The 115,343-nt window shown below is 32.6% G+C and carries 122 protein-coding genes, 2 tRNA genes, 3 rRNA genes, 4 pseudogenes and 1 riboswitch (1 of these 132 cut by a window edge); of the genes and pseudogenes, 94 read left to right on the plus strand and 37 right to left on the minus strand.

What is annotated here, in order from left to right:
- The first annotated feature begins 73 nt into the window (after positions 1–73).
- From P7F85_RS03870 to P7F85_RS03930, 13 genes and pseudogenes are all read left to right on the plus strand, one after another.
- Complete coding sequence (locus tag P7F85_RS03870; protein WP_002466745.1) at positions 74–424, plus strand: ATP synthase subunit I; 351 nt, start codon at positions 74–76, stop codon at positions 422–424.
- Positions 425–449: 25 nt separating this feature from the next.
- A complete protein-coding gene (gene atpB / locus P7F85_RS03875; protein WP_002466772.1) occupies positions 450–1,178 on the plus strand; it encodes a F0F1 ATP synthase subunit A in 729 nt (242 codons plus the stop codon).
- A 40-nt stretch (positions 1,179–1,218) separates the two neighbouring features.
- Positions 1,219–1,431, plus strand: a complete 213-nt coding sequence (gene atpE / locus P7F85_RS03880; RefSeq protein WP_001048816.1) for a F0F1 ATP synthase subunit C — start codon at positions 1,219–1,221, stop codon at positions 1,429–1,431.
- Positions 1,432–1,526: 95 nt separating this feature from the next.
- Positions 1,527–2,048 (plus strand): F0F1 ATP synthase subunit B, encoded by a 522-nt coding sequence (locus P7F85_RS03885; RefSeq protein ID WP_002451657.1) that lies wholly within the window; start codon positions 1,527–1,529, stop codon positions 2,046–2,048.
- Complete coding sequence (locus P7F85_RS03890) at positions 2,048–2,587, plus strand: F0F1 ATP synthase subunit delta (protein ID WP_002466758.1); 540 nt, start codon at positions 2,048–2,050, stop codon at positions 2,585–2,587. The genes P7F85_RS03885 and P7F85_RS03890 overlap by 1 nt, the downstream gene beginning before the upstream one ends.
- 22 nt (positions 2,588–2,609) lie before the next feature.
- Entirely contained in the window at positions 2,610–4,118 is a 1,509-nt protein-coding gene (gene atpA / locus P7F85_RS03895; RefSeq protein WP_002466761.1) for a F0F1 ATP synthase subunit alpha, read from the plus strand.
- A gap of 30 nt (positions 4,119–4,148) precedes the next feature.
- The gene (gene atpG, locus P7F85_RS03900) at positions 4,149–5,015 is read left to right on the plus strand and encodes an ATP synthase F1 subunit gamma (RefSeq protein ID WP_002466776.1); all 867 of its coding nucleotides are present in this window, start codon (positions 4,149–4,151) and stop codon (positions 5,013–5,015) included.
- A 21-nt stretch (positions 5,016–5,036) separates the two neighbouring features.
- Entirely contained in the window at positions 5,037–6,449 is a 1,413-nt protein-coding gene (gene atpD, locus P7F85_RS03905) for a F0F1 ATP synthase subunit beta (protein WP_270251652.1), read from the plus strand.
- Between the two features lie 19 nt (positions 6,450–6,468).
- Positions 6,469–6,873, plus strand: coding sequence for a F0F1 ATP synthase subunit epsilon (locus tag P7F85_RS03910; RefSeq protein ID WP_002451652.1), 405 nt, complete (start codon positions 6,469–6,471; stop codon positions 6,871–6,873).
- 151 nt (positions 6,874–7,024) lie between these two features.
- Positions 7,025–7,258 carry a DUF1146 family protein gene (locus tag P7F85_RS03915; RefSeq protein ID WP_015364825.1) on the plus strand — a complete coding sequence of 78 codons (234 nt, stop codon included), beginning with the start codon at positions 7,025–7,027 and terminating at the stop codon, positions 7,256–7,258.
- Between the two features lie 111 nt (positions 7,259–7,369).
- Positions 7,370–8,635, plus strand: a complete 1,266-nt coding sequence (murA, locus tag P7F85_RS03920; protein WP_002466773.1) for a UDP-N-acetylglucosamine 1-carboxyvinyltransferase — start codon at positions 7,370–7,372, stop codon at positions 8,633–8,635.
- A gap of 43 nt (positions 8,636–8,678) precedes the next feature.
- Positions 8,679–9,119: a 3-hydroxyacyl-ACP dehydratase FabZ gene (fabZ, locus tag P7F85_RS03925; protein ID WP_002451649.1), complete on the plus strand. Its 441-nt coding sequence runs from the start codon at positions 8,679–8,681 to the stop codon at positions 9,117–9,119.
- 283 nt (positions 9,120–9,402) lie between these two features.
- A pseudogene (locus P7F85_RS03930) lies at positions 9,403–9,721 on the plus strand (transposase); the annotation flags it as partial.
- Positions 9,722–9,729: 8 nt separating this feature from the next.
- Here the strand turns inward: P7F85_RS03930 and P7F85_RS03935 are convergent.
- The gene (locus P7F85_RS03935) at positions 9,730–10,170 is read right to left on the minus strand and encodes a YwpF-like family protein (RefSeq protein ID WP_002466783.1); all 441 of its coding nucleotides are present in this window, start codon (positions 10,168–10,170) and stop codon (positions 9,730–9,732) included.
- Positions 10,171–10,357: 187 nt separating this feature from the next.
- Between P7F85_RS03935 and P7F85_RS03940 the strand changes: the two genes are divergently transcribed.
- From P7F85_RS03940 to yidC, 7 genes are all read left to right on the plus strand, one after another.
- Positions 10,358–10,741, plus strand: coding sequence for a single-stranded DNA-binding protein (locus tag P7F85_RS03940; protein ID WP_002466750.1), 384 nt, complete (start codon positions 10,358–10,360; stop codon positions 10,739–10,741).
- A 408-nt stretch (positions 10,742–11,149) separates the two neighbouring features.
- The gene (locus P7F85_RS03945; RefSeq protein WP_046464492.1) at positions 11,150–11,881 is read left to right on the plus strand and encodes a transglycosylase family protein; all 732 of its coding nucleotides are present in this window, start codon (positions 11,150–11,152) and stop codon (positions 11,879–11,881) included.
- Between the two features lie 161 nt (positions 11,882–12,042).
- A riboswitch (TPP riboswitch) is annotated at positions 12,043–12,144 on the plus strand.
- A gap of 77 nt (positions 12,145–12,221) precedes the next feature.
- Positions 12,222–12,911: a thiaminase II gene (gene tenA, locus P7F85_RS03950; protein ID WP_447158565.1), complete on the plus strand. Its 690-nt coding sequence runs from the start codon at positions 12,222–12,224 to the stop codon at positions 12,909–12,911.
- Positions 12,904–13,725, plus strand: a complete 822-nt coding sequence (gene thiD, locus P7F85_RS03955; protein WP_002466789.1) for a bifunctional hydroxymethylpyrimidine kinase/phosphomethylpyrimidine kinase — start codon at positions 12,904–12,906, stop codon at positions 13,723–13,725. Before tenA ends, thiD begins: the two co-directional genes overlap by 8 nt.
- Positions 13,718–14,509 carry a hydroxyethylthiazole kinase gene (gene thiM, locus P7F85_RS03960; RefSeq protein WP_002466779.1) on the plus strand — a complete coding sequence of 264 codons (792 nt, stop codon included), beginning with the start codon at positions 13,718–13,720 and terminating at the stop codon, positions 14,507–14,509. Before thiD ends, thiM begins: the two co-directional genes overlap by 8 nt.
- A complete protein-coding gene (thiE, locus tag P7F85_RS03965; protein ID WP_015364827.1) occupies positions 14,510–15,151 on the plus strand; it encodes a thiamine phosphate synthase in 642 nt (213 codons plus the stop codon).
- An 88-nt stretch (positions 15,152–15,239) separates the two neighbouring features.
- Complete coding sequence (yidC, locus tag P7F85_RS03970) at positions 15,240–16,109, plus strand: membrane protein insertase YidC (RefSeq protein ID WP_002466746.1); 870 nt, start codon at positions 15,240–15,242, stop codon at positions 16,107–16,109.
- Between the two features lie 37 nt (positions 16,110–16,146).
- On the opposite strand, the gene P7F85_RS03975 is transcribed toward yidC, so the two are convergent.
- Positions 16,147–16,791 carry an HD domain-containing protein gene (locus P7F85_RS03975; protein WP_002466781.1) on the minus strand — a complete coding sequence of 215 codons (645 nt, stop codon included), beginning with the start codon at positions 16,789–16,791 and terminating at the stop codon, positions 16,147–16,149.
- Between the two features lie 127 nt (positions 16,792–16,918).
- A complete protein-coding gene (cls, locus tag P7F85_RS03980; protein WP_002466786.1) occupies positions 16,919–18,403 on the minus strand; it encodes a cardiolipin synthase in 1,485 nt (494 codons plus the stop codon).
- 188 nt (positions 18,404–18,591) lie between these two features.
- Between cls and csoR the strand changes: the two genes are divergently transcribed.
- The 3 genes from csoR (at position 18,592) to P7F85_RS03995 (ending at position 19,378) form a co-directional block, all read left to right on the plus strand.
- Positions 18,592–18,885 carry a copper-sensing transcriptional repressor CsoR gene (gene csoR, locus P7F85_RS03985; RefSeq protein WP_002466760.1) on the plus strand — a complete coding sequence of 98 codons (294 nt, stop codon included), beginning with the start codon at positions 18,592–18,594 and terminating at the stop codon, positions 18,883–18,885.
- A 10-nt stretch (positions 18,886–18,895) separates the two neighbouring features.
- Positions 18,896–19,102, plus strand: a complete 207-nt coding sequence (csoZ, locus tag P7F85_RS03990; RefSeq protein ID WP_002466743.1) for a putative copper chaperone CsoZ — start codon at positions 18,896–18,898, stop codon at positions 19,100–19,102.
- Positions 19,103–19,240: 138 nt separating this feature from the next.
- On the plus strand, positions 19,241–19,378 hold the full coding sequence (locus P7F85_RS03995) for an Lmo0850 family protein (protein WP_002466770.1): 138 nt from the start codon (positions 19,241–19,243) through the stop codon (positions 19,376–19,378).
- A gap of 139 nt (positions 19,379–19,517) precedes the next feature.
- On the opposite strand, the gene P7F85_RS04000 is transcribed toward P7F85_RS03995, so the two are convergent.
- Positions 19,518–20,708, minus strand: a complete 1,191-nt coding sequence (locus P7F85_RS04000; RefSeq protein WP_002466775.1) for an FtsW/RodA/SpoVE family cell cycle protein — start codon at positions 20,706–20,708, stop codon at positions 19,518–19,520.
- A 357-nt stretch (positions 20,709–21,065) separates the two neighbouring features.
- Between P7F85_RS04000 and P7F85_RS04005 the strand changes: the two genes are divergently transcribed.
- The 21 genes from P7F85_RS04005 to rrf all read left to right on the plus strand — a co-directional run bounded on the left by P7F85_RS04005 (position 21,066) and on the right by rrf (position 41,636).
- Positions 21,066–22,136 carry a D-alanine--D-alanine ligase gene (locus tag P7F85_RS04005; RefSeq protein WP_002466764.1) on the plus strand — a complete coding sequence of 357 codons (1,071 nt, stop codon included), beginning with the start codon at positions 21,066–21,068 and terminating at the stop codon, positions 22,134–22,136.
- Between the two features lie 15 nt (positions 22,137–22,151).
- Positions 22,152–23,513, plus strand: a complete 1,362-nt coding sequence (locus tag P7F85_RS04010; RefSeq protein WP_002466757.1) for a UDP-N-acetylmuramoyl-tripeptide--D-alanyl-D-alanine ligase — start codon at positions 22,152–22,154, stop codon at positions 23,511–23,513.
- A 297-nt stretch (positions 23,514–23,810) separates the two neighbouring features.
- Positions 23,811–25,340, plus strand: coding sequence for a degradosome RNA helicase CshA (gene cshA / locus P7F85_RS04015; RefSeq protein WP_015364831.1), 1,530 nt, complete (start codon positions 23,811–23,813; stop codon positions 25,338–25,340).
- Positions 25,341–25,539: 199 nt separating this feature from the next.
- Positions 25,540–26,013 carry a PH domain-containing protein gene (locus P7F85_RS04020; RefSeq protein ID WP_002466763.1) on the plus strand — a complete coding sequence of 158 codons (474 nt, stop codon included), beginning with the start codon at positions 25,540–25,542 and terminating at the stop codon, positions 26,011–26,013.
- Positions 26,006–27,532, plus strand: a complete 1,527-nt coding sequence (locus P7F85_RS04025; RefSeq protein WP_002466774.1) for a PH domain-containing protein — start codon at positions 26,006–26,008, stop codon at positions 27,530–27,532. The genes P7F85_RS04020 and P7F85_RS04025 overlap by 8 nt, the downstream gene beginning before the upstream one ends.
- Entirely contained in the window at positions 27,519–28,022 is a 504-nt protein-coding gene (locus tag P7F85_RS04030; RefSeq protein ID WP_015364833.1) for a PH domain-containing protein, read from the plus strand. The genes P7F85_RS04025 and P7F85_RS04030 overlap by 14 nt, the downstream gene beginning before the upstream one ends.
- A 26-nt stretch (positions 28,023–28,048) precedes the next feature.
- Positions 28,049–28,423, plus strand: a complete 375-nt coding sequence (acpS, locus tag P7F85_RS04035) for a holo-ACP synthase (protein ID WP_002466788.1) — start codon at positions 28,049–28,051, stop codon at positions 28,421–28,423.
- A 51-nt stretch (positions 28,424–28,474) separates the two neighbouring features.
- Positions 28,475–29,623, plus strand: coding sequence for an alanine racemase (gene alr / locus P7F85_RS04040; RefSeq protein WP_015364834.1), 1,149 nt, complete (start codon positions 28,475–28,477; stop codon positions 29,621–29,623).
- A 91-nt stretch (positions 29,624–29,714) separates the two neighbouring features.
- A complete protein-coding gene (mazE, locus tag P7F85_RS04045; protein ID WP_002451626.1) occupies positions 29,715–29,885 on the plus strand; it encodes a type II toxin-antitoxin system antitoxin MazE in 171 nt (56 codons plus the stop codon).
- The gene (locus P7F85_RS04050; protein WP_002451625.1) at positions 29,882–30,244 is read left to right on the plus strand and encodes a type II toxin-antitoxin system PemK/MazF family toxin; all 363 of its coding nucleotides are present in this window, start codon (positions 29,882–29,884) and stop codon (positions 30,242–30,244) included. Before mazE ends, P7F85_RS04050 begins: the two co-directional genes overlap by 4 nt.
- Positions 30,245–30,566: 322 nt before the next feature.
- The gene (locus P7F85_RS04055; RefSeq protein ID WP_002466762.1) at positions 30,567–31,568 is read left to right on the plus strand and encodes a SpoIIE family protein phosphatase; all 1,002 of its coding nucleotides are present in this window, start codon (positions 30,567–30,569) and stop codon (positions 31,566–31,568) included.
- Between the two features lie 93 nt (positions 31,569–31,661).
- On the plus strand, positions 31,662–31,988 hold the full coding sequence (locus P7F85_RS04060; RefSeq protein WP_002466754.1) for an anti-sigma factor antagonist: 327 nt from the start codon (positions 31,662–31,664) through the stop codon (positions 31,986–31,988).
- A 1-nt stretch (position 31,989) separates the two neighbouring features.
- Positions 31,990–32,469 carry an anti-sigma B factor RsbW gene (rsbW, locus tag P7F85_RS04065; protein WP_002466768.1) on the plus strand — a complete coding sequence of 160 codons (480 nt, stop codon included), beginning with the start codon at positions 31,990–31,992 and terminating at the stop codon, positions 32,467–32,469.
- Positions 32,444–33,214, plus strand: a complete 771-nt coding sequence (gene sigB, locus P7F85_RS04070; RefSeq protein ID WP_002451621.1) for an RNA polymerase sigma factor SigB — start codon at positions 32,444–32,446, stop codon at positions 33,212–33,214. The genes rsbW and sigB overlap by 26 nt, the downstream gene beginning before the upstream one ends.
- Positions 33,215–33,420: 206 nt before the next feature.
- A complete protein-coding gene (locus P7F85_RS04075; RefSeq protein WP_015364835.1) occupies positions 33,421–35,571 on the plus strand; it encodes a Tex family protein in 2,151 nt (716 codons plus the stop codon).
- Positions 35,564–36,022, plus strand: coding sequence for a SprT family protein (locus P7F85_RS04080; RefSeq protein ID WP_002466780.1), 459 nt, complete (start codon positions 35,564–35,566; stop codon positions 36,020–36,022). Before P7F85_RS04075 ends, P7F85_RS04080 begins: the two co-directional genes overlap by 8 nt.
- Positions 36,023–36,296: 274 nt before the next feature.
- Positions 36,297–36,382 (plus strand) — tRNA-Leu (locus tag P7F85_RS04085).
- A gap of 23 nt (positions 36,383–36,405) precedes the next feature.
- Positions 36,406–36,479, plus strand: a tRNA-Gly gene (locus P7F85_RS04090).
- 118 nt (positions 36,480–36,597) lie between these two features.
- A 16S ribosomal RNA gene (locus P7F85_RS04095) occupies positions 36,598–38,150 on the plus strand.
- 379 nt (positions 38,151–38,529) lie between these two features.
- A 23S ribosomal RNA gene (locus P7F85_RS04100) occupies positions 38,530–41,451 on the plus strand.
- Between the two features lie 70 nt (positions 41,452–41,521).
- Positions 41,522–41,636, plus strand: a 5S ribosomal RNA gene (rrf, locus tag P7F85_RS04105).
- Together the 16S, 23S and 5S rRNA genes with 2 tRNA genes alongside form the textbook arrangement of a ribosomal RNA operon.
- A gap of 500 nt (positions 41,637–42,136) precedes the next feature.
- On the opposite strand, the gene ilvA is transcribed toward rrf, so the two are convergent.
- The 9 genes from ilvA to ilvD all read right to left on the minus strand — a co-directional run bounded on the left by ilvA (position 42,137) and on the right by ilvD (position 52,839).
- Entirely contained in the window at positions 42,137–43,405 is a 1,269-nt protein-coding gene (gene ilvA / locus P7F85_RS04110) for a threonine ammonia-lyase IlvA (protein WP_046464257.1), read from the minus strand.
- 12 nt (positions 43,406–43,417) lie between these two features.
- Entirely contained in the window at positions 43,418–43,987 is a 570-nt protein-coding gene (leuD, locus tag P7F85_RS04115) for a 3-isopropylmalate dehydratase small subunit (RefSeq protein ID WP_002466253.1), read from the minus strand.
- Entirely contained in the window at positions 43,988–45,358 is a 1,371-nt protein-coding gene (gene leuC, locus P7F85_RS04120) for a 3-isopropylmalate dehydratase large subunit (RefSeq protein WP_046464258.1), read from the minus strand.
- A gap of 15 nt (positions 45,359–45,373) precedes the next feature.
- Complete coding sequence (leuB, locus tag P7F85_RS04125) at positions 45,374–46,417, minus strand: 3-isopropylmalate dehydrogenase (protein WP_447158566.1); 1,044 nt, start codon at positions 46,415–46,417, stop codon at positions 45,374–45,376.
- Entirely contained in the window at positions 46,414–47,949 is a 1,536-nt protein-coding gene (locus P7F85_RS04130; protein ID WP_002466264.1) for a 2-isopropylmalate synthase, read from the minus strand. Before P7F85_RS04130 ends, leuB begins: the two co-directional genes overlap by 4 nt.
- 21 nt (positions 47,950–47,970) lie before the next feature.
- Positions 47,971–48,963 (minus strand): ketol-acid reductoisomerase, encoded by a 993-nt coding sequence (ilvC, locus tag P7F85_RS04135; protein ID WP_447158567.1) that lies wholly within the window; start codon positions 48,961–48,963, stop codon positions 47,971–47,973.
- Between the two features lie 132 nt (positions 48,964–49,095).
- On the minus strand, positions 49,096–49,338 hold the full coding sequence (locus tag P7F85_RS04140) for an ACT domain-containing protein (RefSeq protein WP_002466258.1): 243 nt from the start codon (positions 49,336–49,338) through the stop codon (positions 49,096–49,098).
- Positions 49,338–51,113: a biosynthetic-type acetolactate synthase large subunit gene (ilvB, locus tag P7F85_RS04145; protein WP_117726013.1), complete on the minus strand. Its 1,776-nt coding sequence runs from the start codon at positions 51,111–51,113 to the stop codon at positions 49,338–49,340. Before ilvB ends, P7F85_RS04140 begins: the two co-directional genes overlap by 1 nt.
- 37 nt (positions 51,114–51,150) lie before the next feature.
- Positions 51,151–52,839 carry a dihydroxy-acid dehydratase gene (gene ilvD / locus P7F85_RS04150; protein WP_002466278.1) on the minus strand — a complete coding sequence of 563 codons (1,689 nt, stop codon included), beginning with the start codon at positions 52,837–52,839 and terminating at the stop codon, positions 51,151–51,153.
- A 442-nt stretch (positions 52,840–53,281) separates the two neighbouring features.
- Here ilvD and tsaE point away from each other — a divergent pair, with 442 nt between their 5' ends.
- From tsaE to tsaD, 4 genes are read left to right on the plus strand one after another with little or no spacing between them, the layout of a single operon-like run.
- On the plus strand, positions 53,282–53,728 hold the full coding sequence (gene tsaE / locus P7F85_RS04155; RefSeq protein WP_002466273.1) for a tRNA (adenosine(37)-N6)-threonylcarbamoyltransferase complex ATPase subunit type 1 TsaE: 447 nt from the start codon (positions 53,282–53,284) through the stop codon (positions 53,726–53,728).
- Positions 53,725–54,387: a tRNA (adenosine(37)-N6)-threonylcarbamoyltransferase complex dimerization subunit type 1 TsaB gene (gene tsaB / locus P7F85_RS04160; protein ID WP_002466271.1), complete on the plus strand. Its 663-nt coding sequence runs from the start codon at positions 53,725–53,727 to the stop codon at positions 54,385–54,387. The genes tsaE and tsaB overlap by 4 nt, the downstream gene beginning before the upstream one ends.
- Positions 54,360–54,824, plus strand: coding sequence for a ribosomal protein S18-alanine N-acetyltransferase (gene rimI, locus P7F85_RS04165; protein ID WP_002466250.1), 465 nt, complete (start codon positions 54,360–54,362; stop codon positions 54,822–54,824). The genes tsaB and rimI overlap by 28 nt, the downstream gene beginning before the upstream one ends.
- Positions 54,817–55,854, plus strand: a complete 1,038-nt coding sequence (tsaD, locus tag P7F85_RS04170; protein WP_002466263.1) for a tRNA (adenosine(37)-N6)-threonylcarbamoyltransferase complex transferase subunit TsaD — start codon at positions 54,817–54,819, stop codon at positions 55,852–55,854. The genes rimI and tsaD overlap by 8 nt, the downstream gene beginning before the upstream one ends.
- 53 nt (positions 55,855–55,907) lie before the next feature.
- Here tsaD and P7F85_RS04175 read toward each other — a convergent pair.
- Positions 55,908–57,531, minus strand: a pseudogene (locus P7F85_RS04175) (MutS-related protein).
- Between the two features lie 350 nt (positions 57,532–57,881).
- A complete protein-coding gene (abc-f, locus tag P7F85_RS04180; RefSeq protein WP_002466276.1) occupies positions 57,882–59,816 on the minus strand; it encodes a ribosomal protection-like ABC-F family protein in 1,935 nt (644 codons plus the stop codon).
- Between the two features lie 258 nt (positions 59,817–60,074).
- Here abc-f and P7F85_RS04185 point away from each other — a divergent pair, with 258 nt between their 5' ends.
- The 7 genes from P7F85_RS04185 to P7F85_RS04215 all read left to right on the plus strand — a co-directional run bounded on the left by P7F85_RS04185 (position 60,075) and on the right by P7F85_RS04215 (position 66,376).
- A complete protein-coding gene (locus P7F85_RS04185) occupies positions 60,075–60,719 on the plus strand; it encodes a redox-sensing transcriptional repressor Rex (protein WP_002466252.1) in 645 nt (214 codons plus the stop codon).
- A 26-nt stretch (positions 60,720–60,745) separates the two neighbouring features.
- Positions 60,746–61,051: a hypothetical protein gene (locus P7F85_RS04190; RefSeq protein ID WP_015364839.1), complete on the plus strand. Its 306-nt coding sequence runs from the start codon at positions 60,746–60,748 to the stop codon at positions 61,049–61,051.
- A gap of 170 nt (positions 61,052–61,221) precedes the next feature.
- Complete coding sequence (locus P7F85_RS04195) at positions 61,222–62,310, plus strand: YeeE/YedE family protein (RefSeq protein WP_002466270.1); 1,089 nt, start codon at positions 61,222–61,224, stop codon at positions 62,308–62,310.
- A 12-nt stretch (positions 62,311–62,322) separates the two neighbouring features.
- Complete coding sequence (locus tag P7F85_RS04200) at positions 62,323–62,547, plus strand: sulfurtransferase TusA family protein (RefSeq protein WP_002466256.1); 225 nt, start codon at positions 62,323–62,325, stop codon at positions 62,545–62,547.
- A gap of 140 nt (positions 62,548–62,687) precedes the next feature.
- The gene (locus tag P7F85_RS04205) at positions 62,688–63,638 is read left to right on the plus strand and encodes a LacI family DNA-binding transcriptional regulator (protein WP_002466257.1); all 951 of its coding nucleotides are present in this window, start codon (positions 62,688–62,690) and stop codon (positions 63,636–63,638) included.
- 300 nt (positions 63,639–63,938) lie between these two features.
- Complete coding sequence (locus tag P7F85_RS04210) at positions 63,939–65,423, plus strand: sucrose-6-phosphate hydrolase (RefSeq protein ID WP_002466269.1); 1,485 nt, start codon at positions 63,939–63,941, stop codon at positions 65,421–65,423.
- A complete protein-coding gene (locus tag P7F85_RS04215) occupies positions 65,420–66,376 on the plus strand; it encodes a carbohydrate kinase family protein (protein WP_002466260.1) in 957 nt (318 codons plus the stop codon). Before P7F85_RS04210 ends, P7F85_RS04215 begins: the two co-directional genes overlap by 4 nt.
- 58 nt (positions 66,377–66,434) lie before the next feature.
- Here P7F85_RS04215 and agrA read toward each other — a convergent pair whose 3' ends face one another.
- The 4 genes and pseudogenes from agrA to P7F85_RS04235 all read right to left on the minus strand — a co-directional run bounded on the left by agrA (position 66,435) and on the right by P7F85_RS04235 (position 69,191).
- Positions 66,435–67,151 carry a quorum-sensing response regulator AgrA gene (gene agrA / locus P7F85_RS04220; protein ID WP_002466277.1) on the minus strand — a complete coding sequence of 239 codons (717 nt, stop codon included), beginning with the start codon at positions 67,149–67,151 and terminating at the stop codon, positions 66,435–66,437.
- A 12-nt stretch (positions 67,152–67,163) separates the two neighbouring features.
- A pseudogene (gene agrC, locus P7F85_RS04225) lies at positions 67,164–68,453 on the minus strand (quorum-sensing sensor histidine kinase AgrC).
- Between the two features lie 29 nt (positions 68,454–68,482).
- On the minus strand, positions 68,483–68,623 hold the full coding sequence (gene agrD, locus P7F85_RS04230) for a cyclic lactone autoinducer peptide AgrD (protein ID WP_002466272.1): 141 nt from the start codon (positions 68,621–68,623) through the stop codon (positions 68,483–68,485).
- Positions 68,624–68,627: 4 nt separating this feature from the next.
- A complete protein-coding gene (locus tag P7F85_RS04235) occupies positions 68,628–69,191 on the minus strand; it encodes an accessory gene regulator AgrB (RefSeq protein WP_002466262.1) in 564 nt (187 codons plus the stop codon).
- A 316-nt stretch (positions 69,192–69,507) separates the two neighbouring features.
- On the opposite strand from P7F85_RS04235, the gene P7F85_RS04240 reads away from it, so the two are divergent.
- Together P7F85_RS04240 and P7F85_RS04245 are read left to right on the plus strand one after the other, a co-directional pair.
- Positions 69,508–69,585 (plus strand): delta-lysin family phenol-soluble modulin, encoded by a 78-nt coding sequence (locus P7F85_RS04240; protein WP_015364840.1) that lies wholly within the window; start codon positions 69,508–69,510, stop codon positions 69,583–69,585.
- Positions 69,586–69,651: 66 nt separating this feature from the next.
- Positions 69,652–69,729, plus strand: coding sequence for a delta-lysin family phenol-soluble modulin (locus tag P7F85_RS04245; protein ID WP_015364841.1), 78 nt, complete (start codon positions 69,652–69,654; stop codon positions 69,727–69,729).
- 413 nt (positions 69,730–70,142) lie between these two features.
- Here P7F85_RS04245 and P7F85_RS04250 read toward each other — a convergent pair whose 3' ends face one another.
- Positions 70,143–70,928: a carbon-nitrogen family hydrolase gene (locus P7F85_RS04250; RefSeq protein WP_002466274.1), complete on the minus strand. Its 786-nt coding sequence runs from the start codon at positions 70,926–70,928 to the stop codon at positions 70,143–70,145.
- A 116-nt stretch (positions 70,929–71,044) separates the two neighbouring features.
- Positions 71,045–71,671, minus strand: coding sequence for a nitroreductase family protein (locus P7F85_RS04255; RefSeq protein WP_002466261.1), 627 nt, complete (start codon positions 71,669–71,671; stop codon positions 71,045–71,047).
- Positions 71,672–71,850: 179 nt separating this feature from the next.
- On the opposite strand from P7F85_RS04255, the gene P7F85_RS04260 reads away from it, so the two are divergent.
- Positions 71,851–73,467, plus strand: coding sequence for an SdrH family protein (locus tag P7F85_RS04260; RefSeq protein WP_002466266.1), 1,617 nt, complete (start codon positions 71,851–71,853; stop codon positions 73,465–73,467).
- Between the two features lie 60 nt (positions 73,468–73,527).
- Here P7F85_RS04260 and mroQ read toward each other — a convergent pair whose 3' ends face one another.
- Positions 73,528–74,271, minus strand: coding sequence for an intramembrane glutamic endopeptidase MroQ (gene mroQ / locus P7F85_RS04265; protein WP_002466265.1), 744 nt, complete (start codon positions 74,269–74,271; stop codon positions 73,528–73,530).
- Between the two features lie 174 nt (positions 74,272–74,445).
- On the opposite strand from mroQ, the gene groES reads away from it, so the two are divergent.
- Both groES and groL read left to right on the plus strand, forming a co-directional pair.
- A complete protein-coding gene (gene groES / locus P7F85_RS04270; RefSeq protein WP_002451577.1) occupies positions 74,446–74,733 on the plus strand; it encodes a co-chaperone GroES in 288 nt (95 codons plus the stop codon).
- Between the two features lie 53 nt (positions 74,734–74,786).
- Positions 74,787–76,409, plus strand: a complete 1,623-nt coding sequence (gene groL / locus P7F85_RS04275; RefSeq protein WP_002466275.1) for a chaperonin GroEL — start codon at positions 74,787–74,789, stop codon at positions 76,407–76,409.
- Between the two features lie 68 nt (positions 76,410–76,477).
- Here groL and P7F85_RS04280 read toward each other — a convergent pair whose 3' ends face one another.
- Positions 76,478–77,647 (minus strand): site-specific integrase, encoded by a 1,170-nt coding sequence (locus tag P7F85_RS04280; RefSeq protein ID WP_031464163.1) that lies wholly within the window; start codon positions 77,645–77,647, stop codon positions 76,478–76,480.
- An 8-nt stretch (positions 77,648–77,655) separates the two neighbouring features.
- Positions 77,656–78,249 (minus strand): helix-turn-helix domain-containing protein, encoded by a 594-nt coding sequence (locus P7F85_RS04285; protein WP_031464164.1) that lies wholly within the window; start codon positions 78,247–78,249, stop codon positions 77,656–77,658.
- Between the two features lie 155 nt (positions 78,250–78,404).
- Between P7F85_RS04285 and P7F85_RS04290 the strand changes: the two genes are divergently transcribed.
- The 17 genes and pseudogenes from P7F85_RS04290 to P7F85_RS04370 all read left to right on the plus strand — a co-directional run bounded on the left by P7F85_RS04290 (position 78,405) and on the right by P7F85_RS04370 (position 86,982).
- Positions 78,405–78,566: a helix-turn-helix domain-containing protein gene (locus P7F85_RS04290; protein ID WP_031464165.1), complete on the plus strand. Its 162-nt coding sequence runs from the start codon at positions 78,405–78,407 to the stop codon at positions 78,564–78,566.
- 3 nt (positions 78,567–78,569) lie between these two features.
- Positions 78,570–79,211: a BRO-N domain-containing protein gene (locus P7F85_RS04295; RefSeq protein WP_046464260.1), complete on the plus strand. Its 642-nt coding sequence runs from the start codon at positions 78,570–78,572 to the stop codon at positions 79,209–79,211.
- Between the two features lie 13 nt (positions 79,212–79,224).
- Positions 79,225–79,542, plus strand: a complete 318-nt coding sequence (locus P7F85_RS04300) for a helix-turn-helix domain-containing protein (RefSeq protein WP_031464166.1) — start codon at positions 79,225–79,227, stop codon at positions 79,540–79,542.
- The gene (locus tag P7F85_RS04305) at positions 79,539–79,676 is read left to right on the plus strand and encodes a hypothetical protein (protein WP_155399935.1); all 138 of its coding nucleotides are present in this window, start codon (positions 79,539–79,541) and stop codon (positions 79,674–79,676) included. Before P7F85_RS04300 ends, P7F85_RS04305 begins: the two co-directional genes overlap by 4 nt.
- 2 nt (positions 79,677–79,678) lie before the next feature.
- Positions 79,679–79,885, plus strand: coding sequence for a type II toxin-antitoxin system antitoxin TscA (gene tscA, locus P7F85_RS04310; protein WP_031464167.1), 207 nt, complete (start codon positions 79,679–79,681; stop codon positions 79,883–79,885).
- 1 nt (position 79,886) lies between these two features.
- Entirely contained in the window at positions 79,887–80,234 is a 348-nt protein-coding gene (locus P7F85_RS04315; RefSeq protein ID WP_031464168.1) for a hypothetical protein, read from the plus strand.
- Positions 80,234–80,524 carry a type II toxin-antitoxin system toxin TscT gene (gene tscT, locus P7F85_RS04320; protein ID WP_031464169.1) on the plus strand — a complete coding sequence of 97 codons (291 nt, stop codon included), beginning with the start codon at positions 80,234–80,236 and terminating at the stop codon, positions 80,522–80,524. The genes P7F85_RS04315 and tscT overlap by 1 nt, the downstream gene beginning before the upstream one ends.
- 62 nt (positions 80,525–80,586) lie before the next feature.
- Positions 80,587–82,188: a hypothetical protein gene (locus P7F85_RS04325; protein WP_031464170.1), complete on the plus strand. Its 1,602-nt coding sequence runs from the start codon at positions 80,587–80,589 to the stop codon at positions 82,186–82,188.
- Between the two features lie 178 nt (positions 82,189–82,366).
- Positions 82,367–83,170, plus strand: coding sequence for a bifunctional DNA primase/polymerase (locus P7F85_RS04330; RefSeq protein WP_031464171.1), 804 nt, complete (start codon positions 82,367–82,369; stop codon positions 83,168–83,170).
- Positions 83,157–83,432, plus strand: a complete 276-nt coding sequence (locus P7F85_RS04335; protein WP_031464172.1) for a hypothetical protein — start codon at positions 83,157–83,159, stop codon at positions 83,430–83,432. The genes P7F85_RS04330 and P7F85_RS04335 overlap by 14 nt, the downstream gene beginning before the upstream one ends.
- 5 nt (positions 83,433–83,437) lie before the next feature.
- On the plus strand, positions 83,438–83,902 hold the full coding sequence (locus P7F85_RS04340; protein WP_228451007.1) for a hypothetical protein: 465 nt from the start codon (positions 83,438–83,440) through the stop codon (positions 83,900–83,902).
- An 11-nt stretch (positions 83,903–83,913) separates the two neighbouring features.
- Entirely contained in the window at positions 83,914–84,282 is a 369-nt protein-coding gene (locus P7F85_RS04345; protein ID WP_031464174.1) for a hypothetical protein, read from the plus strand.
- Positions 84,283–84,604: 322 nt separating this feature from the next.
- Complete coding sequence (locus P7F85_RS04350) at positions 84,605–84,859, plus strand: hypothetical protein (protein ID WP_031464175.1); 255 nt, start codon at positions 84,605–84,607, stop codon at positions 84,857–84,859.
- Positions 84,849–85,457, plus strand: a complete 609-nt coding sequence (locus P7F85_RS04355) for a hypothetical protein (RefSeq protein ID WP_046464261.1) — start codon at positions 84,849–84,851, stop codon at positions 85,455–85,457. The genes P7F85_RS04350 and P7F85_RS04355 overlap by 11 nt, the downstream gene beginning before the upstream one ends.
- 64 nt (positions 85,458–85,521) lie before the next feature.
- Positions 85,522–85,683 (plus strand): annotated as a pseudogene (locus P7F85_RS04360) (spore coat protein); the annotation flags it as partial.
- Positions 85,684–85,715: 32 nt separating this feature from the next.
- Positions 85,716–86,003: a hypothetical protein gene (locus tag P7F85_RS04365; protein ID WP_447158568.1), complete on the plus strand. Its 288-nt coding sequence runs from the start codon at positions 85,716–85,718 to the stop codon at positions 86,001–86,003.
- 547 nt (positions 86,004–86,550) lie between these two features.
- On the plus strand, positions 86,551–86,982 hold the full coding sequence (locus P7F85_RS04370; RefSeq protein WP_031464179.1) for a universal stress protein: 432 nt from the start codon (positions 86,551–86,553) through the stop codon (positions 86,980–86,982).
- 223 nt (positions 86,983–87,205) lie between these two features.
- Here P7F85_RS04370 and P7F85_RS04375 read toward each other — a convergent pair whose 3' ends face one another.
- Positions 87,206–87,913, minus strand: a complete 708-nt coding sequence (locus P7F85_RS04375; protein WP_046464263.1) for a hypothetical protein — start codon at positions 87,911–87,913, stop codon at positions 87,206–87,208.
- Between the two features lie 571 nt (positions 87,914–88,484).
- On the opposite strand from P7F85_RS04375, the gene P7F85_RS04380 reads away from it, so the two are divergent.
- The gene (locus P7F85_RS04380; protein ID WP_031464181.1) at positions 88,485–89,102 is read left to right on the plus strand and encodes a hypothetical protein; all 618 of its coding nucleotides are present in this window, start codon (positions 88,485–88,487) and stop codon (positions 89,100–89,102) included.
- Between the two features lie 562 nt (positions 89,103–89,664).
- On the opposite strand, the gene P7F85_RS04385 is transcribed toward P7F85_RS04380, so the two are convergent.
- From P7F85_RS04385 to P7F85_RS04410, 6 genes are all read right to left on the minus strand, one after another.
- Positions 89,665–90,705, minus strand: coding sequence for an Abi family protein (locus tag P7F85_RS04385; RefSeq protein ID WP_031464182.1), 1,041 nt, complete (start codon positions 90,703–90,705; stop codon positions 89,665–89,667).
- Between the two features lie 137 nt (positions 90,706–90,842).
- Positions 90,843–91,004, minus strand: coding sequence for a hypothetical protein (locus tag P7F85_RS04390; RefSeq protein ID WP_011275321.1), 162 nt, complete (start codon positions 91,002–91,004; stop codon positions 90,843–90,845).
- Between the two features lie 56 nt (positions 91,005–91,060).
- Complete coding sequence (locus tag P7F85_RS04395) at positions 91,061–91,462, minus strand: sporulation protein (protein ID WP_031464183.1); 402 nt, start codon at positions 91,460–91,462, stop codon at positions 91,061–91,063.
- Between the two features lie 144 nt (positions 91,463–91,606).
- Positions 91,607–92,236, minus strand: coding sequence for a hypothetical protein (locus P7F85_RS04400; protein ID WP_037555244.1), 630 nt, complete (start codon positions 92,234–92,236; stop codon positions 91,607–91,609).
- A 20-nt stretch (positions 92,237–92,256) separates the two neighbouring features.
- Positions 92,257–92,433 carry a hypothetical protein gene (locus P7F85_RS04405; protein ID WP_174221795.1) on the minus strand — a complete coding sequence of 59 codons (177 nt, stop codon included), beginning with the start codon at positions 92,431–92,433 and terminating at the stop codon, positions 92,257–92,259.
- Between the two features lie 64 nt (positions 92,434–92,497).
- Positions 92,498–92,791, minus strand: a complete 294-nt coding sequence (locus tag P7F85_RS04410) for a hypothetical protein (RefSeq protein WP_046464264.1) — start codon at positions 92,789–92,791, stop codon at positions 92,498–92,500.
- 537 nt (positions 92,792–93,328) lie between these two features.
- On the opposite strand from P7F85_RS04410, the gene P7F85_RS04415 reads away from it, so the two are divergent.
- From P7F85_RS04415 to P7F85_RS04430, 4 genes are all read left to right on the plus strand, one after another.
- Complete coding sequence (locus P7F85_RS04415) at positions 93,329–93,625, plus strand: hypothetical protein (RefSeq protein WP_031464185.1); 297 nt, start codon at positions 93,329–93,331, stop codon at positions 93,623–93,625.
- Between the two features lie 511 nt (positions 93,626–94,136).
- Positions 94,137–94,301 (plus strand): YSIRK-type signal peptide-containing protein, encoded by a 165-nt coding sequence (locus P7F85_RS04420; protein WP_080947557.1) that lies wholly within the window; start codon positions 94,137–94,139, stop codon positions 94,299–94,301.
- Between the two features lie 123 nt (positions 94,302–94,424).
- Positions 94,425–100,742: a SasC/FmtB family protein gene (locus P7F85_RS04425; protein ID WP_046464266.1), complete on the plus strand. Its 6,318-nt coding sequence runs from the start codon at positions 94,425–94,427 to the stop codon at positions 100,740–100,742.
- Between the two features lie 68 nt (positions 100,743–100,810).
- Positions 100,811–101,119, plus strand: a complete 309-nt coding sequence (locus tag P7F85_RS04430; RefSeq protein WP_002466124.1) for a hypothetical protein — start codon at positions 100,811–100,813, stop codon at positions 101,117–101,119.
- A gap of 69 nt (positions 101,120–101,188) precedes the next feature.
- Here P7F85_RS04430 and P7F85_RS04435 read toward each other — a convergent pair whose 3' ends face one another.
- A complete protein-coding gene (locus tag P7F85_RS04435) occupies positions 101,189–102,475 on the minus strand; it encodes an aminotransferase class I/II-fold pyridoxal phosphate-dependent enzyme (RefSeq protein WP_002466099.1) in 1,287 nt (428 codons plus the stop codon).
- Between the two features lie 199 nt (positions 102,476–102,674).
- On the opposite strand from P7F85_RS04435, the gene P7F85_RS04440 reads away from it, so the two are divergent.
- The 7 genes from P7F85_RS04440 (at position 102,675) to pmtD (ending at position 106,878) form a co-directional block, all read left to right on the plus strand.
- Complete coding sequence (locus P7F85_RS04440; RefSeq protein WP_015364845.1) at positions 102,675–102,770, plus strand: Trp-rich small protein; 96 nt, start codon at positions 102,675–102,677, stop codon at positions 102,768–102,770.
- A gap of 178 nt (positions 102,771–102,948) precedes the next feature.
- Entirely contained in the window at positions 102,949–103,131 is a 183-nt protein-coding gene (locus P7F85_RS04445) for an SE1626 family protein (protein WP_002466152.1), read from the plus strand.
- Between the two features lie 183 nt (positions 103,132–103,314).
- On the plus strand, positions 103,315–103,692 hold the full coding sequence (gene pmtR, locus P7F85_RS04450) for a PSM export ABC transporter transcriptional regulator PmtR (RefSeq protein WP_002466156.1): 378 nt from the start codon (positions 103,315–103,317) through the stop codon (positions 103,690–103,692).
- A complete protein-coding gene (gene pmtA / locus P7F85_RS04455; protein WP_002466097.1) occupies positions 103,692–104,591 on the plus strand; it encodes a phenol-soluble modulin export ABC transporter ATP-binding protein PmtA in 900 nt (299 codons plus the stop codon). The genes pmtR and pmtA overlap by 1 nt, the downstream gene beginning before the upstream one ends.
- Positions 104,588–105,259 carry a phenol-soluble modulin export ABC transporter permease subunit PmtB gene (pmtB, locus tag P7F85_RS04460; RefSeq protein ID WP_002466128.1) on the plus strand — a complete coding sequence of 224 codons (672 nt, stop codon included), beginning with the start codon at positions 104,588–104,590 and terminating at the stop codon, positions 105,257–105,259. The genes pmtA and pmtB overlap by 4 nt, the downstream gene beginning before the upstream one ends.
- A 12-nt stretch (positions 105,260–105,271) precedes the next feature.
- Entirely contained in the window at positions 105,272–106,144 is an 873-nt protein-coding gene (pmtC, locus tag P7F85_RS04465; protein ID WP_002466134.1) for a phenol-soluble modulin export ABC transporter ATP-binding protein PmtC, read from the plus strand.
- Positions 106,144–106,878, plus strand: coding sequence for a phenol-soluble modulin export ABC transporter permease subunit PmtD (gene pmtD, locus P7F85_RS04470; RefSeq protein WP_002466127.1), 735 nt, complete (start codon positions 106,144–106,146; stop codon positions 106,876–106,878). Before pmtC ends, pmtD begins: the two co-directional genes overlap by 1 nt.
- Before the next feature lie 132 nt (positions 106,879–107,010).
- Here pmtD and P7F85_RS04475 read toward each other — a convergent pair whose 3' ends face one another.
- Positions 107,011–107,574 (minus strand): thioredoxin family protein, encoded by a 564-nt coding sequence (locus P7F85_RS04475; protein ID WP_002466160.1) that lies wholly within the window; start codon positions 107,572–107,574, stop codon positions 107,011–107,013.
- Between the two features lie 166 nt (positions 107,575–107,740).
- Between P7F85_RS04475 and P7F85_RS04480 the strand changes: the two genes are divergently transcribed.
- The 3 genes from P7F85_RS04480 (at position 107,741) to P7F85_RS04490 (ending at position 109,686) form a co-directional block, all read left to right on the plus strand.
- A complete protein-coding gene (locus tag P7F85_RS04480) occupies positions 107,741–108,226 on the plus strand; it encodes a hypothetical protein (RefSeq protein WP_026088924.1) in 486 nt (161 codons plus the stop codon).
- A gap of 63 nt (positions 108,227–108,289) precedes the next feature.
- Positions 108,290–108,847: an HAAS signaling domain-containing protein gene (locus tag P7F85_RS04485; protein ID WP_002466144.1), complete on the plus strand. Its 558-nt coding sequence runs from the start codon at positions 108,290–108,292 to the stop codon at positions 108,845–108,847.
- Positions 108,844–109,686, plus strand: coding sequence for a DUF4097 family beta strand repeat-containing protein (locus P7F85_RS04490; protein ID WP_002466129.1), 843 nt, complete (start codon positions 108,844–108,846; stop codon positions 109,684–109,686). Before P7F85_RS04485 ends, P7F85_RS04490 begins: the two co-directional genes overlap by 4 nt.
- Before the next feature lie 54 nt (positions 109,687–109,740).
- Here the strand turns inward: P7F85_RS04490 and P7F85_RS04495 are convergent, their stop codons facing one another.
- Positions 109,741–110,781: a C45 family autoproteolytic acyltransferase/hydolase gene (locus tag P7F85_RS04495; protein WP_002466108.1), complete on the minus strand. Its 1,041-nt coding sequence runs from the start codon at positions 110,779–110,781 to the stop codon at positions 109,741–109,743.
- 386 nt (positions 110,782–111,167) lie between these two features.
- Between P7F85_RS04495 and P7F85_RS04500 the strand changes: the two genes are divergently transcribed.
- Positions 111,168–111,338 carry a hypothetical protein gene (locus tag P7F85_RS04500; RefSeq protein ID WP_002466153.1) on the plus strand — a complete coding sequence of 57 codons (171 nt, stop codon included), beginning with the start codon at positions 111,168–111,170 and terminating at the stop codon, positions 111,336–111,338.
- Positions 111,339–111,412: 74 nt separating this feature from the next.
- On the opposite strand, the gene P7F85_RS04505 is transcribed toward P7F85_RS04500, so the two are convergent.
- Entirely contained in the window at positions 111,413–111,817 is a 405-nt protein-coding gene (locus P7F85_RS04505; protein WP_002466101.1) for a YolD-like family protein, read from the minus strand.
- 202 nt (positions 111,818–112,019) lie between these two features.
- Between P7F85_RS04505 and pglS the strand changes: the two genes are divergently transcribed.
- A complete protein-coding gene (gene pglS, locus P7F85_RS04510) occupies positions 112,020–113,048 on the plus strand; it encodes a 6-phosphogluconolactonase (RefSeq protein WP_002466106.1) in 1,029 nt (342 codons plus the stop codon).
- A gap of 43 nt (positions 113,049–113,091) precedes the next feature.
- On the opposite strand, the gene P7F85_RS04515 is transcribed toward pglS, so the two are convergent.
- Both P7F85_RS04515 and P7F85_RS04520 read right to left on the minus strand, forming a co-directional pair.
- Positions 113,092–114,471: an aldehyde dehydrogenase gene (locus P7F85_RS04515; protein WP_002466121.1), complete on the minus strand. Its 1,380-nt coding sequence runs from the start codon at positions 114,469–114,471 to the stop codon at positions 113,092–113,094.
- Between the two features lie 177 nt (positions 114,472–114,648).
- Positions 114,649–115,343, minus strand: the 3' portion of a protein-coding gene (locus P7F85_RS04520) for a manganese-dependent inorganic pyrophosphatase (protein ID WP_002466143.1). 235 nt of this gene lie beyond the right edge of the window; only the last 695 of its 930 coding nucleotides appear in the window; its start codon lies beyond the right edge, outside the window — the gene reads right to left on this strand; it ends in the stop codon at positions 114,649–114,651.

Genomic DNA, 115,343 nt, shown 5'->3' on the forward strand with positions numbered 1-115,343 from the left:
CCACTATATTATCATTTAGATTGTATGAGTGGAACGGTTTACATGATTGTATAAGACACTCGGAGGCAAACAAATGGGTCGTTTCTACATCATTTTCAAACAATATATACAATATTATCTTTATTTATTGATATTATTAGGTATATTGTATCTCTTTTCACCCCATCCATTTTTACTTGGATTGATTATTGGTACATGTGGATCTTTAATTAATACATACATCTTTGAGAGTTATTTATTCCACGCACAGAAAGCAGATTCTAATCATATATCTACAGGCAACATGTGGAGATATTTAGTTGCTATAGTTGTGTGTTCAATTTGGTTTTTCTTTAAAGATTACATCAATATCATTGGGGTGTTAATAGGGCTAATGATTTCTTATATTGTAATCATATGTCGCCCTCTACTTAATAGGGAGTAAAATTCAATACGAAAGAGGTGAGAATATGGATCATAAACATCCGATAGTAAGTTGGGATGTTTTCGGCTTTGACCTTGTTTTTAACATGGCAAGTGTAATGATGGTGCTAATTACTGCAGTTATCGTTTTTCTATTAGCTATTATTTGCACACGTAATCTGAAGAAACGACCAACTGGCAAACAAAACTTCATTGAATGGATTTTTGACTTTGTTAGAGGAATCATTGAAGGTAATATGGCATGGAAAAAAGGTGGACATTTTCACTTCTTAGCAGTGACTTTAATTTTATACATCTTTATTGCAAATATGCTAGGTTTACCATTCTCAATTGTAACTAAAGACCACTATTTATGGTGGAAATCACCAACAGCTGATGCAACAGTTACATTGACATTGTCTACTACAGTAATTCTTTTAACACATTTTTATGGAATTAAAATGCGTGGTACGAAGAATTATTTTAAAGGATACGTTCAACCTTTTTGGCCACTTGCAATTATAAACGTCTTTGAAGAATTCACTTCAACCTTAACACTTGGACTACGTTTATATGGTAATATCTTTGCAGGTGAGTTACTACTTAGCCTATTAGCTGGACTTGTAACAAATCAACCAGCTTGGGGTTGGATTATTGGTATTCCAGGTTTAATTGTTTGGCAAGGATTCTCAATCTTTGTAGGTTCAATCCAAGCATATATCTTCATTATGCTTTCAATGGTTTACATGTCACATAAAGTGGCAGATGGACACTAAATTTTAAAAATTATATACAATCTTAGGAGGAAAATTTATTATGAATTTAATCGCAGCGGCAATCGCAATTGGTTTATCAGCATTAGGTGCAGGTATCGGTAACGGTCTTATCGTATCTAGAACAGTAGAAGGTGTAGCACGTCAACCAGAAGCTCGTGGTCAATTAATGGGTATTATGTTCATTGGTGTTGGTTTAGTTGAGGCTTTACCTATCATCGGTGTTGTAATTGCATTCATGACATTTGCTGGATAAGACATTTATTTAAGGCGAAGTCTATTAGACTCTCGCCGTTCGTTTTATTTTTTATAGCTTAATGATTATTTTGACGAAAGGAGTGTCATGATCCCGTGACTGCAACAGCTAATATGTTCGTTATTGGTGCAGCTTCAGGCGTTGAGTGGGGTACTGTAATTGTACAAATCGTTACTTTTATTATCCTATTAGCGTTATTGAAAAAGTTTGCTTGGGGTCCATTAAAAGAAGTAATGGACAAACGTGAACGTGATATTAACAAAGATATCGACGATGCTGAACAAGCTAAATTAAATGCACAAAAACTTGAAGAAGAAAATAAACAGACACTTAAAGAAACTCAAGATGAAGTTCAAAGAATTCTAGAAGATGCGAAAGTTCAAGCTCGAAAACAACATGAAGAAATCATTCATGAAGCTAATGTAAGAGCTAACGGCATGATTGAAACAGCTCAAAGTGAAATTAATAGTCAAAAAGAACGTGCAATTGCAGATATTAATAATCAAGTATCAGAACTATCTGTACTTATTGCTTCTAAAGTTCTTAGAAAAGAAATTTCAGAGCAAGATCAAAAAGAATTAGTTGAAAAGTATCTAAAAGAGGCAGGCGATAAATAATGGCAAAAGTCGCTGATAAATACGCAAAGGCATTATTCGATGTTTCTGCAGATACAAATCAATTAGATAATATTTATGAGGAATTGGAAGTAATTAGTCATTCCTCATTCGATTATATTAAAGACTTAAAAGCTATTGATAGTAATCCAAAATTAACATTACAAAAACGTCAAAGTTTTGTAGAAAATGTTTATGGTGGCGCTAATCAATATATCGTTAATATGTTAAAAGTATTGGCTGAAAATCGTCATATTTCATACATTGAAGATGTATTTAAAGCTTTTCAATCTCAGTATAATCAACACAATAATCAAGATTTCGCATTAATAGAATCAACTTATGATTTAAACGATGATGAAATTTCTAAAATCGTTGAACTAGTTAAAGAACAAACAAACTTATCTAAAGTAATTGTAAATACTAAAATTAATCAAGACTTAATTGGTGGTTTTAGAGTTAAGGTCGGCACGACTGTTATGGATGGCAGTGTCAAAAATGATCTTGTTCAATTACAACGTAAATTTAAAAGAGCTAACTAATTAATAAAGAGGAGTGACATAGATGGCCATAAAAGCTGAAGAAATCAGTGCATTACTTCGCTCACAAATTGAGAATTATGAGTCAGAAATGTCCGTTACAGATGTTGGTACAGTATTACAAATTGGTGATGGTATCGCATTAATTCACGGACTAAATGACGTTATGGCTGGTGAGCTAGTAGAATTCCAAAACGGCGTGCTTGGTTTAGCACAAAACCTTGAAGAATCTAATGTTGGTGTGGTTATCTTAGGACCATACACTGATATTAGTGAAGGGGACGAAGTTAAACGTACAGGACGTATTATGGAAGTACCAGTAGGTGAAGAACTTATTGGTCGTGTAGTAAATCCATTAGGTCAACCAATTGATGGACAAGGTCCTATCAATGCTACTAAAACTAGACCAGTGGAAAAGAAAGCAACTGGTGTTATGGATCGTAAATCAGTTGATGAACCTTTACAAACTGGTATCAAAGCAATTGACGCGTTAGTACCTATTGGTCGTGGTCAACGTGAGTTAATCATCGGTGACCGTCAAACTGGTAAAACAACTATCGCAATTGATACAATTTTAAACCAAAAAACAGAAGATACAATTTGTATCTATGTTGCGATTGGACAAAAGGACTCAACAGTAAGAGCGAACGTTGAAAAATTAAGACAAGCTGGCGCTTTAGATTACACAATCGTTGTTTCAGCATCTGCAGCTGAACCAGCTCCATTACTATACATTGCACCATACGCTGGTGTAACTATGGGTGAAGAGTTCATGTTTAATGGTAAGCACGTTTTAATCGTGTATGATGACTTAACTAAACAAGCATCAGCTTACCGTGAACTATCATTATTATTACGTAGACCTCCAGGTCGTGAAGCATATCCAGGTGATGTTTTCTATCTACATAGTAGATTACTTGAAAGAGCAGCTAAATTGAATGATGACTTAGGTGGCGGCTCAATTACTGCGTTACCTATTATTGAAACTCAAGCTGGAGACATTTCAGCTTACGTTCCAACAAACGTTATCTCAATTACTGATGGTCAAATTTTCTTACAATCTGATTTATTCTTCTCAGGTGTAAGACCTGCAATTAACGCTGGACAATCCGTATCACGTGTTGGTGGTTCAGCACAAATTAAAGCTATGAAGAAAGTTGCAGGTACTTTAAGATTAGACCTTGCTTCTTATAGAGAATTAGAATCATTTGCTCAATTTGGTTCTGATCTAGATGAATTCACAGCTAGAAAATTAGAGCGTGGTAAACGTACAGTTGAAATCTTGAAACAAGATCAAAACAAACCACTTCCTGTTGAAAATCAAGTATTAATTATCTTTGCATTAACTAAAGGATATCTAGATGATATCCCAGTTGAAGATATTACTCGTTTTGAAGACGAACTAAACCACTGGGCAGCTTCAAATGCAACTGATTTATTATCAGAAATCAGAGAAACTGGTGGCTTACCAGATGCTGATAAATTTGATACTGCAATTACGGAATTCAAAAAAAGCTTTAGTAAATCTGAATAATAAAGAATAGTAATTAAAGGTGGTGAGATAGTGGGTTCTTTAAAAGAAATAGATACACGTATAAAATCAACCAAAAAGATGAAGCAAATTACTAAGGCGATGAACATGGTATCAAGCTCTAAATTACGAAGAGCGGAGAAAAATACTAAACAATTCAAGCCTTATATGGATAAAATGCAAGATGCTATTACAGCTGTAGCTGGATCAAACAAAAATTCTAGCCATCCTATGCTTAAAGAAAGAGATGTAAAACGTAGTGGTTATCTTGTTATCACAAGTGACAAAGGTTTAGCTGGTGCGTACAGTGCTAATGTACTTAAAAGATTAGTAACTGACATCAAACAAAAGCATAATGATAGTAGTGAATATAGTATTGTGGTATTAGGTCAACAAGGTGTTGATTTCCTAAAAACACGTGGTTATGAAATCGAAAGTTCACTAGTTGATTTACCAGACCAACCTTCATTTAAATCTATTCAAGCTCTTGCAAAACATGCAATTGATTTATACAGTGAAGAAAATATTGATGAGTTAAATATTTATTACAGTCATTATGTAAGTGTGTTAGAAAATAAACCTACTACTAAAAAGGTTCTTCCATTATCTCAAGAAGATTCAAGTCAAGGTCATGGTCATATGTCTACATATGAATTTGAACCTGATAAAGAATCTATCTTAAGTGTTATCTTACCGCAATATGTAGAAAGCTTAATATACGGTACGATTTTAGACGCTAAAGCAAGTGAACATGCATCACGTATGACAGCAATGAAAAATGCGTCTGATAATGCTACAGAACTTATTGATGACTTATCATTAGAATACAATAGAGCTAGACAAGCAGCTATCACGCAACAAATCACTGAAATTGTTGGTGGTTCAGCAGCACTTGAATAAAATTAAAAGGAGGAAAAAAGCATGGGAATTGGCCGTGTAACTCAAGTTATGGGTCCTGTTATTGATGTTCGCTTTGAACATAACGAAGTCCCTGATATTAATAATGCCCTTATTATTGAAGTTCCAAAAGAAGATGGAACGTTAAACTTAACATTAGAAGTTGCACTACAATTAGGTGATGATGTTGTACGTACAATTGCAATGGATTCAACTGATGGTGTTCAAAGAGGCATGGATGTTAAAGACACAGGTAAAGATATTAGTGTACCTGTAGGCGATGAAACGCTTGGAAGAGTGTTTAATGTACTAGGTGAAACAATTGACTTGGAAGAGAAAATTGATGATTCCGTACGTCGTGATCCAATCCATAGACAATCACCAGGTTTCGATGAATTATCTACTGAAGTAGAAATCTTAGAAACAGGTATTAAAGTAGTAGACTTATTAGCACCTTACATTAAAGGTGGTAAAGTTGGACTATTCGGTGGTGCCGGAGTAGGTAAAACCGTTTTAATCCAAGAATTAATTAACAATATTGCACAAGAACATGGTGGTATTTCAGTATTCGCGGGTGTAGGTGAACGTACTCGTGAAGGTAATGATTTATACTATGAAATGAGTGATAGTGGTGTAATTAAGAAAACAGCGATGGTATTTGGACAAATGAATGAACCACCTGGCGCACGTATGCGTGTAGCTTTATCTGGTTTAACTATGGCTGAATACTTCCGTGATGAACAAGGACAAGACGTACTTTTATTCATCGATAATATTTTCAGATTTACACAAGCTGGTTCTGAAGTTTCTGCATTACTTGGTCGTATGCCTTCAGCCGTTGGTTACCAACCAACATTATCAACTGAAATGGGTCAATTACAAGAACGAATTACATCTACAAATAAAGGTTCTGTAACATCTATTCAAGCAGTTTTCGTACCTGCCGATGACTACACTGACCCAGCGCCAGCAACTGCCTTCGCTCACTTAGACTCAACTACAAACTTAGAGCGTAAGTTAACTGAAATGGGTATTTATCCAGCTGTTGATCCATTAGCATCAACTTCTAGAGCTTTAGAACCATCAATTGTTGGTCAAGAACATTATGAAGTAGCTCGTGGAGTTCAATCTACATTACAAAAATATAGAGAATTACAAGATATCATTGCAATTCTTGGTATGGATGAATTATCTGAAGAAGATAGACAAACTGTAGAACGTGCACGTAGAATTCAATTCTTCTTATCACAAAACTTCCACGTGGCTGAACAGTTCACTGGTCAAAAAGGATCTTATGTTCCTGTTAAAACAACTGTAGCGGACTTTAAAGATATCTTAGAAGGTAAATATGATCATATTCCGGAAGATGCATTCCGCTTAGTAGGTAGCATGCAAGATGTAATTGCGAAAGCTAAAGACATGGGTGTTGAAGTCTAATAATTAGGAGGTATGGATAATGAATACATTAAGCCTAAATATTGTCACTCCTAATGGTTCTGTCTATGAACGAGATGATGTAGAACTAGCTGTTTTACAAACTACAGCTGGCGAAATGGGTGTGATGAATGGACACATTCCAACCGTTTCTGCATTAAAGACTGGCTATGTCAAAGTAAATTTTCATAATGGAAATGAATATATAGCAGTTAGTGATGGGTTTGTAGAAGTTAGACAACATCAACTATCAATTATTGTCCAAACAGCTGAAACTGCTACTGAAATTGATGTTGAAAGAGCTAAATTAGCTAAATCAAGAGCAGAATCGCATTTAGATAATGATGATGATAATAGTGACATTAATAGAGCCAAAAGAGCGTTAGAACGAGCAAATAACCGTTTACGTGTGGCTGAACTTAAATAAATGATAAAAGGCTTGGAAATAAACCAGATATGGTGTTTCCAAGCCTTTTAATATACATATAAATCTTCCTTTGTTTACAGTTAATTGTAGTATCATTATTAACTTTTTTCATGTACAATGTTATACAGTAATCAATTCTAAGGAGTTAACTATGGATTATCTTGGACAGTTTGCAATTATACATTTGATATTACATGTGATATGTATTTGCATAGCTTATTGGGCATTGAATTCAATTCGCCTCGATCAATTTTTTAAAAAAGGTTATGCTACACAAGTTCAAATTTGTATGATATTTATAGCTATAATGTTGGGAACGAGTGTGAGTAATTTCATAATTGACTTATTACAGTTTTCCACTCAATTAAAATATATAATGAAATAGTGCGTTTTTAGTTTTTTCATATTGAAAAACGGATATAATATAATAATGAATAATAAATTTTATATAGTAGGGAAATGTAAATAACTAGGAGATTTAAGTGGAGGATTTAAGATGGATAAAATAGTAATTAATGGTGGTAACCAATTAAAAGGAGAAGTCAAAGTAGAAGGTGCTAAAAATGCAGTTTTACCTGTGTTAACAGCTTCACTCTTAGCTTCTAAAGGTACAAGCAAATTAGTTAATGTACCTGCATTAAGTGACGTAGAAACAATTAATAATGTATTATCAACATTAAATGCAGATGTTACATATAAAAAAGATGAAAATGCAGTGGTAGTAGATGCTACTAAAACATTAAATGAAGAGGCCCCATATGAATATGTAAGTAAAATGCGTGCAAGTATTTTAGTTATGGGACCTTTATTAGCACGTTTAGGACATGCGATAGTTGCATTACCAGGTGGTTGTGCGATTGGAAGTCGTCCTATTGAACAACATATCAAAGGTTTTGAGGCATTAGGAGCTGAAATACATTTAGAAAATGGAAATATTTATGCAAATGCAAAAGATGGTTTAAAAGGTGCTTCAATACATTTAGACTTCCCAAGCGTTGGCGGGACTCAAAACTTAATTATGGCTGCATCATTAGCATCAGGAAAAACAGTATTAGAAAATGCTGCTAAAGAACCTGAAATTGTTGATTTAGCTAATTATATAAATGAAATGGGCGGAAAAATTACAGGTGCTGGTACAGACACTATTACAATCCATGGTGTTGAATATTTAACAGGTGTAGAGCATTCAATTATTCCAGATAGAATTGAAGCAGGTACTTTACTTATTGCAGGTGCGATAACACGTGGAGATATATTTGTTCGTGGTGCAATCAAAGAGCATATGTCTAGCTTAGTTTATAAACTTGAAGAAATGGGCGTTAAATTAGATTATCAAGAAGATGGAATTCGTGTATCTGCTGAAGGAGATTTAAAACCTGTAGATGTAAAAACATTACCACACCCTGGGTTCCCTACAGATATGCAATCTCAAATGATGGCATTATTATTAACAGCGAATGGTCATAAAGTTATTACAGAAACAGTCTTTGAAAATAGATTTATGCATGTTGCAGAATTCCGTAGAATGAATGCAAATATTGATGTTGAAGGTAGAAGCGCTAAGATTGAAGGTAAGAGTGATTTACAAGGTGCACAAGTAAAAGCAACTGATTTAAGAGCAGCAGCAGCACTTATTTTAGCTGGTTTAGTTGCTGAAGGTACAACTCAAGTTACTGAATTAAAACATTTAGATAGAGGTTATGTAGATTTACATGGCAAATTAAAATCATTAGGCGCTAATATCGAACGTATTAATGATTAATTTGAAGCATTAACTTTTGGTCAAACATGGAGGGTTAAACATCATGGAAACAATTTTCGATTATAATCAAATCAAACAAATCATACCACACAGACAACCATTTTTACTGATAGATAGAGTTGTAGAATACGAAGAAGGTAAGCGTTGTGTGGGATTAAAACAAGTTTCAGGTAACGAACCATTCTTCCAAGGGCATTTTCCAGATTATGCTGTAATGCCTGGTGTATTAATTACAGAAGCGTTGGCGCAAACGGGTGCAGTAGCTATGTTAAATAGTGAAGAAAATAAAGGTAAAATTGCGCTTTTTGCAGGTATAGATAAGTGTCGTTTTAAAAGACAGGTAACACCTGGTGATACACTTATGCTAGAAGTAGAAATTACAAAAATAAAAGGACCTATTGGAAAAGGTACTGCTAAAGCTACAGTAGATGGTCAACTAGCATGTAGTTGTGAATTAACTTTTGCAATTCAAGATGCTAAGTAAAACAAAGAGCCTGGGACATAAATCACAAAAATAATAGCACAAAGATGATTTGAAATTGAAAATCATCTTTGTGCTTCTTTTTATATTCAATACTTCGTATTGTATGACTTCGCTTTCCTAGGGTGCCGTCTCAGCCTCGGTCTTCGACTGGCACTGCTCCCTCAGGAGTCTCGTCAACAATACTACGTATTAACATGTTATTTTACATTAAAATACTTTAAAAAAATAAGGCCCTTTCGTATAATTTAATAAATATCAATAAACTAAATCAACGAGGTGCCTTATGTATAAAGTTTATAACATGTCTCAACTTACACAACCAATGGAAACTTCAATTCTTATTCCTACAAATGATTGCTCGATATGTGAATGAAATTGTTGAAACAATCCCAGATAATGAATTCGATGAATTGAATCACCATCGAGGTGCTACATCATATCATCCAAAAATGATGTTAAAAATTCTTCTATATGCTTATACGCAACCTGTTTTCTCTGGTCGTAAAATAGAGAAACTTCTTAATGATAGCATTAGAATGATGTGGTTATCACAAAATCAAACACCTTTTTATAAAACCATTAACCGTTTTAGAGTCAACCCCTTTTGAATTTATCTTTCGAATTTTTCATCTTTAAGTTTAGGTTTAGATTGCATCATACGATTGAATGTTTTCTTTAATTCTTCACCAGTTAGTCCATCATTAACTAATTCTTCTAATAAACTTTCTGCATAGACTTGTCTAAGAGTATAAATATGGCATTCGAATACTATAGACATTGTTTTTTCAAACTGAGTTACACTTTTTACAGTGGCATCAAATAATGCAGGATCGTTGGCAGGTCTTGTTATGACAACACGTATATCTAACAATTGTTCATTGTCTTTATACTCCTTAAATGTGTGATAGTGTTCATTAGAAATGACAATTTCTAAAAGCCATCCTGTACCACTACCTTCTTTATTGATAATCACGCCGTCTTCTAGTTCATATTCAGTTACACCGCCATTCTCGCTTACAATTTGAAAACGTACAGCTTTAAATGTCTTCATTAAGTCCACATCCCATTTATTTATATATTTACAAAAAGTGATTTATTTTTAATCAACCGATTTAAATATTGATTATTTTCTTTAAATATATCAAAAATGAAGGGGAAATAGCTATATATTTCGAAAAATTAGCATTTTGACGGTATTAATAGATGTGATTATTATATTACTTAAGAGGAGGTGACACATGTTAAATAAAATAGTTTTAGTTGGCAGACTTACAAAGGATGCCCAAATTTTTGAAAAGGAGGAAGGTAGTAAAGTAGCAACATTTTGCGTTGCTACGGAAAGAAATTATAAAGATCAGAACAATGAAATCGCATGCGATTACCTATATTGTAAAGCTTTTGGTAAAACAGCTACGAATATCGAAATGTATACATCACAGGGTTCTTTAGTGGGTATTACAGGTCAAATGCGATCTCGTAAGTATGAAAAAGATAATCAGACACATTTTGTAACTGAAGTATATGTAGAAACAATTAAATTTATGTCCTCTAAGACAAAAGAATCCAATATCCTCTCTAACGAATTTAATGAAGCACAAAATGAATGCTTTCATATAGGTTAGATAGCCATTAATTATTCAACAACTCCCAATTATTTATACTTTTATCCTATCTTAATATAAATTATCATCTTTCAATTATACTCAAGCGACCTTTTTAAAATTTAATAAAATAAAAAGGTCGTTTTTGTACCATATATTACTTAAAAATAGGCACTTTTACGTCAGAATTATCTGATAGATTTCATTTGTATTACATACATATCACAAGTATGTAACCTTTATAAACTGTCATGGCAGTTTTCAAAAGACTTATAATTTAAATTTACACCAATTTACGATGTAATTAGGACGTAAAAAAAAGGCTTCCTTTTTTATTTGGCTGTAACCTGCAGTGTATTTATAGATGTTAAAGTTGTATTTGTAAATTAGTTAAAGAAAACAAATCACTTTTAGGAGGATTTTTTAATAATGAAAAAGACAATTATCGCATCATCATTAGCAGTAGGATTAGGCGTTGTAGCAGGTAACGCTGGACACGACGCACACGCAAGTGAAGCAAATATCAATGAAGCTGAATTAGCTCAAAAAGCACAATCAAATGATCAATCATTAAACGAAAGCCCTATCCAAGAAGGCGCTTATAACTATACATTCGATTATAATGGTTTCACTTATCATTTTGAATCAGATGGTTCAAACTTCTCATGGGATTTCCACCAATCTGGTCAATCAAGTGAAGCTTCAAATACTCAAGCTCAACCACAACAAGATGTAAGTGAACAAGGTTCAGCATCAACTAACCAAACTTCAGCAGAAGAAGTTAGCAACCAACAACAATCAAACTCTGATCAACCTGAGCAAGTTTCTGCTCCACAAACAGAGCAAACTCAACAACCACAACAAGAAGCTACTACTTCAAACAATGAATCAAGCTCAAATGAAGCTTCAAGTGGTTCATCAGTAAATGTTAATGATCACTTAAAACAAATCGCACAACGTGAATCAGGTGGCGACATCCACGCTACAAACCCATCAACAGGTGCTTCAGGTAAGTATCAATTCTTACAATCTACATGGGATTCAGTAGCTCCATCTGAGTACAAAGGTCAACCAGCTTCTAGCGCTCCTGAACATGTTCAAGACGCTGCAGCACAAAAATTATATGATACAGCTGGCCCAAGCCAATGGGTTACTGCATAATATAGATTTCACTAAACATCCTATCTTTAGATAGGGTGTTTTTTATTTGTGAAAAGTTAGATTTAGTTATATGTATATCAAAAGATATATTGATATACATTTTTTAATAATTGAATTTATATGTTACATTTGCTATTGTAATAATTGAAAATGATTAAAAAAAGAACTACTAGGGGCGCCTATGAAGGCTGAGATGAATTTAATTCAGACCCTTAAAACCTGATTTGGTTAGTACCAACGGAGGAAAGTAGTGTAACATATTAACGGTATGAGGTCGTGCCTTAATTTTGCTACTTTCCACGTTTGGAAAGTAGTTTTTTTATTTCAAGGAGGCAATTTTATGAGTTTTTCTAAAGATTTAAGAATGGCAGCAGAACCTATTATTGAAGATATCTATAATGATGGTTTCATTCAAGATTTATTACATGGTGAATTATCTAAACAAGCGGTGAGACAATATTTACGTGCAGATGCATCTTATTTAAAAGAATTTGCTAATCTATATGCACTATTAATTCCTAAAGTGCCTAATATGGATGATGTTAAATTTTTAGTTGAACAGATTGAATTTTTATTAGAAGGTGAAGTAGAGGCACATGAAATTTTAGCTTCATTTATCAATGAACCTTATCATGAGATTGTTAAAGAAAAGGTATGGCCACCAAGTGGTGATCATTATATTAAGCATATGTACTATAATGCCTATGCACATGAAAATGCTGCATATACGATTGCAGCAATGGCACCATGTCCATATGTATATGCGGTAATTGGTAAAAGAGCGATAAAGGACAATCAACTTAATAAAGATTCAATTACGTCTAATTGGTTTGAATTTTATAGTACAGAAATGGATGCATTAGTAAATTTATTTGATGAATTAATGGATCGTTTAACAGAGAATTGTACTTCAGAAAGAAAAGAAGAGATTAAGGAGAATTTCTTACAAAGTACTATTCATGAAAGAAACTTTTTCAATATGGCCTACGTAGATGAAAAATGGAATTTTAGAGGTGACAAAGATGAATAAACCTAAAATTGCTTTAACTATTGCAGGTACTGATCCAACTGGCGGTGCTGGTGTAATGGCTGATTTGAAGTCATTCCATTCTTGTGGTGTTTATGGAATGGCAGCTATAACAAGTATTGTTGCTCAGAATACAATGGGGGTAGACCATATTCATAATTTAGAGACATCATGGGTTAAAGAGCAATTGGATAGTGTATTTAATGATGAACTTCCTCATGCAATTAAAACAGGAATGATTGCTACAGAGGAGACGATGCAATTAATCAAAAATTATTTAGAAGATTATCCTACAATTCCATACGTGATTGATCCTGTCATGTTAGCCAAAAGTGGGGATTCGTTGATGGATGATCAAACCAAACAAAAGTTGCAAAGTACATTATTGCCACTAGCTGATGTTGTTACGCCTAATATTCCAGAAGCGGAAGAAATCACTGGAATAAAGATTGATACTGAAGAAAATATTCGAAAAGCAGGAGATATATTTATCAATGAAATTGGAAGCAAGGGTGTAGTCATTAAGGGTGGACATTCTGCTGACTTAAATAATGCTAAAGATTTTTTATTTACAAAAGATGGCGTTTACACATTTGAAGATGAACGATTTGATACTAAACATACACACGGTACAGGTTGTACGTTTTCAGCTGTCATTGCTGCCGAACTAGCTAAAGGTCGTAGTATTTATGAAGCAGTTGAAAAAGCAAAAAAATTTATTTCGTTGAGTATTAAATATACCCCTGAGATTGGTAAAGGTCGTGGCCCAGTCAATCATTTTGCGTATCTTAAGAAAGTAGGTTTAGATGATGAATAATTTAGAAAAGCTAAGAAATGAGAACCCTTTAATTGTATGTTATACAAACGATGTAGTTAAGAATTTTACTGCAAATGGATTATTAAGTATTGGTGCAAGTCCGGCAATGAGTGAAGCACCAGAAGAGGCTAAAGATTTTTATCAAGTTGCGAGTGGATTACTTATTAATATTGGTACACTTACGCATAATAATGAAGCAGATTTAATTAAGATAGGTAAAATTGCAAATCAAATTGGTACACCAATTGTTTTTGATCCTGTCGCAGTAGGAGCTTCACAATACAGAAAAGATTTTTGTAAAAACTTTTTAAATGAAGTTAAAGTTGCAGTGATTAAAGGCAACGCTTCAGAAATCTTGACTCTCATTGATAACAATACAACAATGAAGGGTACTGATGGAGATAGTTCGCTAAATGCAATAGATATTGCTAAGAAGGCTTATCAAAAATATCAAACTGCAATTGTAATCACAGGAAAAGAAGATATTGTTGTTCAAGATGACAAAGTGACTAAACTTTCGAACGGTTCACCAATGTCTGCTAAAATCACAGGTGCTGGTTGCCTATTAGGTGGAATTATTGCTAGTTTCTTATTTAGAAATCAGCATCCTCAACAAGAAACACTTGTCGAAGCAGTAAGTTTTTATAATATAGCTGGAGAAGTTGCTGAAGAAGCAGATCATGCTAAAGGTCCTGGCTCATTTTTGTCTGAATTGCTAGATCAATTGTATTTATTGAATTATCAAACCTATAAAAAATTTGTTAGCAAAGAAGAGGTTGAATAAATGTCATTTAAAGCTTCAGAATTAAAAATTTACTTTATATGTGGCACTCAAGATATACCAGAAAATCAAACTATTCAAGACATCCTTACACAAGCTTTAGAAGCTGGCATAACGATGTTTCAATTTAGAGAAAAAGGCGACAAGGCTTTATCTGGATTGAATAAAGAAAAATTAGCTAAAGAGTTACAAGCGCTATGTAACACATATTCTGTACCATTTATTGTTAATGATGATGTGTCTCTAGCTAAGCGTATTAATGCTGATGGTATTCACGTTGGTCAAGATGATGAAGCGGTTAGAGCCTTTTCAAATGACTTTCAAGATAAGATTATTGGTCTTAGTGTCGGTAATTTGTATGAGTATGAAAAATCGGATCTCACTAATGTTGATTACATCGGAGTTGGACCAATGTTTGAAACGCCATCTAAAAGTGATGCTAATGCACCTGTAGGACCTGATATGATTAAACAATTAAGACAAAAAATGGGTAAATTTCCTATGGTTGCCATTGGCGGTATTACTGAAGATAATGTAGGACTCATTGCTAATGCAGGGGCTGATGGTATTTCAGTGATTTCAGCAATAAGTAGAAGTAACAATATTGACAACACTGTTAATGAATTCAAGAAATATTTCAAGTAATCTTTAATTTTTTCCACTTTTTGTTTTATCCTAGAGTATGAGTATGATAGAATAAATCCTATGTGAATATTACAATAGAGGTGGAAAAATGAAGAAAAAAGCGTTGCTACCTTTGTTTTTAGGTTTAATGGTCTTTTTAGCAGGCTGTGATTATTCAAAACCTGGAGCTCGTAGTGGATTTTTCTATAATACGTTCGTTGATCCAATGAAACACTTATTACAGTGGTTGGGTAACGATGTTTTACACAATGATTATGGTTTAGCTATTATCATTTTAGTATTTGTTATTCGTCTTGTGTTACTTCCATTCATGTTATCTAACTATAAAAATAGTCATATGATGCGTGAAAAAATGAAAGTTGCTAAACCTGAAGTAGATGGTATTCAGGAAAAGGTTAAACGTGCACGCACTCAAGAAGAGAAAATGGCGGCTAACCAAGAATTAATGGAAGTCTATAAAAAATATGATATGAATCCAATGAAGAGCATGCTAGGTTGTTTACCAATGCTAATTCAAATGCCTATTATCATGGGATTATACTTTGTTCTTAAGGACAAGTTAGTCAGTGGCTTATCTGTACACCCTCATTTTTTATGGTTTAATTTAACTAAACCAGATATTTGGATTACAATTATTGCAGGTGTGCTTTACTTTATTCAAGCATATGTTTCAAGTAAAACTATGCCACAAGAACAACGTCAAATGGGTTACATGATGATGATTGTATCACCAATCATGATTATTTGGATTTCATTAAGTTCAGCTTCAGCTTTAGGTTTATATTGGTCAGTCAGTGCAGCATTCTTAGTTGTACAAACACACTTTGCTAATATGTATTATTCTAAACTTGCTAAAAAAGAAGTTGAACCATTACTTGAAAAATTTGATCAAGACGGCAAGTCATCAAATAAAAAAGGTAAAAATACTCAAGTCGTTTCAAAGAAAAATAAAAAATAATTTAAGAACCAGCAAATCACTGATTTGCTGGTTTTTCTTATATATAGTGCCATTCATCTAAGAATTGGGAAACAAAAGTCTTCATAAATTCATGTCGTTGCGTTGCAATATGCTTAGCAGTTTTAGTATGCATTAAATCTTTAAGTTTAAATAATTTTTCATAAAAGTGTTTGATAGCGGAAGGTGGTAATTGTGTTAGAGTATGATCGCTAAAATCATCAGGAACCTTTGCTTCTGTCCACATTGGTTCATTGAAATAACCTGCAAATTGAAATGTTCTAGCAATACCAATAGCTCCAATGGCATCTAAACGATCGGCATCTCTCACAATTTGACCTTCGGTTGATAATTCAATATGGTTGTTAGAACCATTCTTATAACTCATATTCTCAATAATATGTATAACATGATTTTGATCATCTATAGATAATTCAATATTATTTAGAAATTCTATTAAGGTGTCTTTAGCTTGTTGTTCATTTACTAATTTAGGATCAATGGTATCATGTAGAATACTTGATAATTCAATAATAAAAGAATGTTCAAAACCTTCTTTCTTAGCAATATACTTTGCTAATGCATGTACACGTTGAACATGTGCAACATCATGACCACTGTAGTCATTTTTATGGAATTCTTTCATATAATTTAGAGCAATTTGAATGCGTTCTTCATTTTTCATTTCTATTCATCCCTTCAAAACGAAAACCTGAGACAACAATAGGTATTGGTCTCAGGTTTGATATTATTTTAATTACATATATTTTTATTTTACAATCGATTAAATCTTATTTGTTGAATACATAGTATTATAAAATAGGAGATAAGAGTTGTGATATACCTTCTTTAAATTTGATCCATAAACTACGTGATGCATATTTTTCCTTAGTTAATTGATCTGATACTTTCATATCTTCTATGAAGGCTTGTTTTAAAGAACGAGCAATACCTTCATCATATATAAAGGCATTAACCTCAAAATTTAGTGTAAAACTTCTATGGTCCATATTGGCAGTACCAACACTTGCGACTTCATCGTCAATAATTAATGTTTTGGAATGTAAAAATCCATTATTGTATTGATATACATTGACACCTGCTTCTAAAAGAGAAGCGACATTTTTTAATGTTGCCCAATAAACAAATGGATGATCAGGCATATTTGGAGTCATAATATTGACTTCTACACCACCAAGTGCAGCAATTTTGATAGAATCTAAAAATGCTTGATCAGGAATGAAATATGGTGATTGGATATAAATCGACTTTTTAGCAGAAGAAATCATCTTTAAATAGCCATATTTAATTTGCTCCCATTCTTCATCCGGACCACTAGAAGCTATTTGTATTCCAATAGTGCCACCTGAGTCGACATCTGGGAAATAGCGTTCTTCGTAAGTTATATTGTCACGAGTAGATTGAGAATTCCAATCTAGGATAAATCTTAATTGAAGGGCGTTCACTGCATCTCCTTCAACACGTAAGTGCGTATCACGCCAATATCCAAACTTTTTAGATTTACCTAAATATTCGTCACCAACATTAAATCCACCCACGTATCCTATTTTACCGTCTATCACAACAATTTTACGGTGGTTTCGATTATTCATTCGTAAATTAATAAGGGGTAGTTTTGATGGGAAAAAGGCTTCAGCGTGACCACCTTTTTTACGAAATGCTTTCAAATCTTTTTTCCTTAAGTCCCTTGAACCCATGTCATCATATAACATTTTAACTTCAATACCAGCTTCAGCTTTATCTTCTAAAGCCTTCAAAATGGTCTTGCCAAGTTCATCACTGTGAAAGATATAATATTGAATATGTATATAATCTTTAGCATTTTTTATATCTTCTAATAAATCATCAAATTTTTGATGACCGTCAGTATATATCATTAAATCATTATCTGTTGTTAAAAACGCTGCATTATTATATAACAACATTTGGACCATTTCTTTAAATTTAACAATTTGATGATTCCCTTTTGAAAAGTTTTTATCTTTTAAGGCTTCAAGTTGTTCATCAACAATCATTTCAAGGCCTACTTTATCGTCTTTATCCAATGTGAAAATATGATCTCTTTGAATCTGACGGCCAAAAAGTAGATATAATATAAAACCTAATAAAGGTAAAAATACAAGGACTAATAACCATGCCCATATTGAATTAGCACTGCGTCTTTCCATAAAAATAATAGTAAAGGCGAAAGCTAAGTTCAAAATAAAAGCACCAATCAAAATAATATTGATAATTAGATTGGAATGAGCGAAAGTCATTGTGAATATTTCGACCATAAAATACCTCCTTATTATATTATTTGTATTAAAATTTAATTGATTTAACAAAAGTTTTTAACTACATAATTGTACCATGAAGTCATATTTTTATCATTATACTGATTGTATTAATAAGTCTTTCTATCATTGACTAAATGGTGTTAGAGAAGTAGGATAATAAGGAAATCAATAAAGAGGTGACTCAAGTGACAGAACAAGATCATGCACATCACTCTGAACAAATTAAAGTCAATTTAAAATCGAGATTAAACCGAATTGAAGGTCAAGTTAGAGCTATTAATCGAATGATAGAAGAGGATGTTTATTGCGATGATGTGTTAACTCAAATTAGAGCTACACGTTCTGCATTAAATAGTGTAGCTACTAAATTATTAGAACAACATATGAAAAGTTGTATAGCAGATAAAGTAAATCAAGGTCATCAAGAAGAAGCAATGGAGGAACTACTCGTTACGTTTCAAAAATTAATGAAAGATTGAGGGATATCAAGTGCAACAAAAAATTGTATATACTGCTGGAATAGAAACACAAGAACAATCTGAAGCTATAAAAAATCTTTTAACTGAAATGATAGGTGTATATCAAGTTGATATTGATATCAATTCTGGAAACATAACAATTGAATTTGAGACACCTGCGAATTTAAATAGTATTGAAAAAGAAATTTATGATGCTGGATATAAAGTGCTCTATTGATCATATGCAAATTCAGTTTAATGAACATATTTTTAAGTTATAAAAAGTAAAGATTATATTAAATTTTAAAAATCATGTAGTAAAGTAGGCTGAATTGGGGTATGATTATTATGAAGTCAACCAAACGAGGTGTTGTTAGTGAAGAATTCAGAGAAAATTCAAAATGTGGTCAATTTATTATCATCATTAGGTGTAAATATTAAAAAAACTAAATCTCGTTTAGACATTATTAATACGTTACCTACAACAAATCAAATCAGTCACGAATGTAAATAAGTGAACTTGATTTAGGATTTTGGTTAGTAAGTACACTTAAATTCTGAATATGAGTCGTCGATTTTAATCGGCGACTTTTTTAGTAAAGCAATAGAGTCAGCCCACGAAGGGGTTGACTCTATTTTTATATGATATCAAATTAGTCTTTTAAAGTTTCGTACTTTTTAGGTTCATGATAATAAATAGATAAAATGACACCAATTCCAGTCATCAAACTCCATAATGAGCTACCACCATAACTAATAAATGGTAAAGGAATACCAGTAATTGGTAACAATTGAACAGTCATTCCGATATTTTGCAGAACATGGAAAACAATAAGTGATACATATCCTATAATAAAAACTTTGTTATATTGGTCATTAATCCGACTTGCTAATCTAATTAAATGAAAGACTAGAATTAAAAATAACAAAATGAGAATAACTGATCCTATGAACCCCATTTCTTCGCCAATAACAGAGAAAATGAAATCGGTATGGTTTTCAGGTATATAAACCTCACCATGATTATAACCTTTACCAAATAGTTGACCTGAACCGATGGCCTTTAGTGATTCAGTTAAGTGATAACCATCTCCACTACTATATGAATAAGGATCCAACCATGAATTGATTCGGCCCATTTGATACATCTTTATACCTAATAAGTTTTCTATTAAAGATGGCTTGAAAAGAATAGTAAGTATAATTGACGAACCAATTACGATTGCTGCAATAAAAATTGGAGCAAGTAATCTCCATGTAATTCCACTCACTAGCATAATTCCAGCAATGATTGCACAAATAACTAATGTTGTTCCTAAATCATTTTGTAATAAAATTAACGCCATTGGAATAATAGAAACGCCTATGATTTTGAAAAATAATGTCAAATCAGATTGAAATGACTTGTTAAATGTAAATTGATTATGTCGCGCTACTACTTTAGACAAAGCTAATATAAGTATAATTTTCATGAATTCGGAAGGTTGGATACTAATTGGTCCAAAGCTATACCAACTTTTGGCACCATTAATAACTGGTGTGATAGGTGTTTCTGGCAATATTAAAAGTCCTAATAATAATATGCAAAAAATTCCATAAAGCAAATATGTATAATTTCTTATTTTTTTAGGTGAAATAAACATAATTATTATGGCCATTATTGCGCCTAGTATATAGTACAATATTTGTCTAATTCCAAAGTTAGCGCTATATTGTCCACCACCCATGGCAGAACTAATTAATGTAACACTTAATATAGCTAACAATGTAATGATTGCTACTAAAATCCAGTCTACTTTAAGTAGCCAATGTTTGTTAGGCTGTTGACGGGATGAATATTTCATAATTTACTCCTTTTACTACACGTGATGAGATATTTGGTAATGAATTATCAATAGTGATAATCATTCATCTTTCATCCATAATTATATAACGATTTTACATGACTTTATAGAAATTTGCTAGAATATCAAGTTCAATTGCAATAACCATTTTATTTCTAAGGGAGTATTAGATTGAATAGTAGGTTTGGTAAAAGAACTTTGCCCTTTATATTAATAGATTATAAAATGCAAAAGTCCTATCAAATATGATAATATTAAGTTTCAGAGAAGACTTTGTATATTAAAAATACATATGATTAAAAGTAAATTTTAAAATGATAAGACGTTATGCCATAGCGTTTATTGGAGGAAAACGAAATGACAAAAGAAAATATTTGTATCGTTTACGGAGGAAAAAGTGCAGAGCATGATGTATCAATTTTAACTGCTCAAAACGTATTAAATGCAATTGATAAAGATAAATATCAAGTTGATATTATTTATATAACAAATGATGGTGAATGGAAGAAGCAAGATAACATCACTAATGAAATAGAATCAACAGAGGATTTAAGAATTGATAACATTCCAACAGGTGAAATTTCCCAATTATTAAGCAAGGGAAGTTCAGGACAATCATATGATGCTGTATTCCCATTATTACATGGTCCAAATGGAGAAGATGGTACGATCCAAGGTTTATTCGAAGTACTTGACATTCCTTATGTAGGGAATGGCGTTTTAGCTGCATCTAGTTCAATGGATAAACTAGTTATGAAACAATTGTTTGAACATAGAGGGTTACCACAGTTACCATACATTAGTTTTTTAAGAAGTGAATTTGAAAAATATGAGAATAACATTCTTAAATTAGTTAATGATAAATTAAGTTACCCAGTTTTTGTTAAACCTGCAAACTTAGGTTCAAGTGTAGGTATTAGTAAATGTAATAATGAAGATGAATTAAAATCAGGTATTAAAGAAGCGTTCCAATTTGACCGTAAATTAGTTATAGAACAAGGTGTTAACGCACGTGAAATAGAAGTTGCAGTTTTAGGCAATGATTATCCTGAAACAACATGGCCAGGTGAAGTCGTTAAAGATGTAGCATTCTATGATTATAAATCAAAATATAAAGATGGAAAAATACAATTACAAATCCCAGCAGATTTAGACCAAGACGTACAAATGACTTTGAGAAACATGGCATTAGAAGCATTTAAAGCGACGGACTGTTCAGGTTTAGTACGTGCAGACTTCTTTGTTACTGAAGATAATCAAATTTATATTAACGAAACGAATGCAATGCCAGGTTTTACATCATTTAGTATGTATCCAAGTCTTTGGGAAAACATGGGACTTTCATATGCTGATTTAATTGCAAAATTAATTGATTTAGCTAAAGAAAGACATGAAGATAAAAAGAAAAACAAATATAAAATAGATTAAACGGAGTTGCTTGAAATGATTAACGTAACATTAAAACAAATTAAAGCATGGATTGATTGTGAAATAGACGAACAATATCTTAATCGATCAATACAAGGTGTCACTATTGATTCCAGAGCGATAAAAAAAGATATGTTATTTATACCTTTTAAAGGTGAAAACGTCGATGGTCATCGTTTCGTTGAACAAGCACTCAAAGATGGTGCAGGTGCATCATTTTATCAAAAGGATGTATCACTGTCCGAGAATATTGAAGGACCTATCATTTGGGTAGATGATACGTTACAAGCATTGCAAGATTTAGCTAAAGCGTATTTAAAATATGTTAATCCTAAGGTCATTGCTGTTACAGGTTCTAATGGTAAAACAACAACCAAAGATATGATTGAAAGTGTACTCAACACAGAGTTTAAAGTGAAAAAGACACAAGGTAACTATAATAATGAAATTGGTATGCCTTTAACTATACTAGATTTAGATAAAGATACTGATATTTCTATTTTAGAAATGGGAATGTCAGGTTTCCATGAAATTGAATTATTATCTACGATTGCTGAACCAGACATTGCTGTAATTACTAATATTGGTGAATCGCATATGCAAGATTTAGGTTCTCGTGAAGGCATTGCTCAAGCCAAGTCAGAAATTACAATTGGCTTAAAACCAAATGGTACATTTATCTATGATGGTGATGAGCCATTATTAAAACCACATGTCGAACAAATTCAACAAGCTAATTGTATTAGCATTGGTTTAGAACAAGGTAATTCATTAGTTTGTAGTGTAAATGAAGAGATTGATACAGAAGGTATTGCATTTACAATTAATCATCAGCAACAATATGAATTACCTATATTAGGTATTCATAATATGAAAAATGCTGCTATAGCCATTGCAATAGGACAAGAATTAGGACTATCATATGAAACAATTCAACACAATATTAAACGTGTTAAATTAACAGGAATGAGAATGGAACGTCATGAAACTGAGCAACAAGTTACTGTAATTAATGATGCCTATAATGCAAGTCCGACAAGCATGAAAGCTGCCATAGATACCCTAAGCAACATGAATGGACGTAAGATTATTGTACTTGGTGATGTTCTTGAATTAGGTGACAATAGTCAAAGTATGCATGAAGAAGTCGGATCTTATTTGCAGAATAAACAAATCGATCAATTAATAACATTTGGTAGTGAAGCAACATTTATTTACAATACAGGTAAGCAATATGTTGATGAAGCACATCATTTTAATGATAAAGATAAGCTTATATCTCATATTACACAGATCGTTCAACCAGAGGATAAAGTATTAATCAAAGGTTCAAGAGGTATGAAATTAGAAGAAGTAGTCGATGCATTAATCAAATAATGCTTATGCCATTGTAGTAAGACTCATATTAATTTCTCATATATTTGGGAATAACATAGTAGTCTTACTATTTTTATTTAAAAAATTAAATATATTTATGAAACGCTTCCAATTTATATAAAACACCAGTTTAAAAGGAAAAATTTCATAATTATAGGACATGATTCATCACGATATACCAACTGCTTTATTGCTATAATAAATGTTAGGTGGTACTATTAAGAAGTTGATAAAACATAAATGAACATATATGCAAAAAAGTATATTGAGAAATAAACATGTAAAAGGAGAATTATTTTGCAAAATTTTAAAGAACTAGGGATTTCGGATAAAACGGTTCAAACACTTGAATCTATGGGGTTTAAAGAGCCAACTCCTATCCAAAAAGATAGTATCCCTTATGCGTTAGAAGGACATGACATCCTTGGACAAGCTCAAACAGGTACTGGTAAAACGGGTGCGTTTGGTATACCTTTAATTGAAAAGGTTGTTGGAGAACAAGGTGTTCAATCGTTAATTCTAGCGCCTACTAGAGAATTAGCTATGCAAGTTGCAGAGCAATTAAAAGTATTTAGTAAAGGTCAAAACGTACAAGTTGTTACGGTATTTGGTGGTATGCCTATAGAGCGCCAAATTAAAGCCTTGAAAAAAGGACCACAAATTGTTGTAGGTACACCAGGACGTGTAATTGACCATTTAAATAGACGCACATTAAAAACTAATGACATTCATACACTTATCTTAGACGAAGCGGATGAAATGATGAACATGGGATTCATCGATGATATGAGATTTATCATGGATAAAATTCCAGCTGAACAACGTCAAACAATGCTTTTCTCAGCTACAATGCCAAAAGCTATTCAAACATTAGTACAACAATTCATGAAAACACCAAAAATTATTAAAACAATGAATAATGAAATGTCCGATCCACAAATCGACGAATACTATACAATTGTGAAAGAATTAGAAAAATTCGACACTTTCACTAATTTCTTAGACGTACATCAACCAGAACTAGCAATTGTGTTTGGTCGAACAAAACGTCGTGTAGACGAATTAACAAGCGCGTTACTTTCTAAAGGATATAAAGCTGAAGGGTTACATGGTGACATCACGCAAGCTAAACGTTTAGAAGTATTGAAAAAATTCAAAAACGATCAAATTGACATTCTTGTAGCAACAGACGTAGCAGCGCGTGGTTTAGATATCTCAGGCGTAAGTCATGTTTATAACTTTGATATTCCTCAAGATACTGAAAGTTATACGCACAGAATTGGACGTACTGGTCGTGCTGGTAAAGAAGGTATCGCTGTTACTTTTGTAAATCCAATCGAAATGGATTATATTCGTCAAATCGAAGATGCTAATAATAGAAGAATGACTGCTTTAAGACCACCACATCGTAAAGAAGTGTTGAAAGCACGTGAAGACGATATTAAAGAAAAAGTACAAAACTGGATGTCTAAAGACAATGAACCTCGTTTACAAAGAATTTCAACTGAATTACTTGAAGAATATAACGATGTTGAGTTAGTTGCATCATTATTACAAGAGTTAGTTGAAGCTAATGATGAAGTTGAAGTTCAATTAACTTTTGAAAAACCACTTTCACGTAAAGGTCGCAATTCAAAAGGTAACAACAACTCTAGAAGAGGCAATAATAAACGCGGTGGCGGTAAGTTTGATAACAAAAACAGACGATCATCTAAAGGTTTTGCTTCTAAGAAAAATGGTAACAAGAAATTTGACCGTAAAGATAAATCATCTCAAGGTTCAAACAAAACTATGAAAGGTCGCACATTTGCTGACCATCAAAAATAATTAATTTATCAATACTCAATATATATTTGTATTAAAGATAGAGCATGCATTTAGATCAGTCTAAATGTATGCTTTTTTATTTTGTCTATAAAACGCGCAAAAGTAATATTGATTCAAAGTGCGTTAATAAGTAATGAGGAGCATTTAGAAGGGAAATTGTCTATGATATAATGTGACTAAAATGAAAAGGAGCTTATTAATGGATAATACATTTCATAAAAGTCCAAAAAATGCTTTGATTTACTATTTTATAACCTCGGGACTTAACTTGATTTTTGAAATTATTATTTTTACTATTCTATTTTATTTATGGAATCAATTTAATTGGTGGCACTTTATCATATACATATATATCCTTTTATGGGGGATAAGTTTAATTAGGTTCTTTTATGTTCCTTTAATCAATTATTACTTTTTACACTATCGAATTCATAACAATATTTTAGAGGTAAAGTCTACTTTTTTCTTCAAACATCAAGAAATCACTAAAGTAGAAAGGCTTCAATTTTTACAAATTAGTACCAATCCGCTAGCTAAAATGTTTAAACTTAATGAAATTTCATTTGTTTCTGCTGGCCATTTTATTGAACTACCATTTGTATCGGAAACGGAAGCGGAATATATAGAAGAACAAATTTTTAGTCAATTGAGGGGAGCTGAATATGATGTTTAGCCCGCAAAAATTACATCCTATTTCTTATATTTCAGGCTTAATTGAAGCTTTTAAACAAAATATTATTGTTATTATTGTCTTTTTAGTTTTTAACTTTAAAGACTTTGATTTCACAAATATTCGTGAATATATTGTACCTGCAGTGTTGTCATTATTTTTCTTAATATCATTTATTGGACAAATATTGAAAGTTTATCAAACAAGATATTGGATCGAAAATAACCACTTTATATTAACGACGGGCATATTTAACAAAGAACGTAAAGAGTTAGATATTAGTCGTATTCAATCTGTAGATACATCACAAAGTATGATTAATCAAATCGTAGGTGGTGTTCAATTACAAATTAAAACACCAAGTGACGGGATAGAGTTATCAACTATATCCAAATCACAAAGTATTGAATTAGAACAAACAATCAAAGATATCCAGGTGACATTAGCAGATTCCCAAACTGAAATAGATAACAATAGTTTTAATAATACTGATGAATATAATGAATTACATAATAATGAATCTTTTGATAAGTCATCAAAAAAGCGTCGAGTATTTAAATTGTCAATTAAAGATTTAATTTTAATGTCATTAACAAGTGGTGCTATAGGAATAGCAATAGCAACCATTTCACCTATTATAGGCAGCATGTCCAATATTATTCCGTGGAAGAGTATTACTGAAGAAATAACTCATTTAGCTAATGCTATCGCATTAATTGTAAGTATTATCATTGGAGTGATTTTAGTTGCGAGTTATATCATAGGTGCACTTATCAATTTCATTAGATATTTTGGATATACATTATCTCAAGAGAATCATCAGTTAAAAATTCAATATGGTTTGTTTACTAAAAAGAACTTAACAGTACCGTCAGATCGTATTCAAGCAGTCGTCGAGCATCAATCATATATAAGAAAATTATTCGGTTATACAGCTATACATGTATTGATTACGAGTGATTTTGAAGAGAAGATGGAAGATGATTCTACTATAGGTGGAAACATAATGATTATTCCTTTCATTAAACGTAAAGAGGCATATGGAATAATTAAAGCATTAATTCCAGAAATGGATTTCAAACCTGCACGCAAAGGTATGTCTTGGAGAGGATTCCATAGACACTTTTTAATACCTTCGCTGATATTGATTTTAATTGGTAGCATAGGGTTTTATTATTGGTCAACTTGGGCACTTTTAATAATAGGAGTTATTATTTTAGCATTAATTATTAAGGCATTCCTTTATATTCGTTTATCTGGATTTCAGGTTGAAAATGACGAACTGACTATACAGAAAGTTAATTTGTTTACTATTAAAAGATACTATGTAAAATACGATAAAATTATAGGGATGGAAATCAAAGCGCATCCGTTTTTAATAAGAAATCATTTAGGTCATTTCAATTTTTTAATTTCTAAAGGTGCTACAAATCAAACTATTGGATTAAAATTCTTAGATGAAAAGTCAATAGAAAACCTTAAAACATGGTATGTCGGAGGTGATCAACGTGTCGAATTATAATTACATGGATAGTAATGCTAAGAAATCTATGATTTTAGCAAATTCAATAGGGTTGATCATACTTTTACTTGTTTTGATATGCATACTCATTTTAAATTGGAAGTTTTTACATTTAACTGATAATAAGTCAATCGCTATTGGAGGTCTAACACTTTTAATTATATGCAGTATTACATTGTTATTCATCATACCAACATTTAGATATAAGAATTTTAGATATTTAATAAAGAATAATGAAATACATGTGAGAACAGGGATTGTCTTTATCAATACTAATATTATACCGTTTTTTAGAATTCAAAATATTGATATAAGTGAAGGCTTTATTATGAGAAAATTTCGATTAGCTACAGTCACTTTATCAACAGCAGGTGGCAACTCTGAATTATTACTTATAAACAAAGATAAAGCCGAAGAAATCAAACATTTAATTAAAGAAAGACGAAATAGTGAAAATCTGAATCAAAATGATGTAAAATTAAAAGAATAGAATGATAAAAGATAACGAGGCGTCCTATGATATATGGAATTGGATTAGATTTAATAGAAATTGAGAGAATTGAAAAAGTTTATAATAAGCAAAAGCAAAAGTTTGTTGAACGTATTCTATCTAAAGAAGAGCAAATTAAATTTAATGGTTTTTCACAACAAAAAAGAAAGATTGAGTATCTTGCAGGGAGATTTGCTACTAAAGAAGCATTTAGTAAAGCCCTAGGAACTGGTTTAGGGAAAACTATTGCATTTCATGATATCAACTGCTATAACGATCATCTTGGGAAACCATGTATAGACTATAGTGGTTTTCGAGTTCATGTGAGTATTACCCATACTGAAAATTATGCGATGAGTCAAGTTCTTTTAGAAAAACAAGATAATAATGATGATGTGTAAGCTAACTTATTTGTATTCGCTTTGTTAGGTTTTAAAGGAGGCAATGACATTATGTCAGAAAAATTTTATAGATCGACGTATTTAAATATAGATTTGAATGCAATTTTATCTAATTATCAAACATTTGATAAATTGCATGCTAATAAGACTGTTATATCAGTTATTAAAGCTAATGGTTATGGTTTAGGTAGTGTTAGAATTGCGCAACACCTAATGGAAAATGGTGCTTCATTTTTTGCAGTGGCAACATTAGATGAAGCAATAGAGTTACGTATGCATGGCATTAAAGCTAAAATTTTAATTTTAGGTGTAATTCCACCTAAAGATATTAATAAAGCTATACAACATCGTGTCGCATTGACAGTCCCTTCAAAATCATGGTTAAAAGAATCAATTAAGAATATATCAGATGAAAATGAAAAAGCACTTTGGTTACATTTAAAACTTGATACAGGTATGGGTAGACTAGGTATGAAGGATGTTGAAGAATACAAAGAGGTTGTAGATATTATTAGCAAATATGATCAACTTGTATTTGAAGGCGTATATACTCATTTTGCATGTGCTGACGAACCTGGAGATTCGATGGCTACACAATATCAAAAATTTAAAGAACTAGTAGAACAAGTAGAAAAACCAACTTATATACACACTCAAAATTCAGCAGGGGCTCTATTAATGGATGGTCAGTTCTGCAATGCAATTCGTTTAGGTATATCTCTTTACGGATATTACCCTTCAGAATATGTTAAAGAAAATGTAAAAGTACATTTGAAACCAAGCGCACAGTTAGTAAGTGAAATTGTACAAACTAAAACATTAAATGTTGGAGACTCTGTAAGTTATGGAAGTACTTATACTGCAACGGAACCAACGAGAATAGCAGTATTACCAATTGGTTATGCAGACGGTTATTTACGTTCAATGCAAGGATCATGTGTAAACGTGAATGGTCATCAATGCGAAGTAATAGGAAGAGTATGTATGGATCAAACGATGGTCAAAATTCCTGATACAGTAAAAGTCGGAGATAAAGTAATCCTATTAGATAACCATGTGGACACAGACCAATCAGTTGAAGCATTAGCTAAGCAGCAAGATACAATAAATTATGAAGTTTTATGCAATTTATCAAGACGATTACCTCGCATTTATCACATAGAAGATAATACAGAGATAACTAATGAATTATTAAAATAAGTATAGTCACTGTTTTCAAAATTTGTTATTATTAAGTTAAATTAAGAAATCTTAATAATGCAACTTTTGGAATCAGATGGAGGTTCTTTGTATGTTATCTTTTAATCAAAATAGAAGTTATAGTTTAGAGCAATCTTTAAAAGAAGGTTATGCACAAATGGCTGATTTAAATCTCTCCCTAGCAACCGAAGCTTTTCCTATTGAATGTGAAGCGTGCGATTGCAATGAAACATATTTAACTTCTAACGCTAAGAATGAATGATTAGAAGAGGAGATGTTTATCTAGCAGATTTATCACCTGTTCAAGGGTCAGAACAAGGGGGAGTAAGACCCGTCGTCATTATCCAAAATGACACAGGTAATAAATATAGTCCTACTGTTATTGTTGCCGCAATCACTGGAAGGATTAATAAAGCTAAGATACCTACACATGTTGAAATTGAAAAGAAAAAGTACAAACTTGATAAGGACTCAGTTATTTTATTAGAACAAATTCGTACTTTAGATAAAAATCGTTTAAAAGAAAAACTCACATATTTGTCTGATAACAAAATGAAAGAAGTAGATTACGCCCTAGACATTAGTCTAGGTTTACATAATTTCAATCATTCTAAGACATAATTAATTGTATGTATTATTCCAATACAAATAAAATAATGAAATAAAAGACAATAACTTTATAATAATTACAACTGCTTAAATGTATAAAAAGAGATTTATTTATCACGTTGAGCCTTGAATTTTTAACATATTATGAGCAATGATAGTTATTTCGAAGTATTATTTATTATAAAAGGATGTCTTAAGTTTTACGGCTTTAGGTATTCCATCCCTAAAGTCTTTTTTAGATGTATAGAAGTTTTAGGTTTTTAACTAATAAAAAAAGATATTTTGAATGAACGTTAGAAATTGAGCGTTGAAGTTGTATTGAGGAGGCAAAATCGTGGAAGAATTTAAAAAAGATTATAAAAAATTAATTGATGAAAGTTTAAGCACGAATAATAAAACTCAATTAATAAAAAAGTGTGAAGAATTTACTAATGAAGTTATAAAAAAGGATATTTTGCCAGAAGATATTGTTGAAATACATAAAAATTATATATCTTCATTAGACGTTACTGATCATGAAGCGCTTGATACTTTAGATGTACTACAAGAAGTTGTTAAAGGCTTTGGTTATAGTTATAGAGATTATCAAAAATTAGTGAATAAACTACAATACCACGATAAAGAAATAGATTTAGCTTCTCGACTTCAACAAACTATGTTGAAAACAGATATTCCTCAATTTGATAGTATTCAAATTGGTGTGATATCAGTTGCAGCACAAAAGGTGAGTGGAGACTATTTTAACTTAATTGACCATAATGATGGCACTATGAGTTTTGCAGTTGCAGATGTCATTGGAAAAGGAATACCGGCTGCTTTAGCAATGAGCATGATAAAGTTTGGAATGGACTCATATGGACATTCTCAATTGCCAAGTGAAGGATTAAAGAGGCTCAATAGGGTTGTAGAAAAAAACGTCAACCAGAATATGTTTGTTACGATGTTTTATGGTTTATATGAAGAGATGAACCATTTATTATATTGTAGTTCAGCTGGTCATGAACCAGGTTATGTATATAGAGCAGAGACAGAAGAGTTTCAAGAGATAGAAGTAAGAGGCCGTGTTTTAGGTGTTAACCAACAAACAAGATATAGTCAACAGGAAATTCCAATCTATATTGATGATTTGGTGATTATCTTTACTGATGGCGTAACAGAAGCAAGAAATAAAAAAGGCGAATTCATTAAGAAAGATACCTTATTAAATTTAATCAAGAAATATAAACATATGCACCCTCAAGATATTGTTCAAATTATTTACGAAGCAATATTAAAAGTACAAAATCCTAATAAAAAAGATGATATGACTATTTTAATTATTAAAAGAGTAAATTAAATTTTATTTTATGATTAAGTAATGTGAACTTTGGGTATAATTATTCTTGAATAGAAAACTGTAGATTTGAAATACAATTAGGAGTGTAACCAAATGAATCTTAATATAGAAACTGTCACACATGATACATATTATGAAGTTAAAGTTGGCGGAGAATTAGATGTTTATACAGTACCTGAATTAGAAGAAGTGTTAGTACCTATGAGACAGGAAGGTACACATGATATTCATGTAAATTTAGCGAATGTTAGTTATATGGACTCAACAGGTTTGGGTCTTTTTGTAGGTACACTTAAAGCATTAAATCAAAACGGTAAAGATTTATATATCTTAGGCGTTTCTGACCGTATTGGAAGACTATTTGATATTACCGGATTAAAAGATTTAATGCATGTTAATGAAGGAACGGAGGTAGAGTAACATGCAATCAAAACAAGACTATATTGAAATGCGGTTACCAGCTTCTGCCGAATATGTAAGTCTAATTAGATTAACACTGTCTGGTGTGTTTACTAGAGCAGGTGCATCTTACGATGATATAGAAGATTCAAAAATTGCAGTAAGTGAAGCAGTCACGAATGCAGTTAAACATGCATACAAACATAATCCTGAAACAGGTATGATTAATTTGTGCTTTGAAGTCTTTGAAGATAAAATTAAAATTGTGATTTCAGATCAGGGTGAAAGCTTTGATTATGAGACAACTAAATCTAATTTAGGACCTTATAATGATAACGAAAATATAGATTTCTTACGTGAAGGTGGATTAGGGTTATTCTTAATCGAGTCACTGATGGATGAAGTAACTGTTTATAAAGAGTCTGGTGTTACAATAAGTATGATTAAGTATATAAAAAAAGAGCAGGTGCGAAATAATGACGAAAGAGTCGAAATCAGTTAATGATGTATCACCTGAACAGATTAACCAATGGATTAAAGAACACCAAGAAGACCAAAATAGTGGAGCTCAAGATAAGTTAGTAAGGCATTATCGTAAACTAATCGAATCTTTAGCTTATAAATATTCTAAAGGTCAATCACATCATGAAGATTTAGTTCAAGTGGGAATGGTTGGTTTAATAGGTGCTATAAATAGATTTGATTTGTCATTTGATCGAAAATTTGAAGCATTCCTAGTACCAACTGTAATTGGTGAAATAAAAAGGTATTTAAGAGATAAAACATGGAGTGTTCATGTACCTAGACGCATAAAAGAAATAGGGCCGCGCATAAAGAAGGTAAGTGATGAACTTACAAATGAATTAGAACGTTCACCTTCAATAAGTGAAATTGCTGCTCGTTTGGAAGTTACAGATGAAGAAGTACTTGAAGCAATGGAAATGGGCCAAAGTTACAATGCATTAAGTGTAGACCATTCAATAGAAGCGGATAAAGATGGGTCTACGGTTACGTTACTAGATATTATGGGTCAACAAGATGATAACTATGATCTTACAGAAAAGCGCATGATACTAGAAAGAATTTTACCAATCTTATCTGACCGAGAAAAAGAAATCATTCAGTGTACATTCATTGAAGGATTAAGTCAGAAAGAAACTGGTGAGCGTATAGGACTAAGTCAAATGCATGTGTCTAGATTACAGCGAACTGCTATTAAAAAGTTGCAAGAAGCAGCTAAACAATAGTTATTAAAAAATAGATAAAAATATTAATTATTAGATTATTATTTCTTTAGTTAGATGTTTCACAATTATGTGATGTACTGCTAAAGAAATAGTAATCTTATTTTTTTAACCTTATAGTACCATATATAAGTATCAGGATTTTATTATTACAGAAAGCAACTATGTTAAAATAAAAAGATAAATTAAAGAAAAAGTGTGGTAGAACTATGGACAATCATTTAATAAAATCAATTATCGAAAAATATAATTTTACAGAAAAGCAAATTACTTCAGTATTGAAACTATTAGAAGATAAAAATACCGTTCCATTCATAGCTAGATATCGTAAAGAACAAACTGGCGGTTTAGATGAAGTAGAAATTAAACAAATTTCAGATGAATATCAATATATGGTTAACTTACAAAAAAGAAAAGAAGAAGTTATTCATAGTATTGAGCAACAAGGAATGCTAACTCATGAATTAAAAAATGATATTCTTAAGCAAACTAAATTACAACGTGTTGAAGATTTATATAGACCATATAAACAAAAGAAAAAAACACGTGCAACAGAGGCAAAAAGAAAAGGTTTAGAACCTTTAGCTAAATGGCTATTACAATCTGAACTTGACGAAAAGGTTCAAACAAAAGCACAAACCTACCTTAACGAAGAAGTAAAAAGCGTTGAAGAAGCCATTCAGGGTGCCCAAGACATCATTGCAGAGCAAATTTCTGATAATCCTAAATATCGTTCAAGAATATTAAAAAATGTATATCAACAAGGACAAATTGTAACTACTAAAAAGAAAAAAGCTGAAGATGAAAAAGAAATATTCTCTATGTATTATGATTATGCTGAACCGATTAAAAAGATAGCTAATCACAGAGTTTTAGCGGTTAATAGAGGAGAAAAAGAAAAAATATTATCTGTAAAAATAGAATTTGATACAGAAATAGTAGAAAAAGACATAGAAAAACAAGAAATAAAAAGAGAAACTGAAGCGACAGCTATTATAAGAGACGCAATTAAAGATAGTCTTAAGAGATTAATAATGCCATCTATTGAACGTGAAATCAGAGGTGACTTAACAGAAAAAGCTGAAAATCATGCTATAGATGTTTTTAGTGAGAATTTGAGAAATTTACTTTTACAACCGCCAATGAAAGGAAAACAAATACTAGGCGTAGATCCAGCTTTTAGAACGGGTTGTAAACTAGCAGTTATTAATCCATATGGAACATTCGTGGCTAAGAATGTGATATATCCACATCCACCAGTAAATAAAACAGATACAGCTGAGAAAATAGTAGTAAAAATGATTAATGATTATGATGTTCAATTAATTGCAATTGGTAATGGGACAGCTAGTAGAGAAACAGAACAATTCATCGCTAATGTTATTAATAAATTTAATCTTAAAGTCCAATTCATCATAGTAAACGAAGCAGGTGCTTCAGTATATTCAGCATCAGAAATTGCACGTGCAGAATTTCCTGATTTCCAAGTCGAAGAAAGAAGTGCTGTTTCAATTGGTAGAAGGGTACAAGATCCTTTAAGTGAATTAGTTAAAATAGATCCAAAATCAATAGGTGTTGGACAATATCAACATGATGTTAACCAAAAAGAATTAGAAAAGGCACTAACATTTGTTGTTGAAACAGCGGTAAACCAAGTCGGCGTGGATGTTAATACAGCTTCTCGTTCACTACTACAATATGTGTCAGGACTTTCATCACAAATTGCCCAAAATCTAATAGAATATAGAGAAGAAAATGGTGCTATTAAACATCATAAAGATATAGCTAAAGTAAAACGTTTAGGTGCCAAAACATTCGAACAAAGTATTGGTTTCATGAGAATTGTAGATGGTACAGAACCGTTAGATAATACATCTATTCACCCAGAAAGTTATGATGTAACATATCAATTACTTAACCAGTTAAATCTTAAAGTTGAAGATTTAGGTAGTGAAACATTAAAAAAGACATTAGATTCCATTGATACACATGAAATTGCTAACCAATTAAATATAGGAAAACCAACATTAGAAGATATTATTAAATCTTTAAAAGCACCAAATAGGGATCCTCGTGATGAATTTGAAACACCAATTTTAAAATCCGATGTTTTATCAATTGAGGATTTATCTGAAGGAATGAAACTTAGTGGTACTGTAAGAAATGTAGTAGATTTTGGCGCGTTTGTTGATATCGGTGTCAAACAAGATGGACTTGTACATGTATCAAAACTATCTAAAAAATTCGTTAAGAACCCAATGGACATTGTAAGTGTAGGAGATATTGTCGATGTTTGGATACTTAACATAGATAAGCAAAAAGATAAAGTATCATTGACAATGATAAATCCACATGAATAATCAGGAATTACAAAGTTTAGTATGTGATCTTTCCTTAAAGTATTTTAAAATACCCTTTAAACATAATGCGTATTTTAATAGGCGCTTAAGAACAACAGGTGGAAGATATCTACTTAAATCACATGATATAGAAATTAATCCCAAGCAATATGAGCATTATGGTAAAAAAGCTATTATTGATATTGTAAAACATGAACTTTGCCATTATCATTTGCATATTTTAGGTAAAGGTTATAAACATAAAGATCGAGATTTTAAAAGCTTAAGTACGAAAGTTGGTGCACCAAGATTTTGCACACCAACGCATTCTTATGAAGAACGTGCTAATTATGAATATATCTGTACCGAATGTAAGACGAAGTATTTAAGAATAAAAAGAGTGAATGTAAGTATCATGAGATGTGGTAAATGTGGTGGTAAATTAAAGTTAGATAGAAAAAAGATTAAGTAAGCCATCGTACAGTAAAAATAAATTGGATATGAACTAGAATGAGGGCACTAATAAGAAAAATTATTTAGTGTCCTCTATTAATATCACATATAAGTATTGACATTACTTTTACGATGATTTATTATAAATAACGTTGCGTTAATAAATGAGCAAACATTACAAGATGATTAATTTTGTTAATTTCATGTTAAAAAGTTATTGACATTGTTTAATAAATGATTTACAATTTATTATGCTATTGAGAAATCGATAAACTTTTGAATGCGTTTTGCCAGCGGTCGTGGCGGAATGGCAGACGCGCTAGGTTGAGGGCCTAGTGGGAGAAATCCCGTGGAGGTTCAAGTCCTCTCGGCCGCACCAAAATAACTTTTAAAATTATATATGCGGGTGTAGTTTAATGGCAAAACCTCAGCCTTCCAAGCTGATGTTGTGGGTTCGATTCCCATCACCCGCTCCAAAATTTAATTAAATGAACATTGAAAACTGAATGACAATATGTCAACGTTAATTCCAATAATGTAACGAAAGTTACAATAATTAATTTAGTTTTATGAGCTAATCAAACATCATAATTTTTTATGGAGAGTTTGATCCTGGCTCAGGATGAACGCTGGCGGCGTGCCTAATACATGCAAGTCGAGCGAACAGATAAGGAGCTTGCTCCTTTGACGTTAGCGGCGGACGGGTGAGTAACACGTGGATAACCTACCTATAAGACTGGGATAACTTCGGGAAACCGGAGCTAATACCGGATAACATATTGAACCGCATGGTTCAATAGTGAAAGGCGGCTTTGCTGTCACTTATAGATGGATCCGCGCCGTATTAGCTAGTTGGTAAGGTAACGGCTTACCAAGGCAACGATACGTAGCCGACCTGAGAGGGTGATCGGCCACACTGGAACTGAGACACGGTCCAGACTCCTACGGGAGGCAGCAGTAGGGAATCTTCCGCAATGGGCGAAAGCCTGACGGAGCAACGCCGCGTGAGTGATGAAGGTCTTCGGATCGTAAAACTCTGTTATCAGGGAAGAACAAATGTGTAAGTAACTGTGCACATCTTGACGGTACCTGATCAGAAAGCCACGGCTAACTACGTGCCAGCAGCCGCGGTAATACGTAGGTGGCAAGCGTTATCCGGAATTATTGGGCGTAAAGCGCGCGTAGGCGGTTTTTTAAGTCTGATGTGAAAGCCCACGGCTCAACCGTGGAGGGTCATTGGAAACTGGAAAACTTGAGTGCAGAAGAGGAAAGTGGAATTCCATGTGTAGCGGTGAAATGCGCAGAGATATGGAGGAACACCAGTGGCGAAGGCGACTTTCTGGTCTGTAACTGACGCTGATGTGCGAAAGCGTGGGGATCAAACAGGATTAGATACCCTGGTAGTCCACGCCGTAAACGATGAGTGCTAAGTGTTAGGGGGTTTCCGCCCCTTAGTGCTGCAGCTAACGCATTAAGCACTCCGCCTGGGGAGTACGACCGCAAGGTTGAAACTCAAAGGAATTGACGGGGACCCGCACAAGCGGTGGAGCATGTGGTTTAATTCGAAGCAACGCGAAGAACCTTACCAAATCTTGACATCCTTTGACCGCTCTAGAGATAGAGTCTTCCCCTTCGGGGGACAAAGTGACAGGTGGTGCATGGTTGTCGTCAGCTCGTGTCGTGAGATGTTGGGTTAAGTCCCGCAACGAGCGCAACCCTTAAGCTTAGTTGCCATCATTAAGTTGGGCACTCTAAGTTGACTGCCGGTGACAAACCGGAGGAAGGTGGGGATGACGTCAAATCATCATGCCCCTTATGATTTGGGCTACACACGTGCTACAATGGACAATACAAAGGGCAGCTAAACCGCGAGGTCAAGCAAATCCCATAAAGTTGTTCTCAGTTCGGATTGTAGTCTGCAACTCGACTACATGAAGCTGGAATCGCTAGTAATCGTAGATCAGCATGCTACGGTGAATACGTTCCCGGGTCTTGTACACACCGCCCGTCACACCACGAGAGTTTGTAACACCCGAAGCCGGTGGAGTAACCATTTATGGAGCTAGCCGTCGAAGGTGGGACAAATGATTGGGGTGAAGTCGTAACAAGGTAGCCGTATCGGAAGGTGCGGCTGGATCACCTCCTTTCTAAGGATATATTCGGAACATCTTCGTAGAAGATGAGGAATAACATTGACATATTGTATTCAGTTTTGAATGTTTATATAACATTCAACATATCTTCTTTTTCAAAGAAAGCGATTCGTAGACAATGCGTTGAGTTACTTTAAAGCGAAGTTTACTAGAGTAAATGAGTATTTAAAGTAATGATAACAAAACAGTATGCAAACGCTTGACTGGAAATAGAACTTGTACATTGAAAACTAGATAAGTAAGTAAAATAGATTTTACCAAGCAAAACCGAGTGAATTAGAGTTTTAAAGCTTGAATTCATAAGAAATAATCGCTAGTGTTCGAAAGAACACTCACAAGATTAATAACGCGTTTCCTGTAGGATGGAAACATAGATTAAGTTATTAAGGGCGCACGGTGGATGCCTTGGCACTAGAAGCCGATGAAGGACGTTACTAACGACGATATGCTTTGGGGAGCTGTAAGTAAGCGTTGATCCAGAGATTTCCGAATGGGGAAACCCAGCATGAGTTATGTCATGTTATCGATATGTGAATACATAGCATATCAGAAGGCAGACCCGGAGAACTGAAACATCTTAGTACCCGGAGGAAGAGAAAGAAAAATCGATTCCCTGAGTAGCGGCGAGCGAAACGGGAAGAGCCCAAACCAACAAGCTTGCTTGTTGGGGTTGTAGGACACTCTATACGGAGTTACAAAAGTATATATTAGACGAATCATCTGGAAAGTTGAATCAAAGAAGGTAATAATCCTGTAGTCGAAAATATATACTCTCTTGAGTGGATCCTGAGTACGACGGAGCACGTGAAATTCCGTCGGAATCTGGGAGGACCATCTCCTAAGGCTAAATACTCTCTAGTGACCGATAGTGAACCAGTACCGTGAGGGAAAGGTGAAAAGTACCCCGGAAGGGGAGTGAAAGAGAACTTGAAACCGTGTGCTTACAAGTAGTCAGAGCCCGTTAATGGGTGATGGCGTGCCTTTTGTAGAATGAACCGGCGAGTTACGATTTGATGCAAGGTTAAGCAGCTAATGTGGAGCCGTAGCGAAAGCGAGTCTGAATAGGGCGTTTAGTATTTGGTCGTAGACCCGAAACCAGGTGATCTACCCTTGGTCAGGTTGAAGTTCAGGTAACACTGAATGGAGGACCGAACCGACTTACGTTGAAAAGTGAGCGGATGAACTGAGGGTAGCGGAGAAATTCCAATCGAACTTGGAGATAGCTGGTTCTCTCCGAAATAGCTTTAGGGCTAGCCTCAAGTGATGATTATTGGAGGTAGAGCACTGTTTGGACGAGGGGCCCTTCTCGGGTTACCGAATTCAGACAAACTCCGAATGCCAATTAATTTAACTTGGGAGTCAGAACATGGGTGATAAGGTCCGTGTTCGAAAGGGAAACAGCCCAGACCACCAGCTAAGGTCCCAAAATATATGTTAAGTGGAAAAGGATGTGGCGTTGCCCAGACAACTAGGATGTTGGCTTAGAAGCAGCCATCATTTAAAGAGTGCGTAATAGCTCACTAGTCGAGTGACACTGCGCCGAAAATGTACCGGGGCTAAACATATTACCGAAGCTGTGGATTGTCCGTAGGACAATGGTAGGAGAGCGTTCTAAGGGCGTCGAAGCATGATCGCAAGGACATGTGGAGCGCTTAGAAGTGAGAATGCCGGTGTGAGTAGCGAAAGACGGGTGAGAATCCCGTCCACCGATTGACTAAGGTTTCCAGAGGAAGGCTCGTCCGCTCTGGGTTAGTCGGGTCCTAAGCTGAGGCCGACAGGCGTAGGCGATGGATAACAGGTTGATATTCCTGTACCACCTAGTATCGTTTTAATCGATGGGGGGACGCAGTAGGATAGGCGAAGCGTGCTATTGGATTGCACGTCCAAGCAGTAAGACTGAGTGTTAGGCAAATCCGGCACTCATAAGGTCAAGCTGTGATGGGGAGAGGAAATTGTTTCCTCGAGTCGTTGATTTCACACTGCCAAGAAAAGCCTCTAGATAGATAACAGGTGCCCGTACCGCAAACCGACACAGGTAGTCAAGATGAGAATTCTAAGGTGAGCGAGCGAACTCTCGTTAAGGAACTCGGCAAAATGACCCCGTAACTTCGGGAGAAGGGGTGCTCTTTAGGGTTAACGCCCAGAAGAGCCGCAGTGAATAGGCCCAAGCGACTGTTTATCAAAAACACAGGTCTCTGCTAAACCGTAAGGTGATGTATAGGGGCTGACGCCTGCCCGGTGCTGGAAGGTTAAGAGGAGTAGTTAGCTTCTGCGAAGCTACGAATCGAAGCCCCAGTAAACGGCGGCCGTAACTATAACGGTCCTAAGGTAGCGAAATTCCTTGTCGGGTAAGTTCCGACCCGCACGAAAGGCGTAACGATTTGGGCACTGTCTCAACGAGAGACTCGGTGAAATCATAGTACCTGTGAAGATGCAGGTTACCCGCGACAGGACGGAAAGACCCCGTGGAGCTTTACTGTAGCCTGATATTGAAATTCGGCACAGCTTGTACAGGATAGGTAGGAGCCTTTGAAACGTGAGCGCTAGCTTACGTGGAGGCATTGGTGGGATACTACCCTAGCTGTGTTGGCTTTCTAACCCGCACCACTTATCGTGGTGGGAGACAGTGTCAGGTGGGCAGTTTGACTGGGGCGGTCGCCTCCTAAAAGGTAACGGAGGCGCTCAAAGGTTCCCTCAGAATGGTTGGAAATCATTCATAGAGTGTAAAGGCATAAGGGAGCTTGACTGCGAGACTTACAAGTCGAGCAGGGTCGAAAGACGGACTTAGTGATCCGGTGGTTCCGCATGGAAGGGCCATCGCTCAACGGATAAAAGCTACCCCGGGGATAACAGGCTTATCTCCCCCAAGAGTTCACATCGACGGGGAGGTTTGGCACCTCGATGTCGGCTCATCGCATCCTGGGGCTGTAGTCGGTCCCAAGGGTTGGGCTGTTCGCCCATTAAAGCGGTACGCGAGCTGGGTTCAGAACGTCGTGAGACAGTTCGGTCCCTATCCGTCGTGGGCGTAGGAAATTTGAGAGGAGCTGTCCTTAGTACGAGAGGACCGGGATGGACATACCTCTGGTGTACCAGTTGTCGTGCCAACGGCATAGCTGGGTAGCTATGTATGGACGGGATAAGTGCTGAAAGCATCTAAGCATGAAGCCCCCCTCAAGATGAGATTTCCCAACTTCGGTTATAAGATCCCTCAAAGATGATGAGGTTAATAGGTTCGAGGTGGAAGCGTGGTGACACGTGGAGCTGACGAATACTAATCGATCGAAGACTTAATCAAAATTTATGTTTTGCGAAGCAAAATCATTTTACTTACTATCTAGTTTTGAATGTATAATACATTCCATTTGTCTGGTGACAATGGCAAGGAGGTCACACCTGTTCCCATGCCGAACACAGAAGTTAAGCTCCTTAGCGCCGATGGTAGTCGGACTAACGTTCCGCTAGAGTAGGACGTTGCCAGGCAAATAATAGGATGCGATGAGCCGCATTGAGACCGCAAGGTCTCTTTTTTTATGTTTAAAATAAGAAAGTCAACGCAGAGCAAATGCGTTTAGACGATGAATTGAAGAATGAGTGCAACGAGCTTAGTCGAGCTAAGTGAGTAAGTGAGAGATGAAAATGAAGAAGTATAAGCGTATTTCTCTCAAGTTGAAAAAGGTCCTTAGCGCCGAAGGTAGCAGACTAACGTTCTAAAGCAAAACAGTGATTGAAAATCACATGTTTTACTTACTTAATAGCATGAGCTATTAAGATCAATAGCCCATGCCAGGCAAATAATAGGATGCGATGAGCCACATTGAGACCGCAAGGTCTCTTTTTTTATGTTTAAAATAAGAAAGTCAACGCAGAGCAAATGCGTTTAGACGATGAATTGAAGAATGAGCGTAACGAGCTTAGTCTATCTAATAGTTGAAAGTAGAAACTAAAACGAAGCCATGCAAGTTTACATAGCTTCGTCTAGTTTAAATTAATAATGAATATAGCATTTTATTTTCATTAATGTAAATGTTTGAAGAATCAAACTGATTTACATTTTCTTTTAATTGTTGTAAGTCTGTATGATCTTTAAGTTGAATACCGATAATTACAGTACCAGTATTTTGAGATGATTTCTTTAAATATTCAAATTTAGTGATATCATCTTGTGGTCCTAGTACATCATTAACGAATTCTCTAAGTGCACCAGGTCTTTGAGGGAAATTAAGAATGAAATAATGTTTCATTTCTTCGTATAATAATGAACGTTCTTCAATTTCTTTCATACGGTTAATATCATTATTCCCACCACTTACGATGCAAACTACTGTTTTGCCTTTGATTAATTCTCGATAGTCTTCTAATGCTGCTACACTTAGCGCTCCAGCAGGTTCTGCAATAATTGCTTGTTTAGAATACATATCTAGGATTGTTGAACAAACTGCACCTTCATCCACTTGCACATAGTCATGTACGAAAGATTTAGCAATTTCAAATGTAATATCACCAACTCTAGCAACTGATGCACCGTCTACAAATTTATCAATGTTTTCTAATGTTACAATTTTGTTATTAACTACTACAGATTCATACATACTACTAGCTCCAGCAGGTTCTACACCAATGATTTTAGTTTGTGGAGAATAGTCATGAAAATAAGTACTGATACCTGAAATTAAACCACCACCGCCAATAGCTGCAAATAAATAATCAAAATTGATATTTTCCTCGCGAGATTGTGTAATCATTTCTTTAGCTAATGTACCTTGACCTGCAATAGTATAAACATTATTAAATGGATCAATAAAAGTCATATTATTTTGTTTAGTATATTCAAGCGCTTCTGCTAAACAATGGTCAAATGTGTCACCAGTTAATTTAATTTCAACATTACCATTTCCAAAGAATTGAACTTGGTTAATTTTTTGTAATGGTGTTGTGACTGGCATAAAAATGACAGCTTTTAGATTAAGTTTTTTTGCTGTGTAGGCCACGCCTTGAGCATGGTTTCCAGCACTAGCACATGTAATCGCTTTACTTTGAATGTCATCAGATAGGACTGAAATAGCATTATACGCACCACGCAATTTAAAAGAGCGTACCCATTGCAAGTCCTCTCTTTTTAAATATACCTTACAATCATACTTTTGAGATAAATAGTGATCTAATTGTAAAGGCGTTTCTTTAACTATATCTTTAAGACGTAAATAAGCTTCGTCGATATCTTTGGTTGAAACTGTTGTTTTTACTGTCATAATTTTCCCACCTTAATGTACTTTTTCATATTTTTCAATTAAATCTTCATATTGTAAAGTAATATCAATATCATCAAGACCATTGATTAGCTTATTCTTCCAGGTTTCATCGATATCAAAGTGGAAGGTTTGTTCTGTTGATGATACAGTTTGATTAGGTAAATCTATTGTGATCTCTTTGAATGATGCTAGATGTTCACGTGAAGGTTTATCTAAAACGATAGGGAGCATGGCATTCTTAGTACAATTCATATAAAAGATATCACTATAACTTCCAGCAATGATAATACTAAAACCATAGTCTTTTAATGCCCAAGCAGCATGTTCTCTACTTGAACCACAGCCAAAATTATCTCCAGTGATTAAAATACTAGCACCTTGATATTCAGGTTTGTTTGGATTGAAGTCTGGATTATCGCTTCCATCTGGTAAATAACGCCATTCATCAAAAGCAAATGGACCAAAACCAGTTTTTGAAATCCGTTTTAAATGAACTTTTGGAATAATTTGATCTGTATCAATATTATCGTAAAAGAGAGGTACAATTTTACCTTGATAAGTTGTAATTGGTTTGATATCCATCTAAACGACCACCTTTCTAACATCAACAAATCGTCCATTAATTGCCGCTGCAGCGGCCATAGCAGGGGAGACGAGATGAGTTCTTGCTCCCTTACCTTGTCTACCCTCAAAATTGCGGTTACTTGTTGATGCACAATGTACGCCTTCAGGTACTTGGTCCGGATTCATACCTAAACACATTGAACAACCTGGTTCACGCCATTCAAATCCAGCTTCTTTGAATACTTTATCAAGTCCCATTGATTCTGCTTCTTTTTTTACTGTTCGTGATCCTGGAACAACAATAGCAGTAATATTAGGATGCACATGATTGCCTTTTACAATATGACTAGCTTCGATCAAGTCAGTAATTCTAGCGTTAGTACATGAACCTAAAAATACATAACCTAATTCAATATCTTCAGCTTTTTGTCCTGGTTCAAGTCCCATGTATTGATAAGCTCGTTCGTCATTAGAATCTTTAATTTCAGGGAATGGGGTATTAAAATTAACGCCCATTTCAGGATTAGTGCCCCAAGTTACTTGAGGTTCCAATTCTGAAACATCCATTTCAATGACTTTGTCAAAAATAGCATCTTTATCAGAATAAAGTTGTTTCCATTCAGATATTGAGCGTTCGAAATTGTCAGCATAAGGTCTACCTTTTACATATTCAAATGTAGTTTCATCTGGTTGCATGATTCCATATTTTGCACCTGCCTCAATAGCCATATTACATATTGTCATTCTAGCTTCCATTGAAAGGCTTTTGATTGTTTCACCAGTGAACTCTAAAGCATAATCAGTACCAAAATCTACACCGTATTGATTAATAAGGTAAAGAATAATATCTTTAGCGTATACACCCTTAGGTAATTTTCCATTGATATCAATCTTCAAATTTTTAGGTTTAGTTTGCCAAAGCGTTTGTGTAGCAAATACATGTTCTACCTCACTCGTTCCGATACCAAAAGCTATGGCACCAAAAGCGCCATGTGTAGCAGTATGAGAATCACCACATACAATAGTCTTTCCTGGTTGTGTTAGTCCAGTTTCAGGTCCAACCATATGCACGATTCCTTGTTCATCTGATCCCATATCAAATATGTGTACACCGAAGTCTTTTGCATTTTTTTGTAGCGTGGTAATTTGCTTATTTGCAATTTCATCTTTGATATTAAAAATATCTACTGTTGGGACATTATGATCTAATGTAGCAAAAGTTAAATCGGGACGTCGTAAGCGTCTATTTTGAATTCTCAATCCTTCAAACGCTTGTGGTGATGTTACTTCATGTATCAAATGTAAATCAATATATAATAATTGAGGGTCACCTACATTTCCATGCAAGACATGTTTATCCCATACTTTGTCAAATAGTGTTTGTCCCATAAGATGACGCCTCCCTTAAGTATAAAATTCTTTTAAAAATTTAATAATTTGTGATGTAGTATACGTACCGCCTAAATCGGCTGTGCATTTTCCATCTCTAATGAGTTGATATACATTGTTCTCTAATTCTTTAGCTGCCTTAATTTCATTGAAACTTTCACGTAAACACATTGCTAAAGATAATATCATTCCAAAAGGATTGGCTTTATCTTGACCAGCAATATCAGGTGCAGAGCCATGAATAGGTTCATATAATCTTGTTCCATCTTTACCAAAACTAGCTGATGGAGATAATCCTAAAGAACCTGGAATGACCGAAGCTTCATCGCTTAAGATGTCTCCAAATAAATTTTCAGTGACAATGACGTCAAATTGTGTTGGACGTGTAATCAAATGCATACTGCAGGCATCTACGAGTAAATATTCTACTTCTACATCTGGATAATCATGTTTTACTTCCTCTACCGTTTTTCTCCAAAGTTTACTTGAAGCAAGTACATTTTCTTTATCGACTGACGTTAACTTCTTATGTCGTTGCTGCGCTATTTCAAATGCGACTCTAACAATTTGTTCAATTTCAGTACGTGTGTAAGTTAAAGAATCTAGTGCATGATGATCAGTTAATTCACGTGGTTCTCCAAAATATAAACCACCTGTTAATTCTCTAACAATAACTAAATCAGTACCTTCAACTCTATCTTGTTTGAGAGGTGAAAGATGGCTCGTGCCATCAGTCACAATAGTAGGGCGAATATTAGCATATAAATTAAGTGACTTTCTTAATTTTAATAATCCTTGTTCTGGACGTACGTTAGGATTAGTCCATTTAGGACCTCCGATAGCACCTAATAATATCGCATCAGCATTTTGACAAGCCTTTAAAGTTTCATCTGTAAGAGGTGTGCCATAGACATCTATGGCAGCTCCTCCAAAATGATGTGTATCTACTTGATACTCAAAATGATATTTTTGACTAATTTTTTCTAGAACTTCTAAACTCCCATTTAGTATTTCTGGGCCTATGCCATCTCCAGGTAAAGCAACGATATTATAGGTCATGATTGGATACCTTCTTTCTCTTTAGCGTCTGCATCGTATTTTGCATGTGCCTCAATATAAGCTTTACATGAAGCTTTTAAAATATCGTGATCAATACCTATACCATTGACTTCTTTATTGTTGATTACAAGATTAACATGTACTTCTGCTTGAGCATCTGCTCCTTCTGTAACGGAATCAATGCGATAATCGATTAATTCTGTTTCACGTTTAAAGATACGATCAACTGCATTATAAATTGCGACAATAGAACCTGTACCAATACTTGAGTCTTGATAAATGCTGCCATCTTTATCTTTAATTACAACAACTGCACTTTGAAGTCCATTAGAAACGAATTGAAGTTGTAATGCTTCTAGTTGATAAATCGCACTTTGTTCATGTTCTGAGCCCTGAATTAAAGCATGAATATCGCGGTCAGAAACCGATTTTTTCTTATCAGCAATAGATTTAAATTGTTTAAATAAATTAATTTGATCGTCTGGATTAATGTCATAGCCTAATGCTTTTAATTTTTCAGCAAAGGCGTGCTTACCTGAAAGTTTTCCTAAAGGTAATTCTGTAGTACTAACACCAACTAATTGAGGCGTCATAATTTCATATGTTTCACGATGTTTAAGAATACCATCTTGATGTATACCAGATTCATGACTGAATGCATTTTGTCCTACGATAGCTTTATTTCTTGGTACACGAATACCTGCATAACGAGAAATTAAGTCAGAAGTTTTCTTAGTTTCTTTTAACTCAATTTGTGACTCTATTCCATAATGATCTTTACGAATATATAGTGCTAAAGCGACTTCTTCTAGTGCTGCGTTACCAGCACGCTCGCCAATACCATTTACAGTACCTTCTACACGTCTCGCGCCACCTTCAATAGCAGCTAGACTATTAGACACCGCCATACCTAAGTCATCGTGACAATGTGAACTATAAATAATTTCATTATCAGATTGAACGGATTCAGTTAAAGTTTTAAAAATTTGTCCATATTCATTTGGGTAACTAAAACCTACAGTGTCAGGAATATTAATAATGGTTGCACCAGCATCAACAGCTGTTTGTACACTTTGTATTAAAAAATCCATATCTGTTCGTGTTGCGTCTTCAGGTGAGAATTGAACGATATCAAATAATTGCTTAGCATAAGTGACATGTTCTTTTATAGAATCTAAAACTTCTTCTTGAGACATTTTCAATTTATGCTCTAGATGAATAGGGGATGTCGCAATAAAGACATGTACTAGAGGTTTAGCAGCATGTTTTGTTGCTTCATAGACTGCATCAATATCAGACTTGATACATCTAGCTAAACCACAAACAGCAGTTGTTGTTAAGGCTTTAGAAATAGCTTCCACTGATTTGAAACTACCTGTACTAGAAGCAGGAAAGCCAGCTTCGATAACATCTACACCCCATTTTTCAAGTTGTAGTGCTATTTTTAAACGTTCATCGAATGTGAAATTCACTCCAGGTGTTTGTTCACCATCTCTAAGAGTGGTATCAAATATTTGAATATGGCTACTCATTTTAATCAACTCCTTAATCCATTACTTTTCAATGCTTTTTGATTTAATAAATGGCATCATATCACGTAATTTACGTCCCACTTTTTCAATTGGATGACCGGCTTGTTCTTCACGCATTTTATAAAATTCTTTAAATCCGTTTTTATTATCTTCAACAAAACTATTAGCAAATTTACCGTTTTGAATATCTGTTAAAACAGCTTTCATATTGTCTTTGACGATACGACGACCAGATACATAATCACCATACTCTGCAGTATTAGAAATTGAATAACGTACATTATCCATTCCGCCTTCATACATTAAATCAACGATTAATTTCATTTCATGTAATACTTCAAAATAGGCTAATTCTGGTTGGTAACCAGCTTCTACTAATGTTTCAAATCCACTTTGAATTAATTTGTGGATACCACCACATAGCACAGCTTGTTCACCAAATAAATCTGTTTCTGTTTCTTCTTTAAATGTTGTTTCAATTACACCAGCTCTTGTAGATCCGATACCTTTTGCGTAACTTAGTGCAATATCTCTTGCATGACCTGTAGCATCTTGTTGAACACCAAATAATGATGGTACAGCACTACCTTCTTCAAATGTACGTCTAACTAAGTGGCCTGGTCCTTTTGGTGCAACTAAGAAGACATCAACATCTGCAGGGGGTTGAATAACACCAAAGTGAATATTAAAACCGTGAGCAAATGCAAGGGCATTACCAGCTTCTAGATTAGGTTCAATTTCTTTTTTATATACGTCACCTTGGATTTCATCTGGAATTAAAACCATGATAACGTCAGCTTGTTTCGTTGCTTCTGCTACAGGATATACATCGAAACCATTTTCTTTAGCTTTATCAAAAGAACGGCCTGGACGGATACCGATAACAACATCATATCCGTTATCTTTTAAGTTTTGTGCATGAGCATGGCCTTGTGAACCATAACCAATCACTGCAATTTTTTTACCTTCTAAAGCGTCTGTTTTTACTGATTCATCATAATAAACTGTTGTCATAATACATTCCTCCAAAATAATTAAAAATTAGCAATATTCCGAAAATTGATGTGAGTAATAAACATTAGATGATAGCTGTTCGGTTATTATGCTTTTTTAGAACACTAGCGCATCGATGTTTTTCCATTTATATTAAGCAGAGTATTGTTCTACGTTTAAAACATTTATTTGTTGTTGTAATTTATTTAATAAAATATTTAATACGTCTTCATCCTCAATATTAACAATAAGTTCCATATCAGAAATATTAGGATTATCGTCACGTTTTTTGACATGTAATTCTTCAATATTATATTGCAATCTGACGAATACACTAGTAATTCTATTTAAGGTGCTTACTTGGTTCATTACTTCAAATTTTAAATGTCGTTTCATTAATACCCCTCCATCTCATTATTAGCTTTACCACTTGGAATCATTGGATTAACTGGTTCAATAGGAGAGATACGGACTTCAATAAGTGCTGGTCCTTCATACTTAAATGCTTCATCAAGTTTAGATTTAAGTTGCTCGGGTTGATCAATTAAGAATCCTTTAACACCATAAGCTTCTGACATTTTAATGAAATCAGGTTGATCATTAAATACTGAATGTGAAAATCGTTGCTTAAAGAACTTATCTTGCCACTGTTTAACCATACCTAATGTACCGTTGTTGATAAGGACGATTTTAATATTTAAACCATATTCTGGTAAAAGTGCCATTTCTTGATTTGTCATTTGGAATCCACCATCTCCGACGAAACAAACGACTGTTTTATCTGGTGAAGCGAGTTGTGCACCAATGGCAGATGGAATACCGAATCCCATAGTACCTAGACCGCCACTAGTTACCCATTGACTGTGAGTTTTGAATGGATAGAATTGAGCTGCCCACATTTGGTGTTGACCCACATCTGTTGTGACAATGGCATCACCATTTGTGATTTTACCAATATATTCTATTGCCTCTTGAGGTTTACAAAAGATGTCTTTGTCTTCTTTTTCATATTTAAATGGGTGATTTGCTTTATTTGATTGACAGTATTGTAACCATTCATCATGCGATGGAACATTAACTTGAGCTGTGTCAAGTTGTTCTAGCACATTTTTACAATCTGCCACAATACCTAAATCAGTGGCTATGATTTTGTTGATTTCTGAAGGATCTATATCTACATGAACCACTTTAGCATTAGGCGCAAAAGCATCTGGTTTACTGGCAAGGCGATCATCAAATCGACTACCTAAGTTAATTAATAAGTCACACTCGGTTAATGCCATATTACTTGCGTATGAACCGTGCATACCTCCCATACCTAAAAATAGGGGATGTTCGTAAGGAATAGCACCGAGCCCTAAAAGTGTTGTGACAGTTGGGATTTGATGTTGAGTAACAAATTGAGTGAGTAATTCATTTGATTTTGAATGATTGACACCAGCACCTGCTAAAATTAAAGGCTTTTTAGAATCATTTAAATATTTGACTAACGTGTTAATATCACTTGATTTGGCTACAGTATTAACTTGATAACCTGGTAAATCGATATCATCAGAAAGTCCTACATTGGTAGATAATACGCCCATATCCTTAGGGAAATCTACGACTACTGGACCTTTTCTACCAGAATTGGCTACGTGAAATGCTTCGTGAACGATTCTAGAAATATCTTCCACTTTTTTTACTTGATAATTTTGTTTAGTAATAGGAGCGGTCATTGATAATAAATCTGCTTCTTGGAAAGCATCTTTACCAATACCTGGTGTTGCGACTTGTCCTGTAAAGACTACTAATGGTAATGAATCACTATGAGCATCAGTGATACCCGTAATAGCATTCGTAGCTCCAGGACCACTTGTTACAACTACCACACCAGTTTTACCAGAAATTCGCGCATATCCTTCAGCAGCGTGCGTTGCACCTTGTTCATGTCTGGCTAAAATATGTTTTATTTTACCGTCATAAAATGTGTCATATAAAGGTAATACAGCACCACCTGGATAACCAAAGATAAAATCGACATCTTCATTTTGAAGTGCTTCAACTAATAACTCAGAACCAGGACGCATCTCATTGATAGTCTGAGTCTTCATATATTCAGGTTTGCTAGATTCAGCAACTTTCATGGTATCTACAGGTTGGTTCGATGTTTCCGTATTATGTTCTGACATATCACTAAGTTTAGTCATTAAAATCAACTCCTATTATTTAGATAAGGTTCTCAGGTACTTGCATAATGCCTCCAGTATTGGCACTTGTTACTAATGATGTATAACGTGCAAGATAACCAGTTTTAACCTTTGCTTTAAATGGTTCTAATTGTTCTCTACGACGATATAATTCCTCTTCAGGTTGATCAACATTTAGAGTACGATTTGTTAAATCGATTGTGATATCGTCACCATCTCGAATGAGTCCAATCGGACCACCAGATGCGGCCTCAGGGGAAATATGTCCTACTGCAATGCCTCGTGTTGCGCCTGAAAAACGACCATCTGTGATTAAGGCTACATCTTTCCCCAATCCTCTACCGACAATTGAAGAAGTAGGGGCTAGCATTTCTGGCATGCCTGGTCCGCCTTTTGGTCCTTCATATCTGATAACGACCACATGACCTTCTCTTACTGTATGATTATCAATGGCTTCAACTGCTTCATCATGTGAATTAAAGCAAATCGCTTTACCAGTGAATGTCTTAATTGAAGGATCAACACCACCAACTTTGATAACTGCACCCTTAGGAGCCAGATTACCAAATAAGATAGATAAACCACCTTCTTTATCGTATGGATTTTCGAGTGAATGGATAACATCAAAGTTTTTAATTTCTTTGCCTTCATTATTTTCTCTTAAAGTTTTTCCGGTTACTGTAATTCTATCTGGATGTAATGTACCTTCTTTTTTCATTAATTCATTGATAATTGCGGGTACACCACCAGCTTCGTGTACATCATGCATTGAGTATGAAGAACTTGGAGCAATCTTAGATAAGTAAGGTGTATTTTTAGCGACTTCATTAATACGTTCCAAATCATATTCAATGCCGGCTTCATTAGCAATTGCTAATGTGTGTAATACAGTATTTGTAGAACCACCCATAGCCATATCAAGTGCAAATGCATCATCTATCGCTTCTTTGGTAACAATATCTCTAGGTTTAATATCATTTTTGATATTTTCTACTAATCTAAATGCAGCTTGACGAATCATTTCGCGGCGTTGGTCACTAACAGCTAAGGCCGTACCATTATAAGGTAATGCTAAACCAAGTACTTCCATGAGGCAGTTCATTGAATTAGCAGTGAACATTCCTGCACATGAACCACAAGTAGGGCAAGCATTTTGTTCCATATCCAAGAATTCTTCTTTAGAAATAGAACCTTCTTTAAATGCACCAACCGCTTCAAACATAGAAGATAATGTTAATGCTTTACCTTGAGCAGATAAACCAGCTTTCATTGGACCACCTGAACAAAAAATTGCAGGTACATTAGTTCTAACAGCTGCTAGTAGCATGCCTGGTGTGATTTTGTCACAGTTTGGAATATAAAATACACCGTCAAACCAGTGGGCATTGATGACAGTTTCTGCAGCATCAGCAATAATTTCTCTTGAAGGTAAAGAATATCTCATTCCAATATGACCCATCGCAATACCGTCATCTACACCAATGGTATTAAATTCAAATGGAATGGCACCTGCCTCGCGAATAGCTTCTTTTGCAATATCAGCTAATTCTCTTAAGTGAACATGTCCAGGAACAATATCAATATATGAATTACAGATAGCTACGAAAGGTTTGTTCATATCTGTTGGATTTTGAAGAGCGCCCGTAGCATGTAAAAGACTTCTTGCTGGAGCTTGGTGATCTCCTTTTTTGATCATGTCGCTTCGCATAATAAATTCCCCCGTATTTTTTGTACTATAAGAAAATAAAAAACGTCCCAATGGTTATTGGGACGTTCAATAAGTCCCATTCAATTACAAATAGGACTTAAACATTTAGTAAATGAAATAATTACTAAAGTTCGAGCCCTTGAGAGTATAATAAAATAATAATATTTGAAGTTGTCGTTGAATGTTGAGTTGTATAATGTCTCATTTTATTATACTCCTTTCGTTGAATGGTTATTTATTCTAAATAGTTTGAATTGTTTTAAAATTTATAAACTTAATTTACTATAAGCCGAAAATGATGTCAATGATAATTTAGAATTTTCTTACAATTATAAATCTATTTTGTTAAAAATATTTACGAAGAAATATAAGACAAAATTTGTTACACTAATTAAGTTAATATATTTCTTGAGTAGTTAAAAAGAAAATAGGAGAATGACCTATGATTAGTATTAAAGATAAAAATGAAATGAAACAATTTGCTAAAAGATTGGTGGCACTAGTTCAACCTGGAGATTTAGTTTTACTTAATGGAGATTTAGGTGCAGGTAAAACAACATTCACTCAATTTATAGGTGAAGCTTTGGGTGTTAAACGAACAATCAATTCACCTACATTTAATATTATTAAATCTTACAAAGGTACAAATTTAAAGTTACACCATATGGATTGCTATAGACTCGAAGATTCGGATGAAGATTTAGGGTTTGATGAATATTTTGAAGATGATGCGTTAACAGTAATTGAATGGAGCCAATTTATTGAGGATTTATTACCTAATGAATCACTGACAATAAATATTGAAGTGATTGATGAAACAAGTCGGCACATCAAGATAGAAGCTAAAGGAGAACATTATGAAGTTATGAAGGAGGCGTTAGAACAATGAAATTGTTATTGATAGATACGTCCAATCAGCCTTTGTCTGTCGCATTAACAGACGGCAATGATGTTCTTGCTGAAATTACCAACAATACAAAGACGAATCATTCAGTGCAACTAATGCCTATGATTCAACGTTTATTTAATGAAAGTAGTATGTCAAAAAATGATCTCGATGGTATCGTAGTTGCTGAAGGTCCTGGTTCATATACTGGATTAAGAATTGGTGTGACGACTGCTAAAACGCTTGCCTACGTATTAAATTGTAAATTATATGGCGTTTCGTCATTAAAAGCTTTGGCAGCAACTATTAACGAGAATAACAAACTTTTAGTACCCATTTTTGACGCAAGACGTGAAGCGGTATATGCAGGGATATATCAACAAAAAAATGGGTTATTAGAAACTGTATTAGATGATCAATATATTTCAATTAATGACTTGAAGCAGAAATTACATGAACTTAATCAACCCTATGTATATATCGGTGAAGATACAGTTAAATTAGCACATTTAATAGATGGTGAGGGGATTAATCAATTACCACAAGCGTCAGTCATGAAAAATTTAATTACCGAGCCCACTGATATCCATAGTTTTGTTCCTAAATATCATAAAATAACTGAGGCGGAAAGAAATTGGATAGACCAACAGAAGAACAATTAAATATTAGAAGAATGAATAAAGATGATGTTCCAGCAGTCTTTGACATTGAAAGAAGCAGTTTCAATGATAGTTCGTGGTCAATTGATGCATTTTATCATGAAATCGAAAAGAATGAGTTTGCTAATTATTTTGTTATAGAATTTAATCAAGCGATTATTGGATATTTAGGGTTATGGGTTGTCATTGATCAAGCACAAATTACAACAGTTGCCATTTCAGAGCATTTTAGAGGATATGGTTTAGGACAATTGTTATTAAAATATGTCATGAATTATGCAAGTCATCAATGTGATGTAATGAGTTTAGAAGTAAGAGTGGATAATACAGTCGCTCAACATGTTTATCAAAATTTAGGTTTTCAATTTGGTGGAAAACGAAAAAATTATTATGGAGAAGGGCAGGATGCATTAGTCATGTGGGTGAATTTACGTGAATAAGCAACAGACATTAATTTTAGCAATAGAGACAAGTTGTGATGAAACAAGTGTAAGTGTTATAAAAAATGGTACAGAAATATTATCTAATACAGTGTTAAGCCAAATTGAAAGTCATAAGCGCTTTGGCGGTGTAGTACCTGAAATTGCTAGTCGTCACCATGTCGAAGGGATTACGACGACAATAGATACCGCTTTACAAACTGCAAATGTGACTATGAATGATATCAATGCTATTGCTGTAACTCAAGGGCCTGGACTTATAGGTGCGTTGCTCATAGGTATTAATGCGGCAAAAGCACTTGCATTTGCATATGATTTACCGTTAATACCAGTTCACCATATTGCAGGACATATTTATGCGAATCATTTAGAAACACCGTTAACATTTCCATTGATGGCTTTAATCGTTTCTGGTGGTCATACAGAATTGGTTTATATGAAGAATCATTTAAATTTTGAAGTCATAGGTGAAACAAGAGATGATGCTGTAGGTGAAGCATATGATAAAGTAGCACGTACCATTGATTTACCCTATCCAGGTGGACCTCAAATTGATCAATTAGCAGCTAAAGGTGAAGATACGTATCAATTTCCTAGAGTTTGGTTAGAAAAGGGAAGTTATGATTTTAGTTTTAGTGGGCTAAAAAGCGCAGTTATTAATCAATTGCATAATCAACGTCAAAAAGGACAAGAGATTGTACCAGAAAATGTTGCTACAAGCTTCCAAAACAGTGTTGTTGAAGTGTTAACGACTAAAGCTATACATGCTTGCAAAGCGTATAATGTTAAACGATTAATCGTTGCTGGTGGTGTGGCAAGTAATCGTGGGCTAAGAGAAAGTATTGCTAAACAATGTGAAGACAATCAAATTCAATTAACCATACCTACACCGAAATTATGTACTGACAATGCAGCGATGATTGGTGCAGCAGGTCATTATCTTTATTTAGCAGGCATTCGTAGTGATATGTCAATGAACGGAAAAAATAACATTGATATTGAAGATTTTTCAATTGAAACCTTATCATAATTAAAAAGTCAGTAGTGCGAGATTAAATATATTCTCGTACTACTGACTTTTTATTATATATCCTTAACTTGTTGTTTGGCACGTTCATAAATATCAGAAGGAAATTGTGTCAGTCTTAACAATTCGATTGCATTTCTTGTATTAGCTTTACCCGGTTTGATTTTAAAGTCAAACGCAATGGAATCATCTTTAATTGATTCATTAAAGTGGTAATTTGTAAAAGATATATTTAATAAATTTGATAATTCAATATCATGAGTTGCTGCTAATACGTAGTAATTAGGCAGATGAGATAAATAGGTTAATACTGATTCGGAAGCGGCAATACGTTCCGTAGTATTGGTTCCTTTAAATATTTCATCAATGAAGCAGTATACTTGATTCTCCGTAGAAATATTGAATAAACGACGAATTGATTTTAGTTCAGCCATAAAATAACTATCTCCTGATAAGACGTCATCAGCATTAGCCATTGATGTATATACTAATCCAGGCACATATTTAAATTGAGAGGCTGTCGCAGTGTCAATTGTTTGAGCCAAAATAAGATTAAGTGCAACAGTCTTCATGAAGGTTGATTTACCAGACGCATTCGAGCCTGTTAATAAAATATTTCGATTGAGATTTAAATCATTTGGAATAGCATTGTTGATTAATGGATGTACAAGTTGATTAAATTTACATAATTGTTGATGAGTATTACTATATTGAATGATTTCTGGTTCGCAATATTCTTGCAATGTCTCTTGATATAAAGCAATGGCATAATGATTATCTAAATGGCCTATATAATCATAGCATTTTAATACTTCATTTATGTATTTATAGTAACTATGCTGAATAGTATGGAAAATTAGATAATCTAACATAAATATAGTTTTAATCAATAAAACAAAGGCTGATGCTAAGTCTACGGTTTCGATTTTGGCTAATATACCACTCAAATAACGTGCAGTTTTAAAGTGATTGAAATTGACGTCTACTTGTGGTGTTCCCTCTATCTCAGTAAGATTTTTAACACTGTTTTAAAATATAAGCAGTATAAAAAATGGTTTTTAAATCTTGTTCAAATGTTCGTTTTAAACTGACCGATAAAATGATATTGATCATGCAAGCTATGACGAATATCAGAATGCCATTTGACGCATCAAAGCATGTATAAATTAAAGCGATAATCGGTAATAATGGTGCTAGCATAAATATTTTTTGACACTTAATAGGTGTGAGTTGATCGGGAAAATGGGGATAAACACTTTTACCTACTAAACCTAACCGTAATGAAACTTGATTCCTAAACGATGTATCTTCTTTAAAACGTTTAAGTAATATTTTATTGTTTACTTTATACATCCTACGTAAAGTAGCATATAAACGCATTTCACCAAGTGCTGTGAAATTGAAATTCATACTTTGAAATAAGGCATCCATATTTAAGTCAGACCAAGTTTTGTCATCGACAAGTTGATGTTCATTATAATGATCACTATAAGTTTGAAATTGATAATCATATTTCGCATTTGGCCTAATAAATTTTTCTATCTTTTCTTGATTAGGCCATAAGCCGTTAATTTTATTAATGAACTGTCTTCTATTGACGATTGATGTAATAATACTAACGACGGTGGTTAAAATAATAACGCCTAATACAAATAATAAAAATAACTGTACATCGTCCATTGAAAAACTCCTTTATGTATAGTTATTTTAATTATTTCATATCATTTAATATGAAACAATCAATGATAATAATGAGAAGTTAGAAGTTATGTCAATAGGGAACATGCGTACTTATCAACAATAAGTGCACAACTTGTGGATAAGTGGTGTTAATTTTTGTGGATATAGTATATTTTCATCTGAATAACTTTTAAAAATAGTTACATATTACTTGTGGATAACTAGGATAACTCTGTGGATAGCTTTCATATAGGCAATAATCATTGTTAATAATAATCAATAAAACGATAGAAAAAAGACACTAAAGAGTAGAAACTCTACTTTTTAATGTCTAGTAAAATAATAGTTATTTATAATTTTTCTTGTAATTCTTCCCATTCCATCATTGCTTGTTCTAATTCTTGTTCGGTGTTTGATTTTAATTCCGCTAATTCATTGGATTTAATAGGATCACTATAAACATCAGGTTGTGTAAGTTGATAATCAATGTCTTCGATCTTTGCTTCACATGATTCGATGATAGCTTCACGTTGCTCGATTTCACGTTCTATTTTGCGTTGTTCGCGACGACGTTGTTTTTGATTTTCATATGATGATGTCGATCTCTGTTTGGTGCTTGGGTTATTTGTAGACTCAATTTCACTTTCCGCTTTAGCTTTTAGAGCAGCAGCTTCTTCTGTTTTTTCAATATAATATTGGTAGTCACCAAGATACATTTTGCCACCATCATGATCTAAGTCAAATACTTTATTGGCTAATTGATTGATGAAATATCTATCATGGGATACAAATATTATAGTACCTGCAAAATGCTCTAAAGCTTGTTCTAACATTTCTTTTGAATCTATGTCGAGGTGATTGGTAGGCTCATCTAAAATAAGTACATTATCACGTTGTAACATTAACAAGGCTAGTTGTAGTCTTGCTTTTTCACCACCTGATAAATCATTGATGATTTTTTTGACATCGTCTTGTACGAATAAAAAGCGTCCTAATACTGCTCGAATATCTTTTTCGTTCATATTTGGATATTGGTCCCACACATAATCTAGAATGGTTTTATTTGATTTGAATTCAGCTTGTTTTTGATCATAGTAACCAATTTTCAAATTAGCACCAAATGTGACTTCGCCACCGAGTTGACGTTGTCTTTGAGCAATGGTTTTAATCAAAGTGGTTTTACCGACACCATTTGGCCCTATAATTGCAATGTGATCGCCTTTGGATACTTCCATATTAATAGGTTTAGTAATAGGGGTATCATCATAACCAATTTCTAATTGTTTGATATGCATGACGTCATTTCCGGTATTTCTATCAAATCCAAACTGGATATTGGCACTTCTTGCATCAATCATAGGTTTATCTATACGTTGAATTTTTTCTAGGGTTTTACGACGACTTTTTGCCATGCCACTTGTTGAAGCTCTTGTAATATTTTTTTCTACAAATGTTTCTAATCTTTTAATTTCTTCCTGTTGTTTTTCATATTCTTGCATACGTTTTTCATAATATTTATCTCTTTGTTGAATAAATTGTTCATAATTACCAATATATCGTTTGACGCTACCTAAAGCGACGTCATAAACTTGTGTAACGATTTTGTCTAAGAAATATCTATCATGACTGATAATGACAATTGCACCTTTAAAGTAGCGTAAATAATCCTCTAACCATTTTGTGGTTTCTAAATCAAGATGGTTGGTAGGTTCATCAAGTAATAATAAATCTGGTTCATTTAACAACATTTGTGCCAGTGATAATCTTGTTTTTTGACCACCACTGAAGTCATTAATAGGTTTATTAAAGTCATCTTCATTAAAATTCAACCCATGAAGAACTGTTTTAATTTTACTATCATATTGATAACCTTCTAGTTGCTCAAATTGATTTGATAAAGATTCATATTTTTCCATATGTGCTTGATAAGTAGGGGTATCATACGCATCTGCATGTGCAGCTAACCAATCGGTTTCTTGTTTGATTAATAATTCCATATTTTTTATATGTTCAAATGGTTTTGACATTTCCTCAAATACAGTGGCGTTAGAGTCTAGTGTCATTTGTTGTGTCAAATAGCCCATCTTAAGATTTTTAATCTTTGAAATATGACCACTATCATAATCTTCAACGCCAGCAATGATTTTCATAAGTGTTGATTTACCGGCACCATTTCGTCCAACAACACCTATACGTTCGCCTGTTTTTACTTCAAAATCAACGTTAGTAAAGATATCTTCACCATCGAACGATTTAGAGATGTCATTAAGTTGTAAAAGTATCATCCGACTTCACCTTTCTAAATATGCGATATCATTATAAACTATACATATAGTTTGATATGTTTAAATATTTGTTTATCATATTAATATTTATTTTACAGTATTAAGCTGTGTCTTGAAACTAGGATATTTATTTTTAAATTTTATTAATGTATAATTAGCAAGTATTCATTGTAAACAATTATTTGGATTTTTATTGTTGCAAACATATATACATAAAATTAAATTGAAACCGTTTAGTGTCGAAGGGAGACAAATAAAATGGCAAGTAACGTTAAAATTCCTCGAGCAACTTTAAAACGTTTACCGTTATATTATAGATTTGTTAGTAATCTAAAAACTAAAGGTATTGACCGTGTTAATTCTAAAGCTATTAGCGAAGCATTACAAATAGATTCAGCTACGATTCGTAGAGATTTTTCATATTTTGGCGAATTAGGTAAAAAAGGTTATGGCTATAATATAGATAGTTTAATTGAATTTTTTAAAGCTGAAATTAGTGGTAGTAATGATATTAAAATTGCAATTGTTGGTGTAGGTAACTTAGGTCGAGCATTATTAACATATAACTTTTCAATTCACGATGAAATGACAATTACAGAAGCATTTGATGTGAATCAAGATGTCATCGGTGAACAAGTAGGCCGTGTAGTTGTTAAAGATAGCAAGACTTTAAAACAAACGTTATCAAAACAAGATATTGATGTAGTCATTCTCACTACTCCTGAACATGTTGCTCAAAGTGTTACAGACGAACTTGTTGAATCTGGTATTAAAGGAATTATGAATTTTACGCCAGCAAGAGTAAGTACACCAAATGATGTTCAAGTACATCATATTGATTTAGGTATTGAATTACAGTCCTTACTATTCTTTATGAGAAATTATGATGAATCAATGAAATAGCATATTGGTCATTAGGGGGACTCTTTATGAATGGTAAATTTTTGATTCAAGTAAGTTGTATGTATAAAGCTCATTTACCTACATTGATATACATTCCCGGACAATTGGTTTTGAACGAGCATACACTAATATTCAAGTCATATTATACAAATCATAATCCTTTAAATTTAGATATTGATGTAAAAAAAATAATTCGTTACCAAGTACGTAAGGGATTACTAGGACATAAATTATTTATTTATTATAACCAAACTTGGTATAAATTCAGTCATTTTAAATCAAAAGACATACAAACGTTAGTTCATCATATAAATGAAATACAAGCGCTTTAAAATAGCGATATTTAATAGTACATCTTAAAGAGGTGTACTATTTTTTAGTAAAGTGAAAACTACATTCAATAAAGATATGCATTGGGAGAACTAATTTAGATAGTGAACTTGAAATATAACACTTTATCCTGTAAAATAACTTAGTATTTATATCGGAAAAGGGTGAAAATATGGTTTGGATGATTATAAGCGGTTTGATTGTCGGTGTACTATTAGGATTCGTAATGCAACGAACTCGCTTTTGTTTAGCAGGCGGTTTTAGAGATATGTATGTACAAAAAAGTAATAAAATGTTTTATGCTTTGCTTGTTGCGATTACAGTTCAAAGTATTGGTTTATTCATTTTAACAAGTTTAGGCTTAGTTAATGTTCCAGCACATACATTTCCAATTGTTGGTACAGTTATCGGTTCTTTTGTCTTTGGCATAGGTATCGTATTAGCAGGCGGTTGTGCTACTGGAACATATTATAGAGCAGGAGAAGGTTTAATAGGTAGTTGGATTGCACTTATTTTATATGCATTAACAAGTGCTATGACTAAGACAGGTATTTTATCACCAGTTCTAAAAGTAATTAACCAACCTACAAATGAAAATGCTAGTATGGCAGATACATTGCATATTCCAAATTGGATTTTAGTCATTCTTATAACGATTATTACTTTAATATTGGTGACTAAAACACTTAAAAAACCTAAAGTAGCAGTTCCTAAATTAAAACAAAAGTATACAGGTTTAAGACATTATTTATTTGAAAGAAGGTATCATCCATTTGTAGCAGCAATTGCAGTTGGATTAATCGCATTATTAGCTTGGCCAATGAGTAGTTCTACTGGTAGAGATTATGGATTAGGAATTACGACGCCTTCAGCAAATATTGTTAATTTCTTAATTACTGGAAATACTCAACTCATTGATTGGGGCGCATTTTTAGTTGTAGGTATATTCCTTGGTTCCTACATTGCTGCTAAAGGTTCAAAAGAATTCAAATGGCGTTTACCAGATAAGAAAACAATTAGAAATAGTGCAATAGGTGGTATTTTAATGGGCTTTGGAGCCTCTGTTGCAGGTGGTTGCTCAATCGGTAACGGTTTAGTTGAAACGGCAACAATGAGTTGGCAAGGTTGGATTGGCTTAGGTTCAATGATTCTAGGTGTATGGTTTATGAGTTACTTTATTTTTATTAAACCTATGAAACAATTACAACAATCGACTAAAAAACAACAAACAACAGTTAAACAACAAACGCAAACGACGTAAGGAGGATTTATAATGGTATATGAATTAGGTACAGTTGGGATGGTTTGTCCTTTCCCATTAATTGAAGCACAAAAGAAAATGACTGAATTAGATCTTGGCGATGAATTAAAAATTGATTTTGATTGTACACAGGCAACTGAGGCAATCCCTAATTGGGCGGCAGAAAATGGTTACCCTGTTACTAATTATGAACAACTCGGTGATGCATCTTGGACAATTACTGTTCAAAAAGCGTAAAGTACTGATAAATATAGACAGAGCATCCTACATAGGGTGCTCTTTTTCATTTCAAAGAACTAGAAAATAGTATTTAAAGCGATTACATGTATGATAGAATAAATATAAGTTTTCCAAAATATGATGGGTGAGTAACTTTTATGAAAAATATATCGGATATCGCAAAATTAGCAGGTGTATCTAAAAGTACAGTTTCTAGGTATTTAAATAATGGATCTGTAAGTCAAAAGACGCGTATAAAATTAAGTAGAATTATTAATGAACATGACTACCAACCGAATCAGTTTGCACAAAGTCTAAGAGCGACTCAAACACGTATTATAGGTGCAATTATTCCAAGGATGAACTCTTACGCTGTTGATGAAACAGTCAAAGGTATAGTAGATCAATGCCAACGACATAACTATCAATTACTACTAAACTACACTGGTTTACATATGGATGCGGAAATAGAAGCAATTGAAACTTTATCTCGAAGTAAAGTGGATGCAATCATTTTAATGGCAACCGATATTACTAATAAACACTTGGAAGTAATTGATAAAGCTAATGTACCTGTCATTATAGTTGGACAAGAATACCCTGGATTACATAGCATCACGCATGATGATTATCAAGCAGGATTAAAAGTGGGTGAGTGGGTAGGTCAAAACCAACCACAACGTGTTGTATTTTTTAGTGTTACTGAGAAAGACATTGCAGTGGGTGTACATAGAAGAAATGGATTAGTCGACGGCTTATCAAAATATCAAATTGAACCAGATATATTTGAAACCTCTTTTAAATATGAAGAAGCATTACAAGACATTGAACAAACGTTAACAAAGATCAATGATGCTGACGTCATTATAGGTGCGACCGATGCGATTGCATTGGCTATTCATAAATATAGTTTTAATTCAGATCAATTATTAAAACCAACAATGATTCATGGATTTGGTGGAGACCCTATGACACAAATAGTTTCACCAATTATTCGAACGATACAGTTTAATTATTTTGAAGCGGGACAACGTGCCATGCTTGAAGTTAGACAATTGATAAAGGGTGAAGCTATTGAAGAAACCATTGTGATACCAGTGAAATTATGAAGAATATATTCAAATTATATGGAACCGATACCAGTAGAAATGATAAAATAGAAGCATCATTCTTACCGGCTCAAGTAGCCCAAGTATAAAGGATTTCGATGAGGAATTCTAAAGACAATGCAAGTTGGGGAAGACAATGATAAAGACATACATTTTTAGAAACGCATATGACTTAGCATATAGTTTCGACTTTTGTTTAATATTTATAATTGAACAAAATTACATGTATAAGTGGCACTTTATTATGAATAAACTTAACCCCATATACTTAAAAGATTACTATAAAATAGGGGGATATGAATGACTGAATGGACTAAAGAAGAACGCTATCAACGAATAGAAGATGCTGATAGCGATAAATTACTAAATTTAAAACAACAAGTAAAACTATCTCCGTATAGACAAACTTTTCATATTCAACCAGAAACGGGTTTATTAAATGATCCCAACGGTTTAATTTATTTTGATGGAAAATATTATGTGTCACATCAATGGTTCCCTTTAGGTGCGGTACATGGTTTAAAGTATTGGTTTAATTATACAAGTGACGATTTGGTTCATTTCGAACCACAAGGTGTGATACTAAGTCCAGATACTAAATTCGATAGTCATGGCGTTTATAGCGGAAGTGCTTTTGAATATCAGGGCCATTTATATTATATGTACACTGGAAATCACCGTGATCATGCATGGCAAAGACATTCATCCCAAATGATTGCTAGAATGAAAGCTGACGGATCAGTAGAGAAATTTCCTAAACCTGTCATTAGCCAACAACCGGAAGGCTATACAAGTCATTTTAGAGATCCAAAAGTATTTCAAGTTGAGGATCAATTTTATGCGATTTTAGGTGCGCAAACTATGGATGAATTTGGTAGATTATTATTATATCGTTCGAAAGATATTGTGAATTGGCATTTCCAAGGAGAAATTAAAACATCATTAAATCAGTTTGGTTATATGTGGGAGTGTCCTGATTACTTTGAACTAGATGGCCATGATGTCATCATGTTTTGTCCACAAGGTCTTGATAGTGATGAAGATAAGTATCGTAATATTTATCAATCTGGCTATATTATGGGTGATTTAAATCTAGATACGTTAGAATTTGATCATCAATCATTTTTAGAATTGGACAGAGGTTTTGATTTTTATGCGCCACAAACATTTCTCGACCAAAATGGTCAACGTATCTTAATTGGTTGGATGGGATTACCAGACACAACATATCCTACAGATGAAGAAGGTTGGGCACATTGTTTAACTATTCCAAGAGTATTAAATATTGAAAATGGTAAGTTGAAACAAAGACCTATTCAAAGCTTAGAAAAATTAAGATATAACAAAGAAACAGCTTTAGGTTACGCTAATAAATTTACAACCAAGTTACATCCATATGAGGGTAAACAATACGAATTAATCATTGATATTTTGGAAAATGATGCATCTGAAATTTATTTTGAGTTAAGAACATCAAGATATCAATCGACAATGATTTCATATAATAAAAGAGACAATAAAGTGACACTTGATCGAACTGATAGCGGTGTATTACCAGGCAATGTAGAAGGCACAACACGTAGTACAAAACTGGATTCAACCTTAACACAATTACGAATCTTTGTTGATACCTCTAGTATAGAGATTTTTTGTAATGACGGTGAACGTGTCTTAACATCAAGAATATTCCCTTCAGAGGAAGCAACTGGTATTAAGACTTCGACAGAATCAGGACAAGTCTATCTACAATTTACAAAATATAATTTGAAAGGTGATCTTTCATGAGACGTTTATTCGCAATAGGTGAAGCGTTAATAGATTTTATGCCAACAGTAACTGATACTGCACTTAAAGACGTTGAACAATTTTCTCGTCAAGTAGGAGGTGCACCTTGCAACGTTGCTTGTACAGTTCAAAAGTTAGGTGCACAAGCTGAAATGATAACGCAACTTGGCAATGATGCATTTGGAGATATTATCGTTGAGACACTGAATCAAATTGGTGTTGGTACTGATTATATTAAGAGAACAGATGAGGCGAATACAGCACTCGCATTTGTAAGTTTAAAGGCAGACGGACAAAGAGACTTTTCATTTTATCGGAAACCATCTGCAGATATGTTATATGAAGCTCAAAATATTGAAGATTTAGACGTGGGTAAGGGTGATGTTTTACATTTCTGCTCGGTTGATTTAGTAGATAGCCCTATGAAACAAGCACATTTGGCAATGGTCGAGAAATTTAATCAACATCAAGGAACCATTGTTTTTGATCCTAATGTTCGCTTACCTTTATGGGATAATAAAGAGGATTGTCGTAACGCTATATTGACATTTATACCTAAAGCACATGTCGTTAAAGTTTCAGATGAAGAAATTGAATTTATTACGAGAGAGCAAGATGAATCTAAAGCGATTGAATCGCTATTTGTAGGCAATGTTGAAGCGGTAATTTATACTCGAGGCGCTAAGGGAGCCTCAATCTATTTGAAAGATGGTACAGTTAAACATCATGAAGGCTTTAAAGTCAAAGCTATCGATACTACTGGTGCTGGAGATGCCTTTATAGGTGCTGTAATAAGCCAAATATTAATACAACAAGATATGGCGATAGAGTCATTATTTAAACAACAGGGTGAATCAATCTTGCAATTTAGTAACCTTGTTGCAGCAAAAGTAACGACAAAATATGGTGCCATTGAAAGTATTCCTACATTAGAAGAAATTGATAACGCGTAATAAAACAACCATCCGTTTTACACTGACGGATGGTTGTTTATTTATATTAATAATGGAATTATATCTTTTTGACATTACGAACTGATGCATAACAATGCTCTTTATTTTTAAAATAGACAATGCGTTCTTTAGAATCAATTGACTCAATATTTCTTCGGTTAATCACAAAGCTATTATGACATCTAAAGAAACGGTCATCTAATTGACTTAATTCTTTAAGGTTACCATAAAATTCGATTTGTCTATTATCTAAATGTGCAATTAAACGATGTGATTTACTAGATGATTCGAAAAACATAATATCGTCATATTGTACATAAACTGAATTACTACCACGCTTTAACTCTATTGTTTCTACATTACTTTCTTTAGATAATAATTTAAGTCTTGTGTGAGCTGTTTCTAAACAATCGATAATACGTGTTTTCAGTTCTGCAGGATCATCTTTGAATATAAAATCCATTGCAGCCACTTTATAAACGAAAGTGAGATACGTTAATTCACTATGACTTGTTACAAAAATGATATTACCTACAGGATCATGTTTTCGAATTTCACTACCTAATTTAATACCATTTATATCAGCTTCAAGTTGAATATCTAAGAAATAACAACCGATGTCATTCATATTTTTGGATTGCTCAAGCACTTCATAAGGATCATCAGTTGCGAGAGCAAGCTCCATAGGCTTTTCCTCAATCATAATATAATTTTTAATAATTGAAGCCATATTTTCTCGTTGTTTTGGATCATCTTCGCAAATGAATATTTTCATGATTTCACATCCTTATGATTCTTTATCGATTATTTCTATTTTTTGAATAAAAAAGCCATTTTCAATGACTGTATCTAATAATACATTATCATTATTATCAGTGATTTCTTTAAGTGTAGATAAACCTAAACCTCGATTATCACCTTTTGTAGAAAAACCTTCTTCAAATAGTTCATGCACACGAGGAATGCTATCTTTACATTTATTCATGATAATAAGCGTTACTGATTCATCTTATTTGAAAAAGGCGATACGAATAAGGGCATCTTCTAATGATTCTGATGCTTCAATCGCATTATCCAATGTAATACCAATAATACGGCTTAATTCTATCGTATTCATATCAATGCGTTCAATCACATCGGGCACTTCAATACTAATCGCGATTTCTTTCTCTTGAGCTTGAAGAATCTTCGTCGTAATAAGACCTTTGATTTCACGGACCTTAAGCTTCTCAATACCGTTAAGTTTAAGTGAACGTGTTTCTAAGTTATCTTTCATCGGTACAATTTGTTCATTGAAATACTGACGTAAGCCTGGCATATCGTCTTCACGAATAAATTCGGACATCGTAGAAAGAATATTGACATAGTCATGTCGAAACTTACGCATTTCATTATTAATAGATTCAATTTTCAAAGTATATTCATAATACGTTTCAATCTCTTGAAGATTACGTTTATAACGCATTTCACGTAAAGTGAACATTGAAAGAATGAAAATAATGATGCTTAAAAAGATAATTAAACCAACAAAAATAATTCCATAACTTCTTAAGCTTTCGAATGCAGAAGTATTAACTAAAGAATAAGAGTAAAAAAATACAAACGATATTACTAATACTAAGGCGATGATAATATTATATGTTTTATTCATTGAAAGGTATGATGTTTTTAGTTTTTGTAATAAAAATCTCAGAACTAGAGAAGTTATCAAAGAAACTATAAAAAATACTAGCATGTATATTGTAAGTAGTATATATGTATCAGTGATTTTATCTAAAACTGTTACGTACAATACTAAAGTAGTGAAGTTGCTCAAATACATTATCAATGAAGTAATTAAAACAGCCAAAATAGAATAAAATTTAATTTTCCTATATAAGAAAATTAGGCTAGATATTACTACAAATAGTAAAGATTTCGTACCAAATAATTCGTATAATACAAGAGAAGAGATTATAATCCCTATGATGATAAAATAATCTCTTCTTGTATATTTGATAAACGATATTAATTTTGTAACCCAAAAGTATAAAATTAATTGCAAAATAGCAAACGGTATATTATTGATTAATTCCATTTAATACACGCTTTCTAAATTAAATGATGTTATTCGTATATCTTAGTTAATTCGCTAGGTACTTCTGGCTCATCAAAGAAGTTAGTACAAGGACTATAACCAGCTACAAAACCAACAAATTCCATGATTGAAGTGAAAAATTTAAAAAATAAATTGACTAAAAATTCCATAATGTTAATCCTCCTTAGGGAAAAAGATAGGTAATAATGTAATTGATTCAACAATAATTCCAAATAAAATTAATTGTGAATATGGCTCTTTAATTATAAACGATATTAATACTAATAACATGTAAACTACAATGGAGAGTATTCGTTTCTTTTTCACTAAGCGTTTAGGTATAGGTTGCTTCTTCGTTGCAGCAGGTGCAAAGGCAATTACTATAAAGTAACCGATTAAAGCAAAGAAAAGCATCTCAAATTTACTTATTGAAAAATATACGATAAGCCATGGCATCAATAGAAAAATAATGATGTTTTGAATATGACACAGTAATGATGATTTAGCATGTGCACCATGCGCATAAAACCTCAAAATCATATATGCTAAATGCATAGTTAACGTATACCAGAAAATATGGAATATTATCGCTAACCCATAAGTTACTATAAATTTCGCTATATTACTTACTACAACTTGCATACCTAAACGAACTTTTAGAAATTGTATGCGATCCAAGTTATTTCTACGTTGTAAGTAGTTGGCAAATTGATCAATTTTTGTATCTATTATTTTCACTTGTTCACTACTCTCCTTAAGTATCATTATACAATTTTGTGCAACTTATTTTGGATTTTATGCCTAACTGTCAAAAATAAATACTTAACTGTATAATGTACTTTCTAAAAAGTATTTTATCATAAAAAGGCTTACAGTTTAGTATAAAATATTGCAAGTTAGGAATTTTTTAATTCAAAGGGTTATAACCATGTTTTAATAGACTCATATCACAGAGATGTGATGGAAATAGAGTTGAAAATTTGCTTAATCTACTTATTAGAATTATTTTTCTAAGTAATTCTAGTTCCATTACTTGAAGGAAGGAGTGATTTCAATGGCAGCAGATATCATTTCAACAATCGGTGATTTAGTAAAATTAATCATTAACACTGTGAAAAAATTCCAAAAATAATTTTTTCTAGTTAGTTAAGATGAGTATTTAGGATTTACAATAATTCAAATGGAAGGAGTGATTTCAATGACTGCAGATATCATTTCAACAATTGGTGATTTTGTAAAATGGATTTTAGATACAGTAAAAAAATTCACTAAATAATAGTAGAAATTCATTGTAACTTTGTTTTCTTCGTATAAAAGGTGAGTTATTAAGCCATCCCAACTTAATAACTTGCAACATTAGTAGGTGACCAAACATTTACTAATATGACTGTAGTTTTCCTTGGACTCAGTGTTACGTATTATTCTTAGCTACCTTTAATTAGGTATTTTTCTAACATGTAAGCTATCGTAAAACAACATTCAATTTATCATTATAAAAAGAGATAAATTCACTAAAATTTTTTCATAATTAATAACATCCCCAAAAAAATAGATTGAAAAAATAACTGTAAAAACATTCCCTTAATAATAAGTTATCAAAAGCCGTGAGCCCCTCCCAAGCTCACGGCTTATTCTTATATGTGACAAAACCCACTCAATGAGTCTCATCGAGTGGGAATGATTCTTTTATTACTTATATAAATCAAGTTTAAGATTATCAAATACTGGAATTGATTGTCGTTGTTTTGTTACTTCGTTAATATCTATATTTACACTTAGAACATCTTCTTCACTTTCTAAACTTCCAATGACTTCACCATTAGGATTGATAACAATAGAGTGCCCAGCATAATCTGTTTGTCCGTCGTTACCACAACTATTTGTACCTATAATAAACATGTCATTTTCAATTGCGCGTGCTTTTAGTAAAGCGAGCCAATGATTTAATCTTACTGTTGGCCATTGTGCAACATAAAATGCTACTTTTGCGCCACTACGAGCAGGGTATCGCAGTAATTCTGGAAATCTAAGGTCATAGCAAATAATTTGAGTCGCCAAAGTCCCATCAGATAATGCAAAAGGTTCAGGAACATTCACACCGGGTGACATAAAATCAGGTTCTCTTAACATTGGAACTAAATGAATTTTATTATAATGATTAATACATTTACCACTTGATGATACTGTAAAGGCTGTATTATAAATATTTCGATCAATTTTATTTGATACAGAGCCGGCAACAATATCAACTTGATACCTTTGAGCTAGATTCTTAATAAATGGCAAACTATTTCTTAGGTTTTCATCTGCTAAATCATTTAATTTCTCTAACGCATAGCCGTTGTTCCACATTTCAGGGATAACTACAACATCTGTGTCGCTTTCTAATTTATCTTCAAACCATTGTTCAATTTTTGCCATATTTTTCTCAGATTGTCCATATTCGATATATATTTGAAATAGTTGAACTTTCATATATATCACTCCTCTTAAATGATTAATTATAAGATACTAAAATTAATTATAGATAGCAAAAAAGTGGGGTAATTTCTGTACGAAAATTACACCCACTCAGAGTTTTAATGATTCAATTATTTTTTAATAAGGAAACGAGGTTCAACTGGTTTAATATCTTTTTCGCCAGCTTGCTCACGTACATTACCAAATGGCATTTGAGCTACTAATTTCCATGTTTTAGGAATGCCAAATTCATTTGCAGTTGCTTCGTCAACGATTGGATTATAATGTTGTAATGAAGCACCGATGCCCTTAGTTGCTAATGCAGTCCATATAGCATATTGATGCATAGCATTTGTTTGATTAGACCAAATTTCAAAATTGTCATAGAAGTTTGGCATTTTTTCTTGTAATCCTGTAATAACATCTTGATCTTCATAGTAAAGAATCGTTCCGTATGAATGTTTGAAGTTATCAATTTTTTGACGTGTAGGTTCAAAATCACGGTCTGGACCCATTGTTTCTTTTAAAATAGCTTTTGTGTTTTCCCAGAATTTTTCATTTTTATCATTTAATAATAAAACGATACGAGTAGATTGAGAATTGAATGCTGAAGGTACATGTTTAACTGCATGTGCAATTAACTCTTCTAACTCTGAATCGTCAATTGAAATAGTACTTTCTAAATTGTATATTGTGCGTCTTTGCTCCATAGCGTCATTAAATGAAACGTCATTGTTCTTTTTATTAAATAAACCCATAATCAATCTCCTTTTTATATCTTAAGTATAAATATTATACTCGATAAAGTAAACTAATAATTACTGGAAAATTTCAAAAATATTAATATTTTTTATCAATAAACATATATCAATGCATTCTTTGATTACTTTATATATACTTAGTTTAGTAAAGAAATAATAATAGGAGGTGACTTTTGATGCAGAAAAAGTTAAAACATAAATTAATGTTACCTGGATTTGCATTAATATTAAGCACATCATTTCTAAATCCGTCAGTTTTTGCTGCTGATAATTCAAATAAGCCACCTCAATCAGATACAACTCAAACAAGTGATTCAAATCAGAATAACAATAATCAGAATAATACTGATAATACAACAAATGATAGTAACAATAATGAACCATCAACTGATGATAAAAAGGATACATCTCAACCTTCTGATTCTAATCAAGATGATTCAAATCCATCTAACCAAGATCAAAATAATCCAAATAATAATACTTCAGACGGTAGTAAAGATGATAATCAAAATTCAGGACAAGATGATGGTTCTAATTCAAATGATAACTCTGATTCAAACGGTGGCTCTGCTGATAACAACGACAACCCTGGAAATCAAGATGGTCAGGATCAGACCGATAATGGTCAAGATAAACCTAATGATGACAAGAATGATGGGGCAGATGGCAATCAAGATTCTAATTCAAACCAAGATAAACCGGGTTCAAAGCCAGATGATAAAGATAATAATGATAATGGAACAACTGATGGTAATAATTCAAATCAAAATGGACAAGACAAACCTAACGGCTCTAACAATACAGATAAACCAGGGTCTAACCAAAATGATGGCAATTCGAACAGGCAACCGGGTTCAGGCCAAAATAATCATCAACCATCTAAACCAGGCAATCATCAACCGCCTACAAATCATGGTCACCAGTCATCACAAGATGGAAACTCACAATATCCTGGTGTAGATAATTCAACGCATCAAACTAATGGACCAGGTTCTACGCATCAAGGGCAACCAAATTATCAAAGACCCAATCATTGGCAAAATACAAATAACCAAAATATTAAAAATGATCAATATCAGAATTCTAATCATAATTCAGTTCAATTAATGCCTCGATACGATTCTCAAAATCAAGTTTTAGGTCCTGTGAGAAAATCAAATTCACATTATCAGTCACAATCTAATACACCTAATTATGATAGCAATCGTTTTATGTGGCAAAGACCGGATACGATTTTCAACAATCAAAAAGGCTTTGAGCATACATCAAATCAACAATCTTTAATAAGAAGATTTAACTCTTTAGCCGAAGGTTCATACAAATATAATCCATTTGTGATTAATCAAATTCATCGACTTGATAACTCTAATGGTGCTGTTTCAGATAAGGACATTTACAATATTTTTAGAAAAGAAACTTTTAGTGGAAATCAATATTTAAATTCATTACAACAGTCATCGAATTATTTTAGATTTCAATATTTTAATCCATTAGATTCAAAGAAATATTATAAAAACTTAGATGATCAAGTTTTAGCTTTAATTACAGGTGATATAGGATCTATGCCTGATTTGAAGAAACCTGAAGATAAAGAATCAAGTGATAAAAGTGCTTTCAAAAATCATAGTGATGATAAAATAAGTACGTCAAATCAACAGAAAGAAAGTTATCAAAAAGAGCAGAAAACGAATCGATTACTAATGACGTTAGGTAGAAGTATGGTTGCAATCTTCATTGGTGTAATCATTGCATTTCTTCTAAAACGTCGTAAGCATGATGAAGGTGCTCAATAAAATGATATTAATAAAATAGAGCCAATCACTTTGTGAGTGACTGGCTCTATTAATTTATATTTAATTAAATATAAGATGGATGATAAAGTTGGCTTGTTCTTGTACTTTTTTAAGCGCGTCACCACCGAAGACTTGCATAATAACAACAGTACCGTTTTGTAACATGTGAATGCCGATTGGTATAGCGATTCTATTTGTATATGTATAAGCTAATGAGAATAACATTCCCATACCGAAATACATAGGTAAGAATTTAATATCATTATGTGCTAATGCAAAAAGAAGTGAGCTCACAATGGAAGCTATTAGAAAGGCAACGATACGATTACCTTTGATAGCGTTATATAATTCACCAAAAAGTACTTTTCTAAATACATATTCTTCTAAAATTGGACCAACAACTGAAATTAATATAATAAAGACTGGCATTTGTTTAGCAATAGCCATTAATCGCTCAGTATTAGGACTTTGTTGTTGTTGTCCTAAAACAAGTGTATAAATTAAACTCACAACAACTTGATATACCATGACGATACAAAATCCAAGTAATGCCCAACTGATGATGTATCGTTTAGGTTCTTTATGACCTGCTTCCAATCGAGTGGGATTTTTAATATATAAGTTAATTAATATGATTAATATAGCAGCAATAATAAATAATGATACTTGTGTATATATCATAAATTGAGTTGTTTCCATACCTTTTTCTGGATGGATTAATCCACTTCGTAATAACATGCCTGGTAAAAATTGAGCTAAGGCATAAATTAATACTGTTAATAATGACACCCAAAATCTTTTCATATTGGACCTCCGATTTTCTGTTTATAGTTTATTTTATCGTAAAAAATCATTATGTACAAAATAAATTCAAAGACGTCCTGCTTGAAATGTTGACCAAATTTGATTATTATAAAAGTAGTTTAGCACTCTAAAAGTTTAAGTGCTAAAATTCGTACTCAACAAGGAGGAACAATCATGCTTAAACCATTAGGAAATCGTGTGATTATTGAAAGAAAAGAACAAGAACAAACAACTAAAAGTGGTATCGTATTAACAGATAGTGCTAAAGAAAAATCAAATGAAGGCATCGTTAAAGCAGTTGGAAAAGGTCGCTTATTAGACGATGGTTCTAGAGTTGCTCCTGAAGTAAAAGAAGGGGATACAATTGTATTCCAACAATATGCAGGAACAGAAGTTAAACGTGGCGATGAAACATACATCGTATTAAATGAAGACGACATTTTAGCAATTATTGAAGCATAAAATAAACGTATTATAAAAAGTAAGAAGATTGACAATACTGGAGGTTAGACATAATGGCTAAAGATTTAAAATTCTCAGAAGACGCACGTCAAGCAATGTTACGTGGTGTAGATAAATTGGCAAATGCTGTGAAAGTGACAATTGGACCAAAAGGACGCAATGTTGTATTAGATAAAGAATATACAGCACCATTAATTACAAATGATGGTGTTACAATTGCGAAAGAAATTGAATTAGAAGATCCGTATGAAAATATGGGTGCCAAATTAGTTCAAGAAGTAGCTAACAAAACAAATGAAATTGCTGGTGATGGTACTACAACTGCAACAGTATTAGCACAAGCAATGATTCAAGAAGGTCTAAAAAACGTAACTAGTGGTGCAAACCCTGTAGGTTTAAGACAAGGTATTGATAAAGCAGTTCAAGTAGCAGTTGAAGCTTTACATGAAATTTCTCAAAAAGTAGAAAATAAAAATGAAATTGCTCAAGTAGGTGCCATTTCTGCAGCAGATGAAGAAATTGGTAAATATATTTCAGAAGCTATGGAAAAAGTGGGTAATGATGGTGTTATTACTATAGAAGAATCTAGTGGCTTTAATACTGAATTGGAAGTTGTAGAAGGTATGCAATTTGATAGAGGTTACCAGTCACCATATATGGTCACTGACTCAGATAAAATGATTGCGGAGTTAGAACGCCCATATATTTTAGTTACTGATAAGAAAATTTCTTCTTTCCAAGATATTTTACCTTTATTAGAACAAGTGGTTCAATCTAATCGTCCAATTTTAATTGTAGCAGATGAAGTAGAAGGCGATGCATTAACTAATATTGTATTAAACCGTATGAGAGGTACCTTTACAGCAGTAGCAGTTAAAGCACCAGGATTTGGTGATCGTCGTAAAGCAATGTTAGAAGACTTAGCAATTTTAACAGGTTCACAAGTCATTACAGATGATTTAGGATTAGAATTAAAAGATGCTTCAATTGATATGTTAGGTAGCGCTAATAAAGTTGAAGTAACTAAAGATAATACGACTGTCGTTGATGGAGACGGTGATGAAAATAATATCGATGCAAGAGTTAGCCAAATCAAAGCACAAATTGAAGAAACTGATTCTGACTTCGATAGAGAAAAATTACAAGAACGTCTTGCTAAATTAGCCGGTGGTGTGGCAGTCATCAAAGTAGGTGCTGCTAGTGAAACTGAATTAAAAGAACGCAAATTACGCATTGAAGATGCTTTAAACTCAACTAGAGCAGCTGTTGAAGAAGGTATCGTTGCTGGTGGTGGAACAGCGTTAGTAAATATTTATAAAAAAGTAAGCGAAATTGATGCAACTGGCGATGTTGAAACAGGCGTTAATATTGTCTTAAAAGCATTGCAAGCACCGGTTAGACAAATTGCAGAAAATGCGGGCTTAGAAGGTTCCATTATTGTAGAACGTCTTAAAAATGCAGATGCAGGCATTGGATTCAATGCAGCAACAAATGAATGGGTTAATATGCTAGAAGAAGGTATTGTAGACCCTACCAAAGTAACACGTTCAGCATTACAACATGCAGCAAGTGTAGCAGCAATGTTCTTGACAACTGAAGCTGTAGTAGCAACAATTCCAGAAAAAGATCAATCAGATCAAGCTGGAATGGGTGGCGGCATGCCTGGTATGATGTAAAAAGACCAATGAACCCCGTTATATCAACGTTTGTAATGTTCAATGGTCATAATTTGGTCATATAAATTTTAAAATAATTCTTTTGAGACGTTTTCCATAAGTTGATTGAACTTTTGGGAAGCGTCTTTTTTGTATGAATTTGTAATTTTAGCGTAGATATTCATTGTGGTATTGATATCCTTATGGCGTAATCTTTCTTGTATCTCCTTAATATGTACACCAGCCTCAATGAGTAATGCACAATGTGTGTATCTGAACGAGTGCGTTGAGATGTTTTTGTTGATATCAGTACGTGCCATAATAGACTGAATCCACATTGATAATTTCTTAATCACAAGTGGATATCCGTTATTGTCTGTGAATACAAAATTATTATCGACATAGAGTTCATCTTTCCAATTGTTCTGTACATTAATCTTATAGTCTTGCAACATCTTAATCACATTCGCATCTACCGTGATTTTCCCGATAGAGCTTTCAGTTTTAGGTGTAAGTATCTGATACTTTTTCTTGTTGTTATTAGGATTGTAATACGTTTTTGTAATACTGATCGTGTTGTTATCAAAATCAATATCAGACCACTTCAATGCCAATAATTCACCTGCACGTAAGCCCGTGTATGCTAATGTGGTAAATACTTGAAAGCTATTAAGTGGTGCATGGTTATTTTTAGCAACCTCTAAAAATTGAAATAATTCATTTTTTTCAAGAAACTTCTTATGTATCTCCCTGTCCTCTGATTCTTCAACAGTGCGCTTCTTTTTAGGTCGCTTAATTCCCTCACTAGGTAAAACTTTAATTAATTTCATATCGTAAGCATATTTAAAAATCATATTCGTAGATGCCACAATACTGTCAACATAATTCTTACTATACTGTGAGCTCATATCGTCCACAAAGCGTTGAAAATCATGTTTCTTGATAGTTTGTATAGGAAAAGTATTAAAGCGCTCTATGGCATGATACATGGCTTTCTCACGTGCTCTCACGCTACTTATTTTAGCATCATTCGCATATTGTTTAAGCCAATCGTCAGCTACTTGTTTAAATGTAGATGTGGAAGGTGCAATATACTCACCATTTCTTAATTGACGTTCAACCATTTCAGCATGATGTTTGGCATCTGATTTACGTTTAAAGCCAGATTTAGAGATATATTCATATTTGCCAGTTGTAGGATTCTTACCAGTAGAAATACGATATCGCCACGAGTTACCACGTTTTTCATATGTTGCCATAAGGTCACCTACTTAATATATCGCTTAATAGTTTCTATCTCATCTAATATCTTATCGTATTTATCTTTATCTATGGCATCACTGTTATAAAGTGCATTTAATTGTGATTTCAAAATATCATATTTTGTATTTAAGTAATTATATATTAATGATTGTACGTGTTGACTGTCATCAGCATCTAATGGTACACGACCATAAAATGTTGAATTTTTTTCATCTTGAAGATGATATTTCAAGTCATTCACAGCAAAGTCATAATAACTGCCATCGTGTGTATGTGAATCAGTAATATAAGAAGATACTTTTTTATTTGTTACAGCGTCCATAATTGAAGTAGCACTATCCACATATAAACCTAAATCAATCTCCCCATTAGATAATTCTTTAATTTTTTCCGAATGATAATTAAATTCAGAATGATTGTTTTCGACTAAACCTAAAATATAATCTTTAATAAATTTATCCGATGGGTTATTTCTAGCTTTATTTTCCATGCTACTTATATAACTATATGAATATCCTATTTTTTCAGCTATTTTTCTAACGGAAACCTCTTTTTCTTCTCTTAAGTCCTTACAATATTTCAATACATTAAACGACATTATATTATCCTCCTATAACAATTTACTATAACAACTATAACACATTTTAGAATTTTTTTGTTTTTATTGTTGCAAATTCCAAAAAAGATGTTAGTATAAGAATATAACGAACAACACAAACAAAAAATATTGCGTTGTTATGGAGGTGAAGTAACATGTTTTTGACAATCAAGGAAGTATCGAAACTTTTAAGAATTAGTGAAAGACACGCGTATAACTTAGTAAGTAACAACGACATTCCTAATGTACGAATTAAAGGCAAAATCTTAATTCCTAAAGAGCAGTTACTAGATCAGTTGTTTAAAAAGGAGGCTTAACCAATGATTAACCAAATTTTCAATGACAAAGAAATAAGGTTTATCGAAAAAGACGGTGAGTATTGGGCTATAGCAAGCGATGTGGCAAAGGTATTAGGTTTTAGAGATGCGTACACTGCTACAAGATATTTACCCGAGCATACAAGAGGTACTCTTAAAGGGCGTACCACATCAGATAAAAAGAAATCAAGAAAATTCCAAGATTACACAGTTATCAATGAAAAAGGCATCTATAGACTTGTAATGAGGTCTAACAAAACGGAGGCACTAGACTTTCAAGACTGGATTTGTGACGTGTTAATTGAGTTACGCCAATCAACAGGGCTAAAAGGATATGAAGCATTCCGAATGTTAGACAAAGAAAAACAAAAAGAAGCTATGGATAACTTGAAAAATGGTATTAAAGCTATTTCTAAAAAAGATTATTGCAAAGCTCAATCAATTAGTAATAAAGCAGTATCAAACGTATATGGCTTTCTTAAGATGGTTCAAAAGGGAGATATGACACAGGAAATGCTGGAGTTAAGACAGCAAGTATTAAGTGACACAGTAGAATTTATGGTATTTGTTGATAAATATAATCTTCCTTTATCTGTGAAAAAGCACATTTACGACAAATACAATGACAAGCAACAAATGGCATAAGGAGGCATAACTAATGTTTAATATCGGCATTGATGAAGATGAAGCACGTGAGTTATTAGAACAAGCAATTAATGAACGTGTGGACGAATTAGCGCGTGATAAGTATTTTATGACGTTCAAAGAATTATCTGAGTATCTGAATTTAAGCAAGCCGACAATAGATGAATTACTTATTAAAAACGGCATGCGCTATTTCAGAGTAGGAAGCACATATCGATTTAAGAAATCTGATGTCGATGCATTTATGGAGCAAATCACTGCTCAAATGGATATTCAGAACAATGATTTAAAGCGTGTAGATATCAAACGTTTGTTGGAGGAAACGCAATGAAAAATCAAATATTCTACGTAACTTTAGTATCACTTATCACATTGTTATTTGTATATGCGATTGGTATTTATCTTGCATTTGCGATTTTTATTGTCGGCGTCGCATACGGATTGAATTTATTGGAGGTTGAGTAAAGATGAATGAAGAACAGTTAAAAGTAATTGAAGATATTTATAGCACATTAGGTTCAGTTGCTAATGACAAAGCCACAGAGTATGAACATCATTTTAAAGAAGGTCATAATGAATGGACTGAAACAGTTGATCGTGAACAACATCTACAAGCAATAATTGAGTGGGTTATACAACAAATTGAAAATAATTTTGAATGGGAAAATGAATGAAATGATAACAGAAATTTTAAAAGCATATGACGATGTAGCAATTGCAGGTATGAAAGTATCTCAATTAAGAGGTGAAACAGAAAGACTTTCAGAGTTGACAGGTTATTTAACTGAAAAGGCTAAAGAATATAGAGAAGAAAGAGATATTAAAGGTGCTGAGGCTATTGAGCAAATTGTATTAGACGATCTCGAATTTGAATTTGAAAGTGTGTACGGTCAATTTGAAGAAGAATTTAATAATTGGGAACAGAAATATAAAAGATTTGAAAATGTATGCACTTATTACGGCGTCCCAGTGCCAACGTTAAAAGATAATAATGTCATTCAGTTTAGAAAAGGAGTCAAATAATGAATTGGGAAACTAAAAGTTTGATTGAAGATATAGATATTATTAAAAGAAAAATCAATGATGCAGTTACAACATTTGGTTGGTTTGATGATAAGTATTTTACGCATGATAGTGGTCATTTGTTAACTAAAGATGAAATATTGACACACGGCGCGAGTTATCACGAACATCGTTGTTACATTACTCAACACATTGATTTATTAAATATTTATCTAAAAGAACTAGATACAGTGTTAGAAGACATAGAAAAAGCGTCATCTTCCACCGACCAAAGTAAAGATAACGCATAACAAAGAAGTATTTAATTTAATAAATACAAAATAAATAATAACACAAATGAAAGGTTGATAACATGGACGAAGTTAATTTATACAAAAAGCATTTTGAGTTTCATTCAAATTTAGATTATATAATCACTAACAATTTATCAAGAATTAAGGAGATAAGTAAGCGAATAAATTTCGCTTCTATCTCTAGTGATAAACAAATTTTTGATAACAAAGGTAATGCGTATCATCGCAAGAAAGACGATGTTGCAGGTGATTATATTAATAATCTTACTTTAGATTATACCATAAAACCTAAAGAAATTGGACTGGTATATGGAAGAATTTTCGTTAAAACTAACGATCAAGACGAAAAAGAAGCACATTTTAAACCAGATCCTTTTAATAATTATGCTCGTTTTATTGCAGATTTAATTTCTGATAATGTCATCTATTCTAAACAATTAGACCAATTCCTTATTGTCAAAAATAATCAATATGAAGTGATTGACGATACTAATTTTAAGTTAAGTTATCCGATTGAACCTAAAAACCAAATAGATGATTTTCTTGAAATCATGCTTGAATTATACCGTGATTATCTTGAATTAGAACATGAATATAAAATTTACCCATATAGTATTACTGGTAATGATTTCATATATAACTGTAAGAAATTAAAACTCACAAAAGAAAAGCCACAAGATAATGAGTTATACGCTATTAAGTATGACGTAAACTACAACGATTTAGATTTCAAAACGCCAAATGATTTTTATGATTTGGTTACTGATAACGAGAAAAGTAAACATAATTTAAAACTGGTACATGCTTATACAATGTATCGTAAAATGAAACTTATTCAAGCCGAAAAATGGTTCTTATTTAAAGATTTCGGGCGTTCAGGTAAAGGTTTATTTATAACTACATTTAATAAACTGTTACACGTTAATAAAGTGAACTTTGATGGACTTGTCTCAGGTGGTTTTGAAGCAGCTAACGAATGGATGAATTTCTATGGTGCAGATATAGCACATGCTAATGAAACAGGTGAAATAACCAAACCTATGATGAGAATACTAAGAAAAATAGCAACTGGTGAAACAATTTCAGGACGTGGCATTGGTCGTAATGCATTCACATTTAAAAATAAGTCTGTATTAATACTAGATACAAATGAAAGTGTGGATACTGGTGAAATTACAGCTAATACTACTAGAACAATAAAAATAGCTTTTAAAGATAGACCGATAGGAGAAACTGACGATGAAAGATACAAGATTTTTGAGCCTTACTGGAATTTTGTCCAACCAAATGACGAAGATTCTGAAATAGCGTCAGTCTCGTTTTTAATCACAAGTTTAGAATATCTTAAAGAAATTGGGCGAGATTTTAGATTTAAAGATGTAACATTGAAACATTATTTTAGTGAAGAAGAATTGACTGAGACACAAGTTGTCTTGTTGAAGGCATTATCTAAGCAAGGATTTATTCTTGCTGGTAATGAGACATTGCAAAGACTAATAGAAGAGGATTATAAAAATATGAAATATAAAAAAGCTCGTCAAGATATGAAGAAGATAGGTGTACTTACACGACAAGATATTTGGATAGAAGGTAAAAATTACAAAGGTTTTAAAATTGGAAATCAAGAATTATTTAATATGGCTCATTCATTAATCGAATAATGGTGTGACACACCTTTCCCACACCGTAATACACACCTAAAAAAAGCTGATATATAAACAACTCACCATTATCACCAACAATTTACCATACAAAAATTTTGAATAATTTTGTTTTATTCCTATACACAAAATAACGGTGATGATGGTGTGTATGATTAATATAAAGGAGTGATATTCAATGACAGGTTATCATGTAGCGAAACAATTATTGAAAAAGAATATTGAAGTGATACCACTAAATCAACATAAAAAGCCAACAGTGTCATTTGCAGATAAAGATGTAACTGACGAGTTTATTGAATATCATTCTTATCAATATCATAGGGCTAATGTACTAGGTGTATTGACTCGAGGTATATGGTGTATCGACATTGATATTAACCATGTTGACGGTGAGAATGGATTTGAAAGTATTGAACATACACCATATTATGAGGAAATTGTATCGAATGCACGTAATACATTAGTACAGACCACGCCCAGTGGTGGCAGGCACATTATTTTTAATAAGCGAGAAGGTGTTGCATATGGTCAAAAAATAGGATATTTGCCTGGTGTAGATATTAAGGCACATGACAATAGTTATTTTGTTTTAGCAGGTAGTCAAACATTTAAAGGCAAATATAAACATAACGGAATAAAACCTAAAATGTATCAAGGTGATTTTGAAAAACGTATATTTTCAAAACACGGTAATTATACACAACAAACGTTAGAATCATACTCAATAGAAAGAGTGTTACCTAATTATAATTTTGATCATGTAAGAGGTGGCAAAGGTGGAGAGGGTAAACGTGCATATCAACGTATTATAGACGGTCAAAGTGAATACAGAAACGATGATTTATATAAAGCAGTAAGCTATGCAAATCAATGTAACATAGATATTGAGCCGTTACGTATATTGATTGGAGATAATAAAAACGGCGATGTAATAAGTGAAAAGGAATGGGAGGCGACTGTTAGAAGTGCAAGCCGTTAAATATGATTATGATTTAGATGAACAAGCTGAAAAGATAGGATTAATTGTTGGCATACCAGAAGAAGTGTATTTTTGCACAATCAGTAGAGTATCAGTAGTTTATGTTGAATACATTGATAATAGATGGGTTGCATGGTGTGAAAGTTATGTGCCGAATAGTAATAGGCGCACCAGTTATAAAGTGATTGCGCATGGTGGATTTGAGTTGGTAATGGCACGAATTAAAAACTATTTAGGATATATTAAAAAGAATAAAGGGTGATGATTATGATACACAAAAGGTTATCTCAAACATTCGCACTAAATAAACAAAGACTGAATCATCTGGATATCAATCAGTTAAAGACTAACAATAAACCTATCTGCCATATCTATAAAACTCATGGAAAGTATCAGTATTTAGAAATAGACTTCATCACATGTGACTGGTGTTTATCAAGTAAAGGTCAGGCATATCTTCAATCTAAACTGAATATGGAGCTACTGTTCTTATGGTTAAGAGGATACAACCTTAAGCACCACTATACAAGCGTAGGACATATGACAATCTTCTTACGAGCAGACATAAAGACAATAGAGTTCCTTATCAATGAATTGAATGTGATGATTAGTAATAATGCATATTGGTATCAGTATCGTATAGGTAATCGTATGCAGCACATCGAGAGGGAAGTAAGTTATGTATCTCCTATTAAACATGTGAAGAACAATATGAACAAGGTCAAAGCGTAAGGGAGTATGACATGTCTAAAGATGAATTGAAAGTATATATTATCAACTATATTAAATACCAAACCCATGTAACCTTTGTTGATTTAGAAGAACTCTTTGAATCATTGTGCATTGAGTATCAAGGCGAGTTTACATTCGTTCATGTAGACAATGAGAACATAGTGTTGTGGCATGGGTGGAGTATGGAAGTTATTAATATAGTAGGTAATTTACTAACATCAGAACAACTTGAACTAGAACGAACAGATGTAACAACTTATGCAAGACATGGTATGTATCTAGATCTACCTATTATGACAAATCCATTTGATTGTTCAGATACACGTTGGTTGCCTGTGACACTGAAGCTAAGTGAGACGATGAATACACTATTACATTAGGAGATGTTGCGTTATGGGATACAGTAAACTGATAGCACGTTATTTATTATATTGTGAGACATCTGAAAAAGTTGTTAAAGGAATTAGTTATAAACATTATCTTGATATGAAACAGAAGTAAATATTGCGGAGATTATCCCCCCCGTCGAAACCATTTAACCATTTTTGACCAAACGGGAGAACGGCGGGTGGGCTCGACTTCGCAACTTTTCAATTTGTTCTACGTATAACCCCTACCCCTGCATAAAAGCAACATATCTTGCGCTGACTTTATCAATTTAGTTAACAAGATAAATCTAAATAAAACAAAGGAGGTCGTGTAGTGAGTAATATCAATATGTTTGAATGGAACCATATAAAAAGTAAGATAAAAGAAATTCGTGAAGAAATTGATGGTGTGAAACAACAGAATTTCATTGATAAAGCGAAGAATCGACAACTTACTAGTGTACTTAGAGAATTAAGTGTAGTTGAGAATTGGGTTAACGAACTAATGGATTATCAAAAAGAACATAGTGCAGTAAATAAAATTAAAAATTTACTTAAAAAGAATAAGGAGAGATATTATGGGAAGTAAAACAAACTCAAAACCAACGGTTAATGAAATTTTTCCAACGCATTTAGAAGTAATAAAAGATATGTTGAAGCAAAGTAAACATATTGCTAATAATGGCTCATATCAAGATAGTATTAATGTATTATACAACAAATTAGAAGAAGGCAACTTGAGTACACAAGAATATGAATTAATTTTAAATGAGATAGATAATTTAAGACGAGAAAAAGCTACTAATCCAAATGTTAATGGTCAAATTGTAGTCAATTTACCGAGTAATATTAAATCACTAGATCAATTACAAAAAGTAGCATATAGTGAGACAGATAATGCTAATAAGGTTATTAAATCAGTTGAGAAAGAAAATGAAAGTATCAACCAACAAATCAATGAGCTTAAAGCTAAAATTGAAAGCAACAATAATTATATCGGTGAAATAATCAATCAACAATCGTTAAATGATGTTGCTAAACCAATTATAGAAGGCGAATTCAAGTACTATGATGCAAAAAGATTCTATAGCGATTTTATGTGGCAAAAAGCAACTGGTTTATTGCAAAAAAAAACATTAGGTAAAAAGATGATTAATTACCCAAATTTAGCACCAAGCAAAAAATAGTATTTAAAGGCGTTGACTTTATTGTCAACGTCTTCCCTCTATTTTAAAATCAGGGAGGCTGACCATGATATTAAAACAAAATAAATCAATATTGTATTATATAGAAGAACAAAAAATTTCAGAGTATGAGTTGTTGCTAAAGTACAATCCACTAATCATAAATCGTAAAATTAGATCTATAGAGATGCAAATTGAAGAAAGTTATCATTTAAATGTATCGCACATGGAGAATTTGGTAAATGGCTTGAAAAAGTTAATTTGAATAAATCGCAAGCAAGTAAATTTATTAAAGTTAGCGAAGAATTCTCTGAAATTTCCCCGGGGAAAAATCTAGGTTTGACTGTCATGTATGAATTAGCAACTTTACCTAACGACATAAGAGAAGAACCTCAAGAACTAAGCAACGGAGAAGTTAAGAAACCTTCAGATATGACACGAAAAGAATTAGAAGATTTAAAACGTCAACTCAAACAACGTGAAGCATTCATTAGATGCGATCTTTTTTATTTACAACATGTCAAAACCTTATATTTTAGGAAGTTTTAGCAATAGCTTAAATATGTAAAAAGCGGACATTTAATTGAGTATTAGTAACTTCATGATTATTTATAGCTTATAATTAAGACTAGGCAATACTTTGTGAGGTGAGATAATCTGTGGCCAGGTGTTAATTCGTTTGTTCTTTTTTGTGTAATATTACGGGTAGTCCGTCTATCCTTTTGAGTAGCAGCTTATTTGATTAGACTTTTTTTGTGACCAAAAATTATTGAGCATAGAAAAGCAAGAGCTTATTTTCATTAATAAATAATTAAGGCATTGGTATTTTATAGTACTCTTTATTCTGTATTTAGTATTAAATAAGAGTTTAATTTGTTAGTATTAAAGTAAATGTTTGTTTTTTCTAATTTTTAAATTTATCTCATATTTGCGTTTTAATAGACTGTAAATAAAATATATATGAAATCCCCTAAATGATCTAAAAAAGTATCTTAAAATTTCAAATAGTGGTTAGCTATATTTTTTACTTTGCAACAGAACCAGAATAAGTATATATATTTAGGGTATATATATAAGTAATAGGAGGCTGGTGTAGATGTTCAAAAATATATTATTACCTTATGATTTCGAAAATGATTTTAGTGCTATCCCTGACTATTTAGAAAAAGTCACCGATGAAGATTCAGTTGTTGTAATTTATCACGTTGTAACAGAAAATGATCTTGCAATTAGTGTCAAATATTATAATAAGCATAAAAAAGATATTATTAGAGAAAAAGAAAAAAAACTCACTCCATTTTTACGTGAATTAGAAAAAAGAGATATTCAATATAAAATAGATGTAGATTTTGGACATATTAAAAATACAATCTTAGAAAAAATTACTTCTGGAGATATAAATAATGGTGAATTTGATTTAGTAATTATGAGTAATCATAGAGTCGATTTGAATATTAAATATGTTTTAGGAGATGTTACACATAAGATTGCTAAAAGAAGTTCTGTCCCAGTACTAATTGTTAAATAAACATAAGAAGTAAGAAATTTATTGATGTTGAGAAGAACCCTTAACTAAACTTGCAGACGAATGTCGGCATAGCGTGAGCTATTAAGCCGACCATTCGACAAGTTTTGGGATTGTTAAGGGTTCCGAGGCTCAACGTCAATAAAGCAATTGGAATAAAGCAATAAATTTTATGTTAAGAACTGTTCAGATTTTTTTAATTCTTTTTTTATGTCTTCTAATTTTTTTAGTTTTTTTTCTTTTTCTTGTGCATACCATGCTTTTCTATCTTTTTCTTTTTTTTCGTTTCTTTCGTTTCTTTTGGTTTTATGTAGCTAGGATCGTTTACTTCTTCATCTGCTGAGATTTCTATTATATTGATAAGCTCATCCATTTGTTTCACCTTATTTAATGAGCTAGTTAAAGTATTTATTTTATTATTAATTTTATTTAAAGAATCTAAGTTTAAATTTATGTGTTGATTACTTAGTACTGTTGTTAATTCGTCTTTATACTCTTCTAATATTTTTTCTGTATTATTTTCTTTTATTATTTTGAAACTGTTTAAAACTGTATATATATCGCTTGAGTATGTATTATAAACTTTTTTTCTGTGCATACTGTTGGTACTGTCTACGTTTTCTAAATCTATTTGATAGGTTGGATTGTTATCATTTGTTCCTGTCATTATGTGTATACCTGTTTTTGCATTCTCTAGTTTTTCTCTTATATTTTTTATATTTTCTATATGTTTTTCACTAATTAAATCTAACATTTTTAATGTTTTTTGATTTCTTATTTCTTCTGTCTTTTTATCTTTATTATTATCTATAAGCATTTTTGTAAACGTGAATATAAAAGCTAGTGTAGTTACAATTGACCCTAATAATTCAGCTCCATGTTCGTAAAGATATTGTTGTACTTGTTCATTACAAATAATATTTATAGTTCTCACTTCTTTCTGTTTTTTTGAAACGAGTTTTTTCTTGTCTTGATACTATATAGAAATAATACAGAGTTGAAAAAGAAATGTAAATATGACGTATAATTTTTCACAAACATAAAAGTAAGCGTTTTCTATTTACATTTAGAGCCGTTTATAAGATAATGAACGCAGCTACTAAACTTACTACTCAAAATCGAGTATCCTTTAATAAACTGACTGTATCCTTTGGGTGCAGTTTTTTTATTTATAACTTGTCAAAACTTTACATTTCATAAAGTTACAAACGGACTTAAAAGTACGCTTGTAACCAGTACCTTATAATAGGGAAGTGGTTTTAAATAAAAAAGATACTCCATAGATAAGTGAACAAATGTTATCTCATGTGTCGCAACTTACGACGTTAGGTAAGTGAATACAGCAACCGCTTCGATACATAGGTACATTTCCAATTTAGACACGTTAATACACAGGTGGAGTCCTAAATTAGGACTATATCTATATTTTTTTCTAGTCATTATAGTAATATTAAGTAATACTTAACATTTATTTTGATAACCTATTTCGAAGAGAGGTAATTAATATGATACAGATTTTTGATTTATTAAAGATTGTTACTACCTTACTAGATGCTGAGATATTAGCTGCATTTATTACAGGTGTATGTACTATTGTAGGAGCAGTGATTGCTGTTCAAGGAGTTCGTAAAACAATAGAAAGTAATCAAGAATTAAAAAATCAAGAACTATTAAAAAACCAAGAGTTAAAAAACCAAGAATTACTTAATGACTTAGACCAAAAATCAGAATGGCGTAAAGAATTAATGAATGTAGCTTCTAAAACATTTATGACAACTGACGATATATATAGAGTGTTGGCTTCACTAAGATATCAACCTCATAATGTTGAAAGTGATGGATGTGATTTTAAATCTATGACTAAAAAGATTTATAAGGAATTAAATGAAATGTTAGATACAAAATATAACCGAAAAATAAAACAAAAACTTTCTGAAAAACCTTGCTTTAAAAGTAAAGATTATACTATTTATATAGAATATATAGATAGTAAAATAATACGCCTGTATACTAAATATTTACTTAAACATCATTGGGAAATTAATATCGACGAAAATATATGGTTAAAAAACCAAAAAGAAGTTATTGAGGAAGTAAAAGAACTAAGAAATAATATAGATTGATGTTAGGTAGTTTCTCAAATTAGTAATATAAGTTAAATATTTTTTAAACGTCACTTACAAAGTGGCGTTTTTTATTTTGAGTACTTGTACAAAATTAAAAAGTGGCTGTTATTACTTATACTGATCTAATGACGGATAAGGAAATAGAGATATGGAACAAATCAAACGCAGCAGAGCGAGTAGGTATTATACTATCCTTTAATTTAATGTTAGTAAAGAATGGTGTAGATAGAAGAATAGTACCATCTGTGAAGTTAAATGATGATAGGATATTTATTTATAATTAAAAAAGTTGAATAGTGGTATTAGTAAAGTAGAGATATTAAAGGAGATATGTCTATGGAACTAATAGGAAAATTAGTAAACTTTATTATGAGTACTATTTCTAATTGGATAGGAAGTAGCGAATTGATAAGAGATATTTTCAAAATTAAAGATAATAAATATGATAAATAATGAAATAGTTCAAACGTCACTTACAAGATGGCGTTTTTTTTTGACAATTAGGAAGTAAAAAAATAATAAGGGTAGGTGGAACTACCCAAAATCTATTACTAATATTCTAGAGATAATTTTCATTAAGAAAAGAAAGTTTTCGAATTAAATCGTAAGTAAAACCAATTGATTCTAGTAAATTTATTTTGTTATATTGATCCATTTCACCGTATATTTTAAATAATTCTTCGATTAATTTATCTCTAGTTGGTTTGTTTCTAGTAAATAAAAGAATTATTAACGTTAACGCATACAAATCATTTCGCCCAATGTCTTTAGAATAGTCTTTTTTTAAAAGTAATTCGTATCCGATTATATTATTGAAATGTGTTAGAGATAATTGGTATTCAGATTTAAAAGAATAAAATCTATGACCATGTGCTATTCTATTTCTGAATTCTCTTAATAAATTTAATGAGTCTACTCCTATGCTTGATAAATCTTTTTCGTTAACAGTTATATTAGAAATACTTTTTAACACTTCAATTTTATGGCTTTTCTTTAGAATACTTAACCATTTAATTGTTAAACCGAAATTGTGAGGCAATATGATTATCCATGGTGGTACATGGTTATGGTTTTCTTTATAATGATTAATTGACTCCACTTTTTTCCAATTTAAAGATTTACTAATGTCATCTAATACTCCAGCTCTCTTACTTTTATGGGGGTCATAATGGTAAGTGTCTAGATAACTGTATTTTCTATCGAAAAGTTTCGGATTATTTGTACTTTTTGTTTTAGGTTCGTTTACTCCAAAGTTTTTGGCTACTACTGCAGCAACATTATTTTTTAAAGATTGTTCAATCAAAATCAAATACTTAAAATATAAATTTTTTAACCTCATGTCATTTTGATAACAATGAAACAAATCTCTGAAATGCGTACCGTTTGCAAAAAATTCATTATTTTTTTGTTTGAAAAAGTGTGAATAAGCATTGATTAATGAATAATAGGAAATTGTTTCCAACTGCATTAATGCAAATTTTTCGTCATCAATAATTAAGCCTCTTTCTTTTAATAAAATTATTTGCTCTTTACAACTTAAATAAGGTTTTGATTCTGGGGAAATCTTTAAATAAGTTTTTATGGCATTTATGTCTTTCAATAGAATTCTCTCCTACAACGAAAAAACCCCTCATGCAAGCATGAGAGGTTTCTTGAGTCGTTTCACAGAACAACTATTTCATACTTGCATTATATATGGTTTTCCTTTATTAGTCAATTTCAAAATCAAATTATATGTTATTTTAGCTCTTTTTCAATCTTTTCTCCCTTAACTCTACCTTTATCATCTACTTCAGTTTTAGGATCTTTCCTTTTCTTTGCGCTCTCTTCTACATCTTTAGTGCCACATGCTCCTAAAATTAATGTGCTTGCGAAAATTAATGCTAAGAATTTTTTCATAATATATCCCCTTTGGTTTGTTTTTAATAATAAGATTTTATAAAAACATCAATTTTTTATTTAAAAACAATTTTATCTTCGTCATAAGCATCAACTGAATAACCTACATATGCATGTGTTTTTAATATTAAATGTTTTGGTTCGCTTTTAAATTCATATTCATAAATATTAAATTTGAATTCTTCTGTTATTGTTTGGTGTTCTTTTAATTCAACATCTGTGTGTAATGTAAATGTTTGTAATTCATTTTCTAAAACAGGAAATTGACTATTTTTATCAGGATTTTCATATCTTTCTACTAAAGTTAATGAAATTTTGTTAATAGTTTGAGCAGAACTACCCCCCTCTATTCTTACAATTCCTTCCAAAGTATCATTGCTATGAATACTTTTATTTTTTACTAAAGTTTCAACCTTCACAGAGTTTATTCCAATAGAAGCAAGAAGATTTTCAAACATAGAATCAAATCCTTTCTGATTATTTTTTAATTATACAATTACCATAACACTAATCCACTCTATGCAATTTAAAAACTCTCAACGGCTCAAACGTGATAGAGTAATCGCCGTAATGAATAAGGATAAACCTGCTACCTATAAAATTTATTTGGAATATTTTTCCTCGTAGTAATTAATTGCATCAAGTACTTGTTGCGCATCATCACCTTCATAAGTACCATTTAATATTGCATTTCTTGTTTGCATTTCTCCAGATGATAAACCTCCTCCAGTGTTGTTGCGCCATTCTTGGTCAGGCATGTTCATATATGGATTGTTAGGATCATACGTAGGATCTGACATTTCTTGATTTTTTTGTTCAAGTCGTTCTATTTCTTTCATACCTTCATCATATCTTTGCTTTTCTTCGGGTGTCCAGTCATCATCAGTTGAAACCGGATGACTAGCGTTGTATTCATCACTGTGTTTAGTACTATCGTATTCGCCATTTTGTTGATTAGTTTGTTGTGTTTGTTGTTGCTCTTGAGATTGAACCTGTTCATTTGTGGCTGTTTCTTCTGTGTGTTGTTCTTCAGTAGAGTTGTCTTCGTTTTCTTGAGATTTCTTCTCTTCTTTAGATTTTTTATCTTCTTTAGTTTTCTCATCTTTTTTATCGTTAGCTTTCTTTTCAGTAGTGCTTTCTGATTTTTTATTTTCATCTTCTTTAGTGTCATCTTGGCTACATGCGCCTAAAATAAGTGTAGATGCAAATAATATTCCTACTAATCTTTTCATATATATTCTCCCTTAAATAATTATTTATTTGCTATTTGTTTTAACAACTCTATAATTTCATCGTTTTGCTGTAATACTTTATGATTTTGATTTAATAGATCATTATGTTGCTTAATAAGAGTATCTAGTTGTGCAATTTGAACAAAGTTTTGCTTTTGTTGAGACATATAGTAATTATATGTAGCTTGTTTTTCCATGTTAAAAGTTATTTTTCTAAAAGCATGATAAAAATTATCAAAATTGGCATCTATTCTTTGCTTATTAAATGCTTTTTTTAGTAGTGTCGGTAGGTTCGTTAATACCTTGAGTTTTAAAGAACTTGTTCAATTTGTCATTATTGGCTTTTACAAATGCATTTTCATGCGTTGGATCAATTTCTTTAACTTTTGATGTAATAGTTGAAATACATTTATCTTTATCTTGTTTATAAAGTTCAATGTACTCTCTCTTTTCGTTAACGGATAAATTATCCCAGTAACCTTTTTCAGTTTTATCCAATTTAGACTTAATATCTGCTTCTCTCATACTTTCTCTAAATCCTAATACTTCGTCCATATGTTCCTCCTTATTCTATATCTTTATATTCAAACACACGCAATGGCTCAAACTGAATAACGTATTTGCCATATCGAATATATAAATAATTCTATCATTTTACTAATTTAAAATGTATAACGTATATAAAATATTAAGTTATTAATTATTTTAAGACGCTGAGAGAAGCTCTGTGTTGCAGTGAGAAATAAAAAGACGGATAACTGTATTAAAAAAAGCCACCACACATTAAGTGTAGTGACTGCATACAATCAGATTATTGATTATTTCAAGTGTAGAAAAGTACATTATAAACCAAAAGAGTGATTGAAGTTGTTTCTTAAAAAATTAGGAACAAGCTCAAATCAAAAGCACAATATATACCAACCTTTTATTGATTGGTACATCTTTATTATAACATAAATTAATACCAGGTACTAATTAAAATCAAGGTATGCAAAACTATTTCTAAAGTGTATAATTAGTTTATTGCAATAAAAAATATAATAGATAAATTGTTATATTGTGTAAAAAATAAAAGTATTAGGAGTGATCAGAATGAGTGGTTGGAGTCGTTGTCCTAGATGTGGATCAGGGGCAGTTAGAGTAAAAGATAGTGGATATGGAATCGGTTGTTTGAGTTATTTGCTTGGGGCCATGTATGTGTTCACTGGACTTATGATATTGGTAGCAATAATTTCTGGTAATATTATTAATTCGCCTTTGAGTACACTTTTTAGTATTTTAATACTTATTGGTATCATAACGCTTTTAAGAAAACTTAAAAGCAAATCTAGTGGTGAAAAGAAAACTGAATTATATTGTAAATCATGTGAATATCATTTCACTAACTAATATGAAATAGTTATCTCACGCATACGGGAATGAATACTTTTTGTGTGGTCATAATTTGGTCATAACAGAATGAAAAAACTAAAAATAATGGCATATGTGAAATTATAAAACATTGATTTAACAGTCTTTTGTTAACGTATTTATAGTAGTTTGTGCATATACAGAATGCCTGGTATGATGTAAGTTCACGCCATCGCATAGATCGATTGATAAAACCTTCATAAATTAGACATAATGATAATAAAAACTTTCTAGTGATAACTTCCACTAGAAAGTTTTTTATTTATCAAAAATTATGCGTTTTCAAGCTAGTTATTAAAAATAATAACAACTTTTTCAAATAAAATAGCAAAAAAACACATAGAATAAAATAGTTGTGACACCACTTCTTAAATGTTATATTATTTATTGTGATTTTTATAAATAAATGTTTTAATTCATCAGCAATGTGTTGGCTTGAATTAGAGCATAATTCTTTTTTGACAATCAAATAATAAGGAGGAAGTCATAATTGAAACACCCTAGAAAAGACAACCAAGAAAATAAAAAAATAAACTATTTTTCCATTAGAAAATTAAAAGGGTATGGCGTAACAAGTATAACTATAGCTTCTTTGTATTTACTATTTGGACATTCCAATATTGCAAATGCAGCAGAAATCAATCAACCTAATTAAATAGAATTTAATTATACAAATAGTAAAGTAGTTAAAGATAAGCAAGATGAGAAACAACTTAATCAAAATAGCGAAATAATAAATGAAATACCAAATAATACTAACAATGAAGCAACGCCAATAATGGATGATAAACAGGTGACTTCTGAACAATCAATAAGTGGAAATAATGAACAATTAAAACAATTAATTCAACAGTATAAAAAAATAAATTTAGATGATAAAACAGATGAATCAATAAAAGAATTTAATCATGATATTTCTAATGCTGAACAATTTTTACAAAAGCAATCTACTCAAGCAGAAATAGATGGCTATTACAGAAATTTTATTAACAGTGCATCTAAATTAAAAAGAAAAAAGAATAACGATCAAGTTCTTACTATTAAAAAGCAAAATGCCAATAAAGGTGTACCTGCAACCAATTCAGAGCCATCAAGCAATAATCAACATTCTCAAGTAGTTCGACAACCAAGAGGTACAAGTTTTAGGGCTGTACCTAATCAAAACAGTAATGACCCTTTAAAATACAATGAAACTAATACAGGTGTCATTAACGGACACTTTGATCAAGTATCTGGAGGGAATTTGCCCAATCAAAATACAAGCTTAACGGTTGTTAAAGATGTTATAGGATGGACGAGTTTATCTACAGATCCAGATAAAGAATTTCCAATTGTAATGACTACTAGAGTTAGAAACTACCCAACATTTATGAGTGATAGTTCTGCTCCTTATGGTGTCGTACTAGCAAGAACTACAGATGGATTTGAAAGACGTGTACCTGATCCTAGAGTAGCTGGTATTTATCAAGATATTGATGTTGCACCTAATTCAGAATTAGTCGTAGATTTCATATCATCAGCTTTGGCAACAATAAATGCTTGGCCTGGTGTTAAAGCCAAAATTACTACACCAGACGGTAATCGAGTATTATTTGATAAACAAATAAATGGTATGGGTAAATACCCAACTGGAAAACTTAATCTCATGATTAATATACCGAGTGATGTTGATAGAGTAAGACTATCTTTTATTCCAATTTCAAATTCATACACATTAACTTCTAACCAAACTAGTAGTGCGTATGGTTTTGGAGATAATCCAAATTACATGTATGGTGGTGCTGTTAGTAGGGTTAATGTTAATAGTGGTGCTTATGTTGTATCTAGAGTAACTGAAGTCAAATACGATTTTACGAGTGATTCATCAACTTCAAATTATGCACGTGGCACGATTACAGTAATCCTTGAAAATAAAGGCCATACAAGCTCAAATGAAACTATTTATCGAGTAACGTTACCTCAAGGAACAAAATTTGTTTCTGCAACAAACGCAAGTACAAACTATAATGAGGCAACGAGTATATTAACTCTTAATGCAGGAAAAGTATCAGCTGGAACTACTAAAACGATATCGTATACAGTTGATTTTCCAGCTGTGAAACCAAGTATTGTAGATTTAGATGGAAATGTAACTTATAGAACAGATGCTTCATTTCGAGGAGATGATAGACAAAAATCAGGTATAGATGAAGTAGAACAACAACAAGTTGCGATATTAATGTATAAAGAAGACTTAAGAAACAAATATAATGATACGAAACAATATTTGGATACAATTAATGAAGCCGATTATACAACAGTTTCAGTTAATAATTTAAAATTAAAACTTGATGAAGCAAAAGCTATTTTAGATGAAGCAAACAATAATGTGCCAATGGCTGATAGAAAAAACCAAGATTTTATCAATCAAATTACTACTGAAATTGAACATGAAAAAATCAAACTTAAACGGCTTACGCCTTCTATACCGGTAATGACTACTAATGAAGAAAATGCAAGTTTAACGGTTACTCCACAAGGAGATACTGATAAAATGACAGTGCAATACATTGGTCCGAATGGAGATGCGAAAGAAGTTATTGCTACTAAAGCAGGAAATCAATGGAGATTGAATGACACCCCAACAGGTTTTAGTATTGATAATAGAAACGGTTCAGTGACAGTCAATTATCAAGGTGTACAAAACGGTAGTGAAGTTTCCGCATATGATACAAGCGGGAATAGTGATCCAAGTGATGAAGTAAGAAAAAATGTTCCTTTAAAACAAGATACACCATTGGCGCCAGTGATAACACCAGATGAAGCGAACGCGAGTGTAACGGTAACACCACAAGGTGATTCGGATAAGATGACAGTCCATTATATAGCACCAAATGGCGATCCAAAAGAAGTAATCGCAACAAAAACAGGCGATCAGTGGACATTAAATGAGACACCGACTGGCATCAGTATAGATAATACAAGTGGAGCAGTAACAGTAAGCTATCAAGGTATTCAAAATGGTAGCGAGGTTATTTCTACAGAAAAATACGGAAATAGTGATACAAGTCCAGAGTCACGAGCAAATGTCCCGGTGAAAGAAGCGAGGCCAGCGGCGCCAACAATTACACCAGATGAAGCAAATGCAAGTGTAACGGTCATACCACAAGGTGATTCGGATAAGATGACAGTCCATTATGTAGCACCAAATGGCGATCCAAAAGAGATTCTCGCAAGCAAAGTAGGGAACCAATGGACATTAAATGAAACACCGATTGGCATCAGTATAGATAATACAAGTGGAGCAGTGACAGTAAGCTATCAAGGTGTTCAAAATGGAAGTGAAGTCACAGCTAATGAGAGTCATGGCAACAGTGATTCGAGTACAGAAGCAAGAGCAAACGTGCCATTAAAAGAAGCGACGCCGATGGCGCCAGTGATAACACCAGATGAAGCAAATGCAAGTGTAACGGTCACACCACAAGGTGATTCGGATAAGATGACAGTCCATTATGTAGCACCAAATGGCGATCCAAAAGAGGTTATCGCAACAAAAACAGGTAATCAGTGGTTATTAAATGAGACGCCAACAGGAATTAGTATAGATAATGCGAGTGGTGCAGTGACAGTAAGCTATCAAGGTATTCAAAATGGCAGCGAAGTCAGTGCGAGTGAAACGCATGGTAATAGTGACATAAGTACAAAAGCGCGAGCAAATGTGCCAGTGAAAGAAACAACGCCGATGGTGCCAGTGATAACATCAGATGAAGCGAGTGCAAGTGTAACAGTCACACCACAAGGTGAATCGGATAAGATGACAGTGCACTATATTGCGCCAAATGGAGATCCAAAAGAAGTTATCGCAACTAAAGTAGGTAACCAATGGGCATTAAAAGAGACACCGACTGGAATTAGTATCGATAATACGAGTGGAGCAGTGACAGTGAATTATCAAGGCGTTCAAAATGGCAGCGAAGTAAGCGTAAGCGAAACACATGGTAATAGTGATGCAAGTCCAGAAGCAAGAGCAAATGTACCGGTGAAAGAAGCGACGCCAGCGGCGCCAACAATTACACCAGATGAAGCGAGTGCAAGTGTAACAGTCATACCACAAGGCGATTCAGATAAGATGACAGTCCATTATGTAGCACCAAATGGCGATCCAAAAGAGGTTATCGCAACTAAAGTAGGTAACCAATGGACATTAAATGAGACACCGACTGGCATCAGTATCGATAATACAAGTGGAGCAGTGACAGTGAATTATCAAGGCGTTCAAAATGGAAGTGAAATAAGCGCAAGTGAAACACATGGCAATAGTGATGTAAGTCCAGAAGTACAAACAAATGTGCCAGTGAAAGAAACAACGCCGGTGGCGCCAGTTATAACACCAGATGAAGCGAGTGCAAGTGTAACAGTCACACCACAAGATGATGCGGATAAGATGACAGTCCATTATGTGGCACCGAATGGAGATGCGAAGGAAGTAATCGCAACTAAAGTAGGTAACCAATGGACATTAAATGAAACCCCAACAGGAATTAGTATCGATAATGCGAATGGAGCAGTGACAATAAGCTATCAAGGTGTTCAAAATGGAAGTGAAGTTACAGCTAATGAGAGTCACGGAAATAGTGACACAAGTACAGAAGCGAGAGCAAATGTGCCAGTGAAAGAAGCAACGCCGATGGCGCCAGTGATAACACCAGATGAAGCGAGTGCAAGTGTAACAGTTACACCACAAAGTGATGCAGATAAAATGACAATTCATTATGTAGCGCCGAATGGAGATGCGAAGGAAGTAATCGCAACTAAAGTAGGGAACCAATGGACATTAAAAGAGACACCGACTGGAATTAGTATCGATAATGCGAGTGGAGCAGTGACAATAAGCTATCAAGGTGTTCAAAATGGAAGTGAAGTTACAGCTAATGAGAGTCACGGAAATAGTGACACAAGTACAGAAGCGAGAGCAAATGTGCCAGTGAAAGAAGCAACGCCAGCGGCGCCAACAATTACACCAGATGAAGCGAATGCGAGTGTAACAGTCACACCACAAGGTGAATCAGATAAGATGACAATTCATTATGTAGCGCCAAATGGAGAAGCGAAGGAAGTTGTCGCAACTAAAGTAGGAAACCAATGGACGTTAAATGACACCCCAACAGGTATCAGTATCGATAATACAAGTGGAGCAGTAACAGTGAATTATCAAGGCGTTCAAAATGGAAGTGAAGTTACAGCTAATGAGAGTCACGGTAATAGTGATGCAAGTCCAGAAGCACGAGCGAATGTACCGATGAAAGAAGCAACGCCGACGGCGCCAGTGATAATACCAGATGAAGCGAAAGCGAGTGTAACGGTAATACCGCAAGGTGATGCGGATAAGATGACTGTACATTATGTGGCACCGAATGGAGATCCAAAAGAAGTAATCGCAACTAAAGTAGGTAATCAATGGACATTAAACGATACACCAATAGGAATTAGTATCGATAACACAAGTGGCGCAATAACAGTAGGCTATAATGGTGTTCAAAATGGAAGTGAAGTCACAGCCAATGAGAGTCACGGTAATAGTGATGCAAGTCCAGAAGCACGAGCGAATGTACCGATGAAAGAAGCAACGCCGACGGCTCCAGTTGTTACCCAAGATGAAACAAATGCAAGTGTAACAGTCACACCACAAGGTGATGCGGATAAAATGACAGTCCATTATGTGGCGCCAAATGGAGATCCAAAAGAAGTTGTCGCAACCAAAGTAGGCAACCAATGGACATTAAATGAAGTTCCAACAGGAATAAGTATTGATAATACAAGTGGAGCAGTGACAGTGAATTATCAAGGCGTTCAAAATGGAAGTGAAATAAGCGCAAGTGAAACACATGGCAATAGTGATGCAAGTCCAGAAGCACGAGCGAATGTACCGATGAAAGAAGCAACGCCGACGGCTCCAGTTGTTACCCAAGATGAAACAAATGCAAGTGTAACAGTCACACCACAAGGTGATGCGGATAAGATGACAGTCCATTATGTGGCACCGAATGGAGATGCGAAGGAAGTAATCGCAACTAAAGTAGGGAACCAATGGACATTAAATGAAACCCCAACAGGAATTAGTATCGATAGTGCGAGTGGAGCAGTGACAATAAGCTATCAAGGTGTTCAAAATGGAAGTGAAGTTACAGCTAATGAGAGTCACGGTAATAGTGACACAAGTCCAGAAGCGAGAGCAAATGTGCCAGTGAAAGAAGCAACGCCGATGGCGCCAGTGATAACACCAGATGAAGCGAGTGCAAGTGTAACAGTTACACCACAAAGTGATGCAGATAAAATGACAATTCATTATGTAGCGCCAAATGGAGAAGCGAAGGAAGTTGTCGCAACTAAAGTAGGAAACCAATGGACGTTAAATGACACCCCAACAGGTATTAGTATCGATAATACAAGTGGAACAGTAACAGTCAATTACCAAGGCGTCAAAAACGGTAGTGAAGTGAGTGCGAGTGAAACCCATGGTAATAGTAATCCAAGTGAAAAAATAGTGACTAATGTCCCTGTGAAACAAAGTAAACCTATGTCGCCAATAATCACATGGGATAGAGAGAAAAAATCAGTTTCTATTAAACCAAATGGGAAAATAGATAAGATGAAAATACAAATTATAAGTTCGGCTAATAATACTGATAAAGAACTTATTGCGACAAAAGTTGTTAATCAGTGGAAACTTAATAAGAAAATGAATGGAATTCAAATAGATCGTAAAACTGGTATAGTTACAATTGATTATCGAATGTCCCAAAATTTCAAAGAATTACTAGTAAGTAGTAAATTCGGTAATAGCGATGAAAGTGAAATTATTCATTTTATAATTCCGAAATTTAAAGGTTTAGTTTATGACCTAGATAATTACAACAAACAAGAAAATACAGTTTATGAATTTGAAAATGAAAATATTAAAAAGCAATCTGTAATTAAGAAACAGGTGAAAGCAAGCAAAATAGAATTACCGAATACTGGAAAGAAACAAACCGATGAAAAAGGAAACGCTAGTATTGTTTTATTACTTTTAGGGTTAATACTTTGTAAATTAAATTTGAAAAGAAAAGACTTATAGTATAAAAGGGTATATAATAAAATATATTAATAACATGTTGACTAAAAAAGAGAATTTAAGGAGTTATTATGTATTTTATTATCGCAATCTTTACTAGTATTAGTTCGTTAGTAAGTTTATTTTATGCAATCGATGCATGTATTAAAACTAAACAAGTGAATGCGCTTTATGCGTTTGCTAGAAGTTTTTCAATAGCATTATTATGCGTTGCAACATTATTCTTTATAAATCATCAGTTTCTATTTGCTATGACATTTTTAATGGCACTAGTTCAATTGATAGATGGTTTTATAGGATTAAAAATTAAAGATAACTTAAAAGCTTATGGACCATTTTCATTAGCAATTATAGGATTTATTTTATTACTATTTATCTAAAGTTCATTATATAAATAGTATAAAAAAAGGTTAGACCAACTTAATTTGTGGTCTAACCTTTTTGTTTTATTATCTTAAATCATCAATTGCTTTAGCAATTGAATCAAAAACATGTGGAATATCATCTTTTTCTACACAACTAAATGCGATTCTTATATCTGTTTCATTTAATGCGATGACACCGATTGAATATTCTTCAATTAAATGTTGACGTAATGTTTCAGGATTTACGTCTTTAACTTTAATTGCCATAAAGTAACCAGAATTAAAATCATAGGCTTGCCAATGAGATTGATATTGGTCGGCATATACGACTGATTTTGTTACTTCATATCGTTCTCGTAATGTAGTTATATTTTGTTCAATTTCCTTATTAAATTGATCATTATTTTTTAGGACATGTTTAACAGCACTTTGAGATGGTAGTGGACCACTTGAAATATTACTACGTATTAGTCCTTTAGTTTTTGCTTCTAAAACATCTTTAGTAGGTGTGTCCTCAACACCGAATGTGATAAATCCTACACGGAATCCCCACGCAAAGAATTCTTTAGTTGCACCATCTAATCTCACTGGAAGTACATTTTTAGAGTGAATATTTGTTAAAGCAGTGAATAGAGATTGAGTGTAGACATCTTCATAAAATAATCCATAGTATGCATCGTCAATAACTGCCACAACTTGTGTTCCTTTTGCTGCTAATGATTCGATAGCTTTGACAATTGTTTGTACTTCCTCATTATTAGGTGTATACCCAGTAGGATTATTTGGATAATTTAGAATCATTACGACTTTATCTTTATTATAAGATTCTAAAGATTTAACTAAAGCTTCTGTAGTATAATGACCATTTTTATCAAATATTGGATAAGTATCAATATTTGCATTGTGTCGTGTGTTAAATACTAATTTATAGTTCCCCCAGTTATGCTCAGGTAATAAAATAGTATCTCCTGAATTAATGAATAGGTCAGCGACAAGTGAAAGTCCATGAGTGAGTGCATTAGTAACAATTGGTCTTGTCATGACTTCTTTGGTTAAATCAGGATTATCTTTTAACATTTTTTCCTGCCATAAATCACGCAATTCTTCAACACCTTGAGGTGGCGCATATGGAAAAATTTCATCTGGTGATAGTTCATTAAACATTTGATTTAGAGCATTGGCATACATTTTACCTTTATCATTGGTTGCCATACCTATTGTTGCATTATACTTAGTGCTCTTTGCTTCAGCAGATTGAGAAAGTATACCTTTTGGATAAAACATATTTTGCCCTAAATCTGAAAGCATTGAAAAGATTTCAGGATTTGATTGTTTTAGTTGTTCATTTAAATTTTGGGCTAATGGGTTCATATTGAATAACCTCTCTTTTTTAAATTAAAGTCATTATCTTTATAGTATCTTGAAATTGTCCAAAGATAAAGTATTGTTATAAAAGATTTGGTTAATAATATTTATTCAGTAAAATATACGAACATATGTTCTATTTTATGTTAAGATAAGTATAGGTCATCGACATTTATGACACTTTGCATTTGGGAGGTGTAGTATAATGACGTGGTGGCAAGATGGAATTATAACTTTATTAACAGGTGGCCTACTTGTTATCTTTCGAATTTGGTTGGAAATCAATTGGAAAGATAAATAGATGACCATACACAAAATACCCCAAGCCTGCTGGTACCAGACTTGGGGTAGTGTAGTATAATTTGTGGATACAAATATATATTAACATCGTAATAAATATATCGCAATCAATATAACGTTTGACCGATTTTAGGAAAAACTGATAGTTTGATATAATTTGAAATAATGAGGTGAATACAATGAAGCACATGACTAAAATATTTGTAGTGTTAGCAATCATATTATTCATTATAGGTTATTATTTGCAAGCTACAGGTAATGAATCGTCTGGAATAAAATTATTACTTGCTGCTATTATGTTTATGATATGCGCTTTTATAAGTAGAAATAATGATCGTCGAAAAAATAATCATAAAAAGTAAGCAATTTAGAAATTAATTGTTAGAAAACAGTGTGTAATTTACATGCTGTTTTTTAATCTGTATATATTGTATATACATAATTTGATATTACATTGCCATATATTAAGAGAATTTTTATATACACTTTACAAATTTGTGTATAGTGTGTATATTGAGTATATACAGAAGAAAAGGGGGACATCAATGAAAATTATTTTGAAAAACACCAGTGAATATCCCATTTATGAACAAATCAAACAACAAATTAAAGAAAACATTTTGAAAGGATACGTTTCTGCTGGAGAGCATTTACCATCTATGCGTGAACTTGCAAAGGACTTACAAGTTAGTTTAATTACGACCAAACGTGCATATGAAGATTTGGAAAAAGATGGTTTTGTTACTACGATTAGAGGTAAGGGAACATTTGTTAAAGAACAGGATAATTCAATTCTAAAAGAAAAGCAGTTCTTTGTGATTGAAAATTTAGCTAAATCGATGACGAAAGAAGCAAAGACAATTGGGATGTCATTAGAAGAACTGCAAGAAATTCTTTCTTTAATTTATGAGGAGGAAGAATAATGAATGCTATTGAATTGAACCATGTTAATTATTCTAGACAGAAATTTAAATTAAAGGACGTATCATTCTATGTACCTCAAGGATTTGTAACAGGGTTTATTGGTGGAAATGGTGCAGGGAAAACGACAGTCATACGATTAATTATGGATTTATTACAATATGATGGGGGAACCATTTCAATATTAGGTGACAGTATGTTAACGAATCCTATTAAGATAAAAAATAAAATAGGATTTGCTTATTCAGAAACTTACTTCAATGAAAAATGGACTATAAAAAAGTTAGAAAATATCATTTCTCCTTTTTATAAAGATTGGGATAGGCATTTGTTTAAAAATTATTTAAGTAAATTTGATTTACCATATAATCAGAAAATCAATCAATTTTCTACAGGTATGAAAATGAAACTGTCACTAGCTATTGCATTTAGTCATCATGCTGAGTTATTTATTTTAGATGAGCCTACTTCGGGTTTGGACCCAATTGTAAGAAATGAAGTATTAGAAATTATTCAACAAGAACTAATTGATGAAGATAAGACAGTTTTCATTTCTACACATATTATTTCAGATTTGGAAAAGATTGCTGATTATTTAGTATATATCAGAGACGGTGAAATTATATTAAATGATTCAATTGAATCGTTAATGAGTAAATTTCAAATTATTAAAGGTAATCATAATGATTTAGATGAAGAATTGGAAGAATTATTAATATACAGAGAAACTAGGAAAACTGGATATACAGCTTTAACACAACATGCACAAACATTTAAAGAAATATTCGGAAACGAAATTGAAGTACAAAAACCTAGTATCGAAGAATTAATGATTTATTTAGAGAAATATAAGAATAAATTATCTGAGACCCTTACTTTAGAAAGTGAGGATAAGAAATGAAGCAATTGTTAATTAGAAATATAAAATTAAGATATTGGACGCTCATTTTGTATATAGCATTGATTGGATTTTATCCAATATATAGTTTCTTAATGAAACCTAATCCGCTCATGAATTCTGTTATGGCAATACCACTTGGATTAATTTTAATGATTATTTCTATTCTCGATGCAGGTCATTTGTTTAGATTTCATCGACGATTAGGTGGGAACCGTGCAAACTTATTTTTCGGAAGTTTACCAGTATCCAAGAAGGATATGTTAAATGCCAATTATTTAACATGTATCTTCTTTACTTTATTTGGTGCAATTGTGATTACTTTATATGGTTATGAATCAGATTCTATTCGAGCCAATGCCATATATTTCTCAACTACATATGCCTATATTGTAGCGAACTTCTTATCGATACCAATAGCTTTTAGAAAAAGTACTGAGTATAAAACTGAAGGAGTATCATATATTGCTTATATCATTTTGATTATGTTCGTATTACCATTTCTATTATCCGTCACATTGATTTTAATTAATTATATATTTTTAAATCATAGTCAAATTCCACAATTTTACTCTTATTTTTTAAATTATGGATTTGTACTGTTAAGTATTATAGTTTTAATCATTAATTACGTGTTACAACTAAATAAAATTAAGAAACATACACTTTAAAGGAGGTCTACGATGAAGTTAGAACAAATAACAAAAAAATATGGCCAAAATACAGTTATAGATCATATAGACTTTGATTTTGGAAACAGTCAAATCGTAGGATTAATCGGTAAAAATGGTGTAGGTAAAACAACGCTAATGAAAGTAATGAATGGCAATATTATCAATTATGAAGGAAAAGTTAATTTACCAAATAATGAAAATGTTGGATATTTAATCGAGCATCCTAAACTATATGATAATAAAACAGGATTATATAATTTAAAATTATTTGCACAAGTATTAGGTAAAGGATTCGACAAAGAATATGCAGATCATATCATTGACGCATTCGGTATGAGACCGTATATCAAGAAAAAAGTGAAGAAATATTCAATGGGGATGAAACAAAAATTAGCTATAGCAGTTTCATTAATGAATAAACCTAAATACCTTATTTTAGACGAACCTACAAATGGTATGGATCCAGATGGTTCAATTGATGTATTGAAGACAATTCAATCATTGGTTAAACAGTTAGAAATGAAGATATTGATTTCTAGTCATAAATTAGAGGACATTGAACTCATTTGTGATAGGGCTGTATTCTTAAGAGATGGTACATTCGTACAAGATGTCAATATGAAAGATGGTGGACCAAAAGATAGTACGATAATTTCAATCGATACAGAAGACTATCAAAAGGCATTAGAAATGTTGACAGAAAAATTCCATGTTCAACAGTCTAATAAAGAAAATGGAGAAATCATCATTAAAGCGCAAAAAAATTATAAAGATGTGCTAGAAGCGTTAGCGAAACTCAATATTTATCCTAAATATATTGAAACACGTAAAAGTTCATTACGTGATACTTACTTTAATATTAATCAAAGAGGTGATAAATAATGAGATCTTTACAATTAGTAAAGCATGATTTAATAAGTATTTTTAAAAGTCCGCTCACATACATTGCGTTTATACTTGTTATAGGCTTAACTGTCTTTCAAGCTGTTATGATGGCAAATTATAGTCCTGGTCATAAAGTGGACTATACAATGGTATTTATCATGGCCAATTGGTTATTCTTATTTGCAGGTTTATTATTTATTATCAAAACAATTACACGAGATTACTCACAAGGTACGATTCAGTTATATATGAATAAGATGAGTAGTAGAATTGGTTATATTGTTGCTAAAACGATTTCTATGATTCTAATTTCATTTTTATTTACACTTGTTCAATATATAGTGATTATTGTAATTGAAGCTACAACTAAAGGTAAAAGTATTGATGGAGATAACTTTTTAACTAACATTTGGTTCTATCTTATCTTTTTCCTATTCTTTGGATTATTTTTATTCTTAATTACATTAGCAGTTGAAAAACCAGCTGTTATCTTTACGTTAGGCATTTTCTTATTATTAATCGTGCCATTTATCCAACCGCTAGTAGGTTTAATTCCAAACATCGGTGATGACATTCATAAGTCATTTAAATACATTCCATTCACATATTTAACACAAAAAATGACTGAGTCCGATGTTTCATTTACACATTGGCAATGGTTTATTTCTATAGCATCAATCGTAGTGCTATTTATTGTTAATGTATTATATGCAGCTAAAAGAGATATTTAGAATAAGTGATTACCGGGGCTTTATAGTCCCGGTTTTTAATGTTTTAATTTAAGAGAGAATAAGGCGTTAAAACAGGAGATTTCAAAAGAAAACGAAGCTATCTTACTCAAATAGCTTCGTTATATATAGGTGTTATTTATAAATCATTTGATCAATAATTGAGTTGTAAACTGCTTTCCAGAAAGTGGAATCTGTTTTATATCGATTTGAAATAATTAAATGTGTTTCTTTAACTTTATCTTCATAATCCGGATGATCTTTACTTGGTAAAGTATCTTCGCGCAAATTAGTAACAAATGATTGAACTTCTTTAGCACGTGGACCCCAAACTGTTTCTTGTTCAAAATTATCATTTAAAAATACAAAAATAGGAATTGAACGTGATTTTCCATTTGTTAAATATTGGTCTATAAGATGTGTATCATCATCTCTATGGAACACTTTGACTTCTAATTCTAGGGCTTCAGCAATATGTTTAAGTATTGGAAGATTCATCATGGCATCGCCACACCAGTCTTCGGTAATTACCAATACTTTAGAATAGTTAGATGATTTTAATTTCTGTAATCTTTCATCATCTTCAGGTAACTTAAAGGAATCATAAATTGAAACGAGATTGTCTTTATTGTCTTGCATCTGCTCAATATAAGGTCCGATGTCTTGACTGTTTTTAAAATATGTTTCTAAATTGGTCATCGAAAAAACCTCCTTTAATCATTTTATATATTATACCAATTTTCATAATGTAAATAAATTAAAATATTTTAAAAATTCTCTCATTTTAGCAAATACCTACCGTGAGATGAAACTAAATACACCTTATGCTATATTTATTATAATAAGTTGAAAGTGGTGAACATCTTTGCGCATTCAGAATCGATGGATAATTAGTATGCTATTCTTAATATTAGCCATTTTACTTCTGATAGGTCTTTCATTTTATAAAAATATAAAAACCGTTGATTTATCAGGTGCATCAATAAATGGAATACATTTAAATGAACAATTTCATAAAAAAGATTTTAATGTAAATAAAAATATTAAAGTAGATCGTTACACATTTTATAATCATAAAAAGCATGATGATTTAACAGTTAAAGTTCATAAAAAGAAACACGTTGTTAAAGGCATTGTACTTGTTAAAGATAAAGAGATACATACAAATTTTGGTATTAGAATTGGGAGTCATATTGATGAAGTTATTCATAATTTAGGTAGTGATTATCAAAAAAGTAAAATAGGTAAGAACTATCAATCAATGACTTATCGAGATCGTGAACATCATTTGAAATTAAATATTTTATATAAAGATGATATCGTGAAGCGGATTGAATTCTTTAGTAAGTAACTAAATAGTTGAACATTAGTATTGCAACTAATTGAAAAAATAGATAGAAAGAGTGACAATACTATGGATAAAATTACATTTTTGAATGAATTAGAAGTCTCATTAGACGAACTACCTAGAAAAGAAAAAGATAAAAAAATGTATGATTATGAACATTACTTTTATGAAGAGGAACTGAAAGGTAAATCTGAAGCGGAAATAGTTAAAGCGCTAAAAGAGCCTAATGATATAGCTAAACAGGTAAAAGCGCATAGCGCGATTGAATATGCTGAATATAAACCAACATTTCATAATACGTTACGAGCTGTTACGGCTTCATTAAGTTTAGGTTTGCTATCAGTATTTTTAGTTTTAATTCCAGTGTTCTTTATATGTATGATATTCGTAATTTTGTTTGTTGTTTCCGAGCTATTAATTTGTGCACCTTTAATTTTAGTCTTTTCGTCTTTCTATAAAGGGATACATGATTCAGTGAGTAATATTCTTTTTTCAATAGCATACACAGGACTCGGATTAATGTTGATTGTTATAACATTTAAAGTATTAGAAACGATATATAGACTCATTCTAAAATATTTGAGATGGTATATTAAAACAGTTAAAGGAAGCGTTAAAAGATGAGAAAGATAATGTTTTCAGGTCTTATCATTTTTCTTGTTTTCTTTATAGGTGCTACAGTTTGCTGGTTTACCTTTGAAAAACAGAATTATGAAGAAACGAAAATTAATAAATCATATTCTAACTCTAATTTTAAAAATATATCAATTAACACGGAATACGCTAATGTCAAAGTGGTTAACGGGTCTAAATTTAAAGTGAAATATAATGGGGATAATAAAGTAAACTTAGATAAAAAGAATAAGACTCTGAAAATTTCAGAAGTAAAAAATGTTAATAGAGGGTATGCTATTAATTTGAATCCGTTTAGAAAAGATGACAATCAGATTGTTATTGAGGTGCCAAATATAAAATTAAATACTTTTTCTTATGTATCTAGAGGTGGTAATTTTAACATTGACAACATTACTACTAATCATTTAAAAATATTGAGTACAAATTCTCATATGGATTTAAAAAATCTAAGTGTTAATGATTCAGATATTAAGGCTAATAGCTCACAATTATCTATAAAAAATTCTACTTTAAAAAATAATCATGTAAACTTAAATAACGGTTTTATTAATGTTTATAACAGCAATATTAGCGATTCTATTTTTTTATTAGGAGAAGGAGATATTCATTTTAATAATATGTCATCAAGAAACGATATCAAGGCATCTACTAAAAAAGGCGATATTCATTATTCTTATAAAGATAAACCAGAAAATACTTTGTTGAAATTACAACCAGGTAAAGGAAAGTCTTTAATTGAGAATAAACATTTTCATGAAAGTAAAGTAGGGAAGAGTGACAATATTCTTGAATTTTATACGGTTGATGGAGATATAGTCATAAAATAAAGGAAGATAAAGTACAAAACGAGACAGGTCTATTTGTTCTCGTTTTGTACTTTTTTAATGTGTGGCAAAAGTTAAATCTGTATCAATGACGCCTTCAAATGTACGTTGCGTGAGCTCTTCGCCTTTAAGCCAAGTATTAAAATCTATACTTGAAGGTATCTGATTCTCACCTAAAGACATCCATGCCGTAAGTGATTGTGGTTCGTACATCGATGTATGAATGGTACCAGACCAACTGTTGAAAAGTTTACTATATATGTCGTATTGTGGATCATTAAATAATTTGAATGCTTGATGCTTATCAAGTTGTGTATGTGTTTGGTTAATGACACGTGCTAGTCGTTCTTTAGATTCTTTAGTATAATTTCTATTTTCATGCGTTAGTAATTCAAAATGATTTGTACAAATAGTATCATATCTGACATTGATATCACGAGGTGTAATTTCTACGATGGCATGATTTAAAGATTGATCCATTAAAATATAACTAAATGAACTACGGTGTGGTATCTCTTTTAACAGTTGAATCGCTTCGTCGACATTTTTACAGAGTTCTAATATTAATCTACCTACCATATAACATACAAATCCATTTGCTGGCTTTTTACGATGCATAAAATTATAAGCCATTACTAAACCAGCTTCGTTCATTCCGTCCATTCGTCCAGTTACTCTTGATGTTGGACCAATTTGTGCTAATCCGCCATCATTAGGTTGATATAATAAATATCTGCCATCGTAAGTAGCAGGATGATAATCATAATTTCTTACTAAATAATTGGTTCCGTTAAATACGGTACAACCACTTTCTTTTAAATCAGTAAAACGATAATGTGCAAAGTTTAAAATCATTTGACGTGTTGGTAACTTTAATACATCTTGCATACCCATGAGTTCTTCCCAAATTTTAGGTGCATACGTTTGAAAAATAGAATGTGTTTCGTTAACATCTATATCAAATCTAGGAATTCGCTTTTTCCATTCTTTTTCTCTGTTTTTTAAGAGGTCAGTTTGTTTTAACCATTTGGCAGTGTGTATACCTAAATCATAATGTGAACCTCTATAGCACATAATTTCAGATTGAACGTTTTGCATATGAAAGTACTCCTTATTCAAAATTTACACTTTGTAATATAATGTTAATGTTACATTAATTGTTATTTTATGTAATTATATATATAATAAAATTGTAATTAGTTACTGATAGCATTGAGAAATAATTTATTTTGGGGTGATATCATGCGTAGTAAATATGATTATATAAAAGGCGCAATTTATAATTGGTGGCACAAATAATTATAATATTGCACTGACGGCTGATGAATAAATCAGTCGTCTTTTTTATAGTTACATCTTATCATAAAAATTTTTATAAAGTGAGCTTATAAAAATAGTAAAAAGGGTATGTATTTATTGATAACGATAAATATGCTATCATAATGTATTGTAGATATGCATATAAAATATAGAGGTGAATTTTAATGTGGAACTTTATTAAAGGTTTATTTAAATTTGTATTTAGTTTAGTAGCTATCACTACAGTTGTTGTAGGTGTAGGTGTAGTTGCATTTGCTTATATTTTCAAAAAAGACTTTGAAGATATCGAAAGAAAAACTAAAGAAATCGTTTCAGATATCGAAAATAATAATTAATTTAAAGATTAAATTAATGAAAGCGTCACTGATGAAATCGTCATCAGTGGCTTTTTTATTTGCTTTTAAAGAAATTAAGTAGGGGAAATACGTACAATGTCTAATAAAGAAAGTTTGAATTTATCAGAAGAATGAGATGGATATCCTTCAACTTCAAAAGTTATAGCATCAATACGTTCAATATTAAGTTCGATAGATTTAAAGTATCCATCATCATAATACTGTACGACTACTGGTTGATTTAACTGCAAGGACTGATGTAAACGAAAATTCAAATCAGATAATTGATCGTCGGAAAGCACAGGACGATCAACCTTATTTTGATCGATGATATATTGATGAATCGTTTCAAATTGTTCAGGTAAGGTAGCAAATGGTGCCCATTTAACCATGCCACGGCCTTTTGGAATATTTCTATTCAATTGGTTGCGCGGAATATTTCGATAGTCCAACTGATTATTATTTAAATCCTTAATCATCTTTCAATCACCTCAATATTTATACTTTTATTATACGAACATACGTTCTGTTTTGCAAGTGGTATTTCGCTAGAATCATGTGTGGTTATCAAGATATAAAATTTAAGTATAGAGGTTTATAACTAAAATCATACCCAAACGTTTGTCTTTATATATATAAATTTAATAGAATAGAGGTAAGTGATAAGGAGGCGTTGACGAAATGACTAAAGGTTATATTGGTTCATATACGAAGAAGAATGGACAAGGGATTTATCAATTTGATTTAGACGAACAAAATGGGCAAATAGTTGAAGTGGCGACTGGTTACCAACTAGAAGCATCAACGTATGTAACAAGAAATAATCATTTTCTATATGCTATTACAAAAGAAGGAGACAATTGTGGTGTCGCAAGTTTTAGAATAGCAGAAAATGGCGAATTAACATTAATCAATAAATGTTTGGCTTCTCAAAAGGGAACAGGATGTTATGTTCAAGTATCAACAAATGGTGAGTTTCTATTTGAAGCAATTTATGGTGCAGGATTAGCTCGAATTTATCAATTAAATCCGACTACTGGTGAAATAGAGAGATTGATTCAGGAGCTAGCGCATGACTATCCACTTGGACCTCATGAAAGACAAGAACATCCTCATGTGCATTTTTTAAACGAGACACCAGATGGTCAATATGTAGTAGCAGCTGATTTAGGTACAGATCGACTTGTGTCATACACATTTAGTGAAAATGGTTTGAAAGAACATGCTGTTTCAGAATTTAATGCAGCTGATGGTACGCGTCATATTGCATTTCATGAAAATGGAAAATATGCATATGTCGTACATGAATTATCAAATATTGTTAGCGTGACTAAATATGAAGATGGTCGTTTTAAAGAATTAGAACGTCATTTAACAATTCCAGAACATTTTGATGGTGCAACTAAACTTGCAGCAGTACATTTATCGCATGACCAACAGTTCTTATATGTAAGTAATCGTGGTCATGATAGCATTGCAATTTACAAAGTCTTAGAAAATGGGGCTAAACTTGAATTGGTTGATATTGTCAAAAGTGGTGATGAATTCCCACGAGATTTTAATATCACAGAATCAGATGATTACTTAGTTTGTGCACATCAAGAAGGCCAATCTAAATTAACGGTATTTGAAAGAGATAAAGAAAAAGGCACATTGACGTTAAAAGATCAATCAACTCAGGCACCAGAAGGTGTTTGTGTCATGTTCTAAAAAATAAATCCCTTAAGCGATATTGCTTAAGGGATTTATTTTTTTAATTTTTGAAAAATGCTTTAATATACTTAAATTTACCTTTATAAGGTGGGAAAAATAGGCTCGACTCTAAGCGTGTCGATTTAAAAGTATATGATTTATCATGAGAAAATGTATCAAATGAGTATTTGCCGTGATAATTACCGATACCCGATAGACCTACACCGCCAAAAGGTAAATTAGGATTTGCTAGGTGCATCAATGTATCGTTAATAGCACCACCACCAAAGGCAAGTTCGTTAAGCACACGGTGCGTTGAATTTTCATCTTCACTAAATAAATAAAGGCTCAAAGGTTTAGGGCGAGACTGGATTATTTCGAAAGCTTCATCAAATTGATCATAACTGATGATTGGTAATAATGGACCAAAGATTTCTTCTTCCATAATTAAATCTGAAGTTTGAATATCATCAATAATAGTGGGTTCGATGAATAAATCGGATTCATCACTATGACCACCAAAAATGACATTCTCTTTATGGTGTTGTAGTAAATCATTTAAGCGATTAAAATGCTTATGATTTACAATTCTGCCATAATCAGGACTAGATTGAATGGTCTTACCATAAAATTCATTTAGAGTTTGTTTTAATGCTTTGATAAAATCATCTTTTACTTTTCGGTCTACTAAAATATAATCTGGAGCAACACAAGTTTGTCCTGCGTTTGTAAATTTACCAAAAGCAATTCTCTCACTAGCTACTTTTAAATTAGCTGTTTCATCGATAATTACAGGAGATTTACCACCTAATTCAAGTGTTACAGGAACGAGGTTTTCACTTGCGGCTTGATAAACGATTTTACCTACTTTGTCGCTACCAGTGAAGAACATATAATCGAACGGTAAGTGAATAAGGTGGTCTGTTTCTTCAATACCACCTTCAACTACAGCAATATAGTCAGGTTTATAAACATCTTCAACAATTTTACGAATGACTGAAGATACATGAGGTGTCAATTCTGATGGTTTAATAATCGCTGTGTTACCAGCTGCAATCGCACCAATTAACGGTTCAAATGTTAATTGCACTGGGTAATTAAAGGGACCGATAATAAGAACAGTGCCATAAGGATCTTTTTTGATATAACTTTTAGTAGGAAAAAGATAAAGTGGTGTATCTACTTGTTTTGTTTTAGACCAATTTTTAAGCTCTTTACGGGCTAATTTAATGCTTTTTAACAAAATACCAATTTCAGTAGCATATGCTTCAACATTACTTTTACCTAAATCTTTTTGCAAAGCTTCAAGTATCTCATTTTCGTGATGTTTAATACTCTTACTTAACAACTTTAATTGTTGCTTTCTAAATTTAATATCTTTTGTTTGATGTGTTTTGAAAAAAGCTTTGCTATTTTCAAATAGTTGATCAATTGAATTCAAAAGTTGAACCTCCTTAAGTTGGATTTGAGATAACAATATCCTCAAGAAAAAAATGCTTAACATATCTTTACCCGATTCACACAAAAATAATTAAGTATAATATAAAAAATTAACCTGAGACATCAAATCATGTCCCAGGTTCAGTACAATCAAATATATTTCTATATTACTAATAAATTATTTAGTCAAAGCTTCAGTAATTTGAGGTACAACTTGTTTTTTACGAGATACAACACCTGTTAAGAATGCCATATCGTCTTCTAATTTAACGTTGAATGCTTCGCCAACTTTATCTTTTTCAGCACCAACAACTAAAATTTTAGAATCGCTGTTAATGATATCAGTTACAACTAAAACGAATAAATCATATTTTTCTTCAGCGCTTGATTCTAGCATAGATTTTTCTAATTCTTCTTTACGATCTAATACTTCATCAATATCAACTGTGTTAACTTGAGCAATACGTGTTACGTAATCTCCCATAGTAAATGATTTAGCATCCATATCTAATAATACATCAGCAGATTTATCAGTAGTAGAAGCACCTGCTTTAAGCATGTCTAAACCATATGCATCTAGGTCGACGTCTGCAATATCTTTTAAAGCTTTAGCTGCATTGACATCTTCATCAGTGCAAGTAGGAGATTTAAATAATAAACTATCTGAAATAATTGCAGAAATCATAAGTCCAGCAATTTCAGGTTTAATTTCAAATCCACGTTCTTTGTACATTTTGTAAAGAATTGTGGCTGTACAACCTACTGGTTCTGCTCTGTAATAAAGTGGGCTAGCTGTTTCAAAGTTTGCAATTCTGTGATGATCTACAACGTGCTTAATTGTAGCATCAGCAATTGTATCAGCACTTTGTTGGA

It is taken from the genome of Staphylococcus sp. aM (assembly GCF_052975125.1).

What these genes read in the sequence shown, in the direction of transcription:
- P7F85_RS03870 (WP_002466745.1), top strand. Translation starts at nt 74, where the DNA reads ATGGGTCGTTTCTACATCATTTTCAAACAATATATACAATATTATCTT.
- atpB (WP_002466772.1), top strand. Translation starts at nt 450, where the DNA reads ATGGATCATAAACATCCGATAGTAAGTTGGGATGTTTTCGGCTTTGAC.
- atpE (WP_001048816.1), top strand. Translation starts at nt 1,219, where the DNA reads ATGAATTTAATCGCAGCGGCAATCGCAATTGGTTTATCAGCATTAGGT.
- P7F85_RS03890 (WP_002466758.1), top strand. Translation starts at nt 2,048, where the DNA reads ATGGCAAAAGTCGCTGATAAATACGCAAAGGCATTATTCGATGTTTCT.
- atpA (WP_002466761.1), top strand. Translation starts at nt 2,610, where the DNA reads ATGGCCATAAAAGCTGAAGAAATCAGTGCATTACTTCGCTCACAAATT.
- atpD (WP_270251652.1), top strand. Translation starts at nt 5,037, where the DNA reads ATGGGAATTGGCCGTGTAACTCAAGTTATGGGTCCTGTTATTGATGTT.
- P7F85_RS03910 (WP_002451652.1), top strand. Translation starts at nt 6,469, where the DNA reads ATGAATACATTAAGCCTAAATATTGTCACTCCTAATGGTTCTGTCTAT.
- P7F85_RS03915 (WP_015364825.1), top strand. Translation starts at nt 7,025, where the DNA reads ATGGATTATCTTGGACAGTTTGCAATTATACATTTGATATTACATGTG.
- murA (WP_002466773.1), top strand. Translation starts at nt 7,370, where the DNA reads ATGGATAAAATAGTAATTAATGGTGGTAACCAATTAAAAGGAGAAGTC.
- fabZ (WP_002451649.1), top strand. Translation starts at nt 8,679, where the DNA reads ATGGAAACAATTTTCGATTATAATCAAATCAAACAAATCATACCACAC.
- P7F85_RS03935 (WP_002466783.1), bottom strand. Translation starts at nt 10,170, where the DNA reads ATGAAGACATTTAAAGCTGTACGTTTTCAAATTGTAAGCGAGAATGGC.
- P7F85_RS03940 (WP_002466750.1), top strand. Translation starts at nt 10,358, where the DNA reads ATGTTAAATAAAATAGTTTTAGTTGGCAGACTTACAAAGGATGCCCAA.
- P7F85_RS03945 (WP_046464492.1), top strand. Translation starts at nt 11,150, where the DNA reads ATGAAAAAGACAATTATCGCATCATCATTAGCAGTAGGATTAGGCGTT.
- tenA (WP_447158565.1), top strand. Translation starts at nt 12,222, where the DNA reads ATGAGTTTTTCTAAAGATTTAAGAATGGCAGCAGAACCTATTATTGAA.
- thiD (WP_002466789.1), top strand. Translation starts at nt 12,904, where the DNA reads ATGAATAAACCTAAAATTGCTTTAACTATTGCAGGTACTGATCCAACT.
- thiM (WP_002466779.1), top strand. Translation starts at nt 13,718, where the DNA reads ATGAATAATTTAGAAAAGCTAAGAAATGAGAACCCTTTAATTGTATGT.
- thiE (WP_015364827.1), top strand. Translation starts at nt 14,510, where the DNA reads ATGTCATTTAAAGCTTCAGAATTAAAAATTTACTTTATATGTGGCACT.
- yidC (WP_002466746.1), top strand. Translation starts at nt 15,240, where the DNA reads ATGAAGAAAAAAGCGTTGCTACCTTTGTTTTTAGGTTTAATGGTCTTT.
- P7F85_RS03975 (WP_002466781.1), bottom strand. Translation starts at nt 16,791, where the DNA reads ATGAAAAATGAAGAACGCATTCAAATTGCTCTAAATTATATGAAAGAA.
- cls (WP_002466786.1), bottom strand. Translation starts at nt 18,403, where the DNA reads ATGGTCGAAATATTCACAATGACTTTCGCTCATTCCAATCTAATTATC.
- P7F85_RS04000 (WP_002466775.1), bottom strand. Translation starts at nt 20,708, where the DNA reads ATGAAATATTCATCCCGTCAACAGCCTAACAAACATTGGCTACTTAAA.
- P7F85_RS04005 (WP_002466764.1), top strand. Translation starts at nt 21,066, where the DNA reads ATGACAAAAGAAAATATTTGTATCGTTTACGGAGGAAAAAGTGCAGAG.
- P7F85_RS04010 (WP_002466757.1), top strand. Translation starts at nt 22,152, where the DNA reads ATGATTAACGTAACATTAAAACAAATTAAAGCATGGATTGATTGTGAA.
- P7F85_RS04020 (WP_002466763.1), top strand. Translation starts at nt 25,540, where the DNA reads ATGGATAATACATTTCATAAAAGTCCAAAAAATGCTTTGATTTACTAT.
- P7F85_RS04025 (WP_002466774.1), top strand. Translation starts at nt 26,006, where the DNA reads ATGTTTAGCCCGCAAAAATTACATCCTATTTCTTATATTTCAGGCTTA.
- acpS (WP_002466788.1), top strand. Translation starts at nt 28,049, where the DNA reads ATGATATATGGAATTGGATTAGATTTAATAGAAATTGAGAGAATTGAA.
- alr (WP_015364834.1), top strand. Translation starts at nt 28,475, where the DNA reads ATGTCAGAAAAATTTTATAGATCGACGTATTTAAATATAGATTTGAAT.
- mazE (WP_002451626.1), top strand. Translation starts at nt 29,715, where the DNA reads ATGTTATCTTTTAATCAAAATAGAAGTTATAGTTTAGAGCAATCTTTA.
- P7F85_RS04050 (WP_002451625.1), top strand. Translation starts at nt 29,882, where the DNA reads ATGATTAGAAGAGGAGATGTTTATCTAGCAGATTTATCACCTGTTCAA.
- P7F85_RS04060 (WP_002466754.1), top strand. Translation starts at nt 31,662, where the DNA reads ATGAATCTTAATATAGAAACTGTCACACATGATACATATTATGAAGTT.
- rsbW (WP_002466768.1), top strand. Translation starts at nt 31,990, where the DNA reads ATGCAATCAAAACAAGACTATATTGAAATGCGGTTACCAGCTTCTGCC.
- sigB (WP_002451621.1), top strand. Translation starts at nt 32,444, where the DNA reads ATGACGAAAGAGTCGAAATCAGTTAATGATGTATCACCTGAACAGATT.
- P7F85_RS04075 (WP_015364835.1), top strand. Translation starts at nt 33,421, where the DNA reads ATGGACAATCATTTAATAAAATCAATTATCGAAAAATATAATTTTACA.
- P7F85_RS04080 (WP_002466780.1), top strand. Translation starts at nt 35,564, where the DNA reads ATGAATAATCAGGAATTACAAAGTTTAGTATGTGATCTTTCCTTAAAG.
- ilvA (WP_046464257.1), bottom strand. Translation starts at nt 43,405, where the DNA reads ATGACAGTAAAAACAACAGTTTCAACCAAAGATATCGACGAAGCTTAT.
- leuD (WP_002466253.1), bottom strand. Translation starts at nt 43,987, where the DNA reads ATGGATATCAAACCAATTACAACTTATCAAGGTAAAATTGTACCTCTC.
- leuC (WP_046464258.1), bottom strand. Translation starts at nt 45,358, where the DNA reads ATGGGACAAACACTATTTGACAAAGTATGGGATAAACATGTCTTGCAT.
- leuB (WP_447158566.1), bottom strand. Translation starts at nt 46,417, where the DNA reads ATGACCTATAATATCGTTGCTTTACCTGGAGATGGCATAGGCCCAGAA.
- P7F85_RS04130 (WP_002466264.1), bottom strand. Translation starts at nt 47,949, where the DNA reads ATGAGTAGCCATATTCAAATATTTGATACCACTCTTAGAGATGGTGAA.
- ilvC (WP_447158567.1), bottom strand. Translation starts at nt 48,963, where the DNA reads ATGACAACAGTTTATTATGATGAATCAGTAAAAACAGACGCTTTAGAA.
- P7F85_RS04140 (WP_002466258.1), bottom strand. Translation starts at nt 49,338, where the DNA reads ATGAAACGACATTTAAAATTTGAAGTAATGAACCAAGTAAGCACCTTA.
- ilvB (WP_117726013.1), bottom strand. Translation starts at nt 51,113, where the DNA reads ATGTCAGAACATAATACGGAAACATCGAACCAACCTGTAGATACCATG.
- ilvD (WP_002466278.1), bottom strand. Translation starts at nt 52,839, where the DNA reads ATGCGAAGCGACATGATCAAAAAAGGAGATCACCAAGCTCCAGCAAGA.
- tsaE (WP_002466273.1), top strand. Translation starts at nt 53,282, where the DNA reads ATGATTAGTATTAAAGATAAAAATGAAATGAAACAATTTGCTAAAAGA.
- tsaB (WP_002466271.1), top strand. Translation starts at nt 53,725, where the DNA reads ATGAAATTGTTATTGATAGATACGTCCAATCAGCCTTTGTCTGTCGCA.
- abc-f (WP_002466276.1), bottom strand. Translation starts at nt 59,816, where the DNA reads ATGATACTTTTACAACTTAATGACATCTCTAAATCGTTCGATGGTGAA.
- P7F85_RS04185 (WP_002466252.1), top strand. Translation starts at nt 60,075, where the DNA reads ATGGCAAGTAACGTTAAAATTCCTCGAGCAACTTTAAAACGTTTACCG.
- P7F85_RS04190 (WP_015364839.1), top strand. Translation starts at nt 60,746, where the DNA reads ATGAATGGTAAATTTTTGATTCAAGTAAGTTGTATGTATAAAGCTCAT.
- P7F85_RS04195 (WP_002466270.1), top strand. Translation starts at nt 61,222, where the DNA reads ATGGTTTGGATGATTATAAGCGGTTTGATTGTCGGTGTACTATTAGGA.
- P7F85_RS04200 (WP_002466256.1), top strand. Translation starts at nt 62,323, where the DNA reads ATGGTATATGAATTAGGTACAGTTGGGATGGTTTGTCCTTTCCCATTA.
- P7F85_RS04205 (WP_002466257.1), top strand. Translation starts at nt 62,688, where the DNA reads ATGAAAAATATATCGGATATCGCAAAATTAGCAGGTGTATCTAAAAGT.
- P7F85_RS04210 (WP_002466269.1), top strand. Translation starts at nt 63,939, where the DNA reads ATGACTGAATGGACTAAAGAAGAACGCTATCAACGAATAGAAGATGCT.
- P7F85_RS04215 (WP_002466260.1), top strand. Translation starts at nt 65,420, where the DNA reads ATGAGACGTTTATTCGCAATAGGTGAAGCGTTAATAGATTTTATGCCA.
- agrA (WP_002466277.1), bottom strand. Translation starts at nt 67,151, where the DNA reads ATGAAAATATTCATTTGCGAAGATGATCCAAAACAACGAGAAAATATG.
- agrD (WP_002466272.1), bottom strand. Translation starts at nt 68,623, where the DNA reads ATGGAATTTTTAGTCAATTTATTTTTTAAATTTTTCACTTCAATCATG.
- P7F85_RS04240 (WP_015364840.1), top strand. Translation starts at nt 69,508, where the DNA reads ATGGCAGCAGATATCATTTCAACAATCGGTGATTTAGTAAAATTAATC.
- P7F85_RS04245 (WP_015364841.1), top strand. Translation starts at nt 69,652, where the DNA reads ATGACTGCAGATATCATTTCAACAATTGGTGATTTTGTAAAATGGATT.
- P7F85_RS04250 (WP_002466274.1), bottom strand. Translation starts at nt 70,928, where the DNA reads ATGAAAGTTCAACTATTTCAAATATATATCGAATATGGACAATCTGAG.
- P7F85_RS04255 (WP_002466261.1), bottom strand. Translation starts at nt 71,671, where the DNA reads ATGGGTTTATTTAATAAAAAGAACAATGACGTTTCATTTAATGACGCT.
- P7F85_RS04260 (WP_002466266.1), top strand. Translation starts at nt 71,851, where the DNA reads ATGCAGAAAAAGTTAAAACATAAATTAATGTTACCTGGATTTGCATTA.
- mroQ (WP_002466265.1), bottom strand. Translation starts at nt 74,271, where the DNA reads ATGAAAAGATTTTGGGTGTCATTATTAACAGTATTAATTTATGCCTTA.
- groES (WP_002451577.1), top strand. Translation starts at nt 74,446, where the DNA reads ATGCTTAAACCATTAGGAAATCGTGTGATTATTGAAAGAAAAGAACAA.
- groL (WP_002466275.1), top strand. Translation starts at nt 74,787, where the DNA reads ATGGCTAAAGATTTAAAATTCTCAGAAGACGCACGTCAAGCAATGTTA.
- P7F85_RS04280 (WP_031464163.1), bottom strand. Translation starts at nt 77,647, where the DNA reads ATGGCAACATATGAAAAACGTGGTAACTCGTGGCGATATCGTATTTCT.
- P7F85_RS04285 (WP_031464164.1), bottom strand. Translation starts at nt 78,249, where the DNA reads ATGTCGTTTAATGTATTGAAATATTGTAAGGACTTAAGAGAAGAAAAA.
- P7F85_RS04290 (WP_031464165.1), top strand. Translation starts at nt 78,405, where the DNA reads ATGTTTTTGACAATCAAGGAAGTATCGAAACTTTTAAGAATTAGTGAA.
- P7F85_RS04295 (WP_046464260.1), top strand. Translation starts at nt 78,570, where the DNA reads ATGATTAACCAAATTTTCAATGACAAAGAAATAAGGTTTATCGAAAAA.
- P7F85_RS04300 (WP_031464166.1), top strand. Translation starts at nt 79,225, where the DNA reads ATGTTTAATATCGGCATTGATGAAGATGAAGCACGTGAGTTATTAGAA.
- P7F85_RS04305 (WP_155399935.1), top strand. Translation starts at nt 79,539, where the DNA reads ATGAAAAATCAAATATTCTACGTAACTTTAGTATCACTTATCACATTG.
- tscA (WP_031464167.1), top strand. Translation starts at nt 79,679, where the DNA reads ATGAATGAAGAACAGTTAAAAGTAATTGAAGATATTTATAGCACATTA.
- P7F85_RS04315 (WP_031464168.1), top strand. Translation starts at nt 79,887, where the DNA reads ATGATAACAGAAATTTTAAAAGCATATGACGATGTAGCAATTGCAGGT.
- tscT (WP_031464169.1), top strand. Translation starts at nt 80,234, where the DNA reads ATGAATTGGGAAACTAAAAGTTTGATTGAAGATATAGATATTATTAAA.
- P7F85_RS04325 (WP_031464170.1), top strand. Translation starts at nt 80,587, where the DNA reads ATGGACGAAGTTAATTTATACAAAAAGCATTTTGAGTTTCATTCAAAT.
- P7F85_RS04330 (WP_031464171.1), top strand. Translation starts at nt 82,367, where the DNA reads ATGACAGGTTATCATGTAGCGAAACAATTATTGAAAAAGAATATTGAA.
- P7F85_RS04340 (WP_228451007.1), top strand. Translation starts at nt 83,438, where the DNA reads ATGATACACAAAAGGTTATCTCAAACATTCGCACTAAATAAACAAAGA.
- P7F85_RS04345 (WP_031464174.1), top strand. Translation starts at nt 83,914, where the DNA reads ATGTCTAAAGATGAATTGAAAGTATATATTATCAACTATATTAAATAC.
- P7F85_RS04355 (WP_046464261.1), top strand. Translation starts at nt 84,849, where the DNA reads ATGGGAAGTAAAACAAACTCAAAACCAACGGTTAATGAAATTTTTCCA.
- P7F85_RS04370 (WP_031464179.1), top strand. Translation starts at nt 86,551, where the DNA reads ATGTTCAAAAATATATTATTACCTTATGATTTCGAAAATGATTTTAGT.
- P7F85_RS04380 (WP_031464181.1), top strand. Translation starts at nt 88,485, where the DNA reads ATGATACAGATTTTTGATTTATTAAAGATTGTTACTACCTTACTAGAT.
- P7F85_RS04390 (WP_011275321.1), bottom strand. Translation starts at nt 91,004, where the DNA reads ATGAAAAAATTCTTAGCATTAATTTTCGCAAGCACATTAATTTTAGGA.
- P7F85_RS04395 (WP_031464183.1), bottom strand. Translation starts at nt 91,462, where the DNA reads ATGTTTGAAAATCTTCTTGCTTCTATTGGAATAAACTCTGTGAAGGTT.
- P7F85_RS04400 (WP_037555244.1), bottom strand. Translation starts at nt 92,236, where the DNA reads ATGAAAAGATTAGTAGGAATATTATTTGCATCTACACTTATTTTAGGC.
- P7F85_RS04405 (WP_174221795.1), bottom strand. Translation starts at nt 92,433, where the DNA reads ATGGAAAAACAAGCTACATATAATTACTATATGTCTCAACAAAAGCAA.
- P7F85_RS04410 (WP_046464264.1), bottom strand. Translation starts at nt 92,791, where the DNA reads ATGGACGAAGTATTAGGATTTAGAGAAAGTATGAGAGAAGCAGATATT.
- P7F85_RS04415 (WP_031464185.1), top strand. Translation starts at nt 93,329, where the DNA reads ATGAGTGGTTGGAGTCGTTGTCCTAGATGTGGATCAGGGGCAGTTAGA.
- P7F85_RS04425 (WP_046464266.1), top strand. Translation starts at nt 94,425, where the DNA reads ATGGATGATAAACAGGTGACTTCTGAACAATCAATAAGTGGAAATAAT.
- P7F85_RS04430 (WP_002466124.1), top strand. Translation starts at nt 100,811, where the DNA reads ATGTATTTTATTATCGCAATCTTTACTAGTATTAGTTCGTTAGTAAGT.
- P7F85_RS04435 (WP_002466099.1), bottom strand. Translation starts at nt 102,475, where the DNA reads ATGAACCCATTAGCCCAAAATTTAAATGAACAACTAAAACAATCAAAT.
- P7F85_RS04440 (WP_015364845.1), top strand. Translation starts at nt 102,675, where the DNA reads ATGACGTGGTGGCAAGATGGAATTATAACTTTATTAACAGGTGGCCTA.
- P7F85_RS04445 (WP_002466152.1), top strand. Translation starts at nt 102,949, where the DNA reads ATGAAGCACATGACTAAAATATTTGTAGTGTTAGCAATCATATTATTC.
- pmtR (WP_002466156.1), top strand. Translation starts at nt 103,315, where the DNA reads ATGAAAATTATTTTGAAAAACACCAGTGAATATCCCATTTATGAACAA.
- pmtA (WP_002466097.1), top strand. Translation starts at nt 103,692, where the DNA reads ATGAATGCTATTGAATTGAACCATGTTAATTATTCTAGACAGAAATTT.
- pmtB (WP_002466128.1), top strand. Translation starts at nt 104,588, where the DNA reads ATGAAGCAATTGTTAATTAGAAATATAAAATTAAGATATTGGACGCTC.
- pmtC (WP_002466134.1), top strand. Translation starts at nt 105,272, where the DNA reads ATGAAGTTAGAACAAATAACAAAAAAATATGGCCAAAATACAGTTATA.
- pmtD (WP_002466127.1), top strand. Translation starts at nt 106,144, where the DNA reads ATGAGATCTTTACAATTAGTAAAGCATGATTTAATAAGTATTTTTAAA.
- P7F85_RS04475 (WP_002466160.1), bottom strand. Translation starts at nt 107,574, where the DNA reads ATGACCAATTTAGAAACATATTTTAAAAACAGTCAAGACATCGGACCT.
- P7F85_RS04485 (WP_002466144.1), top strand. Translation starts at nt 108,290, where the DNA reads ATGGATAAAATTACATTTTTGAATGAATTAGAAGTCTCATTAGACGAA.
- P7F85_RS04490 (WP_002466129.1), top strand. Translation starts at nt 108,844, where the DNA reads ATGAGAAAGATAATGTTTTCAGGTCTTATCATTTTTCTTGTTTTCTTT.
- P7F85_RS04495 (WP_002466108.1), bottom strand. Translation starts at nt 110,781, where the DNA reads ATGCAAAACGTTCAATCTGAAATTATGTGCTATAGAGGTTCACATTAT.
- P7F85_RS04500 (WP_002466153.1), top strand. Translation starts at nt 111,168, where the DNA reads ATGTGGAACTTTATTAAAGGTTTATTTAAATTTGTATTTAGTTTAGTA.
- P7F85_RS04505 (WP_002466101.1), bottom strand. Translation starts at nt 111,817, where the DNA reads ATGATTAAGGATTTAAATAATAATCAGTTGGACTATCGAAATATTCCG.
- pglS (WP_002466106.1), top strand. Translation starts at nt 112,020, where the DNA reads ATGACTAAAGGTTATATTGGTTCATATACGAAGAAGAATGGACAAGGG.